We start from the raw sequence: 100662 nt of genomic DNA on the forward strand, positions 1-100662 counted from the left end.
CCTTCGATTGAAGTTCTATACGACCTCAATCTGGCACATCGATGCCGCTTCGGGGGCCGTCCACCCCATCATGCCGTTACCCCGCGGCAGTGCTCCGCTCTGACCAGAATCGAATGCTTCTTGGCACCGGCTGGGCGTCCTCTACCAACCTGTTCCGCGAAAAAGTTCGAACCACTCAGGGTTGGTCTTCTCGATCAGTTCGATCTTCCACTGGCGTGGCCAGCGCTTCAGCGACTTCTCGCGCTGGATGGCGTCGCGAATGTCGAAATGTTCCTCGTACCAGACCAGACGCTGTACGCCGTAGCGGCTGGTGAAGCGCGAGCCTTCGCCAGATTTGTGCTCCGGCATGCGGCGGCCGAGGTCGTTGGTGACACCGATGTAGATCGTGCCGCGCTTCTGGCTTGCAGTCATGTAGGCATAGCCGGTCATGGTTGAAGGGTAGCTTGCGCCGGCGCCGACGCAAGTGCCGTTCTGAACCGCTGCATTCCTCGGCTGAGGTAACGGCATGGATCCTAGGGTCTCCGCGACGTCGCTTCGCTCCTGCTCCGCCCTAGGATGACGAAGGCGTGGTGGGCCTACAGCTAATCGCAAACCCTGGAGATTGATAGCCCGATTGGCGGGGCTCCAGCCCACAGCCCTTCAGGCCGGTCAAAGGATCAAGCTACCCCCCAGTCTTCAGCACACGCGCCGCCTCGCCCGAAATCGCCGCGTCGAGCACCTGCCAGTCGCCGAGGAATTCCCGGGGGAAGCGGTAGGTGAGGCTGAGATTGTCGCCGACCAGGATGTCGCGTTCGCAGGGCGCTAGCGATTCGTCCGCGCTCGGGCCGCTCAGGCAGCGTGCAACGAACGGATCCTTGCCGGGGCGGTTTGCGACCGCCAGCACTTCGTTGAGATAGCCTGATTTTTCGCTGAAGGCGTAAAGCAGCATGCCGCCAGGGCCGGGCGTACCCGGCTTGGCGATCAGCGCGCTGTAAATCGGCGCGAAGCGGCCGCTCATATCGCGCGACATCATCTGCGGCTCGAACGACAGGAAGACGATGTCCTTGCTGGGTCCGGTGTGGTTGAAGTCGTTGCGGGCAGCCTCGCTGTAGCCGTCCATCTCGGGATAGCGCAGATAGAGGTCGAGCCGCGAGGCGATGCCGTCGCGCCGGGCCTGGGCAAAGCGGATGACATTGGCCGGCACGGCGATGATGTTGTTGCCGATGACGACCTCGTGGACCGTGGTGTCGTCGGTGTATCCGGCCATGGCGATCGAGCGGCCGAACCATTTGCCGCCGAGGCTGATCGCCACCGAAAGCAGCGCCAGCGTCGCGAACGCATAAAACACCCGCTTCATCAGCGTCGAATCGACGACGCTGAGTTGCGGGCCCTCTGTGGCGGCTGCCTGCTTCATCGTGACCCTCGTTTACCGTCCCGTCGGGTGTACCTGAGCGGCACATCTCGGCACGGCACGGCTCTTGCTTCGCAGCTTTTGCAGGCGACTGTGCGATTTCATGGTAAACGGAGGGTAAAGATGGGTCCGGTCGAACAAATCATATTCAGTTTCATGGCTGGGCTGACGGCTTGCGGCCTGGTCGGATCGGCGATGGAGCTGGTCGCCGGCCGCAAGCTTGCCTTCGTCCAGCCCTATGTGTCGTCGAAGCACATGCTGCGCTCGCTCGCCGCGACGGCTTGCGCCGGGCCGCTGATGTTCGCCAACGAGGCGCTGGACGCTTGGCGCGAGCGTCGCATCTCGGTGCTGGGGCTGATCTCCTGCGGTTGTACGGCGACCATCTGGGCGCTGGCGCTGGGCATGGTGGTGATCGCCATTGCGTCCTGGGCGGCTTCGCTTCTAGGGTCTGGCAGCTTGTCGGTGTGAGACGATCTGGAGACAGCAATGCCGATCTACGCGATTGACGGAAAAGCGCCCGCCTTCGAGGACGCCGACAGCAATTGGATCGCGCCCGACGCCACCCTGATCGGCAATATCAGGATCGGCCGCAATGCCGGCTTCTGGTTCGGCGTCGTTGTCCGCTGCGACGACGAGCCGATCGTCATCGGCGCCGACACCAACGTGCAGGAGCACACAATCATGCACACCGATGCCGGCTTTCCGCTGACCGTCGGCCAAGGCTGCACGATCGGCCACCGTGCCCTGCTGCATGGCTGCACGATCGGCGACAACAGCCTGATCGGCATGGGCGCCATCGTGCTGAACGGCGCGAAGATCGGCAACAACTCGCTGGTCGGCGCCGGTGCGCTGGTCACCGAAGGCAAGAAATTTCCCGACAATTCGCTGATCGTCGGCTCGCCCGCGCGCGTCGTCAGGATGCTCGACGAGGCCGCAATCGCCAGGCTGCGCGCCTCGGCCGCGCATTATGTGGCCAACGGCAGGCGGTTCAGGGCGGGGCTGAAGAAGGTCTAGCCGACCCAGAATGGTGGAGCCGGGCCTTAGGATACCGAAAGCATAGCTCCTTCCAAGTCAAACCGGCTGGGCGGTAGGACGGAACAAGATCTCGTTGATATCGACGTCGTCGGGCTCGTTGATCGCGAAGGCGACCGTGCGGGCAAACGTATCTGGCCCCACGGCGATCTTGCTCACGAAGTCCCTGGTGCCCTGCTGGATATCCTGCTCGCTGATATGCTCGAGCAATTCTGTGCTGACAGCGCCCGGCGAGATCACGGTGGTGCGGATATTGTAGGGTTTGACCTCTTTCCGCAGACCCTCGGACAGCGCACGCACGGCGAACTTGGTGGCGCAATAGACCGCGGCACCCGGGTCGACCACATGGCCGTATACGGACGAGACATTGATGATGTGCCCCGATCGCTGCTCCTTCATGTACGGAAGCGCGGCCGCGATGCCGTAAAGGACGCCCTTGATGTTGACGTCGATCATCCGGTCCCATTCGTCGACCTTGAGCCGTTCGAGCGGGGCCAACGGCATGAGGCCCGCATTGTTCAGCATCACGTCGATGCGGCCGAATTCCCGGGCCGCTGTGTTCACCAGGTTCTGGACCTGGCCGGCGTCGGTGACGTCCGTAGTGACGGCCTTGGCTTTGAACCCAGCGGCGGTCAGTTCCTGGACAAGCGCGTCGATGCGGTGTGACCGGCGTGCACCCAGGACCACTGAAGCGCCTCGTGCGGCAAGATGGCGTGCCGTCGCTTCACCGAGGCCACTGCTGGCACCGGTGATGACGACGACCTTGTTTTCGATTCCTTCGGACATGAGATTCTCCTAGACAAGAATTGAAAGAGTTCAGGTGCGGGGCCCGGCCGAGGCGGCGAGCAAGGCCGAGCCCGTGAGCAGGACGGCGGCGAGAAGGAAGGCGCTCCACCAGCCGGCCACGTCGAACAGCAGGCCTCCTGCGATAGCGCCGCCCGCGATCGCGAACTGGATCAGGGCGACCTGCAGTCCGCCGCCGGCCTCCAGGTCTTCGGGGATAAGGGTGGTCATCCAGGTGTTCCACGCCACCGGGATCGGGGTCGCGAACGTTCCCCAAAGAACCAGCAGGCCGGCTGTGGCGCGTGCAAACGGTCCAAAGGCAATCAGCAGTAGAGCGAAGACCGCGAGTGCACTCGGCAGCCCGATCAGCACGGCTGTGAGGTGCCGCCGGAGTATGAGGCCGATGACCGACAGTCCCGCCACGCCACCGAGGCCGACGCCCAACAGAGCCATTGAGAGGGTGTTGACCTCGAGGCCCGTCACGTTTTCCAGAAACGGCCGCAGATAGATCGAGAGCGCGTTCTGCCCGATGAAAGCGAGCCCGGTCGCGCCCATGCCGATGGCGAATCTGCGATTCCGCAGCAGGCCGAACATGCTCGACACCGAGGCGGCCTCCATCGGCGGCATCTTCGGGAGAACGGCCAACTGCCACACGAGCGCCGCAAGGCCGATGGGGACAGTGACGAAAAAGGTTGCCCGCCATCCGATCAGCGATCCGAGGAAGCTGCCGACGGGCGCGGCGATCACCAATGCGAAGGCAGTGCCGCCCTGGAGCAAGGCAATGGCCTTGGGCAGGTCGGGTCCCGCGGCCAGGCGGGCCAGAATGGCCGTCGACAGTGACCAGAAACCACCGATCGCGATGCCGACCAGCGCCCGCCCGGCCAGGAAGACCAGGAAGTTGGGAGCAAGCGCCACCGCCAGGCTCGATGCGGCCAGCACTGCCGTATAGAGCAGAACCACCGTCCGTCGATCGACGTTTCGCAACAGCGAGTTGCCGAAGAGGCTGGTAACCACGGCGAAGAATCCGGATACCGCGATTGCCTGGCCGGCCTGACCCTCGGAGGCGGCCAGATCCTGAGCGATCGGGGTGAGCAGGCTCACCGGCAGGAACTCCAGTCCGACCAAAAGGAAGGTCAGCAGCGACAGGCAGACCACCGCAGACCATGGGGTCGTCGTGCTGTCAGCAGCGGCGGCTTCGTTCAGCGCGAGTTCAATGGTCATAAGGCAGTCTCCTGTCCGTTGCCGAACTAAGTAGTCGGGTTGGCCAAATGCGACTAGCGGGTATAATTTTGATGTGGTTGTGAATGAGGCTCATCAATGCCACGCGACGAGTTCGCCGAAATGCGCGCGTTCCTGGAGATCACCCGGACGCGGAGCTTCACCCGAGCAGCCGCCAAGCTCGGCGTCACTCCTTCGGCTCTTAGCCACACCATCAAGTCGCTGGAGTCGCGGCTTGGCGTTCGTCTTCTGTCTCGCACCACGCGCGACGTCGCCCCGACGGCGGCCGGTCAACGCCTCAAGGAAGGCATCGAACCGCACTTCGAAGGCATTGCGGCTGAGGTCAGCGCTCTCGGCGTCCTTCGCGACAGGCCGTCCGGCAACATTCGCCTGGTGTGCACCGACGATTCGGTCGACATTGTCTTCCGCGCCCGGCTGCCAAAGTTCCTGAGCGACTTCCCCGATATCAATGTCGAGCTGGTGGTCGACAACGCCTTCACCAACATCGTCGAGCGCCAGTTCGACGCCGGTGTGCGGCTGGGCGAGTCCATTGCCCGGGATATGGTAGCCGTGCGCATCGGAGCCGACGTGACCTACACTGTGGTCGGCTCACCCCGTTACTTCGCCCACCGGTCACCGCCTGAGACACCGCAGGAGCTGACCGACCATAACTGCATCAACTACCGGCTGCCGACGTCAGGATCGGTCTATGCCTGGGAATTGCGGGAAGGAGCGCGCGAGTTCAGTGCTCGGGTCGAGGGGCAACTGACGCTTAACAACATGGGGCCGGCGATCCAGGCCGCGCTTGACGGTGTGGGTTTGGCCTATCTGCCGCGCGAACTCGTCCTTCCACACATTGAGAGTGGCCTTCTCCAGGAAGTCCTGACCAAATGGTGCCCGACGTTCCAGGGTTACCACCTGTACTATCCAAGCCGACGGCATCCCTCTCCGGCGTTTTCCGCCTTTGTCGACGCGTTCCGTGTCAGGGGCAAGTAACGGCGTTTCGGCGACGAACGGCAGCTCGTATCCCACAAACGATCGTGAGACAGCTTGGATGACGAGGCGCAATTGGAGACAAAGCGGAGATAACTGTACCGAGATGTGTTCCGCCGGAAATGGTGGAGCCGGCCCGGGGACGGGGCCGGCTCCTTAAACCCGGTCGTTGGGCGGGGGTGGGGGGGGGACTCGACCGGGTTTTGCGTCGCGTCCTCAGCGGACGCTGGCGACCGCGTCGGAGCGGCCGTCGTTGATGGTCACCCAGGCACCGGAATTCCGCTCGGACTGGCGCTTCAGGTAGGTGTAGCCGGTATTGGTCCAGGACAGCACCTTGGGCTGGAGATTGTCGAGGATGAACTCGCCAAGGCTGGTGCGCACGGTCAGCACCGCATGGCCGTCGCCATTGCGCTGGCGCACCACCGTCATCAGCAGATCGCCGGCCGGCACGCCGATGCTCATCAGCTCGCGGCGCTTTTCCAGCGCATAGTCCTCGCAGTCGCCGAAGCCGCTATTGGGAAAGGACCAGACTTCCTCCTTGCCCCACATTTCCATGTCGGTGCGCGGCGCGACCTTGCTGTTGACCGAATTGTTGATCCTGACGATCGTCGCCCACAGCTTGCGGGTGAGCTCGACGGGTGCCCGGCCAGGCGTCCTCTGATTGCATTCCTGCGGAAGCTGCTGGCACAATTCGTAGTGACCGACCGGCTGCGTGGTGCGGCCGCCGGTGTGCATGAAGGCCGGCTCCGCCGCGTTTACAGTCCCCCAGCCGAAAAGCTGCATCGCTATTGCCGCCAGCAACAGCTTGCCCCTCATCCTGTTCATTATTCAGTCTCCCCGTTTGAGGAGACAATGACACGGCTGGATTTATTTGACGCAAAAGCGCGAAGTAGACATTAAGTAAAACGCCCATAGAATAAACATAAAATTTGACGCAATTGAGTATAGAATTGTTTAAGGATTCTAGCCGGGTGCGTTCCCATGCTTCGTCGCGCCGTTCGAACAGCTAGGATGGTAGGACAGAGGGGGCGCGAAGGATCGCAAGCCTCTTCCCGATGGCGCTAAGGCTTCTGCGTCAGCCGCGCGGTGAGCTGAATTCGGTATCGAGCGTTTCCGGCCGCTGGATGACGGCGAACTCGATGGCGACGCCATCTTCGAAATGACGCACTATCTGGCCGCGCATGGTGCCCAGCGTCACCTGGACGCCGATGGCCGGCTTGATGTCGATCTCGATCGCCGCGCCCGACAGCGACAGGTCGATGATGCGGCACTGGTACTGGCGTCCGTCGGCAAGCTGCAGCACGCTCGTCGGGTTGCGCGGTGCGACGCGTTCATGGCGGCGGTCTTCCGGCAGGTCGAGCTCGTGCTTGTTGGCAAGCCAGGTCAGTTGCGCGGCGAGCTTGTCCCTCTTGCGGTCGGACGCGATGACGGTCATCGCAAAGCCATCCTGCAGGGTGCGGGTGATGACGCCTTCGATGCGGCCGATGTGATCGATATAGGCAATGACCTTTTCGCCAGCCAGGCCGGCGCGCTCGGTGCGCAGCGCAACGTTGCCGGGCGACATGTCGACCACCTGGCAGGGATGTTCGGTGCGGTCTTCCAGCATGAAGCGTCCGTAAATTTTCACGCGGACGCGCTGAAAGTTACGCCTTTCAGCTTGGGACGGCGCATGGTCGACCGCCGCTGACCTCATCACTGCCATACCCCATTCGGCATTCCGCGCATGGATGCGGGGAATTTCAGCGGAAAACTACAACAAAGCAGGTTAACAAAGGGGAAAGCCCGGCGCTGTTGCTTTAAGCTTTGGGCATCATTCCTCGCGTCCGCCGTCGAAGACGACCAGGTGACGGATGCGGCGGGCCTGGCCGAGCGCCGAAATCGTCTCGGGCGGGTCGAATTCCGACGGGGCGAGCGAGGGAACCTCTATCGCCGGCCGGTTCTTCAGGAACATCGGCTCCTTGTCGGGATCGACGACACGGATCGAATCGATCAACGCGTCGAGAACCGGGTCGGCACCCAGCCAGAAGGGTTTTTCGACGGCGCTTATCACGCCGAGGCAGCGCGGGCTCTCGACCCCGCCGTCGAGCGGCAGCGCGAGCAGCTCGAACCTGTTGGACCGGCCGTTGCGGCTGAAACCCTCATAGGTGATGAGCATCACCGATTTCAGGTCGAAGACGCCGTCGGTCAGCTTCGAGATCAGCCGCTGGTCCTTCTCGCGCCACAGCGAAGGGAATGAAAACCCCTTGAGTTCGCGACCATAGACCGCGCAGAGCCTGGTGCCGGCCAGCCGGAACACCGCTTCGCCGCGCGTGTCCTTTTCCAGGATGAACGTGTCGGCCAGCAGCGACTTGATATCCGCGGGTTCGACTTCCGAGCGCTTCGGGGCAGGGCGTCCGTCACGCAACCGGTTCCAATAATGGAACAGCGTGATCGATCCGGTCTGGTTCATGCTAATGCTGCTCCGCGCATTCTGTCTTCTGATGTCCCATCGGTGAACAGAAGGGCGCCCTCCGAAGACCTACATGCGTTGCGGAGCAGGATGCGTGCCAGCGTCGTTAATACTTGTTCACGGGTCGGGGCGGTTAAGGTTAACAACTGGTTTACGTTGCGCGCCTGCCAGCCCTGTGGCACACCAAAACCACTCCAGAAGCGGTCGTTTTGCGACGATCGGCAGCACTTCAGTCAAGAGTTCAGGGGGAGCAAGGGGGCTCGACCAGCCGTTCAAGGGAAACCTTGGACGGCTTCTTTTTTGATTCGGGCCTGCTGATTCGCCGTTTGTGATTCGGTTGGCCGTGATCTACATGCTCGCGAAGTCCAATCCAGCGACTGAGTGCAAGCCATATGAGCGACCCAGAAAGCCCACCGGAGATCGAGCAGGGCGAGGGCGGGCCTGTCGCCCGCGAGCCGGAGCAGCGCCGCGAGCCGGTGTTCAACCTGCCGCCCGTGGTGCTGGCGGTGATCGGCATCTGCGTCGCGGTTCATCTGATCCGGGTCTATTGGCTGACTGACGACCAGGACTTCGAACTGCTTGTCAGGGCTGCCTTTGTGCCGATCCGCTATTCCGGCCGCTTCGACCTGGATTTCTTTGCGTTTTCAAGCCCTTTCACCTACGCCTTCCTGCATGGCGGCTTTGCCCATCTTGCCATCAACATGGTGTGGCTCGCGGCCTTCGGCTCACCGCTGGCGAACCGCTTCGGCGCGCTGCGCTTCAGCCTGTTCTTCGCCGCGACCGGACTGGCGGCGGTGGCATTGTTCTGGGCCATGCATCCGCTTGGCGAGGCGCCGCTGGTCGGCGCGTCCGGCGCGATTTCCGGCATGATGGGCGCGGCGGCACGCTACGGCTTCCGCATCGATCGCTCGTCGGGCAAGGCCGCCTTCACCGGCCAGCCTTTGCCGATGGCGGCGGTGCTGCGCTCGCGCGGTGTCGTCACCTTTCTCGCCATGTGGATGGTGATCAACCTCGCGACCGGCCTCTTCGGCCTGGCGCCCGGCATTGACGGCCAGATCGCCTGGGAAGCCCATATTGGCGGCTTTCTTGCCGGCTTCTTCGGCCTGCGGTTTTTTGATCGGCGAGAGCAGGCACCCCGGCAGGTGGACGAGCCGGAGACCTGAGACCTCCGCACTTGAAAAGCAACCGATCGCGGCGCACCATGTTCATCCCAGGGAAAGCCGGCCAGGGCAGGAGCCGGCAAGGAAATGCAGAGGAGGACGCCATGACTGTTAAGGCAATTCTCGAGGCAAAAGGCCACGACGTGGTGACGCTCGGGCCGAACGAAAAGCTCAGCGAAGCCATCCGCATGCTTTCCGAACACAGGATCGGCGCGCTGGTCATCACCAACGGCGATCACAAGATCGTCGGCATTCTTTCCGAGCGCGATGTGGTGCGGGTCCTCGCCAAAGAGGGGGCCGCGGCGCTCGACCTCGCCATCCGCTCGGCGATGACGCCCAAGGTGAAGATCTGCAATGAGAGCCACACCGTCAACGAGGTCATGGAGATCATGACCAAGGGCCGCTTCCGCCATCTGCCGGTGGAAAAGAACGGGCTGCTCGACGGCATCGTGTCGATCGGCGACGTAGTCAAGCGGCGCATCGAGGATGTCGAGCGCGAGGCCGAGGAGATCAGGGCCTACATCGCCACGGCATGAGGCGACGGCGGCCGGGTTGCCGGCCATTGAATTTTTTCAAGCCGCTATAGCAGTCCATCGCGGCAGGTGCGGGCCTGTGCCGCGTCGGCGCCTGCGGCTTTGCGCTTGTCTCTTTTGGCGGTTTGCACTAGCGAAGTTGCACATCAAAATATGCGTTCTCGCATATCCGCAATTTCAATATGCAGGCCCTTATGAGCATCATCGATACCCGCACGCCCGACGCCAAGCGCCTGGTTCCCGGCGCCACCGGCGACTGGGAGATCATCATTGGCCTCGAGGTCCACGCGCAGGTGACCTCACAGGCAAAGCTGTTTTCCGGCGCCTCGACCATTTTCGGCGCCGCGCCCAATGCCAATGTCAGCCTGGTCGACGCGGCGATGCCCGGCATGCTGCCGGTCATCAACGAGGAATGTGTCAAGCAGGCGATCCGTACCGGGCTGGGCCTGAAGGCTGAGATCAACCACAAATCGGTCTTCGACAGGAAAAACTATTTCTATCCCGACCTGCCGCAGGGCTACCAGATCTCGCAGTTCAAGCAGCCGATCGTCGGCGAGGGCAAGGTGATCGTCTCGGTCGGCCCTGACCGGCAGGGCGAGTTCGAGGACATCGAGGTCGGCATCGAGCGCCTGCACCTTGAGCAGGACGCCGGCAAGTCGATGCACGACCAGCATGCGACGATGTCCTATGTCGATCTCAACCGCTCCGGCGTGGCGCTGATGGAGATCGTCTCCAAGCCGGATATGCGCTCCGCCGATGAAGCCAAGGCCTATGTCACCAAGCTGCGCACTATCGTGCGCTATCTCGGTACGTGCGACGGCAATATGGACGAAGGCTCGCTGCGCGCAGACGTCAACGTCTCGGTGCGCCGGCCCGGCGGCGAATTCGGCACGCGCTGCGAGATCAAGAACGTCAACTCGATCCGTTTCATCGGCCAGGCCATCGACTATGAGGCGCGCCGCCAGATTGCAATCCTCGAGGACGGCGGCAGGATCGAGCAGGAAACGCGGCTGTTCGACCCCAACAAGGGCGAGACGCGCTCGATGCGCTCCAAGGAAGAAGCGCACGACTATCGCTATTTCCCCGATCCCGACCTTCTGCCGCTGGAATTCGACCAGGCCTATGTCGACGCGCTGGCAAAGGACCTGCCGGAACTTCCGGACGCCAAGAAGGCGCGGCTGATCACCTCGCTCGGCCTGTCGACCTACGATGCCTCGATCCTGGTTTCTGAAAAGGCGATTGCCGATTATTTCGAGAAGGTGGCGGCCGGGCGCGACGGCAAGCTCGCCGCCAACTGGGTCATCAACGACCTCCTGGGGGCCTTGAACAAAGCCGGCAAGGATATTGAAAATGCTCCTGTTTCGCCAGACCAGCTTGGCGCGGTCATCGACCTGATCAAGGAAGGCACCATCTCCGGCAAGATCGCCAAGGATCTGTTCGAGATCGTCTGGAACGAGGGCGGCGATCCGCGCCAGCTGGTCGAAAGCCGCGGCATGAAGCAGGTCACCGATACCGGCGCCATTGAAAAGGCGGTGGACGAGGTGGTCGCGGCCAACCCGGACAAGGTCGAGCAGGCGCGCGCCAAGCCGACCATGGCCGGCTGGTTCGTCGGCCAGGTGATGAAGGCGACCGGCGGCAAGGCCAATCCGCAGGCGGTCAACGAGCTGGTCAAGGCCAGGCTCGGGATCGAGTAGGATGTTCGTCCGTACCGCCAGCGAGCGCGATCTTGCGGCGGTGCGCGCATTGCTGGTCGAGACATGGCATGCCACCTATGACGCCATCTACGGCGCGGTGCGGGTCACTGAAATCACCGATGAATGGCATTCGATCGCCGCGCTCAAAGCACGGCTGACGCGGCCGAATTCGGAGTTCCTGCTCGCCGACGACGGCAAGAGCATCGGCGGCATGGCCTTCGCCGCCGCCACCACGGATCCCGGGATCGTCATGCTGAACCAGCTTTACGTGCATCCGGCCTGGCAGAGACAAGGCATCGGCCAAGCCCTGCTGGACGAGATCGAGGCCAGCTTTCCGGAGGCCCGGACGCTGCGCGTCGAGGTCGAGGAAGCGAATGCTCCGGCCATCGCCTTTTACCGCTCGAGAGGTTTCTTGCCCGCCGGCAACACGGCCGATTGCGGCGGCGCGTCAGGATTGCCGGCGCTGGTTTTGGAGAAGGCGATCGGCTAGCTCGTTCGCCTGGCGCTCAGTTGCGTTTCACGGGCAGGTTGGAGCAGCCGGCAGCGAGAAACTCGCACGGCAGGCTGCCGCCGCCACCCGACGTGTGCGGGGGCGTGGCGGCTTCGATCTTTTCGACCTCGTAATATTTCGAGGTGACGCCCCATTTTTTGACGCCCTGGCACGTCGAGCGCACGCCAACCTCCGTCGCCTTTGCCGCCGTCTTGTAATAGGTGGTGATCCGGCAGGATTGGCTGACCGGCAGCGCGTTCGCCGGGCTCGTGACCGGCGGCAGGAAGTTCGGGAAGGCAAGCAGCGAGATTGCCGCAATGATCCGGACGGCGGGCATGGTTTGGGGAAGGTGCAGCATCGTTCGTCTCTATCGATGGCGTCGCTCGCTAGTGGCGCAGCGGCGCGTTTGTTCCCGCAAGATCAGGCCATGAAGCCGGCGCTGCCGCATCGGCCGCGCGGGGGATGGCGGCAGCGGTCTGAACCGCCGCCGTCATCCGCAAGCGGCCGCGTCAGGGCGTTTTCGGCTTGATGAGCGTCTTTATCGGAACGCCTACTTTTGGAGGCCGGACCGTGCTGGTTCCACCATCGACTGCCAGCCCACCGCTGTTGAGATAGCGTACCGTATAGTGCAGCTCATAGCCGGGAACTCGGATCCATGTAGGCTTGGGATTGAACTGGTCCGGAGGCCTCGAATACCACTTCGGGATCTGCATGATCTTGGAACCGGCACCGAATCCCGCAGTCTTGGCCGCTACTGCGAAGGCGCTGTCTCTGGGATCGTTCGGCGGCTGGTCGACATTGCCGATGACGACCAGCGAATCGTATTTTCGCGCGTCGAGCCTGAGTGCGGGAAGGTTCAGCGCAGCCATGTCGCCTTCGCGCATCGTCAGCGCCTTCTGAAGGCCGTCCTCATTGGCGTAGACGTTGAGGTTTATGGCCTCGGATTCCGCGTAGACGACATTGTTGTGGAAGTCGCGGGCTGCCAGACGTGTGAGGCTGTCGAAGGTCACTTCAACCGTCGGCTTGGCTATAGCGTCCGTCACTATCAGGTTGCGCCGCGGCACCGTCCAGAAGATGAGATCATCGCCGGTGGCCTGCGTGCCGGCATCGGAGCCGTCCATGGCCGAGCATTTCGAATTTGGAACGGGCGTCGTCACCGGCAGAGGTGCCGAAAACGAGCTGCGTACCTGGGCGTCGATGTAATTGCCGACGTTGAAAACGTCTTCGAGGATGTTGCCGCCCTCGAAGCTCGCCGGGCCGGGTTGCGAGCGGATGATGACCTGGCTGGAATCGGTCTGCCAGCCGCTGCAGAAGACGTTGACGTCTATGGGAATGCCGATGTGGCGGTCGGAGGTCACCGGGATCGAGACTTTGATGGTCAGGATGTAAGGAACCTTGACGAACCAGCTGTTCGGCTGGTTCAGCATCTGCGTCGCAAAGCGCGACGGCCGCCATTGCTTCAGCGATTCGATCGATGCGCGTGACGATCGTCCCTGGGCGGCGAGCTGTGCGTTGGTGGCGTCGACCTTGGCTTGCGCCAGGTTGCGGACGGTGTTGGTGATCAGGAACACGCCGAGTTCGGCTTTGCAGGGCCTGTTCGATTGTACGGGGTTGCATAGGGCAAGTGCCGCACTGGGAACCGGCGGCCCCGAAGGCGGCGGCTGGGCGGCCGCGGTGGCCGCCATCAGGCAGAAGAACAGCATCGTGCAGGTTTTCAACATGGTATCCTCGCTCTGTCGCTGGAAACCACCCTCCGGCTAGACAGCAGCATTTCTTCGATGGCGGTTCATCGCCCGCACGGGGGATGAACCGCGAAACATCGGGCGGGCCTAGCGCGTCAAGCCGCCGTCCTTTCCGATTGGATGGCTATTGCTTCACGACGCCTTTGGTTGTCGCCTTCGGCGCGACGACCTTGGGCTTGGGGGTTTTCGGACCGGGGTCGACTACCAATGCGGCCGTGCAGGAGCATTTGCCCGAACCGCAGTTCAGGTCGCCCTTGCACATTTTGGAATGCCGCATGTCGGTGCAGTCGGCGGTCCCTGAGCAGGAGCAACTGCCTTGCCCGATCGTTCCGGACTGACATTTGAAGCTCCATGCCGGATCGGCGGCAAGGCCGGCCACAGCGAGCGATAAGACGAAAAGCGTCGTCGAGATAAGCTTGCGCATGAATACCTCCCGGTTCTATCGAGCGATGGAACCACGAAGCAGCAACGCCTTCATCTCCCGTGCGGGGGACGAACTCGCGTACCGGTGACGATCGTCAATGCTGTCCCTTCAGCACGACGAGATAACCGCGTTCGACGCGGAGCCGGAACGCGATTTGCCCTGCAGTGCCCGGATCCTTGGAAACCTTGTCGATGACATAGCCGCTGGGATGCGAGCCAAGCCATTCTTCCGGTTTGTCGGTGGTTTCGAATGGCTTTTGCAGCCGGGCCAGGAAGCCGACTTCGCCTTGATAGTCGAAAGCCACGGCCCAGTCCGCATCCTTTCGCTCGTCGATGAAGTTAGCGAGCGGCGTCAGGTCATAGCGTTTGAACGCGGTTGCCGATGCCACCGCGTGGCCGATGCCGAAAATGACAAGCATGACAATGGCCGAGCTCTTCAGCCTGGCGAGCGGGATCTCCGCCATGAAATAGCCGAACAGGATGACCACGAACGGCAACATCGGCACGACGTAGTGGGGCTGTTTGCCGGATATCGCGCTGAACACCAGAAACACGGCAACGAACGAGAACGATAGCAGGCGCAAGGCGCGCAGGTCCGGCGACTTCGTCTCGATCAGGCTGCGTATCCGCGTGCGCAGCTTCAACCGCCAGACCTCGGGTATGAAGATCCACGGTATGAACATGACGGGCAGCAGCAGCAGATAGAAATAGAATGGCCGGCCGTGCGAATTGCGCAAATTGCCGGTGACACGCCCCGCCGACTGGTTCCAGACGAGATCATAGACGAAATTGCCTTTTGTCAGGATGGTCGCCGGCACCAGCCAGATCGCCACCGGAATCAGCGCGGCGAGCACTGCCAGGCCCACTCCAGCGAGGAAGTTCGGTGTCGTCAGTCCCGCCCGCCGGTCGCGCCAGAACGGGTAGAACAGGATGGGCGCGCCGATATGGATCAGCATCACCGGGCCTTTCGTCAGCACGCCCATGCCGATGAACAGCCCGGCCAGAACGGCCTGCCAGCGGTTGCCGCTGCGGCCAAAGGCAATCAGCGACAACAGCGCGGCGAGCACGAAGACCGTCAGCAACAAGTCGAACAGGATCAGCGTCGAATAGATGACGAACACGCTGCTTCCGGCGACCAGCCAGGGGATGCGCCGGGCGATGTCGTCGCGGCCCGGAAATAGGGTCTTTGCCAACGCCGTCGTCAGCCAGATGACGAGCGAGGAGGCGGCGAAGATGACCAGCATCGCCGCCGGCCGGCTGGCGCCGAAAACGGTCCAGACAAGGTCGATAAGCCAAAACAGCAGTGGCGGCTTTTGCAGATAGGGCGCGAAATTCATCGTCGGGACGAAGATCTGTCCGCTCAGATACATTTCCCAGGTGACGCTTAGATATCGCGTTTCGTCGACGGGCAGCAGTGGCCGGAAAGCGACCGCGATTGCGATCAGCCCAAGCAGAAAGAGGTAGGGGAGCAGCCGCTCGGTAGATGTCGGTGTCAAAGATTGAGATCCGCGCCAGAAACCATTTTCATTCCAGCCGAGCGTAGTGCCGCGTTTCTGGACCGCGAACGACCGCACCATGATTTTGGCCGAATTGCAACGATGCCGGTTTCGTTTCGCAGATTTTGCGGACGATGGTCTCAAGGGCTTGGAAAAAACTTGCCGGCCGAGTCTTTTGGACCGCTGCCGGTCCGGGAAACCCCGCGCAAAATCAACTGGAGCGCAAGGGCGGCGACAATTCGCGCATCAAAAGTTCGAGCTCGCGTTGATCGCCGGTACCTGTCTTGTCGAAGATCGTCGCCAACTGCGACTTGACGGTGCCGTCGGAGACGCCGCCGGCGGCGGCGATTTCCTTTCGCGTTAGGCCGGCGGCAACGTGACCGGCGACGCGCCTTTCTGCCGCGGTCAGTCCGAACAGCGCCGCAATGGCGTCAAGCGCCGGGATTGGTGCCGAACCGGCCGCCGCGATGAAGATCGCTGCGGCGGCGCGCTGCGCGATGCGCGCCGAGATTTCACGCCGCGCCAGCGGCATCACATGGGCCACCGCCGGAACGGCCGTCTTGGCCAGGGGAATATTGATGCCGCAAGGTCCGAGCGCGAATTCGTCGCGCGTGCCGAGCTGGACGGCGCGGCCGATCGCGGCATTGGCATTGGCGTAGGTGAAGGAAAGCTGGCCGCGCACGCAAGCGACCGAAATGTTTTCGGCGAGCAACGCTTCGGCTGACGGATTGGCGAAGATGATGGTCATGTCTTCGGCGACGATCAGCACCGGATGGTCGAGGCTTTCGATGATGGAGCGAAAGATTTCGGCCTTGCGCCGCTCGGCCTCGAACAGGTCGCCGATGGTCACCGCGCGCCGCACATGCGGGGCCAGCAGGCCGACAAGATCGAGATCCTCGCGGGAAATCTGGCGCCTGTCCTTGTCGGTGACCACCATCAACGTGCCGATCCGGGTCGGCCGCTTCATCAACGCCACCCAGAAGAAATCGTCCAGCCGGTTGGGTTGTACCCATTCGCGCACGATGCGGCTTTCGAGCCATCTCTGTCGCGTATCCGGGCCTTGCAGGGCGTAGATCGAATCGACGGTGAACGGCACGTCGATCTCCATCTTGGGAACCGCCGCATAGAACGGCACTTGCGAGCCATAGTCATGCTTCAACGGCTCAAGAACTGCGGGATCGCCGCAGGACACCGAAAACCGCGCGGAGCTGCTGATCGTGTCGATGACGGCGAGCATGGCAAGCTGGCCTTCCGCCAGGTTGCAGATGGCCTCGAGTGTCGCCTGCCAGCGGTCGACGTCGGCAATCGAATCGTAGATCGCCTCAACGACCTGCGGCAATGCGCGACCGGCCGTGCCCGCCAGCGATGACATGAGCCCCTCTCATTTGCCGTCCTTGAGGCAACGAAGCTTCAACTCTTAGAATAACGCTGCGTAAGGTTGCCAACAACCCATTTCATCTGCTTCGGGCGGACGCGAAAATCGCATGATCGTTTCGCTTTCCCGCCAGCCATTTGCTCGCCGGTTGCGGCAAGACGCTTGCCTTCGCAATGCCGTGACGCCATAAGCAGGAACAGGCGCCGCAGCCGCCGCGAGGACTTGCTTCAAGGACTTGCCACGAGGATTTGGATGAAAACTTTCCTTCTGCAGTTTTTCACCTGGTGGAACAGCCAGACATTGGGAACGCGCTTCCACACCTGGCGGCACGGCAAGAAGGTCGGGCAGGACGAGGTCGGCAACGTCTACTATGAGGGCGGCGTCGATTCGGAAGGCCGCACCCGCCGCTGGGTCATCTACCGCGACTATTCGGAAGCCTCGGCGATTCCGCCCGGCTGGCATGGCTGGATCCATCACCGTGTCGACGTTGCGCCGCCAAGCGAAGACTACAAGCCACGCGACTGGCAAAAGCCGCATGTGCCGAACCTCACCGGCAGCCCCGCGGCCTATCGGCCGAAGGGCTCGGTGCTAACCAACCAGCATCGTCCGCAGGTGACGGGCGACTACGACGCCTGGACGCCTGGTTCGTGATCGATCGCTGCGACACGCGCGGTCTCCACTGGCGCGGTCCCCACGGGGCGGTCCTTTGTCGCCACAATTGCTGTTTAGCTGTTTGCTGATCCGACAGCAGCAACTAGCCTTGGCGTTAAGAGAATCACCCGGGCGCAAACCACCGGACCTTGCATGAGCATGTTCAGCCGATTTTTGACGGGCGGATTAACCGCGGTCGTTCTCGCTTCTATGGTGGCGCTTGCTGCTGCGCAGGAGTTGGCGCCGCCTGCGCCGGACGCGTCGGTGGCGCCTGCAGCACCCGCACTATCCGAGCGCATCACCAATCCCGTCGCTGAATTCGCCGGCATCGACAAGATCACCGGCCGTATCATCACCTTCGATGTCTATATCGACGAGACGGTGCAGTTCGGCGCTTTGCAGGTGACGCCGCGCATCTGCTATTCACGGCCCGAAAACGAAGAGCCGAAGACGGATTCGTTCGTCGAGGTCGACGAGATCACGCTCGACCGGAAAATACGCCGTATCTTCACCGGCTGGATGTTTGCTGAAAGCCCCGGGATCAACGCCGTCGAGCATGCCGTCTATGATATCTGGCTGAAGGGCTGCAAGCAGAAGTCCGACGTGCCGGCACCCGCCGCCCCCAAAACCAACTAGAATCTGTCAGCGTGCGGCGGATACCGCGTCTTGCGGAACCGCCGTGTTGCCCGAGCGTTGGTGCCACTCTACGGAGGAGGTTGCCATGATGACGGCCAACAAGAACGAACTTCTCGACATCGAAAGGGGATTCTGGAGCGGCGGCGCCGACTATTTCAAGGCCAATGCCGATAGCGAATGCCTGGTGGCCTTCCCGCAGATGGCGCGGGTGATGAGCAATGCCGATCTGGCCGCAACTGCCACGGACCCGAACCGCTGGCGCGATCTCGACATCGACCTCAAGGGCATCATCGAGCCGGGCAGCGACATCGTCATGCTGACCTACGAGGCGCGTGCGACCCGGCAAGATGGCGAAGCCTATGCGGCGCTGGTCAGCACCGGCTATGTCCACCGCGTCAATGGCTGGAAGATGATGTTCCACGCACAGACGCCGCTGTGACGGCAGCAAAACGCTGACCGGCCGCTAGAGCAATTTCAGGAAAAGTGTGAACGGTTTCCGTCCGGGATTGCGTTTCTTCGAAACGATGAACCATTCCAGTTTATGGAAAAAACACGGCCTCGCCCTTCAGCGCCTCGGCCAACATCTTCTCGTACTTGCCGCGCGGCACGTCGATTGCGCCGAAGCGTTTGAGATGCTCGGTGGTGAACTGCGTATCGAGCAGTGCAAAGCCGCGCGCCTTCAGGCGGTCGACGAGGTGAACCAGGCAGGCCTTTGACGCGTCGGTCTCCCTGGCGAACATGCTCTCGCCGAAAAACACGCGGCCGAGCGATACGCCGTAGAGCCCCCCGACCAACCGGTCGTTGTGCCAGGCCTCGACCGAATGGCAATGGCCCATCCGATGCAGCTCGATATAGGCTTCGCGGATCGGCGCGTTGATCCAGGTCGACCGACGTTCCTCGCGCCTCTCGGCACAGGCCTCGATCGTCGCCTCGAAGTCGAAATCGATGCGGAACTCGAACAGGTTCTTGCGGATCGTCTTTCTCAGGCTTTTCGGTATGTGGAACCCGTCGAGCGGAATGATGCCGCGCGTCTCCGGCCGCACCCAGAACACTTCGGGGTCATTGGCGCTCTCGGCCATCGGGAAGACGCCGGAGGCATAGGCTTTGAGCAAAAGGTCCGTCGGGATGCGATAACCGGGTGCGTAGGGACGGGTCATCGCTTCGCCCCTGTATCACTCGCCTTCGGCCAGGTATTTTTCCAGCCAGTGGATATCGTAGTCGCCATTGGCGATGTCGGCGTTGCCGACGAGGTCTCGAAACAGCGGTAGCGTCGTCTTGATGCCGTCGACGACGAATTCGTCGAGCGCGCGCCGCAGCCGCATCATGCATTCGACGCGGTTGCGGCCGTGCACGATCAGCTTGCCGATCAGGCTGTCGTAGTAGGGCGGGATCTTGTAGCCCGAATAGACACCGGAATCGACACGGATGCCGAGGCCGCCCGGCGTGTGGAAGTGGGTGATGGTGCCCGGCGAGGGGGTGAAGGTGCGCGGATCCTCGGCGTTGATACGGCATTCGATGGCATGGCCATGGAAGCGGATATCTTCCTGGCGCACCGAAAGCCCGCCGCCCGAGGCGACGCGGATCTGCTCGTGCACGAGATCGATGCCGGTGATCGCCTCGGTGACCGGATGTTCGACCTGCAGGCGCGTGTTCATCTCGATGAAATAGAACTGGCCGTCCTCATAGAGGAATTCGATCGTGCCGGCGCCGGAATAGCCGAGATCGGCGATCGCCCTGGCGCAGACGCCGCCAATATGCGCGCGCTCCTCGGCATTGAGAGCCGGCGAGGGCGCTTCTTCCCAGACTTTCTGGTGGCGGCGCTGCAGCGAGCAGTCGCGCTCGCCGAAATGCACGCCGCGCCCGGCGCCGTCGCCGAACACCTGCACTTCGATATGGCGCGGCTTCTGCAGATATTTCTCGATATAGACTGCGTCGTCGCCGAAGGCCGCACCCGCCTCCGAGCGTGCCGTCTGCAGCGCCACCTCAAGGTCGGCCTCGCTACGCGCCACTTTCATGCCGCGCCCGCCGCCGCCCGCCGACGCCTTGATGATGACGGGGTAGCCGATCGCGGCGGCAATGCGCTTGGCTTCCTTGTCCTCGGTGACCGCGCCGTCGGAGCCGGGCACCACGGGAATGCCGAGGCGTTTTGCGGTACGCTTGGCCTCGATCTTGTCGCCCATGATGCGGATATGGTCGCCGGTCGGGCCGATGAAGGTGATGTTGTGCGCGGCGAGGATGTCGGCGAACTTGGCGTTCTCCGACAGAAAACCGTAGCCAGGATGCACCGCGTCGGCGCCGGTGATCTCGCAGGCGGCGACGATCTGGTGGATGTTGAGATAGCTGTCGCGCGACGGCGGCGGGCCGATGCAGACGCTCTCGTCGGCGAGACGCACATGCATGGCGTCGGCGTCGGCGGTCGAATGCACCACCACCGTCTGGATGCCAAGCTCCTTGCAGGCGCGCAGCACCCTGAGGGCGATTTCGCCGCGATTGGCGATGAGGATTTTCTGGAACATCTTTCGCCTGTTCCCGGCTCTACTCGATCACGACGAGCGGCATGCCATATTCGACCGGCTGTGCATCTTCAAACAGGATCGCCGTCACCGTGCCGGCGCGCGGCGAGGGGATCTGGTTCATCGTCTTCATTGCTTCGATGATCAGCAGCGTCTGGCCTTCCTTGACCTTCTGGCCGATTTCGATGAACGGCCTGGCGTCGGGCGACGGTGCCAGATAGGCGGTGCCGACCATTGGCGAGGCGACGGCGTTCTTCGACACGTCGGGCGTCGCCGGCGCGGTCGCTGCCGCAGGCTGCGCGGCTGCCGGCGGAGCTGCGGCGACCGCATGGACGGCCGGCGCCTGCCGCGAGACGCGCACCTTCAGATCGCCCAGCTCGACCTCGATCTCGGTCAGGTTGGTGTCGTTCAGTATGCCCGCCAGATCGCGGATCAGCTGCTGGTCAACACCGTTCTTCTTTATCGACATTTTCGAGCCTTCTGTTTGTTGGCCGGTCATAGGCGTGCAGCCAGCGCCTGCAGCGCCAGCGTGTAGCCGAGCGGCCCGAACCCGCAGATCATGCCGACGGCGACCGGCGCGACCATGGAAACGTGGCGGAATGGTTCCCGCGCGTGGATGTTGGAGAGATGCACCTCAGCGACCGGCAGCGGCGCGACAGCGCGGATGGCATCGTGAATGGCGATCGAGGTATGGCCGTAGGCGCCCGGATTGATGACGATTGCGGCGGCCTTGTCGGCGGCCTCCTGGATCCAGTCGACGAGGTCGCCCTCATGGTTCGACTGGCGGAAATCGATCTCCAGCCCCAGTGCAGCACCTGCCTGCTTGCAGTCGTCGGCGATCGCGGCAAGCGTCTTACCGCCATAGATGCCCGGCTCGCGCTTGCCGAGCGCGTTGAGATTGGGGCCGTTCAGGACGAAAACCGTTTTCAAAAAATGCCGACCTTTCCCGGCGCGGCTCAGCCGGCGCGCCGGACCCTCTATAATGGGCATAGACGCTGGCGAAAAGAGCGCAAGTGCGTTCTTTCGCCGTCCACAACAGCCGGAAAACGGCCCGTGCCGGAAACCCGCAGCCTAATCGAAACCCGAAAGCTGATCAGAGCGCCGCCTTCGCCGCCTCGATCTTTTCGGCCAGTACTTCCTGGCCAAGCGCGCCGAACACCACCTCGTTGCCGACGACATAGGACGGCGTTCCGGTGATGGCGAGCTTGGTGGCGAGGTCATAGGTCTTGGAGAAGGCCTCGGTGATGCTCGGATCCTTCATCTTTTCGCGCAGCGCCGCCTCGTCGGCGCCGAGCGACAGCGCCACCTTGATTGCCGCCGCCTCGGTGGCGCGCCCCTGGCCGCCGAGCAGCGCATTGTGGAATTCGCCGTATTTCTCCGGCTTCATCAAATGGAAAGCCATCGAGACGACGCTCGCCTTCTGCGAATCCGGGCCGAGGATCGGGAACTCCTTGAGCACGAAACGCAGGTCCGGATCGGCCTTGGTCAGCGCGCGCATGTCGTCGATGGCACGTTTGCAGTAGCCGCAATTGTAATCATAGAACTCGACAATGGTGATTTTGCCGTTCGGATTGCCGACAACACCGTCGAAGGAGGAATTGAAGATCTGGTCCTTGGCGTCTTTGATGACGCCGAGACTAGCGACGCGCTGTTCTTCCTTCTGCTTGGCCTCGAGTGCCTGCTGGGCCTCCAGAAGCACTTCCGGGTTCTTCAGGAGATAGTCGCGGACGATGCCTTCGACTTCGGTTCGGTCGAGCTTGGTTTCCGAGGATGCCATCTGGACAAGCTGCGCCGTGCCGGCCTTCGCGGTCTGCGGATTTCCGGCGACGAAGCCGAACGCCAGCATGGCGAGGGCCGCTGCCACTCCGGTAGTGCCCAGCAGAATTGCCTTGGTCATGATCCTCGATCCTCTTGCCTGTGTTCGGGTCCGCTCGGTTTGGCTGTGTCGCAGCGTGCTTCCGAAAGGTTCACTTCTTCTTACCTGATGGTGCGTAGTTTATAATGTCCTGCGCGCGAAGCCAGCCCGGCTCGCCCCGCTTCATGGTCTGCTGCGCCCGCATGGCGAAGATTTTCGCATTCTTGTAGTCGCCGGAATAGAAATGCCCTTCGGCGGTTGCAAGCTCGGCGGCCGGGATGTTGCCGAGTTCCCCGTAGGCCTGTGCCAGATAGCGGTATCCGTCGGCGTTTTCGCGATCCCGTCCGAGGCCGGTGTTGATCTGCGTCACCGCCTTCTTCAGTGAATCCTGCGTGCCGATGGCCATCAGCGCTTGGCCGTAAGAGACCGGCAGCAGCCCGGATCGCGCCGGATCGAGGCTGACCGACTTGGCATAGGCGTCAGCAGCATCCTTCGGCCTGTTCGCCTTCATCAGGATGTCGCCGCGCAATTCCTGGAAATAGGGATTTTTCGGCTGTTCCTTGATCAACGCGTTGGTTTTGGTGAGCGCCGAGGCCAGATTGCCGAAAAGATAGGTCATCTGCGCGTCGCCATAGCGCGAGGCGAGACTGCCGGGATTCTTGCGCATCAATCGCGACGCCGCGGCCTGGCCCTGCATATAGGCGGCGATCTTGATGCGCATCATATCGTGGCGCTGCTGCAGTGCCGGCGGGTCGACCTTGTCGACGTAAGGGCTCTGCTTCACCAGCACTTCGAGATTGGCGATACGCTCCTGCGGCATCGGATGGCTGATCCTGTAGGGATCGACTTGCGCGCCCGAGAGCGACAATGCGTTCTGGAAGCGGCCAAACGTCTTCAACATGCCCATGCCGGACTGGCCCGTTGCATTGAGATAGGTGATCGCCGAGCGGTCGGCAGTCATCTCCTCAGTGCGCTGATAGGCGAGGATGCTGCGTTGCGCCATCTCGCCGCCGCCGGCCACAACGCCCATGCCGGCCCCGGCGAGGCCGCGGCTGTTGCTGGTGGCGCCGGCCACCATGGCGCCGGCGCCAAGCAGCGTCGCCAGGATCGCCATCGTCTTGGCGCGCTCGAGCTGTTCGCGCAACTTTTGCTGGTGTCCGCCGGCGATATGGCCGGCCTCGTGGGCGATGACGCCGATGATCTCGTTGGGCGTTTCGGCCGTCATCAGCGCGCCGGTGTTGATGAACAGGCGACGGCCGGCAACGAAGGCGTTGAAGCTCTGGTCGTTGACCAGCACGATGTTGATGGCGTCGCCCGACAAGCCCGCCGCCTTGAAGATCGGCCGCGCGTAATCGCGTACCAGCGCCTCGATCTCGGCATCGCGCACCACCGGCACATTCTGCGCAAACGCGTTGACCGAGCCGGCCATGGCGACCACCGCGGCAAGCGAAAGCGTCGCGATGGCGCGCGCTGTCCTGGCGATCGTCGATCTGGGTCGGCTCAACATGGCAGGTCCACTGGTAGACGAGTGGGCGAAGGATGAAAAGTCGGCAGCCTAAACTTACCGAACTTGTGATCCCCACACCAATCGGGCATTTGTGCGGCGCGGCCAGCATGGCCGGCACGTGCGGACAAGTGTGGTGGATTGAAAAATGGTTGTTTCGCTTTCGCGCCGCGGCGCGGTCGAACCGTTCCACGCCATGGACATCCTGGCCGAGGCGAATCGGCTGAAAGCCAAGGGCCTGCCGGTCGTTTCCATGGCCGTCGGCCAGCCTTCCGATCCGGCGCCGGCCGGGGTTCGTGAAGCGGCGGCCAACGCCTTGAAAGCTGGCCGCATCGGCTATACCGACGCGCTGGGCCTCGCCGGTCTGCGCAAGGCGATCGCGGCGCATTATGGCGAGCATTACGGGCTTGACGTTTCGCCCGAGCGGATAGCTGTCACCACCGGATCGTCGGCTGCCTTCAACCTCGCTTTCCTGGCAATGTTCGATCCGGGCGACCGCGTCGCCATCGCTGCGCCCGGCTATCCTGCCTATCGCAACATCATGGCCGCGCTTGGCATCGACATCGCCGAGATCGAGCTCGACGGCGCTGCCTATCTCCATGCCGAGCACCTGCAAGCCGCGCATCGCGAAAAACCGTTGAAGGGCGTGCTGTTCGCCAGCCCGGCCAACCCGACCGGCGCGGTCATTCCCGCCGGCGATCTCGAGGCGCTGGTCAAGACGGCGCAAGAGCTCGGCATCGCGGTGATCTCAGACGAAATCTATCACCGGCTGGCCTATGCGGCACCCGACACGACCGCGCTTTCTTTCGGCGCGGATGTGACGGTGATCAATTCCTTCTCGAAATATTATTGCATGACCGGCTGGCGCATCGGCTGGATGGTGCTCCCGCAGGAACTGGTGCGGCCGGTCGAGCGCATCGCCCAGAGCCTCTACATCTCGCCGCCCGAGCTGTCCCAGATTGCCGCGATCGAGGCATTCAAGGCGACGCCAGAACTGGAAGCGGTGAAGGCGCGCTATGCCTGGAACCGCGAGCTCCTGATGCAGCGCCTGCCGGAGCTCGGCTTTGCTTTGGCCGCGCCCATGGACGGCGCGTTCTACGCCTTCTGCGACGTCACCAGGCACACCAATGACAGCATGGCGTTTGCGCGCCGGATGCTGGCCGAGGCGCATGTGGCGGCGACGCCGGGCCGCGATTTCGATCCGCTGCAAGGCCATCGCACGATGCGCTTTTCCTACGCCGGCAGCCACGACGACATGGTCGAGGCGATGGCGCGTATCGAACGCTGGCTGAAGTAGCGGGGGCGACGATGCCGGAGCTTGAACAGGCGCCGCAACTCGAACATGCATTGCGCGAGGTCGCTGCCGAAATGGCGGAGCGTACCGATCGCGGCGACGTCGCCAGCTATATTCCCCAGCTCGGCAAGATCGATCCGAAAAAATTCGGCATTGCCGCGGTGACCAATGACGGCCGCGTGCTGACCGCGGGCGATGCCGACGAGGCGTTTTCGATCCAGAGCATCTCAAAGGTGTTCACGCTGACGCTGGCGCTCGGCAATGTCGGCGACGCGCTGTGGCAGCGGGTCGGGCGCGAACCTTCGGGCAATCCGTTCAACTCGATCGTCCAGCTCGAGCACGAGAACGGCATTCCGCGCAATCCATTCATCAATGCCGGCGCCATCGTGGTCTCAGATATCCTGCTTGCCGGCCATCAGCCGCGCGAGGCGATCGGCGAGATCCTGCGCTTCATCCAGTTCCTGGCCGATGACGACACGATCATCATCGACCGCGAGGTCGCCGCGTCCGAACGCGCCACCGGCTTTCGCAATTTCGCGCTTGCCAATTACATGAAATCGTTCGGCAATCTCCACCATGCGCCGGAACTGGCGCTGGGCGTCTATTTCCACCATTGCGCTATCGCCATGAGCTGCCGGCAACTGGCGCTGGCCGGCCGCTTCCTCGCCAATGGCGGCAAGAACCCGGCGACCGGGCATTCCGTCGTGTCGGCCGAGCGCGCCCGCCGCATCGGTGCGATGATGCTGACCTGCGGCCACTATGACGGCTCCGGCGACTTCGCTTTCCGCGTCGGCATTCCCGGCAAGAGCGGCGTTGGCGGCGGCATATTGGGGATCGTGCCGGGTGTTGCCTCGCTTGCCGTGTGGTCGCCCGGCCTCAACGCCAACGGCAATTCCAGGCTGGGCTCGATCGCGCTGGAAAAACTGGCGAAGACGATGAACTGGTCGATCTTCGCGCCATAGCGCCTGTCGCCTGGAATTCGGACAAAAAATCCCGCGCAGCCGATCGGCAACGCGGGATTTTTTTAATCAGAAAGTCTGGCTAATGCACGGAAAGGCTTAGAAAAAGCCCTTCCGTTGCCACCAGCCGGCACGCTTTGGCTTGTCCTCGGCCTTTGCTTCCTCGGTCTTTGCCTCTTCGGGAACGATCGAGGAGACGACCGGCACGACCGGAGCATCCACCGGTGCGGGCTTGCGCCGCGACGGCCGGACCTTCGGCGTTTCCTCGGCAGCCGCCACTTCGGTCTCCTGCGGAACCGGCGCGGCGGTCTCGCCGGAAGCCACGGAGGCGGCCTCGGCAGCCGATGTCTCGGCGCCCGCAATCTCGGCAACTGCTTCCGCCGCAACCTTCTTCGGCTTGGCGGCGCGGCGCGGCTTCTTCGGCTTTGCGGCGCTCGGCATGTCGTCGTTCGCCGGAGCAAGCACCGCAAGCTCTTCGGCCGGCGGCGCACCTTCCGGGTCGCCGGTCACGGGCTCTGCTTCCGACACGGCACCTTCCGTCATGGCGGCTGGCTCGCCGGTGCTGGCTTCGACGCCGTCCTCGCCGTCCTCACGGCGATTGCGCTTGCCGCCGCGCTTGCCGCGCCGGCGCTTCTTGCCGTGACCGTCGTCCGCCGCTTCCGCCGTTTCGGCAACACCGGCCGGCGCTTCACGTTCCGCTTCGGCGGCTTGGTCGGCCGCGGCTACGAAGGCGTCGTCCGTCGGCGCCGAAACGGAGGCACCTTCAACGGCAGCGCCATGCTCGCGGTCCGCGTGTTCGCGATCGCCATGTTCGCGTTCCCCGTGTTCACGATCCTTGCCGCCGCGCCGTCTGCGGCGCTTGCGGCGCTTGCGATCGCGGCCTTCGCCGTCCTCGCCGGACCTTGGCTGCTGCGGCTGCTGGACAGGATGTGGCTGCTCGGCCTGCACCGGTGCCTCGTCTTCCTCCTCGATGACGATCTCGTCCTCGGGTTCTTCCGGCTCGACATAGGCCGGGAACGTGCGGGCCTCGACAAAGCCTTCAGGCTTTTCGGCCAGCGCACCGCGGAAGATGGCATAGTGTTGTGCACCGACCGCATCGTCGGCTTCGATGGTGATGGTCACGCCGAAGCGGTGCTCGAATTCCACCAGCGTGCCGCGCTTGTGATTGAGCACATAGAGCGCGGTCGCTGCCGGCGTCCGCACCGTAATGTGGCTGCGCGAATCCTTGAGCAGGAATTCCTCGATTGCCCGCACCACCATCAGCGCGACCGACGAATCGGAGCGCACATGGCCGGTGCCGCCGCAATGCGGGCAAGGCTTCATCGTCGATTCCAGCACGCTGGCACGGATGCGCTGGCGCGACATCTCCATCAGGCCGAAATGCGAGATGCGGCCGACCTGGATGCGGGCACGATCGTTCTTGAGGTGATCCTTCAGCCGCTTCTCGACGGAGCGGTTGTTGCGGTTCTCCTCCATGTCGATGAAGTCGATGACGATGAGGCCGGCGAGATCGCGCAGCCTCAATTGCCGGGCGACTTCCTCGGCGGCTTCCAGATTGGTGTGAAGTGCGGTGTCCTCTATCGAGTGCTCCTTGGTGGAACGGCCCGAATTGACGTCGATCGCGACCAGCGCTTCCGTCTGGTTGATGATGATGTAGCCGCCGCTCTTCAGCGTCACCTGCGGCTGCAGCATGCGGTCGAGCTGCGCTTCGATGCCGTTGCGCACAAAGATCGGCGTCGTGTCGCGGAACGGCTGAACCACCTTGGCGTGGCTCGGCATCAGCATGCGCATGAAATCCTTGGCCTCGCGGTAGCCTTCTTCGCCGGAAACCAGGATCTCGTCGATATCCTTGTTGTAAAGGTCGCGCACCGAGCGCTTGATCAGGCTGCCTTCCTCGTAAACCAGGGCAGGGGCCGTGGATTGCAGCGTCAGATTGCGGACGTTTTCCCAAAGCCGCATCAAATACTCGTAGTCGCGCTTGATCTCTGCCTTTGTGCGGCTTTCACCGGCCGTACGCAGGATGACACCCATGCCCTGCGGCACTTCGAGATCGGCGACCACTTCCTTCAGCCGCTTGCGGTCCTGCGCATTGGTGATCTTGCGCGAAATACCGCCGCCGCGCGCCGTGTTCGGCATCAGCACCGAATAGCGGCCGGCCAGCGACAGATAGGTGGTCAGCGCTGCACCCTTGTTTCCGCGCTCTTCCTTGACGACCTGCACCAGCAAGATCTGCCGGCGCTTGATCACTTCCTGGATCTTGTACTGGCGGCGCACCGGCTTGCGGCGGTTGCGCACTTCTTCAAGCGCGTCCTCGGCACCGACCGATTCGACCTCGTGATCGTCCGGATGCGAGGATTGCACCTCTTCCAGCATGCCGCGATCATTGTCTTCGGAGGTTGCTTCGCCGCTTGTCTCGGCCCCGCCTTTCTCGGGCCCGCTTAGCTCGACTTGCGGGACGGCTTCCGAGATTACGTCGGCATCGACGCTGGCAGCGATGGAACTGGAACCGCCTTCGGACGGCTCGGTCTCACCGCGATCGGCGACTTCATCGCTCTGTCCGGCAGCATCCTCGCTCTGTCCGGCAATGTCGGACATGGTGTTGTCGGCAGCGGAATCCAGGTTTTCTGCGACGGCATCTTCGCCGTTCTCGCTATTCTCACCGTCGGAGGCGCCTGCCTCGCGCCTGTGCTCGCCGCGGTCGCGGCTCTTGCCGCCGCGCCGGCGTCCGCGCTTGCCACGGTCGCGGCTCTGGCGGTCCTCGCCTTCGGCGGCTTCCTCGTCCTCTTCGTCCTGAGCTTCCTGTGCTTCCGCACGCAGCAGCGCCTGACGGTCGGCGACCGGAATCTGGTAGTAGTCGGGGTGTATTTCACTGAAGGCGAGGAAACCGTGACGGTTGCCGCCATATTCGACAAAGGCTGCCTGGAGGGAAGGTTCGACGCGCGTTACGCGGGCGAGATAGATGTTTCCTTTGAGCTGCTTCTTGTCCTGGGATTCAAAGTCGAATTCTTCAATACGGTTACCGCGAACGACGACAACGCGTGTTTCCTCCGGGTGGGAGGCGTCTATCAGCATTTTGTTGGGCATTATTTCGTTTCCTCCCGGCAGCCGTCGGCCGCAGCTTGCAGGACAATGCCCGCTGCCGTGGACCTGGAACATGGGTGCCGGACAATTGAACGTCCGCCGGCCGCTGCCTGAGCGCCATGGCGGTGCCGCCCGCAGCCGTAGTGGCGCGGTTTGTTGCGGACCTTTCCATGATTGCGCTTGAAGCCATCGTCACCAGCAGAACCTTTTGAACCAAAGCCCGGGAAAAACCGGACCAGCTTGTTTGCTCATACAGAGCCGGCACGGGACAATCCCGGCCGTTTTGCTCACGCAGGCGATTCCCCCGCCACGGGAGCACGCCTGCGAAAATCGTCGCGATCACCGATGCCTTCTTCGCCTGAAGCGAAAGGAGCCGTCTTGCGTCTGACCTGTAGCAGGAAGCTGCGGAGGAGGACGGTTCCAGGATTGCAGTGATCCACCATCGCTTTTATGATTTGGCGGGTTGGAAGGCAACCCCGATTCCCGATGCCGGCAAAAAGCCGTTCCGCAGCGGAAGCCCCGGTCCCAAGCCTTCCATGAAAAGGCTTGGTTAACCTTCTCTGGATACCAATCGTTAATCGAGTTCGCGGCCTGCCAGAACTTTGACAAGCAATAAGGCACTTCGACAAGCGATCGGGCATGACGCCAAACGGGAGCGACTGGTAGAAAGATGGGACTGGCAGGCTTCGCAGACAAGGGCCGTCATCATGGAGGCCGGTTCTTCCGCACCGCCTGCCTGCTGCCGCTGATCCTGGCTTGCCTGGTCTTTTCGCCGCTTTCGCGTGCTGCCGACGCACCGCTCGGTGCCACAAGCTACAAGATGGCCGGCGATGCCACCAAGATGCGCATCGTCATCAATTTCGACCGCGAGCCCGACATCAAATGGTTCCTGCTGCGCGGCCCCAATCGTCTGGTCATCGATCTGCCGGCCACGAGATTCGCCCTCAATGCCAAGGATGTGAAGCCGCGCGGGCTTGTCCGCGCCGTGCGTTACGGCGAACTCGGCGAGAGGAAATCGCGGCTGATTCTCACCGGCAAGGGACCGTTCGCCGTCGACAATCTCGACGTGCTCAAGAACGATGACGGCAAGGGCTACCGCATCGCCATCGACATGTCGGCGGCGTCGCAGCGGGAATTCGATGCGGCGCTCGCCAATCAGGCGCTGACCACCGGCTCGACGGTCTCCGCCGACAAGGCCGGCAGGGTCGGTACCGGGCCGGTCTCCAATCCGGGCCATCGTTTCACCGTCGTCATCGATCCCGGCCATGGCGGCATCGACGGCGGTGCCGAGGGCCTGAACGGTACGGTCGAGAAGAACGTGACGCTCGCCTTCGCCATGGAACTGCGCGACAAGCTCGCCGCCGGCGGCAAATACGACGTGTTCCTGACGCGTGAGACCGATGTGTTCCTGCGGCTCGACGACCGCGTGCGCATTGCCCGCCAGCATGAGGCCGACCTGCTCATCTCGATCCATGCCGACACGATCAGCCTCAAGGGCATCCGCGGCGCTACCGTCTACACCGTGTCCGACAAGGCTTCCGATCCCGAGGCGCAAGCGCTTGCCGACCGTGAAAATCTTTCCGACCAGTTCGCCGGCATGGAGATCAAGGACGACAGCAAGGAAGTGACCGATATCCTGATCGACCTGATCCGCCGCGAGACGCATAATTTTTCGATGAGCTTTGCCCATACTCTCGTCGGCCAGCTTTCCACCAGCGTCGGCCTGATCAACAACCCGCAGCGTTCTGCCGGCTTCAAGGTGCTGAAGGCGCCGGATGTTCCATCCGTGCTGGTCGAACTCGGCTATCTGTCAAATGCCAAGGACGAAGCACAGTTGCTCAGCGCCGATTGGCGCAACAAGGCGACCCAGAGCATAACCAACGCCGTTGCACTGTTTGCTTCGGCCAAGAGCGGAACGGGGGCCGGAGGCTGAAATGCCCGCCGGCGCCCACAACCTGAAGCAGCGTTGCACGGCGACAACACCCTGTGCTTTTATTTCCGGCATTCGAAACCGAAATTCCATGCTGCCGTATTTTGCCCACATGGTCGCGACATGGGTTTTGCGATTACGGTTTGGGATCGTCCCGAAAGCTTGCGTGAAGGGCGGCTTCGTTTAGGAAATTCCCGAACCAAGGACTGGAGCGGGTATGATTCGTCTCATTGGCTATTTCTTCGGCATCGGCACGACGCTGGCCCTTTTGGTCGCGGCGGGCGTGGCGATCTATATCGGCCATTTGTCGAAGGACCTGCCCGATTACGAGGTGCTGGCCAAATACGAGCCGCCGGTGACGACCCGCATCCACGCGTCGGATGGCGCGCTGATGGCCGAATATGCGCGTGAGCGGCGGCTTTATCTGCCGATTCAGGCGATCCCGGATCGAGTCAAGGCGGCCTTCCTGTCGGCCGAGGACAAGAACTTCTACAATCATCCCGGCATCGACGTGACCGGCCTTGGCCGCGCCATTGTCGTCAACCTGCAGAATGTTGGCTCGGGAAAGCGCCAGGTCGGCGCCTCGACGATCACCCAGCAGGTGGCGAAAAACTTCCTGTTGTCTTCAGACCAGACCTACGAGCGCAAGATCAAGGAGATGATCCTGGCCTTCCGCATCGAGCAGGCCTATTCCAAGGATCGCATTCTCGAGCTCTATCTCAACGAGATTTTCTTCGGCTTCGGCGCCTATGGCGTCGCCGGTGCTGCGCTCACCTATTTCGATAAATCGGTGAACGAGCTCACCGTGGCCGAGGCCGCCTATCTCGCCTCTCTGCCGAAGGGTCCGAACAACTATCATCCCTTCAAGCATGCCGATCGCGCCTTGGAGCGCCGCAACTGGGTCATCGACCAGATGGTCGAGAACGGCTACGTCACACATGAAGAAGGCGAGAAGGCCAAGGCCGAGCCGCTCGGCGTCACGCCGCGCCGCACCGGCAATTATCTCTTCGCCGGGGAGTATTTCACCGAGGAAGTGCGTCGCCAGATCATCGCGCGCTATGGCGAGAATGCGCTCTACGAAGGCGGCCTTTCCGTCCGCACGACGCTCGATCCGAAGATGCAGCTGATTGCCCGCAAGGCCATGCAGAACGGTCTCATGAAGTTCGACACGCTGCGCGGCTACCGCGGGCCGGTCACGAGCATCGACATTTCCGGCGACTGGGGCGTGCCGCTGGGCAACGTCAAGCGATTGGAGGACGTGCCGGAATGGTCGCTCGCCGTCGTGCTCGACAGCTCGGCCACCGGCCTGTCCATCGGCCTGCAGCCGACGCGCCAGATCTCCGGCGAAATCGTCAAGGACCGCGTCGAAGGCACTGTCAGCAAGGAAGACATGAGTTTCGCCATGCGCCACGTGGTCGACGGCAGGACAGTCAAGGCGAAGTCGCCGGCCGACGTGCTGAAGCCGGGCGACGTGATTTTCGTGCAGAAGAACGAAGGCTCGGACAACAGCTACAGCTTGCGCCAGGTTCCCGAAGTGGAGGGCGGCCTGATCGCCATGGATCCGCATACCGGACGCGTCCTGGCCATGGTCGGCGGTTTCTCCTACGCGCAATCGGAGTTCAACCGGGCGACGCAGGCCATGCGCCAGCCCGGATCGTCGTTCAAGCCGATCGTCTATTCGGCCGCCCTCGACAATGGCTATACGCCTGCCTCGGTGATCATGGACGGGCCGATCACCATCCAGAGCGGCAACACGACCTGGACGCCCAAGAATTACGACGGAACGGTGGCCGGCCCGGCGACCTTGCGCTCCGGTATCGAGAAATCGCGCAACCTGATGACGGTGCGGCTTGCCAACGACATGGGCATGAAGCTGGTCGTGGAATATGCCGAGCGTTTCGGTGTCTACGACCATCTGGCGCCGTATCTGCCGATGGCGCTGGGATCCGGCGAGACGACGGTGATGCGCATGGTGTCGGCTTATTCGATCATGGCCAATGGCGGCAAGTCGATCAAGCCGTCGCTGATCGACCGCATCCAGGACCGCTACGGCAAGACCGTCTTTAGGCAGGACGAACGCGGCTGCTCGAACTGCAACGCCGCCGAGTGGCAGAACCAGCCAGAGCCGGAGCTGGTCGACAACTCCGAGCAGGTGCTCGATCCGATGACCGCCTACCAGATCACATCGATGATGGAGGGCGTCGTGCAACGCGGTACCGGCGCCACCATCAACGAACTCGGCCGCCACATCGCCGGCAAGACCGGAACGACCAACGACGAAAAGGATGCCTGGTTCATCGGCTTTACGCCGAACCTCGTTGTCGGCCTCTACATGGGCTACGATCAGCCGAAAGGTCTTGGCAAGGGCGCGACCGGCGGCGGCCTTGCCGCGCCGATCTTCAAGGACTTCATGCGCGTGGCGCTGGACGGCACGCCCAATGTCGACTTCAAGGTTCCGGAAGGCATGAAGCTGATTGCGATCAATCGCAAGACCGGCATGCGGGCCAACGCGGGCGACGCCGGAGCCTTCATCGAAGCCTTCAAGCCGGGTACAGGTCCCGCCGACAGCTATTGGGTGATCGGCATGGGTGCGGACGGCTCCAACGCCACCGGCGGGGCGCTGTCGCCGCAGGCCAACCAGGCCATCCAGTCGGGCGGCGGCGGGCTCTACTGACAATCGCTACATCGGGTCGGGCCGGCTTGACGATCTTGGTCGAGCCGGTTCATTCCGCTTTACAGGGGCCGGTACATTACAGGGGCCGGCGCTTTACAGGAGACCGTGCCGTCCCTATGTATCGCGCCACCAAACCGCCATCCAGCAACAGGACAGAACAGCCAGCCATGCGCGCGGAAACGCAAAATATTGTCGACGAGATCAGGCAGGCGATCACCCTGCTGAGGAGGCATCTTTGACTGGGACCAAGCCATAAAGCGGCTTGAGTACTTGAACGTCCGCGCCGAGGATTCCAGCCTCTGGAACGAGCCGCTGGAAGCACAAAAGCTGATGCGCGAGCGTCAGGGCCTCGAGGAAGGCATTGCCGCGGTCAAAGGCCTCACCCAGGCCCTGGAAGACAATATCGGCCTGATCGAGCTTGGCGAGGAAGAGGGCGACGAGGGCGTCATCGCGGAGGCCGAAGCGGCGATCCGCTCGATGCGCGGCGAGGCCAAGGCGCGCCAGATCGAAACGCTGCTGTCGGGCGAGGCTGATGCCAACGATAGCTATCTGGAAGTCCATGCCGGCGCCGGCGGCACCGAAAGCCAGGACTGGGCCTCGATGCTTCTGCGCATGTATACGCGCTGGGCCGAGCGCCGCCGCTTCAAGGTCGAGGTGCTGGAAGTGCATGACGGCGAAGAAGCCGGCATCAAGTCCGCCACGCTGCTGATCAAGGGCCACAACGCCTATGGCTGGCTGAAGACGGAATCCGGCGTGCATCGTCTCGTGCGGATTTCGCCCTATGACAGCAATGCGCGCCGCCACACCTCCTTCGCCAGCGTCTGGGTCTATCCCGTCATCGACGATACGATCGACATCGACGTTTCCGAATCCGACGTCCGTATCGACACTTACCGTTCTTCGGGATCGGGCGGCCAGCACGTCAACACTACCGACTCGGCGGTGCGCATAACCCATCTCGCCACCGGCATCGCGGTCGCCTGCCAGGCGGAGCGCTCCCAGCACAAGAACAAGGCGAAGGCCTGGGAAATGCTGCGCTCGCGGCTTTACGAGGAAGAGCTGAAGAAACGCGAAGCGGTGGCGAACGCCACGGAAGCGTCGAAGAGCGATATCGGCTGGGGCCACCAGATACGTTCCTACGTGCTGCAGCCCTATCAACTGGTGAAGGATCTGCGCACCGGTGTCGAGAGCACCAGCCCGTCGAGCGTGCTCGACGGCGACCTCGACGATTTCATGGAAGCCTCACTGTCGCAGCGGATCGAGGGTGGCGCTGGTGAAACGGTGGCCGATATCGACTGAGGCTGGCGGCACCAGTCCGGCAGTACCTGGTTTCATCACGCGAGAGTTACGGCCGTCGCGCGAGAGTGACGAGCTCTCAATTTGAACTTACCTGTCGTTCTACAACTTTGTTTTTCATCGAATTTTTCAAAATCGATTTACGCTTTTGACGCGGATGCCTCGGGCCTGCCGGTGCCAAGCCTGGAACCAGCGCGAGCCGATCCCGTTATTGGCGATCCCACTGCCGGGGTTGACCAGGTTTCGTCGATCAGGACGGCAGGTTGGTTCCGGTTGCAGAGGTCGGCGTTCGGTTGCGACAGCAATTACTTGCGCCAACCAAGGAATCAGCCCAGCATTCATGCGCTGGGGAGGAAAAAAGCATTTATGGCCGGACGCGGCGTATCTGCGACCTGACGATCCGGCCACTGGGAAGACACGTTCCGGGAACGGGCAAGCGAGATGCTTGACAACCGTTGATAGGAACTGCGCTCATGCCTGCTCTCACAACCAGACCGGCCCCAGTCGCCCGCACGGCGCGCCGACTCCTGAATTCACTTGTCGCGGCAGTGGTTTTGATAGCTGCCGCCATTCCATTTGCAGCGCCTGCTCTGGCGCATGATGCCAAGCCGACCGCGGCCATGCCGCAAGGCTGGAGCTATCCGTTCTCCTGCTGCTCGGGCTATGATTGCCGCGAGGTCTCTCAGACATCGATCAGCGAACGTCCCGAGGGCTATGTCATCAAAGGGACCGGGGAAGTCGTGGCCTATAGCGACAAGCGGATCAAGAATTCGCCCGACGGCGAATATCATTGGTGCTCCGTTGCCGGTGCTAATGACGGAAAGACCATCTGCCTGTTCGTGCCCCCCTCGTCCTATTAGCGCATGGCGCCCAAAAGCTTGCCCACGGCGTGACACCGAGGGCGTGCAGCGGTTTCGTATCGATGGGCCTTCGATCGGCAACCCAGCACTTTTAACCTGTGCATCGCAGGCTCGCAGGTCGCTGACAGGCAGTTGTCAGGAGCGTTTCTTTATGCTGCCTTTGCTTACGGGCGGTGGCATTGTGAGGGACTAATCCATGACCATCAAGGCAAGCTGCCACTGCAAGGCGACGACATTCGAGGTTTCGCAAGCGCCGCAGACAGTGACGCGATGCACCTGTTCCTTCTGTTCGAAACGCGGTTCGTTGTGGGCCTATTACACCCCATCGCAATTCAGACTCACCAGCCCGCCGGAGAATGTTTCGTTCTACCAGTGGGGATCGAAAACCATAAAACACGGTTTTTGCGCCACCTGCGGCTGCGGCACCTTCACCGAGACGCCGGACTGGTCGACAGGCGAGCCGAATTTCGACAATCCGAAGATCAGCGTGAACTCGCGGCTGTTCGACGATTTCGATCTCGACAAGGTCGAAGTGGTGGTCATCGACGGCAAGAATCTCTGGTAGCAGGTTGAATTGCGGTGGTCGCGCGAGCCGCTGCAGGCGTGTGGAATTGAGCCGGGGAAAGCCGCGGCAGCGGCTTTTGCTGGTCCGCTTTTCGCCGCATTTCATGTTACAAGTCGCTGGAAGGGCTGATGCGGTGCGCCGTTGCGTGGCCGTGGAATGGAGAGGGACCACCGTATGAAAAAGATTGTGCTCGCCGTCGTGGCGACGGCTGTGCTCGTGAGCGCATGCACCACCGATCCCTACACCGGGGAGCAGAAGGTTTCCAACACCGCTGCCGGCGCCGGTCTCGGCGCTTTGGCGGGTGCCGGGCTCGGCATGCTTGCCGGCGGCAACGACCGCCGCAACGCGCTGATCGGCGCGGGCATCGGCGCGCTTGCCGGCGGTGCCATCGGTGCCACCATGGACCAGAACGAGGCCGAACTGCGCCGGCAGCTTCAGGGCACCGGCGTCAGCGTCACCCGCACCGGCGACCAGATCATCCTCAATATGCCGTCCGACATCACTTTCAACGTCGACCAGGATGCGGTGAAGGCCGGTTTCTATCCGGTGCTGAATTCAGTGGCCCTTGTGCTGAAAAAGTTCCGCCAGACCACGGTCGACGTGTTCGGCCACACCGACTCGACCGGCAGCGACGAGCACAATTTCGACCTGTCGCAGCGGCGCGCATTGGCGGTCGCCAACTATCTGTCTGGACAGGGCGTCGATTCCCGCCGCTTCGCCGTCACCGGCTTCGGCAAGACGCGTCCGATCGCCTCCAACGCGACCGCTGCCGGCCGGGCTCAGAACCGCCGCGTCGAAATCCAGCTGTCGCCGCTTACCTGAGGCAAGCGTACGAACCTGGAGCGGCCTCGCAAGGGCCGCTCCAATGGCTATGCCGGACCGCCGGCCCCCTTCGTTCGTGATGTCAGGACCGGGCCGGCTGATCGACAATCGCGGCAACGATCCGGCGCACAATTGGAAGCACAATCAGCAGACTGGGAAACGCGACAAGCCATGAAGCGCCCCATGCACAGCTCCAGGCCGCAATAAACCCGTTCGTCCAGCCTGCGCCGATTGCCGTCGAGACCGCCGAGACAATCGAGGACATCAGAATCGAAAGAACCAACGGCATCACCACCGCGCCGTAGGAGGGTGGCAGCTTTCTCAATTTGAAGGCTCGGTTCGATGATGCATGCATCGAAATCTCCCAATCAGAAATGTGCGTAAGCGTTGTGAGGACGATCAGGCGGCATATGCCGTCTGCAGCGCCAATTCCCGAATGAAGCTTCGCAGCGAACGCGGCTCGCGGCCAAGCGCGGCGCGCAACGTCAGGCTGTTCCCGCCGAGGCCGTATTTGGCGTAGTGGCTGTGTACTTTGGCCAGCATCTGCAACTGGCGGTCGGTATAGGGAAGGCGGACCTTCGCCGCCCAGTCCTGAAATGTCGGCTCGCCCGCCGAAACCGGCCGGCCAAGCGCTTGGCTCATCATGGCGACGACCTCTTCGCGGCTGTGCATACCGTCGGCGCACAGTTCGAGGGTCGCATAGGACAAACGCGCTTCGGTCAGTGCGATCGCTGCCACTTCAGCCACGTCGCGGTAGTCGACGCGGGCGAGCTTCGCCGTCTTTGGAAACGGCTCGGCGAAAACGCCGTGCTCGACGACGGACGGCCAGGCGGCCGCGATATTTTGCATGAAATTGGCCGGGTGCAGAATGGTGTATTCCATGTTCGTCGAATAGAGGGCAGCTTCGACGGGTATCTTGCTTGCATGGTTTTCCAGCCTCGTGTTGGTGGGCTGGATCACCGACGAAAAGACGAACTTCCGAACGCCCGCTCGCGCCGCCGCCTCAACCATGGCAACCCCCATGGCGGCTTCGTCGGGAGCAAAGGCCGGTCCGATGTGAAAGACACCGTCGACACCTTTCACTGCCTGATCAAGGCTCTGATGGTTGCGCAGATCTCCGATCGCGATCTCGGATGCACCGGCTTTCCGGGCTTTTTCGGCAGCCGCCGCGTCACGAACAAGCGCTCGAACCCTGGCAGTGCGGCGGACGAGTTCAGGCACAACCAAACCGGCAACGCGGCCTGCGGCGCCTACGACCAGGACAGTTGGACTGGGTGTTCGCATGACGATCTCCTTCCCTCGAGTCTGCCTTTTCGGCCTATGCAGGGAAGATAAAATCTGGCGAACTGCGTTACAATTCATCGATTTTGCGATAGTTTCTCCCGAGTTTCGGGAGAAATACGCGATGAGCCGGATAGATGATTTCGAAGCCTTCATTGCCATTGTCGAGCATGGCAGCCTGACGGCTGCCGCACGCCGGCTAAACCGATCGCTGCAGTCGGTCAGCCGGTCCCTGGCGACATTGGAGGAATCAATCGGGGTCGAGCTTCTGCACAGGACGACACGCCGCTCTATGCCGAGCGAAGCCGGAGCGGCCTTTTTCCAGCGCATCAAACCCGCCGTCGAGGAAATTAACGAAGCCAGGCTTCAAGCGGCCAATCGACGGTCGGAGCCATCGGGCATCCTGCGCGTGAGTGCGCCGGTTCTGTTCGGCCCGGACTTCCTCGTGCCGGCAATCGCCGACTATATGCGGACATATCCCCGGGTCGAGGTTGACCTCCAGCTTTCCGATGAATTTGTCGATCTCGATGCAGAGGGTCTCGATCTGGCGGTAAGGATCGGCAATTTGCCGGATTCCAACTTACGTGCGAAGCGCCTGGGGGCGCTGCGGCGCGTGGTGTTCGGCGCGCCTGCCTACTTCCAGCAACACGGCCGACCGGCCCATCCGCTCGAACTGCGCGAGCATGAATGCATCGTACGAACCGTTGACGGCCGCCGAGGCGAATGGATGTTTCAGATTGAAGGCAAGCCCCGGCCGGTGAAGGTCGCGGGCACCTTCCGGTCGAATTTGATGATATCGATCTATGCGGCCGCGGTTCACGGATTGGGTTTGGGCTACTCGCCGCTTTGGCAGGTAAAACACCTGGTGGACGATGGCCGCCTGGAACTGGTTCTGACCGAATTTGAGCCGGTGCTAGTGCCGATACACGCCGTATGGCCGGAAGGCAGATCATCCTCGGCCAAAGTCCGCGCTTTTCTGGATCTGCTGGCATCCCGCCTGGAACTCAAGAACCTTTAGGACAAAGCGATCCAAGCCCTGGAAATGTGCCACGGAAGGGTGTCATTTGGAAGGAACTGCGCGGCCATGGGACGCGCGCGAGCGCCGTATCAGACCTTGGCGACTATACGCATAAAGGCCGGCATGTCGTCGCCGAAGCCGACGGTCGCGTCGTTGTCTTCCTGGCGCTGGCGGGCAGGGCGCTCGCGCTGCGGCCTGGTGTCGCCGCGTTCCGGCGCGCGCCGTTCGTTGCGATCGGGCGAAGCTTTGCGTTCGGTGTTTTCGGAGCGGATCGCGTCCTTGCGGGTACGCCGCTCGCCGATGTCGGCGACTTCGGCCACGACCGGCTGTTCCTCGCTGACCGCTTCCGGCGCCGCTTCTTCGCTGCGCTTGGCGTGGCGTTCACGCGGCTTGCGCTCGCCCCTGTCCTTGGCGTCGTCCTTGCGGCCGGCGCGGCGTGGCGCACCTCGGCCACGGCGCGGGGCCTCATCCTCGCCGCTCTCGCTGGCGACGACCGTCGACAAATCGCCGTCATGCCACTCGATCTTGGTGCCGATCAGCCGCTCGATGGCGTCGATGTATTTGGTGTCCGACTTGGTCGCGATGGTGAAGGATTTGCCGGAGCGTCCGGCGCGGCCGGTACGGCCGATGCGGTGGACGTAATCCTCGGCGTGGATCGGCACGTCGTAATTGAAGACATGGCTGACATCGGGAATGTCGAGGCCGCGCGCCGCGACGTCCGAAGCAACGAGGTAGCGCAGCTTGCCGTCGCGGAAATTGGCCAGCATCTGCATGCGCGCGCGCTGGTCCATGTCGCCGTGCAGAGCGCCGGCGTCGAAATCATATTTCAAGAGCGAGCGGAACAGCTCCGATACTTCGATCTTGCGGTTGCAGAAGATGATGGCGTTCTTCAGCTCGGCATCCTCGGCCTTCATCAGATTGCGCAGCGTCTCGCGCTTGTCCCAGGGTTTCGGCCCGGATTTCACCAGCCGCTGGATGATGTTGGTGGCGGCCGATGCTGCCTTCGACACTTCGACGCGCACCGGCGCGTGAAGGAATTTCTCGGTGAGCTTGGTGATTTCCGGCGGCATCGTCGCCGAGAAGAACAGCGTCTGCCTGGTGAACGGGATCATCTCGCAGATACGCTCGATGTCGGGGATGAAGCCCATGTCGAGCATGCGGTCGGCCTCGTCGATGACGAGGATCTCGACGCCGTTGAGCAGGAGCTTGCCGCGCTCGCGATGGTCGAGCAGGCGGCCGGGAGTCGCGATCAGCACGTCGGCGCCGCGCTCGAGCTTCTTGTCCTGCTCGTCGAAGGACACGCCGCCGATCAGCAGCGCGATGTTGAGCTTGTGGTTCTTGCCGTATTTGACGAAGTTTTCCTCGACCTGCGCGGCGAGCTCGCGCGTCGGCTCGAGGATCAGCGTGCGCGGCATGCGGGCGCGGGCGCGGCCCTTTTCCAGCCGGGTGAGCATCGGCAGGACGAAGGACGCCGTCTTGCCGGTGCCGGTCTGGGCAATGCCCAGCACGTCCTTGCCGAGCAAGGCGTGAGGGATGGCGCCAGCCTGGATCGGCGTCGGCTCGGTGTAGCCGGCATCGGTAACTGCGGAAAGGACCTTCGGCGACAGGCCGAGGTCTGCGAAGGTCAACGCTTCTTGAGCGATCTGGGTGTCTGAGGACAAGTTTGGCTGTCTTTGGCTGGTTCGGGGGCGCAACATAAGCAGTCGCGGCAAGCGCCGCGCGCCTGCAAGATTGGTATTGCAGGTAGGCGCAAGCCCACGATTTGTCAACACAAACGGGCGGCATTGGCGCGATTGTGAAGTCGTAACCTTAATCGCGATGCTTAATTTGCGCAGTGGCTGCCGCGCCGCCTCAATACCTGAACTGTTCGGCGAGAATGCGCTCGTTCCACGAATGGTTGGGATCGAACAGCAGCGTCGCCGTTGCCGTCGGCGATTCCCTCACCGTGACCGTCGTCACCGCCTTGACTTCGGTGTGGTCGGCGGCGGCATTCACCGGCCGCTTTTCCGGCTCCAGAATGTCGAAACGCACGATCGCCTTGTTGGACAGCAGCGCGCCGCGCCAGCGCCGCGGACGAAACGGGCTGACCGGGGTCAGCGCCAGCAGCGGAGCGTCGAGCGGAAGGATCGGCCCGTGCGCCGACAGATTATACGCGGTCGAGCCGGCCGGCGTCGCAATCATCACGCCGTCGCAGTGCAATTCCTCCAGCCGCTCTTGCCCATCCACGGTGATGCGGATCTTGGCGGTCTGGTAGGACTGGCGCCAAAGCGCGACCTCGTTGATCGCCAGCGCCGAAATCGTCTCGCCCTCCGCCGTCACTGCCTGCATCTCCAGCGGACGGATGGTTTCGGCAACGGCCGCCGCAATGCGCCCGGTCAAGCCGCTGGCGCGGTATTCGTTCATCAGGAAACCGATGGTGCCACGGTTCATGCCGTAGACCTTCTTTCCCGTGCTCATCGTCTCGCGCAGCGTCTGCAGCAGAAAGCCGTCGCCGCCGAGCGCCACGACGATCCCGGCCTCTTCGACGGATGCCTGGCCGTAGCGCGCAGAAAGGCTTTCCAGCGCCGCATTGGCGTCGGCTGTACCGGATGAGACGAAGGCGAAACGGCTGGCGGTTTTGCTCATGGCTCTCAACGACAACCGATTGGCGACGACCGTCTGGCGACCGATTGGCGGCGACCGGTTGCTGGGCCGCGCCAGCGCCGGGTTAGCATGGGTGGGCATTTCTGCAAAGGGAGGGAGGTGCCTGGAGATGGCGGCCAAATAAGACGCACTCGCGCATCATGTCGCGGGACAAAATGATGTGATGGTTAAGATCCGCCTTAAACTCTCGTAAAGCCGGATCGATCATGTTAGCCGGCAGCGGACGGGCGGCGTGGGGGCTAACCAGTCGAGGCCGATCTATTGCCGCTGGCACGCTTGATTATTGTCTTCCTGATGCTGGCAAGTTTTGCCCTGGCTTTCGCGGAACTGGTGCGCCAGTCGGAGGAAAAGAGTTTTAGACCCGAGCCCACGGCCTCACGCTGCGGCGACGCGGTGGGGACACCCTGTCCGCAAAGGGCGCTTTGACGCAATAACCCTAGTCCTTATCGGGCGAGCAGATGGCAGCCGGCCTGGCGCTTTTGCGCGAGATACTCGTCGACAAGCTGGCGATAGCGGACTTTGCCGAAGCTCGGGAAATGGCCGCCATGCACGACCGAGACATCGAGGTTGCGCATGCGCAGCAGCGTTTCCACATAATCGTCGATATCGGAGTGATAGACGTCGTCGATCAGCGGGCCGTCATAGACGATGTCGCCGGAAAACAGGATGCCCGTCCTGTTTTCGTAGAGCGCAATGCCGCCGGGTGAATGACCGGGCGTGTGGATCACCTCGAAGGCACGGTCGCCGAGATCGACGATATCGCCTTGCTCGAGCAACTGGCCGGCTGGTGCGGGCAGGATCCGGTAGTGCTTCGCATCCCAGCCTTGCGGCATGCCGTCGAACATCTCGTCGGTGGCATAGCGGTCGGCAACCGTCCATTCGTTGCGCGGATCGGCGAGGATCTCGGCCTCGGCCGGGTGGACGCAGCGGTCGGGAAATTCGTGATGGCAGCCGATATGATCGAAATGCGTGTGGCTGGCCACGCAGGTGAGCTTGCGTTCCGTCACCAGCGGCACATGGCGCCGCAGGCTGAAATGGCCGAGGCCGGTGTCGAACAGAAGATCGCGGTCGCTCCCGCGCACATGCCAGATGTTGCAGCGGAAGAACGGCTTGATCCACGGCTCGTGGATCAGCGTCACGCCATCGCCCATGCGGATGGTTTCGTACCAGTGGCCGGCGTCGATGGTTGGAAGCGTGCTCATGTTCAGTCCGCAAGCAGGATGATGTCGCCAGCATCGCACGATACCGCGACCACGTCGCCCGGCTGGACGGCCGATACGGCCGAGACCTTGGCGATGAAGTGCAGCGCCGGGTCGGTCGTGGAGGTCCCCAGCACGCGCTTGAAGCTGCCCTGAAAGACGACATCGTTCACCTTGATCATGCCAAGTGCCACAGCACCGCCGGCAGCGCCGAGGACAAGATGCTCAGGCCGGATGGCCAGCGCAACGGTCGAGCCGACCGGCAATGTGCCGGCCAGCGAGAGCTGCCCAAGCTTCGTGGTGACGGTGATTTTGCCGCTCTTCGCCTCCGTCACCGTTCCCGATATCAGCGTGCTTTCGCCCATGAAAGTCGCGGAAAAGCGCGTCGCCGGCCGTGCATAGACGCGCTCGGGCGGTCCTTCGTCCTCGATGCGCCCGTCATTCATCACCACGCAATGATCGGCCAGCGCCATCGCTTCTTCCTGGTCGTGGGTGACGTGGATGAAGGCGGTGCCGACGCGTTTCTGGATCGCCTTCAGTTCGTCCTGCATCTGCCGGCGCAATTTCAGGTCGAGCGCGCCGAGCGGCTCGTCGAGCAACAGCACCGCCGGCTCGACCACCAGGGCGCGCGCCAGGGCCACGCGCTGCCGCTGACCGCCGGAAAGCTGGTGCGGCTTCTTGTCGAAGGCGGTGGCCAGCCCAACCAGCGCTAGCGCCTCGCGCGCCCTTGTTGCCCGGGTTGCGCCATCGACACCCTGCATGCGCAGGCCGAAGCCGACATTGCTGCCGACGCTCATATGCGGGAACAGCGCATAGTCCTGGAACACGGTCGTCGTCGGCCGCTTCGCCGGTGGGACGGCGGTGCAGTCCTCGCCGCGGATCAGCACCTTGCCTTCGCTCGGCGTGACGAAGCCGCCGAGGATGGACAGAAGCGTCGTCTTGCCGGAGCCGGACGGCCCGAGCAGGATCGTGTAGCTGCCCGGCTCGATCGTCAGCGAGACGTTCTTCAGCACCGTGTGCTGGCCGAAGCGATGCGAGACGGAGCTTATATCGACCAGTGGCGCACTCATGCCGGCTTCCTCCGCAACAGCATCAGCTCGAACAATACCACCAGTACGATGGAGACGGCGAAGACCAGCGAGCCGACGGCGTTGGTCTTGGGATTGAGGCCGGAGCGCAGCAGGTTCCAGATCTCGACCGGCAGCGTCGTGTCGAAGCGCGTCAACAGGAACGAGATCACGAATTCGTCCCAGGAGAAGGTCATCGACAGGAAGAAACCAGCGAAGATAGCCGGCGCCATGACAGGCACCGTGATCAAAAGCAGCACCTTCCATTCGGGCGCGCCGAGGTCGCGCGCCGCGCGCTCGATATTGATCTGGTGGTCGCCCATCTGGCTGTAGACGATGGCAAAGCAGAGCGGCAGGTTGATCACCACATGGCCGATGCCGGCGGCAGTGAGCGACTTCGGCACGCCGGCCCAGTTGAACAGCACCAGCAACCCCATGCCGATGATCAGATAGCTGACGGTCAATGGCAGCGTGATCAGCCCGCGCATCAGGCCCGAGCCCGGCAAGGCGAAGCGCGCAAAACCCCAGGCGGAGAGGAAGCCGAGCGTGACGGCGGCAGCCGAGGAGACGACCGCCACCAGCAGCGAATTGACCAGCGCCGAGGTCAGCCGCGTGTCGGCAAGCACGGCCTCGTACCAGCGCAGCGACGGCCCGGTGAAGGGCGGGATCGGAAACGACGTCGCCTGCAGCGAAAACAGCACCAGCACCACCACCGGCAGGAAGATGAAGCCATAGATGGCGAGGGCGTAAAGGCCGGAGACGAGGCGGATGAAAGCGCGCATGGTCAGGCCCGCTCGATCTTCAGCCAGCGGGCGCAGGCGAGATAGGCGATGGTGACCACCGCCATCAGGATGATCGACAGCGCCGAAGCGAGCGGAAAGTCGCCGCGCCGGCCGATCTGCATCATGACGAGTTGCGGCATCAACAGCTCGTTGTTGCCGCCGAGGATCTGCGGCGTGATGTAGTCGCCGATGCACAGCACAAAGGTGAGGAAGGCGCCGACCATGATGCCGGGCAGCGTCAGCGGCAGAACGACATGCAGGAATGTGCGCACCGGCCCGGCGCCGAGGTCGGCGGCGGCCTTGCGGTAGCTTGGGCTGAGCTGCTTCAGATTGGCGAAGATCGTCAGCGTCAGTAGCATGACGAAGAAATGCACGAAGCCGGTGACGGTCGCTAGCCGCGTATTGGCGAGCTGCAGCGGTTCGCCGAACAGGCCGGAGCCGGTCAGCACGCGGTTGACGACGCCGTTCTGCGCCAGCACCAGCAGCCACGAATAAGAGCGCACGACATAGGAGGTCCAGAACGGCAGCACCGCCAGCATCAGCGCCAGCCGCTGCCAGCGCTCCGGCACCTGCTCGGCCAGAATCCAGGCAAAGGGATAGGCAAGCAACACGGAGATCACGGTAACGATGGCGGTGACCTGCAGCGAGTTCACCATCGCCTGCCAGTAAGATGGATTGGCAAAGAACTGGCTGTAGTTGGACAGCGTGAAGCCGCCGCCTTCATGCGCCGTCAGGCTGGATACGGCCATGGCGACGAAGGGCAGCACGAAGAACAGCAACGTCCAGCCGAGCGCCGGCGTGACCAGCGCCCAGGGCAGGGCACGTTCACTCTTTGTGGCAGCGCTCACGACCGGCAGCCGGTCATTGCGCCTGTAGCATTTCGGTCCAGACGTCCTGCATCTTCTTGTCGAGATCGGCGTTCGGCGCCGGATAGGACTGGGCGCGGGCGAGGAACTCCGGCTGCTCGTCGAAGCGCAGGATCTTCTTCTGCTCGTCGCTCAACGCCGCCTTGCTGTTCGCCGGCATGCCCCAATAGCAGGACGAGGTGGCGAGCCGCGCCTGGCCTTCGGGGCTCATAATGTACTGGATGAATTTAAGCGCCAGCTCCTTGTTCTTGGAATCCTTGAACATTGCCAGCGACTGCGACCACAGCACGGCGCCTTCCTTCGGAATTGAGAAGTCCAGCGCAGGGTTTTCCTTGGCCAGCCCCGCCGTCACCCATTCGCCGCCGCCGACCAGTATGTCGACCTCGCCGGTCGCCAGCGCCGTCTGGCTGGCGGTCACTTCGCCGACCAGCTTGGCGTTGGCCTTCATTTTGAGCAGCTCTTCCTTGATGGCGGGAAGGTCGGCTTCGGTCAGTTGCGCCGTCTTCTTGCCGATCGCCAGTGCGGCCATGCCGATGACCGGCAGGTAATAATCGTAGATGGCGATCTTGCCCTTGTATTTGTCACCGGTCAGCGCGGCAAGCGACTGCATGTCGGCCGGGTCGACCTTGGTCTTGTTGTAGCCGATCGTGTTGTAGCCGAACTTTTCGGTGATGCCGTAGCGCTTGCCGTCGACGACAGTGGAGCTATCCATCTTCACCTGCGGAAACAGATCGGACAGCGGCAGCTTGTCTTCCGGCAGCGGCTCGAACAGACCCTTTTCGACGCCGCGCGGTACGTCGATGCTGTCGATCACCATCACGTCCCAGTCGCCGGGCTGCGACTGGTCGACGATGGCCAGGCCGGCGCCGGTGCCTTCGAATTCCTTGACATTGACCTTGACGCCGTTCGCCTCCTCGAACGGCTGCAACAGCGCCGGATCGGCGTGATCGCACCAGATCAGCGCGTTGAGGTCCTGCGCCTGAGCGAGGCTGCCCGCCGCCAGCAGCAGTGCTGCCGCGGCACAGGCGCCCTGGAGATGGCTCCTCAGAACGGAAAGTGGATTCCTGACGGTTGGATTGGGGGTCTTTGGATTGACGGACATCGAGTGTTCTCCCTTGCCTTTTTGGCTTGTCGCAAAAAATTGAACCAATTCTAAAATTGAGTCAATTCTGTTTTTGTGGCAAACAGCCGCTATGAGCGGATTGCGGGCAAGGCAGAAGGCGGATCGGCACCGCCGTATCATCGAGGCAGCGGCGGCGCTTTTCCGCGACGCCGGCTATGAAGGCGCCAAGATCGAGACCATCGCCGCGCAGGCCGAAGTCTCGGTCGGCACGATCTACAACTACTACCAGAACAAGGGCGACATCCTCGGCGCCATCGTTTCGATGGAGGTCAACGAGGTGCTCAATGCCGGGCGCGGCGTCGTCGCCAACCCGCCGGCCAATGTCGGCGACGCGCTAGACACGCTGCTCGGCATCTATATCGAGCACTCGCTGCATTACCTCAGCAAGGAGATGTGGCGGCAGGCGATGGCGATCTCGACGCAACTGCCGGACAGCCCGTTCGGCCAGGCCTACACCGCGCTAGACCGCGCACTGACCGAGCAGATACGTGCGCTTATCGCCCGCCTGCAGGCATTCGGCCTGGTGCGCCGCGACATCGACGGGACGGCGCTCGGCGAACTCATCTTCAACAACATGAACATGATGTTCATCGAGTTCGTGAAGCGCGAGGAAGCGAGGATTGCAGAGTTGCGCACGGCGATACGGCGGCAGAACCGGATATTGGTGGCAGCGATCGGAGTGTAAGAAGATCAAGAGCGAGTAGGGCCTGCAACACAAATCGCCCGGAGCATCGCCTAACGGTTGATCAGCCATAGAATGGCCGAGAGCACGATGCTGACAAGTATCCCCGTGGTGATGGGGACATAAAGCCTGAAGTTCTCACGCTCGATCACGATATCGCCGGGCAGCCTGCCAAGGCCGGTCCGGGCCAACCAAGGCCACAGCAGGCCTATGGCAACTATGCTGAGGCCAACGACGATCAGAGTTCGCGACATGGCAGCATCCTGCCGGAAATAGCATCGTGCCAGAAATATAGTGTTGCCGGGTCTTGCAAGCAGCGCTTCCTTTCGATGTTGCCTCTTGAGTTGAGGTTGAAATCTGATACAACCTAAAAGGGCATCAAGGGAGGGATTGGATGCAGATTTCCATCTGGCATTGGGCAATACTGCTGCTGCTGATCGGCGTGCCTGTCTTTTTTGCTGTCCGATCTGCGACAAAGCCCTCAGGGAATCCAGCAGCCCCTGTGGGAATTGGCGGCTGGCTTATGCTGCTGGCGATCCTTCAGGCTCTCTCCCCGCTACGCACGCTCGTCTCATTGGGCTCATCGAGTGAAGGCTACCGACAGCTCAGGACGCTCCCGAATGGCACTTTGGCGGTCTACGGCGAGATTGCCCTCTTGCTGGCGTTTATGGTGTTCCAGGTGGTTGTGCTCTTTGCGATGCTGCTGCGGAGTTACCGCTTCAAGCAGCTGTTCCTGTATCAGTGGTTCGCGATACCAACCGTGTTTATTCTGGACGCGGTATGGATCTCTGTGGTTATGAGCGCTCCTGTGAGCTTGGTGCTTGCAGGGGATGCACTGGTAATGCCGGCAGTTTCTTTTGTCCTGACCGGCATCTGGGTCGCCTACGTCTACAAGTCGGTCAGGGTGAGAAACACGTTCGACAGGGCCGCGATTTCCGGTCAGGTCGCGAGTGCGTCATAGAGCTTGCCGCGAGTCCTATGCATGGCTGCCGACAAAAATGCTGGGCGCCCAATTTGGACCCGGATCATCCGGCTACTAGGCCTGCTCTCGCGAGGATTTCAGGAGCCGGCGTGACATGCCCGTGCGGCTTGCAGTAGTCCGGGTCGATCGCGCGATAGCCGAGCAGATGGCCGAGTGGCGCCAGGATCGCCAGCGCCACTCGCTGAATCGCAGGTGGCGGGTGCGTGAAGACGATTACGTCGGCAAATTCCCTGGCGATGACTGCCGCCTGAAGCGGCGAAGGCCTGCCTTTTCTGTCCACCTTGCCGGCATTGGCCAAGCCGAAGAGCATGCCGATCAGCAGCTCGAAACGGTTCGGGTCGACATTGTCCGCACCTGGCGCCCGGTCGACTTCGACCAGGACATGCGCTTCTTCGGTTTTGCTGCTGTTCCACCAATCATGTGCGACGCCTGCTTCGACCGTGGCGGATTGGCCAGGCCCCAGGGACAAAGTCTTCCCGGCGATGCAAGCGTCGAGCCGGCCACGGAGGACGGTAAACCGTTCCGTCAGGTTCGGGTGGAAGTGCTCGCCCACCACGGCGGCTCCCGGCCGGGCGGTCAGATGAGCGATACCCGGTCCCTGGCCGCGGTCTTCGGTGCCACGCAGGATGACTGCATATTCGCCGGTCACCTTGTTCTCGTAGACATCTCCACAGCGTGACATAGATCAGCTCCGGGTTTCAGAGCACCAGGGCCTGGCAATTTATCGTCAAAGGGTCGGTCGTTCAACGACGCTTGAACGGGCGATTGCGGAAACACCAGCCGCCGGCTCCTCGTCAATGCGGGCGATCAGCGCTCTACCGAATATGCTTGGGCGGCCGCGCTCGTGGAAACGGCACGACCGTCAGTGGCGCCTTGCGGAATTCCGCGATGGCTATTTCTTCAATCAGCGCGTCGAGGGCCTCGTTGACGCGTCGGCTCGTTTCATCCGCGCCGCAGAGGCGGTTTTGTGTGCACTCCAAAAGCTCGCGCGCCGCGGCGAAATCACTCCGCATGACAACACCCGTTGGTTTTGGCCCGCCGCACGAACATTGTCGGCGCGCTTAATTGAGCGAGTGCTAATATACACAGGGGTAATTTAATCGAATGCTGTTAAAATGGCCCGGAACCCGGAGAGAGGCCGAAATGACGGCCCTATAAGGGCGAGACACGAATAGGTTTGGCGTCTCCTAGTATGGGACGCCAAAACGCAATCTGGCGTCAGATTAAGCCGGCAATCTCAGGCAAAGTTTGTGGCTCCCCGACGGGGACGGAACGCGCGGGCCTAGTAGGTTCTTGGGCGGCTTAGAAATTCTCGGGCGGCGGCAATCTGGCGTCGATGCTCGCGAAGGAATGCCGCGCCGAAACAAATGGCGAATGCCAGTACCGAAAGGCTTGTCGTTGCTCTTGATGCAGGATCGGGATCGGGACTTATCAGGAAACGGAAGCCGAACGCGAAGGCGAAGACGACAACGCCACCAAACATGCCGCTGACGAAGGGGGCGGTCGTGCGTCTCTGCTCCAACGAAGACTCCTATGGTTTCCCCTGGGGTTTTTCCGCTAGGGAACTATGGTTTCCGCTAGGGAATATATGCGTTGAAGCTGATGTGCCACCGATCCTGACGGCCCCGGCCTGTGGATATCGGGGATGAGCAGATATCAGGCGCCCCGGAGGTCTCAAGCAGCCCGTACTGGTGCCCCCGGACGGGATCGAACCGCCGACCTTCGGTTTACAAAACCGCTGCTCTACCAGCTGAGCTACAAGGGCACGGCGCTCCGGTTAGCATATTTGCTGCGCCAGTAAAGACAAAACTCCGTTTTTCGGTTCCCGGCGAACGCGCCGGTTCTGCCGCCGGGGCGTCCTGAAAACGGCCAATTCGCTTCCTATATTGATCGAAGGTGCAATCGCATCAGCGAGGCAGTCGCATGATCAGGTTTGTCATCATTCTCCCGCTCGTCGTCGTGGCCTGGGTTCTCCTGGTGAAACTCATCAAGGACCTGAAGCGCGCCAATATCGACTGGACCGGCGTCACCACCATCATCGGCTTTATCGCGCTCGCCTTCTGGCTTCGCCATATCACCGGCATGGGCTGAGGCCTGCCGGTTGTTCCGGTGAACTGTCGAACAGCGCGACCGTTCGTGGTCGCGTGGCTGACAGCATCGGACCGGGCGATTTCCCTTTTTCTAGAAAAAATCCAAAAAAGATCTTCGAACCTTTTTCCTTGTCGGGACGACTGATGGTCAAGAGGCGGTTGGATCGCCTCCCGCAACAAGGAGATCGTCATGTTCAAGCGCACCATCGTTTCCGGCCTCGTCGCCACCACTGTCGCCGCCGCCATGCTGGTCGGCACGGTTCAGCCTTCGGCCGCCCATCACAAGCACAAGCACCTCGGCATCGGTATTGCCGCAGGCGTCGGCGGCTTCCTGCTCGGCAGCGCGCTGGCCCAGCCGCGCACCGTCTATATCGAGGACGACGGCGGCTCCTGGCACGTCCGGCGCTGCCTCGACCGCTACCAGAGCTACGACCCGTACTCGGACACCTATGTCGGCTACGACGGCTATCGCCATCGCTGCCGGCTTTGAGAGCCCAGCTTGAGAGGAGGTGACCGTTTCAGGCAACAGGAAGAAGGGGCACCCCACTGCCCCTTTTTCTGTGTGTCTGAGTGGCAAGGCTGAGGGATTGTTCCTCCGACTTCTTAGGACCTGGGTTCCTCGCCCGCCGCGAAGCGGGGGAGAGGTGGCCGCGAAGCGGCCGGAGAGGGGGCTTCGTAGGGCGCACCCCTCTCCGTCTCGGCTTCGCCGAGCCACCTCTCCCCACTTCGTGGGGCGAGGAACCCAAGCTGGAATGAGCGGCGCTCAGCCACCCTCTGTCCTGCCGGGCATCGCCCACCTACGGAAGGTCGGATGCCATTCGCCAACACTCTTGCCGGATGTACAGGGGTTTCCCAGCAGCCTAATCTACAGGCCGAACGGCAATCTACAGCCGAGCCGAAACAGGGAGAGGGCGCTTGGGCGAGCACGATCCGAACGAAGAGCCGATCGAGACGGATTTCCGCAACGGCACAATCACCACCGTCGGCATCCTGCTGGCGTTCTCGCTGGGCTTCATCACGCATTGGGCCGCCAACCCGATACCATGGGAAATCTATCACCTGGCCGCCGTCGTGCCGACTTTGATCGGCATTGCCCTGCAGATACGAGCGCTGCGGTTGCTGCTCGACACAACGTCTCTACAACGGCGCGTTTATGAACGCGCCAATCGTATCTTCATTGCCGGCCTCATCGTCACCGCCTGCGGAGTTGGGCTGGCGATGCTGCTCGATTTCTACGACCTATCGACCAAGAGCGCGGTGCCCGGGGGCTAGCTCGGGCCATCCTGGCAGATGTCGCGCCATTCGGCGCTGGTCAGCGCCGCAATGCGTTCGGTTCGCTGCCACGGCCAGGAGGGGTCGGCAGCCCGCCGATCATCCTCGTCACCTCCGCTGCTGCATCGCGCACCAGCGGGCCGATCTCGGCCAGCCGTTCCGGCGTGACCCGCACCGTCGGCCCGGAGACCGAAACCCCGCCGATCGGCTCGCCGAATTCATTGAAGATGGCGGCGGCGACGCAGCGCATGCCCGGATGCCGCTCCTCGTCGTCGACCGACCAGCCGCGCAATTTGATCGTCACCAGGTCGCGGGCGAGAGCCGAGATATCGGACAGCGTATTTTCGGTGAAGCGCTCCAGCCCGGCCCGGCGCAGTATGGTGGCGACGCGTTCCGGCTCGAGATGCGCCAGCACCGCCTTGCCGATACCCGAGGCATGGAAGGAGCTGCGTGTGCCCGGCCGGAAGAAGGCGCGGATCGCCTGGTGCGTCTCGACCTGGCTGACGAAGACGACGCAATCGTCCTCGGCGACGCCGAGATTGGCAGTCTCGCCGGTCTTCTCCATCAATTCCTGCATGACGATACGGGCGCGGTCGACCAGCTTGCGGCGGCGCAGGAACGCCGCGCCCATGCGATAGGTCTCGACGCCGATCGACCACAGCTGGTCGGTGCCGTCGAACTCGACCATGCCATGGTTCTCCAGCGTCGTCAGCATGCGGTAGGCGGTGGATGCCGGCAGACCGGACCTGGCGGCGATCTCGCTCAGCGACAGGCCGCTGCCATCGGCGACGATTGCCAGGATGCGCAGCGCCCGGTCCAGCGACTGCACCGAAGCGGCCTCGGCCGGGCCGTTGAAAGAGCGCGGCCGGCCGCGCTGGCGTTTTTCGGTGGTTTCCATCGGGCCATTCTTCGCTCTGTTCGCCCAAACGAGCAATGAAAAAGTTTTTCATCGATTTGCGAAGCGAATTCGTGGAAAACAAAAGGGCCAATCAATTCAATTCATAAGAGCTTTTTTCTCGTAATGAAAAAATATTCTGAAAAAATCGAAAAATCGCCGTTGCGCTGGCATCATCGGCTATCAACAATTCCGTGGAGGCTGACATGGCCAGGATGCGCGCAGTCGACGCAGCGGTTCTCGTTCTTGAAAAGGAAGGCATCTCCTGTGCCTTCGGCGTGCCGGGTGCTGCGATCAACCCGCTCTATTCGGCGCTGAAGGCGAGGGGCAGTATCCGCCACATCCTTGCACGTCATGTCGAGGCGGCCTCGCATATGGCCGAAGGGTTTACGCGCGCCAGATCGGGCAATATCGGTCTGTGCATCGGCACCTCGGGTCCCGCCGGCACCGACATGATCACCGGCCTCTATTCGGCCGCTGCCGATTCTATTCCCATCCTCTGTATCACCGGGCAGGCGCCGCGCGCGCGTCTCAACAAGGAGGATTTTCAGGCCGTCGACATCGCCGCCATCGCCGCACCCGTCGCAAAATGGGCGGTCACCGTCATGGAACCCTATCTGGTGCCGATGGCGCTGCAGAAGGCGTTTCACCTGATGCGCTCGTCGCGGCCGGGGCCGGTGCTGGTCGATCTGCCGGTCGACGTGCAACTGGCCGAGATCGAGTTCGACATCGATGCCTACGAGCCGCTGGTGCCGTTCAAGCCGGCAATGTCGCGCGCCCAGGCGGAGAAGGCGCTGAAAATGCTCAATGCAGCCGACAAGCCTGTCATCGTCGCCGGCGGCGGCATCATCAATGCCGACGCGTCCGATCTGCTGATCGAGTTCGCCGAGGTCACCGGCGTGCCTGTCATTCCGACGCTGATGGGCTGGGGCGCGATCCCCGACGACCACCGCCTGATGGCCGGCATGTGCGGGCTGCAGACCTCGCATCGCTACGGCAATGCGACGATGCTTGAAGCCGATTTCGTTTTCGGCATCGGCAACCGCTGGGCCAACCGCCACACCGGTTCGGTCGACGTCTACACCAAGGGCAAGAAATTCATCCACGTCGATATCGAGCCGACGCAGATCGGCCGGATCTTCGCGCCGGACCTTGGCGTCGTCTCGGATGCCGGTGCAGCGCTTAAGATGCTGCTCGACGTCGCCACCGAGTGGAGGACGGCCGGAAAATTGCGCGACTGGTCGGGCTGGGCCGGCCAATGCCGGCAGCGCAAGAAGACGATGAAGCGCAAGACCCATTTCGACCAGGTGCCGCTGAAGCCGCAGCGCGTCTATGAGGAGATGAACAAGGCGTTCGGCCGCGACACCACCTATGTCACCACGATCGGCCTGTCGCAGATCGCCGGGGCGCAGTTCCTGCATGTCTACAAGCCGCGCAACTGGATCAACTGCGGCCAGGCCGGCCCGCTCGGCTGGACATTGCCGGCGGCCCTCGGCGTTCGCGCCGCCGATCCGGACCGTACAATTGTGGCATTGTCCGGCGACTATGATTTCCAGTTCATGATCGAGGAACTGGCGGCCGGCGCACAGCACAAATTGCCCTACATCCATGTCGTCGTGAACAACGCCTATCTCGGGCTGATCCGCCAGGCGCAGCGCGGCTTTTCGATGGATTTCGAAGTCAGCCTGGCCTTCGAGAACGTCAACCGGAAAGACGAGCCTGAGGCGGGCTACGGTGTCGACCACGTCGCCGTTGCCGAGGCGATGGGCTGCAAGGCGGTCCGGGTGCGCCGGCCGGAGGAATTCGCCGGTGCCTTCGAAGAGGCGCAGCGGCTGATGAACGAGCACCAGGTTCCGGTGGTGCTCGAATTCATCCTCGAGCGCGTCACCAATGTTTCGATGGGTACCGAAATCGACAAGATCACCGAATTCGAGGAGCTTGCCGAACATCACGAAGATGCCCCCACAGCGATCGTCATGCTCGATTAAGCCGCTTATGAGGAATTACCGCCATGCCACGGTTTTCAGCCAATCTTTCGATGCTCTTTGGCGAGCACGACTTCCTCGACCGCTTCGATGCCGCCGCCCACGCGGGCTTCAAGGGCGTCGAGTATATCGGCCCCTATGACCATGCGCCGGATGTCGTCGCGGCCAGGCTGAAGAAGAACGGGTTGACTCAGGTCCTGTTCAACCTGCCTGCCGGTGACTGGGCCAAGGGCGAGCGCGGCATCGCGATCCTGCCCGACCGCATCCCGGAGTTCCGGCAAGGCATTGCCAAGGTCGTCACCTATGCGCACGCGCTGGGCTGCGGGCAGGTCAATTGCCTCGCCGGCATCGCGCCGCAGGGCGTTGATCGCTCCGTGCTGGAAGACGTCTTCGCCGAAAATCTGGCTTTCGCGGCCGAAAAGCTGGAGCAGGCCGGCATCCGGCTGCTGATCGAGCCGATCAACACCCGCGACATTCCGGGCTTCTTCCTGAATTACTCGGATCAGGCCCTGGCGCTGATCGACCGCGTCGGCTCGAAGAACCTGTTCCTGCAATACGACATCTATCACATGCAGATCATGGAGGGGGATCTCGCCCGTACCATTGAGGCAAACCTCAACCGTATCGCGCATATCCAGCTTGCGGACAATCCCGGCCGTCATGAGCCGGGGACGGGCGAGATCAATTTTCCCTTCCTGTATAACCACATCGACCGCATCGGCTATTCCGGTTGGGTTGGGGCGGAATACAAGCCGAAGGGCGGAACGGAAGCGGGGCTCGGGTGGTTTCAGGACGCGGCCGGGCAGGGGAGTGTGGCGGCGTAGTGGCCGGGATGTAGCAACTGAGATCGCATTCCTTCGCGCCCCCCTTTGGCCTGCCGGCCATCTCCCCCACAGGTGGGGAGATCGGCAGTTCCGGCGCCGGCTTTTAACTTTCCCAGCCTCGAAAATTGGCGAAAGCGGCGGTGACATCCAATCTCCCTCCTTGTGGGGGAGATGGCCGGCAGGCCAGAGGGGGCGCGCAGGAACGCCGCCTTGACAAGAAATGGAGAACAACCATGGAAACCATCGGCTTCATCGGGCTCGGCATCATGGGCGCGCCGATGGCGGGGCATCTGCTTGATGCCGGCTATCAAGTCTTCGCCAGCGACCACCGCTCGAAACCGCCGGCCGATCTCATAGACAAGGGTCTGAAGATCGTCTCTGGCCACAGCGCCGTCGCGAAAACGGCCGACATCGTCATCACCATGGTTCCGGATACGCCGCAGGTGGCCGATGTGCTGTTCGGCGAAAATGGCGTCGCGTCCGGGCTGACAAGAGGCAAGCTGGTCATCGACATGAGCTCGATCTCGCCGATCGAGACCAAGGCCTTTGCAAAAAAGATCAACGACCTCGGCTGCGACTACCTCGACGCGCCGGTGTCGGGCGGCGAGGTCGGCGCCAAGGCGGCATCGCTGACCATCATGGTCGGCGGCGAGGAAAAAGCCTTCGAACGCGCCAGGCCTATCTTCGAGAAGTTGGGCAAGAACATCACCTTGGTCGGACCGAACGGCGTCGGCCAGACGACCAAGGTCGCCAATCAGATCGTCGTCGCGCTGACCATCGAGGCCGTCGCCGAAGCGCTTGTCTTTGCTTCAAAAGCCGGCGCCGACCCGGCCAAGGTCAGGCAGGCGCTGATGGGCGGGCTGGCCGCCTCGCGCATCCTGGAAGTGCATGGCGAGCGCATGATCAAGCGCAGCTTCGCGCCCGGCTTCCGCATCGAACTGCACCAGAAGGATCTCAATCTCGCGCTGGAAGGAGCAAAAGCGCTCGGCGTAGCACTACCCAACACCTCGACCACGCAGCAGCTATTCAACTCCTGTGCCGCCAATGGCGGCGCCAAGGAGGATCACTCGGCACTGGTGAGAGCGTTGGAGCGGATGGCGAATTTCGAAATTGGTTAGGGAACTTGCTGACCACTGGTCAATTTGAACTTGTCGATATCGGCAGCGATCCGCTTGAGGGCTAGAACAAGCATGCCGTTCTCGAAGGGTTCGTTAAGAGCTCCGTGAACCCACCGTTCACCGGCCAAGTTGCTGACGACCCGATAGTGAATTTCAGTAACATCCATGGCAGTCAAGGCTTCGGAATTGTCCGGCAGCCAAGTCTTCCGACCGGCGTTGACGTCGAGGAATTCTCGAAAGTCGGCTGGATTCTCAAGGTTGTAGACTAGCCGCATTACGCTATCTCTCGCCGCGTGGTAGCGGCCATTCGCCTCGTCGTAGAACTCCAATGGAGTGAGTGTTCTCAATGTGCCGATTGTACTCGCAAGAAGCGCGAGCCATTCACCCTCGTTTGAGAACGTTTCGAACATACCGGTCGCTCGTTCAATCCGCCGCTAGAAACTTCCGCGCCGCATAAAGGCTCACCGCCGCGGCATTCGACACGTTGAGGGAGTGGATGGCGCCGGGCATGTCGAGCCGGGCGAGCGTCGTCACCGTCTCGCGCGTTTTCTGGCGCAGGCCCTTGCCTTCGGCGCCCAGCACCAATGCGATCTTCTCTCCCGAAAAACTCGTTTCGAGTTCTGCCGGACCGTCCGAATCCAGCCCGATGGTCTGGAAGCCGGCCTCGTGCAGCTGCCCCAGCGCATCGGCGAGGTTCTTCACCTCGATCTGATCGATGTGTTCGAGCGCGCCGGAGGCCGACTTCGCCAGTACGCCGGATTCCTGCGGGCTGTGGCGCGCCGTGGTGATCAGTGCGCCGGCGCCGAAGGCCACTGCCGAGCGCAGGATCGCGCCGACATTGTGCGGATCGGTGATCTGGTCGAGCACCAGTACCAGCTTGGCGTCGCCAAGCGCATCGAGCCGCTTCGGTTTCAGCGGCTCGGCCTCGATCAGCACGCCCTGGTGCACGGCATCGGAGCCGGTGACCTTGTCGATGTCCCTGGGTTCGACCAGTTCCGCCTTGAAGGGCAAAGCGCCGAGATCGGCGATTGCCAGTCGCTCGGCAGCGTTGCGCGTCACCAGCATCTTCTTGATTTTGCGGCGCGGATTGTCGAGTGCTGCCCGCACCGTGTGCAGCCCGTAGAGCCGCACCAGGCCATCCGCCGGGTTCTCGCCGGGCGGCACCGGCTGGCGCGGCCTGAACGCCGGCGCGCCGCCGCTCTTCTCGTCGCGATGCGCCCGGCGCAGCTTGGCGTAGTGGGTATCTTTCGGGGTCTTGGATTTGTTATCGTTGCTCATGGCCGGCTTCTATAGCTGTGTCGTCCCGCCATGGATACAGCCGCATAAGCTGCTTGTCGGGCGAGGTGCGAAATTCAGCGCTTTTTGCCGGGCTGTTGCGGTTGACAGTTTTGGGCGCTGCCGCCATAAGGCGCTTCGCGGAAGGGCTGCTTTGGCAGCCGCAACGCGTCGATGCCTCGTTGCATGGCTCCGGCGGCAGACTGGAGAGGTGCCCGAGTGGTTAAAGGGGACGGACTGTAAATCCGTTGGCTATGCCTACGTTGGTTCAAATCCAACCCTCTCCACCACTGCCGGCCCGGAAGCCCTGAAACGCAGAGCGAGCGTCGGAGCGGATCCGATGCTTGACTAAAAGGCGCGGGTATAGCTCAGTGGTAGAGCAGCAGCCTTCCAAGCTGAATATGCGGGTTCGATTCCCGCTACCCGCTCCAGATTTCCCCCAGCCGCGGCGCACCTCCCGCACGATCCCGAAGCAGGCAGCGCCAAGAGAAGCGCTTTGCCGATAATTCAAGGTTGCGCGTCCAAACGGGCGCGCATCTTAATCTGTATTATCGATGTCCCGAACCACAGGCGGCGCTGGGCGACAGGCGTCAGCTCGCGAATTTGCTGAATATGGACGCGAGCTGGTTCTGCTGCGGCACTTGCCCGTTCGGCGTCAGCTGGTCGACAAGCCCGGGCAAGGCCGCGGACAATTGCTGGAGCAATTCCTGCTGGTTCAGACCCGTCCTTTGCGCGATCTCCTGGATGATCTGCGGGCCGAGGGCACTGCCCAGATCGTTGGGGTTGATCGGCTGGTTCTGACCGGTGTCGACCCACGAATTGGCGACGTTGCCGTGGCCGGCGTCCTTCAGTTTGTCGAGCAGGCCGCCCAGACCGCCGAGCAGTCCGCCGTCGGTGGATGCGGTTGTATCAGGCGGGACGGGGGCAGGGCTCTGCACCGCCTCCGGCTGGGCGGAACTTCCACCGCTCAGCATTTTTCCCACCAAAAGTGCGCCGAGCGCGATCATCAGCGGTTTGGCGACGTTGCCGCCGGGAACGGCATTGTCAAACAGTCCCATTGTGGATCTCCATGTCAAATTGCCCGTCCGTCTTCGACAATGACGCATTCATCGCGAATTTCAAGCCGGTTTGAGCTTTCCGTAATCATGATTTTCAAGTTGGCTTGAGCTTTGCTTAATAATGTGGAAGTAATCGGGTGCGGGGAACGGAGAGGAAAAATGTCAATATTAAGCTGGATTATTCTCGGCGTCATCGCCGGCTTCATTGGCAGCAAGATCGTCAATAAAAGCGGGCAAGGCCTTGTGCTCGACATCGTGCTCGGGATTGTCGGGGCTATCGTCGGCGGGCTCATCTTCAGCGCGTTTGGCGCGTCGGGCGTTACCGGGCTCAACATCTATAGCCTGATCGTAGCCGTGGTCGGTGCCGTGGTTGTCCTGTGGGCTTATCACCAGTTCAGCGGCAAGAGGGCACTCTAGAAGCCGTTCGGCAGTTGCGTCGGCATTCACCCGAATGCCGACCGCTACTCGCCGGCATCTCCGGTGACCGCGTGTTCTTCATATTGCGGCAGATCGTCGGTGATGGTGAACCACTTCGCCTTGGAGCCGACGAAGATGTGCTGTGTCGGGCGGATGGTCGGCTCGTCGATGAGGGTTCCCATGGCGACATGCACGAAGGCACCGTCGCGGACCACCGAATAAAGCAACGAGCCGCAGGTCTTGCAGTGCGCGTTATGGCCGGTTTCGTCGCCGAAGATCATGAGATTGTCCTCGCCGCTCGCCAGGCTCAAACTGTCGCGCTCGATGCCGGCGAATGGCTTGAAGGCCGAGCCGGTGGTGCGCCGGCAGTTCGAGCAGTGGCAGTTCGCGGCATAGACGAACGCGTCCGCCACCGCGTACTGAACGGCGCCGCACAGGCACTTTCCGGCGAGCGTGCGATTGCGTGAATTCTGGTTGTCATCCGGGCTTGCCACGCGCTCCTCCCATTATGCAGGCCGATTTCAGTTTCAAGCGACGACCGTCAACCGGCGCTTGCGCTCGTCGAGCGAGACGATGGTCAACCCGCTGGCCACCACCAGCAGGATGCCGCAGATGGCCAGCGCATTCGGGAGCTGCCGGAATACCACCAGGCCTGAAATCACCGCCCAGACGGTAAAGCAATAGTAGAACGGCGCCACCACGCTGGTCGGCCCGACGCGATAGGCCATGAAGATGAAGAAGTGGCCGAAGATCAGGAACAGTCCGGCGCCGCCCATCAGCAGCAGGTGACGGGTCCCAGGCACCACCCACTGCTCGGAAACCAGATGCGCAACGCCGGCGCCCGCGAGCACCACAATCACCGCGGAAATAGCCACGACCATTCCCGGCACGTCGGCGGCGACCTTGCGTCCGGCCAGATCGCGCGCCGCGGACAGAGCCGCATTGCCTAGCGCCAGCAGGGCATAGACCGAAATCCCTTGCATCGTCGGTTGTGCCACCATCACCGCGCCGACAAAGCCGAGCCCGATCAGCGCCAGGCGCACCCCGCCGATCCGTTCGCCGAACAACATCGAGGAGCCGACCAGCATCAGCAAGGGCGTGATCTGCCCGAGCGCGGTCGAATCGGCGATCTGCATGTTGGCGAGCGCCACGACGTAGCAAAGGATAGCACCCAGTTCGAGCAGGTTCCTGCGCAAAACCTTCGCGTCCAGGATCAGCGGGATCTGCTTGCCATAGCCAAGCATGAACAGCAGCGGAATGCCCCACAATGTTGCCGCAGCGCCGCGCAGGAACAGCACCTCGTAGGGCGGCAGTCCCGCGGTTGCGAGCTTCATCATCGTGTCGTTGACGATGTAGGACCCGGTCGAAACGACCATGAACAGCGGGCCTCGTATGGCAGTCGGGATGAAATGCATCGGCCCACGAAATCAGACCGGCGCCAGGGCGGCAATGGGCCAGATCCGGCCGTAAATCCGTCAAAGCCGTCAGCCGCCGCCGTAACCATTCCATTTGCCCTTGTTCGTTCCTATATCCGCGCCACATTCTCCGAAACCGGATCACGCGTTCGGGCGGGCGAGCGCGCTCGGCGACAAGGCACTTGTGTTTTTCGGCCTTAGTCGCTAATCGCCCCGCATTCGACTGAACTGAAGGTCCAGGCCGTCCCCAGGCCGTCCAAGGAAAGAGACTATGGCAAAAGGTAAATTCGAGCGCACTAAGCCTCATGTGAACATTGGCACGATTGGTCACGTCGACCATGGCAAGACGTCGCTGACGGCGGCGATCACCAAGTATTTTGGCGAATACAAGCGCTACGACCAGATCGATGCGGCGCCCGAAGAGAAGGCGCGCGGCATCACCATTTCGACGGCGCATGTCGAATACGAGACCGCCAACCGCCACTATGCCCATGTCGACTGCCCCGGCCACGCCGACTATGTGAAGAACATGATCACCGGTGCTGCGCAGATGGACGGCGCGATCCTGGTGGTGTCGGCCGCCGACGGCCCGATGCCGCAGACCCGCGAGCACATCCTGCTCGCCCGCCAGGTCGGCGTGCCCTCGATCGTGGTGTTCTTGAACAAGGTCGACCAGGTCGACGACGCCGAGCTGCTCGAGCTGGTCGAGCTCGAGGTGCGTGAGCTTTTGACCAAGAACGAGTTCCCCGGCGACGACATTCCGATCGTCAAGGGTTCGGCGCTTGCCGCGCTTGAAGATAGCGACAAGAAGATCGGCGAGGACGCCATCCGCGAACTGATGGCTGCGGTCGATGCCTACATCCCGACACCGGTTCGTCCGCTCGACAAGCCGTTCCTGATGCCGATCGAGGACGTGTTCTCGATCTCGGGCCGCGGCACGGTGGTGACCGGCCGCGTCGAGCGCGGCGTCGTCAAGGTCGGCGAGGAGCTGGAGATCGTCGGCATCCGTCCGACCACCAAGACGACCTGCACGGGCGTCGAGATGTTCCGCAAGCTGCTCGACCAGGGCCAGGCCGGCGACAACATCGGCGCGCTGCTGCGCGGTGTCGACCGTGAAGGCGTCGAGCGCGGCCAGGTCCTGGCCAAGCCCGGCACCGTCAAGCCGCACAAGAAGTTCGTTGCCGAAGCCTACATCCTGACCAAGGACGAGGGCGGCCGCCACACGCCGTTCTTCACCAACTACCGCCCGCAGTTCTATTTCCGCACGACGGACGTGACCGGCATCGTGTCGCTGCCGGAAGGCACCGAGATGGTGATGCCGGGCGACAACATCACCGTCGATGTCGAGCTGATCGTGCCGATCGCCATGGAAGAGAAGCTGCGCTTCGCCATCCGTGAAGGCGGCCGCACCGTCGGTGCCGGCATCGTCGTCACCATCAAAGAGTAATCGCCGGCGCTGCCGGTTGAGATCGGATGCAAAAGGGCGGTCTTCGGGCCGCCCTTTTGATTCTGATATTCTGGCAATGGATTAACCGCATTGCTTCAAATCCTGTTGCAAGCGCCTCTGCCATAACTAGTATAGGTTGCATCGAGGGGGCTTGCCCGAATGGTTCCATGGCGCCGTTTGCATAGTCAGGCATGGTGGTCACTAGGGCTGATCTGCCTGGTGTCATTGCTCGTCATGGGCCACGCTGCCTTCGCAGCGGATGCAAAGAAATCCACGCCGGAAAAATCCTCGCCGGATCTCGGCCCGACAATGCGGTTCGTCGTCGTCCGCAGCAGCGCGCCGGGGTGCGAGCCGACCTGTCCGGAATGGATATCGGCGGAAGGCTCGATAGAAGCCGGCACGCCGGCCCTTTTCAAACGCACGCTGAAGCAGCTTGGCGGCCGAAAGCTGCCGATCGTCGTCGATTCCCCTGGCGGCAATGTCGAAGCGGCGCTGACACTTGGCCGCCTGATCCGCAAGAACAAGCTCGATATCGCCGTCGGCAAAAGCCGCTTCGTCGGCTGTCTGCCGGATATGAAGAATTGCAAGGAAAACGACGGCAAGGGCGCCCGTTATTTCGGCGATGCGTATGCCGACGGCGCCATCTGTAATTCCGCCTGTCCGTTGATGTTTTCCGGTGGCATCCGGCGCGTGGTCGGGGAATGGGCCTTTCTCGGCGTCCATCAGATCACCACGACCTATATCCGGACTAGATTGCTGTACCGCACCACCTACCGGATGGTGAAAGGCAAGAAGAAAATACTCAGCACCAGGGTCGTCAGCCGGAAGAACGCGGGCAGCTACAAGACCTACGAAATGAACAAGCCGCTGGAGCGGAAGCTGGCGGCCTATCTGAAGGAGATGGGCGTCGGCCTGGGCGTGCTCGAGACCATGAAAAGCACGCCGGCCAGCAGCATCCAGCAACTGGCTCCCTACGACATGCTGCAAATGAATCTCGTCACCAGCCTGGATGCCGTCGACCTGCTGACCGCGCCAACCCTATGCAACTCCGATCCGTTACCGGCGAGTTGCAGGGAAGTGCCGGCGCCGGCGAATATCGCGAAGCCGGCCGGCGAAGTGGTAGCGAACGCCGAGCCTGCACCTTCAGGGCTCGAAACCCCGCCGGCGAAGGAGGTCGCTGACATGCGTTTCGTCCTGGTCCGCGGCAGCAATCCGCTATGCAATCCCAATTGCCCGGAATGGATCTCGGCGGAAGGCACGATTACCGCTGACACGGCCGAAAAACTGCGCCAACTGCTTGACAGCGTCGGCGCCCGGCGCCTGCCCATCGTAGTCAGTTCGCCGGGTGGCGACGTGCTCGGTGCTTTGGCGGCCGGAAGGCTGATCCGCGAACGTAAACTCGACGTCGCCGTGGCGCGGACCGATTTCATTGGCTGCGAGCCGCGGCAGGCCGACTGCACGGCCGAAGACGGCGTCTACAACGGACTAACGGTCGATGCCGGCGGCGAGTGCGGCTCGGCCTGCCCGATCATGCTCGCCGGCGGTGTCAAACGCCTGGTCGGCCCGCGTGCACAGTTGAGCGTGCATTCGATGGGCTTCGAGCAGCGGGTCAAGGCCTATCTCGAGGACATGACTGTTGGACCCGGCATGTTTTCGGCGATGCAATCGGCGCAATACTCGCGCTACCGGCACCTTGAACCAGAGATGATGCTGAAAGTCGGGCTGACGACCGGGCCTGGGTCCGCGGACGAATTGACCGGGCCTGGCATCTGCAGATCGGAGCCAACGCCGGAGAACTGCCGCGAGATCTCGGGCGCCAAGGCTCAGGCCACCACGCCCGTGAAATCATAGGCCGGTCAAATCGTAAGACAGGCATGATAGCCGGGCCAACTGGCCATCGAGGCAGGTTGAGTGGCGCTCGATATTTCCGCTATCGTCCAGCGAAGACCAGCATGGGAGGGATCGCGAATGAGCCAGGATGTCCCGACGTTGTTCGAATGGGCCGGCGGGTCCGAAGCGCTGAACCGTCTGACCCAGACCTTCTACGACAGCGTCTCCCGGGACCCCATCGTCGGGCCAGTGTTCAAGCATATGTCGCCGGACCATCCCGCTCACGTCGCAGCCTTCATCGGCGAAGTCTTTGGCGGACCGAAAACCTACAGCGAGAAGCATGGCGGCCATCGCGAGATGGTGATGCATCATCTCGGCAAGCATCTGACCGAGGAGCAGCGCCGGCGCTGGATCAATCTTCTCGCCGACGCCGCCGACGAGATCGGGTTGCCTGACGATCCCGAGTTCCGCTCTGCCTTCATGGCCTATGTCGAATGGGGATCGCGGCTGGCCAAGATGAACTCCAACCTTGGCGAGACCTGCGATCCCGAGACGGAACCGATGCCGGCCTGGGGCTGGGGCGTGCCGGGCGGCCCCTACAAGCCGCCTTCGGGAAACTGACCGGGCGCGAATCGGTCGAATGCCCGGCCGCTAGGACCTCATTGGCGGGAAGCGGGTGGCGGTGAATGGTTCGGTCCGCCAGGTTGGAACGGTTTGAGGCCGCCGTCGCTGGCGGGGCCGCGCTGAAAAACCGGAGGCCGCGATGGGATCGGACAGCAAAGCAAATTCTGACAGCAACCGCGGATCCCGAAATCCGTTTGGCGTCATGGACGTCCCCACTCCCGACGACGAGGAGGTGTCGGCGTTCGCCGCCGGCGTGAAACTGGAGGGCGCTGCAAGCGATGAAAACGCCGAGGCCTGGGGCACCGAAAGCGGCCGCGACCGCAATGACACCATCGAAGGCAGCTGGTCCGGCCGATGGAACGGCGGTGGCGATCCCACAATTCCGGGTGATAGCAAGGATAAATGGAAGTCTGGCCGGGGCGAGGTGAAGACAGCGGGAGAGAGAGTTTACCTGCTGTTCGATTGGCATGATGGCGTGCGCAAGGGGCTCATCGATGCGCGGCGCGAGGGTGCTAAAGGGCTGGTGGGAAAATATATCAATCTGACCGACCCAGAAATCCTGCGTCCCTGGGTCGGCTTGATCGTCAGCAATCGACGGGTCGACGGGAAATGGCCGGGAGGACGCCTGGACTTTCGAAGATGAAGGCCGGGCAGCGCACGTCGCTCTTTACAGAGCGCGCGGAAGCTTTTAGGAAGCGCCTGCTGCGCCGACATGCGCATACGGGCATAGCTCAGTTGGTAGAGCGGCGGTCTCCAAAACCGCAGGTCGTAGGTTCGAGCCCTGCTGCCCGTGCCATTCTTTGAATGGATGCCTAAAACGATTCTTTTGCAGTGCGGCCTTTGAAAATCGGCTTGTGACTTGCCATATAGCATAAGTTGCGGCATAAGGGCCGCATAGCCGGGACGGGACGACTGGATGGTTCCGAGGCGGCGTTTGGCCATAAAGCGGACACTTGCCACTTGCGTGGATCAAGAATCGGTTTTATGTAGACGAGACAGACACGCGACGCGTGGAGCTGGGAAGCCGGCTTTACGCGTCTGATTTGCATGGGCGAAATGATTGCGCTGATTCGGCGCGAACGCACGCTCAAGCGGCACGTCCCGGCCAGCGGGATCATCCAGGAGACCCGGCCAACGGGTCTTGCAGACAGAGCGGCATATGGCTTCGAAAACCACAAATCCCTTCACCTTTCTCCAGCAGGTTCGCGCGGAGACCGCCAAGGTCACTTGGCCGTCGCGGCGCGAAACGATGATCTCGACGGTGATGGTCCTTGTGTTCGCGGTCATCGCGATGATCTTTTTCTTTACCGCAGACGTGGCCATGGGCTTTGCGGTCGAAAAAATCCTCGGCCTCGGACAGTAAGTCCGGCGATTACGGAGAAGTCTTGAAATGACCGCGCGGTGGTACATCGTCCACGCCTACTCGAACTTTGAAAAGAAGGTCGCCGAGGACATCGAGAACAAGGCCAAGCAGAAGGGCCTGTCCGCCGACATCGAGCAGATCGTGGTGCCGACCGAAAAGGTCGTCGAGATCCGCCGCGGCCGCAAGGTCGATGCCGAGCGCAAGTTCTTTCCGGGCTATGTGCTGCTGAAGGCCAATCTGACCGACGCCGTGTTCTCGCTCGTCAAGAACACGCCGAAGGTCACCGGTTTCCTGGGCGACTCCAAGCCGGTGCCGATCACCGAAGCCGAGGCCCAGCGTATCCTGAACCAGGTTCAGGAGGGCGTCGAGCGGCCGAAGCCGTCGGTGACGTTCGAGATCGGCGAAGCGATCCGCGTTTCGGATGGACCATTCGCGTCCTTCAACGGTTTCGTCCAGGAAGTGGACGAGGAGCGGGCGCGGCTCAAGGTGGAAGTTTCGATCTTCGGGCGCGCTGTGCCGGTCGATCTGGAATTCGGACAGGTCGAGAAGGGCTGATCCGAAGTCCCTGCAGCGGTTTCGGCGGCAGGGAAGGCGGCGCGGAGATCGCGCGGCCAAAAACGGGTGGGAGGCGAATGCGGCTTTAGCCGGCCGCGCGGACCGCACCACCAGACTGCAACCGCCGGCAAGACCGGCATGAGAAAAGGCAGGAAGAGAGATGGCTAAGAAAATTGCAGGCCAGCTCAAGCTCCAGGTTTCCGCGGGATCGGCCACGCCGTCGCCCCCGATCGGCCCGGCGCTTGGTCAGCGTGGCATCAACATCATGGAGTTCTGCAAGGCGTTCAACGCGCAGACCCAGGAAATGGAAAAAGGCTCGCCGGTTCCGGTCGTCATCACCTACTACCAGGACAAGTCGTTCACCTTCGTCATGAAGACGCCGCCGGTGAGCTACTTCCTGAAGAAGGCCGCGAACCTGAAGTCGGGCTCGAAGGAGCCGGGCAAGGTCAAGGCCGGCACGATCGGCCGTGACAAGGTGCGCGCCATCGCCGAGCAGAAGATGAAGGATCTGAACGCAAACGACGTCGAGGCGGCCATGCGCATGGTCGAGGGCTCCGCCCGCTCGATGGGTCTGGAAGTGGTGGGCTGAGATCATGGCAAAGATTGCAAAGCGTGTATCGAAGACCCGCGAAGGCATCGATCCCAACAAGGCTTACGCTTTGGGTGAGGCGCTGAAGCTGCTCAAGGATCGCTCCTCGGTGAAATTCGACGAGACGATCGAAGTCGCGATGAACCTCGGCGTCGACCCGCGCCATGCCGACCAGATGGTCCGCGGCGTGGTCAACCTGCCGAACGGCACCGGCCGCAGCGTTCGCGTCGCCGTCTTCGCGCGTGGCGACAAGGCCGAGGAAGCCAAGGCTGCCGGCGCCGACATCGTCGGAGCCGAAGATCTGGTCGACATCGTCCAGAAGGGCACGATCGACTTCGACCGCTGCATCGCCACGCCGGACATGATGCCGCTGGTCGGCCGTCTCGGCAAGGTGCTCGGTCCGCGCGGCATGATGCCGAACCCGAAGGTCGGCACCGTAACCACCGACGTTACCGCCGCCGTCAAGGCATCGAAGGGCGGCGCCGTCGAGTTCCGCGTCGAGAAGGCCGGCATCGTTCATGCCGGTGTCGGCAAGGTCTCGTTCGACGTCAAGGCGCTGGAAGAAAACGTCCGCGCCTTCGCTGATGCGGTGACCAGGGCAAAGCCGGCTGGTGCCAAGGGCAACTACGTCAAGAAGGTGTCGGTCACCTCGACGATGGGCCCGGGCCTCAAGCTCGACGTCTCGACGCTCGCTGCGTCCTGATACGAACAATTGGATCGGCCGCTAAAACGCTGATCCGTGAAAGAATTCCGGGCCTCCGACCTGTCGGCGGCCCGGTACCGGAAGTCGAAAGGCTTCCGGACATCCTGTCCGAGATTGCAGGCGGCCCCCAAGCCTTAGGTGATGTGGGCCTTAATTCATGTGGGCCTGCATGAGACGGGTGAAGACCGGACAAAGGAGCCACAAGCTCCAATGAAAGGTTCGAACCGTGTTTGCCTTTTGTCTGCGCACCGTCCGGCTTGCCGGCAGGTGTGGCGAAAGGGGGCAGGATCCTCGAGCGTCGTTCGGGAGATCCGTTACTGGATGGCCCGGCCGGCAAAAGGCAACCCGACGCCTGTCCTTCGTAGAGGGCAGGGGTCAACTGGAGATAGGCAGTGGACAGAGCGGAAAAACGCGAACTCGTCACGGGCCTGAATGATGCGTTTTCAAGCGCGGGTTCAGTCGTCGTGGCCCACTACGCCGGTATCACCGTCGCGCAAATGAACGACCTTCGGTCGAAAATGCGCGCCGCCGGTGGCACCGTCAAAGTCGCGAAGAACCGTCTCGCCAAAATCGCTCTTCAGGGCACGGACTCCGCATCGATCATCGAGCTGTTCAAGGGACAGACGCTGATCGCCTATTCGGAGGATCCGATTGCGGCGCCGAAGGTCGCGTCCGATTTCGCCAAGGGAAATGACAAGCTCGTCATTCTCGGCGGCGCAATGGGCACTACCTCGCTCAATGCCGACGGTGTGAAGGCACTCGCCACACTTCCGTCGCTCGATGAGCTGCGCGCCAGGCTGGTTGGCATGATCGCCACGCCGGCAACCCGGATCGCCCAGATCGTCAATGCGCCTGCGGCTTCGGTCGCGCGCGTCATCGGCGCTTACGCCCGGAAGGACGAGGCGGCATGAGGCCGTTCCTCGCTATCACAAACACACGTTCGAACCTTATGAAGGAACATTGCAATGGCTGATCTGGCAAAGATCGTAGACGACCTTTCGAAGCTGACCGTCCTCGAGGCGGCCGAGCTGTCGAAGCTTCTTGAAGAAAAGTGGGGCGTTTCCGCCGCTGCTCCGGTGGCGGTTGCCGCTGCCGGCGGCGCTGCGGCCGCTGCTGCTCCGGTCGAGGAAAAGACGGAATTCGACGTCGTCCTCACCGAGGCAGGCGCTCAGAAGATCAACGTCATCAAGGAAGTTCGCGCCATCACCGGTCTTGGCCTCAAGGAAGCCAAGGACCTGGTCGAGGCGGCTCCGAAGCCGGTCAAGGAAGCCGTTTCCAAGGCCGACGCGGACAAGTTCAAGGCCCAGCTGGAAGCAGCCGGCGCCAAGGTTGAACTGAAGTAAGCGTTGAGTACCGGCGGACGGCGTCGCGCCGTCAGCCACTCCTTTCGCGTCGAAGGGAGGCTGCGTAACGCGAAGAGTGCGAAAACCTCTTTCCTGAGGGCCGCAAACCGGCCTTCAGGAAACGGGTTTTCTCCCGTTTCTGGCCCACCGCCATTTGGCGGCGGGTGAAAAGACAAGAAGCCGCCGACAGGCGGCGGGCAACAAGACAGGGCCGCCAAGGTGGCCCGAGATGCAAGGCGAGCCGCGGCGAGGCTCGTCCCGAGAATTGAGCTAAGGAGCGACGATGGCCCAGACCCAGACTTTTAATGGCCGCAGACGCGTACGCAAGTTTTTCGGAAAGATCCCGGAAGTTGCGGAGATGCCGAACCTGATCGAGGTTCAGAAGGCATCCTATGACCAGTTCCTGATGGTGGAGGAGCCCAAGGGTGGGCGTCCTGACGAGGGGCTGCAGGCAGTTTTCAAGTCGGTCTTCCCGATTTCCGATTTTTCCGGCTCCTCGATGCTGGAATTCGTGAAGTATGAGTTCGAGGGACCGAAATTCGACGTTGACGAATGCCGTCAGCGCGACCTGACCTATGCGGCGCCGCTCAAGGTGACGCTGCGCCTCATCGTGTTCGATATCGACGAGGATACCGGCGCCAAGTCGATCAAGGACATCAAGGAGCAGGACGTCTACATGGGCGACATGCCGCTCATGACCTTGAACGGCACCTTCATCGTCAACGGCACCGAGCGCGTCATCGTCTCGCAGATGCACCGTTCGCCGGGCGTTTTCTTCGACCATGACAAGGGCAAGTCGCACTCGTCCGGCAAGCTTCTGTTTGCCGCGCGTGTCATTCCCTATCGCGGCTCGTGGCTCGACATCGAGTTCGACAGCAAGGACGTCGTGCACGCCCGCATCGACCGCCGCCGCAAGATTCCGGTGACGTCGCTGCTGATGGCGCTCGGCATGGACGGCGAAGAGATCCTGTCGACCTTCTACAACAAGATCATCTATAAGCGTGCCGGCGACCATTGGCGCATCCCGTTCAACGTCGAGCGTTTCCGCGGCCTCAAGGCCGTTGGTGACCTGGTCGACGCCGACACCGGCGAAGTCGTCGTCGAGGCCGGCAAGAAGATCACTGCCCGCCAGGCCAGGGCGCTTGGCGAGAAGGGTCTCAAGGCGATCAAGGCGACCGACGAGGATCTGCTCGGCAACTATCTTGCCGAGGATATCGTCAACTACGCGACCGGCGAGATCTTCCTCGAAGCCGGCGACGAGATCGACGAAAAGACGCTGAAAGTGCTGCTCGGCACCGGCGAGGACGAGATCAAGGTCCTCGACATCGACCACGTCAATGTCGGCGCCTATATCCGCAACACGCTCAACGTCGACAAGAACGAGAGCCGCCAGGACGCGCTGTTCGACATCTACCGCGTGATGCGCCCCGGCGAGCCGCCGACGCTCGAAACCGCCGAAGCCATGTTCAACTCGCTGTTCTTCGACAGCGAGCGCTATGATCTGTCGGCCGTCGGCCGCGTCAAGATGAACATGCGCCTCGAGCTCAAGGCCGAGGATACCGTGCGCGTGCTGCGCAAGGACGACATCCTGGCCGTGGTCAAGACGCTGGTCGAACTGCGCGACGGCAAGGGCGAGATCGACGACATCGACAATCTCGGCAACCGCCGCGTGCGCTCGGTCGGCGAGCTGATGGAGAACCAGTACCGCGTCGGCCTGCTGCGCATGGAGCGCGCGATCAAGGAGCGTATGTCCTCGATCGAGATCGATACGGTGATGCCGCAGGACCTGATCAACGCCAAGCCGGCGGCTGCCGCCGTGCGCGAGTTCTTCGGTTCCTCGCAGCTGTCGCAGTTCATGGATCAGACCAACCCGCTGTCGGAGATCACCCACAAGCGCCGTCTTTCGGCGCTTGGACCGGGCGGTCTGACCCGCGAGCGTGCCGGTTTCGAAGTGCGCGACGTGCACCCGACGCATTACGGCCGCATCTGCCCGATCGAGACGCCGGAAGGCCCGAATATCGGCCTGATCAACTCGCTTGCGACCTTCGCGCGCGTCAACAAATACGGCTTCATCGAGAGCCCGTACCGCAAGATCGTCAACGGCAAGCTGACCAATGAGGTCGTTTACCTTTCGGCAATGGAAGAGGCCAAGCACCACGTCGCGCAGGCCAATGCCGAGCTCGACAAGAATGGTCATTTCGTCGACGAATTCGTCATTTGCCGCAACGCCGGCGAAGTGATGATGGCGCCGCGCGAAAACGTCGATCTGATGGACGTGTCGCCGAAGCAGATGGTTTCGGTGGCCGCGGCCCTGATCCCGTTCCTCGAGAACGACGACGCCAACCGCGCGCTGATGGGCTCGAACATGCAGCGTCAGGCCGTGCCGCTGGTGCGCGCCGAAGCGCCGTTCGTCGGCACCGGCATGGAGCCGATCGTCGCCCGTGACTCGGGCGCCGCAATCGGCGCCCGCCGCGGCGGCATCGTCGACCAGGTGGACGCGACGCGTATCGTCATCCGCGCCACGGAAGACCTCGATCCCGGCAAGTCCGGCGTCGACATCTACCGGCTGATGAAGTTCCAGCGTTCGAACCAGAACACCTGCATCAACCAGCGTCCGCTGGTGCGCATGGGCGACCGGGTCAACAAGGGCGACATCATTGCCGACGGCCCGTCGACCGAGCTCGGTGATCTGGCCCTCGGCCGCAACGTGCTGGTCGCGTTCATGCCGTGGAACGGCTACAACTACGAGGATTCCATCCTCTTGTCCGAGCGCATCGTCGCCGACGACGTCTTCACCTCGATCCACATCGAGGAGTTCGAAGTCATGGCCCGCGACACCAAGCTCGGGCCGGAGGAGATCACGCGCGACATCCCGAACGTCTCGGAAGAAGCACTGAAGAACCTCGATGAGGCCGGCATCGTCTACATCGGTGCGGAAGTGCAGCCGGGCGACATTCTGGTCGGCAAGATCACGCCGAAGGGCGAAAGCCCGATGACGCCGGAAGAAAAGCTGCTGCGCGCCATCTTCGGTGAAAAGGCCTCGGACGTGCGTGACACGTCGATGCGCATGCCTCCGGGAACCTTCGGCACCGTCGTCGAAGTGCGTGTCTTCAACCGCCACGGCGTCGAGAAGGACGAGCGCGCCATGGCGATCGAGCGCGAGGAGATCGAACGCCTCGCCAAGGACCGCGACGACGAGCAGGCGATCCTTGACCGTAACGTCTATTCGCGCCTTTCCGACGTTCTCGTCGGCAAGGAGGCGATTGCCGGGCCGAAGGGCTTCAAGAAGGGCTCGAAGCTGTCGAAGGACACGCTCGACGAGTATCCGCGTTCGCAGTGGTGGCAGTTTGCCGTGGAGAACGAAAAGCTCCAGAGCGAACTGGAAGCCCTGCGTGGCCAGTACGACGATTCCAAGAAGGCGCTCGAGCAGCGCTTCATGGACAAGGTCGAGAAGGTGCAGCGCGGCGACGAGATGCCTCCGGGCGTCATGAAGATGGTCAAGGTCTTCGTGGCCGTGAAGCGCAAGATGCAGCCCGGCGACAAGATGGCCGGCCGGCACGGCAACAAGGGTGTCGTGTCGCGGATCGTTCCGGTCGAGGACATGCCTTTCCTCGAGGACGGCACGCATGCCGATATCGTGCTCAACCCGCTGGGTGTGCCGTCGCGCATGAATGTCGGCCAGATCCTGGAGACGCATCTGGGCTGGGCCTGCGCCGGAATGGGCAGGAAGATCGGCGATCTGATCGACGCGTACAAGACGGCGGGCGACATCAAGCCGCTGCGCAAGACGCTCGAGAGCTTCATGCCGGCCAACGACCGCAACGAGCCGGTCCGCGAATATGACGACGAGAGCATCGTTCGCCTCAGCGAGCAGATGCGCCGCGGCGTCTCCATCGCGACACCGGTGTTCGACGGCGCGCACGAGGCCGACATCAACATCATGCTGGAGCAGGCGGGCCTGCATACCAGCGGTCAGTCGCAGCTCTATGACGGACGCACCGGCGAACCGTTCGATCGCAAAGTGACGATGGGCTATATATATATGCTCAAGCTTCACCACCTTGTGGACGACAAGATCCACGCGCGTTCGATCGGACCGTACTCGCTCGTTACCCAGCAGCCGCTGGGCGGCAAGGCGCAGTTCGGTGGCCAGCGCTTCGGCGAGATGGAGGTCTGGGCGCTCGAAGCGTACGGCGCCGCCTACACGCTGCAGGAGATGCTGACGGTGAAGTCGGACGACGTCGCCGGCCGCACCAAGGTCTACGAGGCGATCGTCAGAGGCGACGACACCTTCGAGGCCGGCATCCCCGAGAGCTTCAACGTTCTCGTCAAGGAAATGCGGTCTCTCGGCCTCAATGTCGAGCTGGAGAACACCAAGCTCGACGACAACCCGATCCGGCTGCCCGACGCGGCCGAATAAGCAAGACGCTCGGTCGCGGGAGAGGGCTCTCGCGACCGGGGCGCACCCAAATTCTTCGGCCGATGGCCGATCAAGTCGGCGGGCGTTTGGCCCGCGCTAGATGCAAGGGGTTTTCGAGGACCCCGAAAAGGAGAACGGCATGAACCAAGAGGTCATGAATCTCTTCAATCCCCAGGCGCCCGCGCAGGTGTTCGATTCCATCCGGATCTCGCTTGCCAGCCCTGAGAAGATTCTGTCCTGGTCGTTCGGCGAGATCAAGAAGCCGGAGACCATCAACTACCGCACCTTCAAGCCGGAGCGTGACGGCCTGTTCTGCGCGCGCATTTTTGGTCCGATCAAGGACTATGAGTGCCTGTGCGGCAAGTACAAGCGCATGAAGTACAAGGGCGTCATCTGCGAGAAGTGCGGCGTCGAAGTCACGCTGTCGCGCGTCCGCCGCGAGCGCATGGGCCATATCGAGCTGGCGGCACCGGTCGCCCACATCTGGTTCCTGAAGTCGCTGCCGTCGCGCATCGGCACGCTGCTCGACATGACGCTGAAGGACATTGAGCGCGTCCTCTACTTCGAGAACTACATCGTCACCGAACCCGGCCTCACCGCGCTGAAGGAGCACCAGCTGCTCAGCGAGGAAGAGTACATGATGGCCGTCGACGAATATGGCGAGGATTCGTTCACCGCGATGATCGGCGCCGAGGCGATCCACGACCTTCTGGCCGGCATGGACCTGGAGAAGATCGCCGGCGATTTGCGTTCGGAGCTGGCTTCGACCACCTCCGAGCTCAAGCAGAAGAAGTACCTGAAGCGGCTCAAGGTCGTCGAGAACTTCATGGAATCCGGTAACCGTCCGGAATGGATGATCATGAAGGTGGTTCCGGTGATTCCGCCGGACCTGCGTCCGCTTGTCCCGCTGGACGGCGGCCGTTTCGCCACGTCGGATCTGAACGATCTCTATCGCCGCGTCATCAACCGCAACAACCGCTTGAAGCGGCTGATCGAGCTGCGCGCGCCCGGCATCATCGTGCGTAATGAAAAGCGCATGCTGCAGGAAGCCGTCGATGCGCTGTTCGACAACGGCCGCCGCGGCCGCGTCATCACCGGCGCCAACAAGCGTCCGCTGAAGTCGCTGTCCGACATGCTGAAGGGCAAGCAGGGCCGGTTCCGCCAGAACCTGCTCGGCAAGCGCGTCGACTATTCCGGCCGCTCGGTCATCGTCACCGGTCCGGAGCTCAAGCTGCACCAGTGCGGCCTGCCGAAGAAGATGGCGCTCGAGCTGTTCAAGCCCTTCATCTACGCCCGTCTCGACGCCAAGGGTTACTCCTCGACCGTCAAGCAGGCGAAGAAGCTGGTCGAGAAGGAGCGTCCGGAGGTCTGGGATATCCTCGACGAGGTCATCCGCGAGCATCCGGTGCTTTTGAACCGCGCACCGACGCTGCACCGCCTCGGCATCCAGGCGTTCGAGCCGATCCTGATCGAAGGCAAGGCGATCCAGCTTCATCCGCTGGTCTGCACGGCCTTCAACGCCGACTTCGACGGCGACCAGATGGCGGTCCACGTGCCGCTGTCGCTGGAAGCGCAGCTCGAAGCCCGCGTGCTGATGATGTCGACCAACAACATCCTGCACCCGGCTTCCGGCGCGCCGATCATCGTGCCGTCGCAGGACATGGTTCTCGGTCTCTACTATCTCTCGATCGTCAACCAGAACGAGCCGGGGGAGGGCATGGTGTTTGCCGACATGGGCGAGCTCCAGCACGCGCTCGAGACCAAGGCGGTGACGCTGCATGCCAAGATCAAGGGGCGCTTCCGCACGGTCGACGCCGACGGCAAGGTCGTGTCGAAGATCTACGACACCACGCCTGGCCGCATGATCATCGGCGAGCTTCTGCCGAAGAACCACAACGTGCCGTACGAGACCGCCAACCAGGAGATGACCAAGAAGAACATCTCCAAGATGATCGACACCGTCTACCGCCATTGCGGTCAGAAGGAGACGGTCATTTTCTGCGATCGCATCATGGCTCTCGGCTTCAGCCACGCCTGCCGTGCCGGCATTTCGTTCGGCAAGGACGATATGTTGATTCCGGACGCCAAGATCAAGCTGGTGTCCGACACCGAGGCTTTGGCCAAGGAGTACGAGCAGCAGTACAATGACGGCCTGATCACCCAGGGCGAGAAGTACAACAAGGTCGTCGACGCCTGGGCCAAGTGCTCGGAAAAGGTCGCCGACGAAATGATGGCCCGCATCAAGGCGGTCGAGTTCGAGGACAACGGCCGTCAGAAGCCGATGAACTCGATCTACATGATGTCGCACTCCGGTGCGCGCGGCTCGCCCACCCAGATGCGCCAGCTCGCCGGCATGCGCGGCCTGATGGCCAAGCCCAGCGGTGAAATCATCGAGACGCCGATCATCTCGAACTTCAAGGAAGGCCTCACCGTGCTCGAATACTTCAACTCGACCCACGGCGCTCGCAAGGGTCTGGCCGACACCGCCTTGAAGACGGCGAACTCGGGTTACCTGACGCGTCGTCTCGTCGACGTGGCGCAGGACTGCATCGTCAACTCGCTCGACTGCGGCACCGACAAGGGCCTCACCATGCAGCCGATCGTCGATGCCGGTCAGGTCGTCGCGTCGGTTGGCCAGCGCGTTCTCGGCCGTACCTCGCTCGACGACATCACCCACCCGGTCACCGGCGAGGTTCTGGTCAAGGCCGGAACGCTGATGGACGAGCGGGACGTGGAACTGATCGAAAAGGCCGGCGTGCAGTCGGTCCGCATCCGTTCGGCGCTGACCTGCGAGGTCAGGGTCGGCGTCTGCGCGGTCTGCTACGGACGCGATCTGGCCCGCGGCACTCCCGTCAACCAGGGCGAGGCTGTCGGCGTCATCGCGGCGCAGTCGATCGGCGAGCCGGGCACCCAGCTCACCATGCGTACCTTCCACATGGGCGGCACGGCGCAGGTGGTGGATTCCTCCTTCCTTGAAGCCTCCTATGAGGGCAAGGTCGAGATCCGCAACCGCAACGTGGTGCGCAACTCCGACGGCCAGCTGATGGTCATGGGCCGCAACATGGCGGTGCTGATCCTCGACGAAGCCGGCAAGGAACGCGCCACGCACCGCGTCACCTACGGTTCGCGCATCTTCGTCGACGATGGCGACAAGGTTAAGCGCGGCCAGCGTATCGCCGAGTGGGATCCCTATACCCGCCCGGTCCTCACCGAAATCGAGGGCAGGGTGTCGTACGAGGATCTGGTCGACGGCATTTCCGTTCAGGAAACGGCCGACGAATCGACCGGCATCACCAAGCGTGAGGTCATCGACTGGCGCTCGACGCCACGCGGCAACGACCTCAAGCCGGCGATTGCCATCCAGGACGCCAAGGGCAAGGTCGGCAAGCTGTCGAAGGGCGGCGACGCCCGCTTCCTGCTCTCGGTCGAGGCCATTCTTTCGGTCGAGCCGGGCGCACAGGTTCGCCCCGGCGACGTGCTGGCGCGTATTCCGATGGAAAGCGCCAAGACCAAGGACATCACCGGTGGTCTGCCGCGTGTGGCCGAACTGTTCGAAGCACGCCGTCCGAAGGATCACGCCATCATCGCCGAGATCGATGGCACGATCCGCTTCGGCCGCGACTACAAGAACAAGCGCCGTATCATCATCGAGCCGCATGACTCGACGCTTGAGCCGGTCGAATACCTGATCCCGAAGGGCAAGCCGTTCCATCTCCAGGACGGCGACGTCATCGAGAAGGGCGACTACATCCTCGACGGCAATCCGGCGCCGCACGACATCCTGGCGATCAAGGGCGTGGAGGCGCTTGCCTCCTACCTCGTCAACGAGATCCAGGAGGTCTACCGCCTGCAGGGCGTGTCGATCAACGACAAGCACATCGAGGTGATCGTTCGCCAGATGCTGCAGAAGGTCGAGATCACCACGCAGGGCGATTCGACCTACATTCCGGGCGACCACGTCGACGTGATCGAGCTGGAAGAGGTCAACGAGCGCCTGGTCGAGGAAGGCAAGAAGCCGGCCGAAGGCCAACCGGTGCTGCTCGGCATCACCAAGGCCTCGCTGCAGACGCCGTCCTTCATCTCGGCCGCCTCCTTCCAGGAGACGACGAGGGTGCTGACCGAAGCTGCGGTTGCCGGCAAGACCGACATGCTGCAGGGGCTGAAGGAAAACGTCATCGTCGGCCGGCTGATCCCGGCCGGTACCGGTGGCACGATGAGCCAGATCCGGCGCATCGCCACCTCGCGCGACGAGCTGATCATCGACGAGCGCCGCAAGGCGTCCGGCGTCGAGGTCGCCGAGCCGATGCTGACCGACATGGCTTCCGCCGCACAGTAAGCGCGCAAGAAAGATGAAGATAGAAAAGGGGCCCAAGTGGCCCCTTTTCGCATTTTTGGTTCCCCAATCGGATCGGAGAAGAAAACGATGAGCAGGAAGATCTGGGCTTCTGTCGACGACTATATTGTCGAGGCTCTTTTCGAGGCGGATGCTGCCCTTGATGCCGTTCTGGCGGCCAACCGTGAACAGGGCCTGCCGCCGATCGACGTTTCGCCGGCACAGGGCAAGCTGCTGTCACTTCTTGCGCGAATGCTGGGAGCAAAGAAGGTACTCGAAATCGGCACGTTGGGCGGCTATTCGACAATCTGGATGGCGCGAGCATTGCCGATGGACGGCAAGGTCGTGACGCTCGAGCTTGATCCGCACCACGCCAGTGTCGCGCGGTCGAACTTTGAACGGGCAGGGGTGTCGGATAGGGTGGAACTGCGGGTCGGACCGGCGCTTCAATCGCTTGCGGCGTTAGGCGCCGAGAGTGCCGGGCCGTTCGACTTCATCTTCATCGACGCCGACAAGCCGAACAACCCGCACTATCTGTCGTGGGCCATGCGTCTTTCGAGGCCGGGGACCGTCATCGTCTGCGACAATGTCATCCGTGACGGCGCGGTGGTGAATGAAGATGGTCGCGACGCCAATGTCGAAGGGGCACGCGCGGCGTTCTCGTTCATCGGCAGCGACAAGCGTCTGCAAGGCACCGCCAACCAGACTGTTGGCGCCAAGGGCTATGACGGCTTTGCCATAGCGATCGTCGACTGAAGCTGCCACCGGCGGCTGGCTTTTGAAGGAATCGTCAATTGAACGAGGCAACCATCTGGGAATTGATCAACGCTGGCCGAGATCGCATGAGCTTTGGGCAGCGAAGACTTTGGGAGCTGATCAAGATCGAACCGGAAGAATGGCTGCATCACTCGCCTGCCGGGAGTGATCATCGCATCTGGGTCGTAGGTTTGATCGGCCGGAGCGTGATTTCCTACAATGACATTGAAGGCGGGTTCGACCGTTCAAATTTCATTCGATATGGAGAAATCACCGAGCTTGGTTGGGGGCAGGCCGATCTCGAGGTGGTGGTTCAAGATGTCATGAGCGAACTTGAACAAGGACACCGGACGGCTCCCGTTACTTCTGCGCCTCGTCCGGGAGAATTCCCGGACCGCAAGCCAAGGTGATCCGGAACATTCAAGGTCGCTCTACCGGCGTCAGTATCAATCGAAAAACGCTTCGACCACATTGCGCCTGCCGAGCATGAAGGCGTCGGCGACGTGCTGCAGGGGCTCGAGATCGACGTCGGAGGTGCCCGCGCGCACGATCTCGGCGAATCGCTTGTAGAGCATCGGGTACTCCGCTTCCGGCTCCTCGTGAACGACGCGACCATCGATGGCGAGCTTCGAGCCGCCGCCGGAAAGTACCATCGATCCGGCCTCGGTATCGGCCAGAATGTCCCAGCTTTGCGGGCCGGTCTGGCGCCAGTCGAGTTCCATCGTCACCGGCAGACCGTTCGAAGTGCGGAAGGCGATATGGGCGGCGATCGGGGCAGCGCGGTTTTCGGGGAAATCGAGCTCTGCCGAGCTGATGAACATCGGCGGCAGGATGTGGGTGGCGATCGACAGCGCGTTGATACCGGGATCGAAGACACCAAAACCGCCGGGAGCCCAGATCCACTCCTGGTTCGGATGCCAGCGGCGCACGTCCTCCTTCCAGTTGATGGCAGCCGACCTGATCGTAGTCGAGCTGAGGAATGCACGTGCAGCTTCGACAGCCGGCGCATAGCGTGAATGCCAGCTGGCGAACAGGCAAACGCCGTTCGCTGCCGCCAGCGCCTTCAGGTCTTCGACCTCGCTGACCGTGGCGCCGGGCGGCTTTTCCAAGAAGACATGCTTTTTCGCCACCAGCGCCGTGCGCGCTGAGTCATAGCGAAACTGCGGCGGCATGCACAGCGACACCGCCTCGAGCTCCGGCACCGCGTCGAGCATCGCCTCGATCGTCGGGAAATTCGGGATGTCTTCGACTTTGCCATGGCGGCTGGCTGCGGCAACCAGGCGATAATCCTGGTCCTTCGCCAGCGCAGGCAGATGCTGGTCGCGGACGATCTTTCCCACGCCGACGATGCCGAGCTTGATGGGATTAGAGGACATGGGAACTCCGCAGGTTGAGTGTGCTTGGTTTTGCCAGAGGTCGCTTCTTAGCAGAGAACTTGTGCCGGGCAAGTCGCCGGGCTTGTGTCGCCGGCCCGCGAGATCGACCGCGATTCAGATCTCTTCAAATAGGCACATCGAACGTCACGATCGATACTTCGCCTTCGAGCGCGCCCTGATAGGCGGACAGATGCGGCTCCTCGTCGGGCACGCCGTCCAGGTCGCCGATCTGATCGAGCTCGGCCTCGGCGTAACCTTCCGCGGCAAGTGATTCGAGAGCGCGGCGCACCGCCGAATCGTCGTCCGGCGCGACCAGCATCACATGCACGCCCTCCGGCTTGCCGCCTTTGCGCTTCCACACCCGGCCGGTAATAATGGTGACCGGGCGCTCCTCATTGTCATTCACGGGTTCGTACCTCCGGGCGAGGGGTTTTGGGCTGTTCATGCCGCCTTTTCGCACGAAGCACGGCCTGGAAACAGCGGCAAGCCGCTCACTTTCTGCCTTCCTCTTGAAAAACGGCGCAAGAAAATTACATGCGCTTTTCGCATGGCTGCCAAGCCTCGGGTTCAGCGCAATATTTGCCGCTCCGGGGTTGACGGACAGTGGCCATACGAGTAGAAGCCGCCCAGTCAGAACCGATGTGAGGCTCTCGCTTCCGAAGCGACACGCTTTGGAGTTTGCCTCAAACAGGGTTCGTTTTACGAGCGAAAAGACATTTCCGGCGTGCATGAAGCGGCTTCCGCTTCCTCTGCCATTTGTTCGGGCAAGACCGCGAGGCGCGGTTTGTGGCCCGAATTTGCGTATGGAAATGACGCTTTGAGCGGCCCTGACCGGGCAAGACACGGAATTGAGAGACAAGAGGGTTTAATGCCTACCGTCAACCAGCTGATCCGCAAGCCGCGCATTGCGCCGGTGAAGCGCAACAAGGTCCCGGCCATGCAGCAGAACCCGCAGAAGCGGGGCGTCTGCACGCGCGTCTACACCACGACGCCGAAGAAGCCGAACTCGGCGCTGCGCAAGGTGGCCAAGATCCGCCTGACCAATGGTTTTGAAGTGATCGGTTACATCCCCGGCGAAGGCCATAACCTTCAGGAGCACTCGGTGGTGATGATCCGCGGCGGCCGCGTCAAGGATCTTCCGGGCGTCCGTTACCACATCATCCGCGGCGTGCTCGACACGCAAGGCGTGAAGAACCGCAAGCAGCGCCGTTCGAAATACGGCGCCAAGCGTCCGAAGTGACCGAAGCGTAGCCAAGGTCGTTCCGGACGGCGTCAAGCGACGATCCGGGATCCAGGCCACCGCGTAGAATTGAGGCAGAGAAAAAATGTCCCGTCGTCACAGTGCAGAAAAGCGTGAGATCAATCCGGACCCGAAGTTCGGCGATCTGATCGTCACCAAGTTCATGAATGCCGTCATGTATGACGGCAAGAAGTCGGTTGCCGAGACCATCGTCTACGGCGCGCTCGACCAGGTCCAGTCCAAGACCAAGCAGGAGCCGGTCACCGTCTTCCATCAGGCGCTCGACAATGTCGCGCCACATGTGGAAGTGCGTTCGCGTCGCGTCGGCGGCGCTACATACCAGGTTCCGGTCGACGTGCGCCCCGAGCGCCGCCAGGCATTGGCCATCCGTTGGCTGATCGCCGCCGCCCGCAACCGCAACGAGACCACTATGGTCGACCGCCTCTCTGGCGAGCTGATGGACGCGGCCAACAACCGCGGCACCGCCGTCAAGAAGCGTGAAGACACCCACAAGATGGCAGAAGCCAACCGCGCTTTCGCGCACTACCGCTGGTAAAGCGCGAACGAGACTGAAGAGGCACCTCCCATGGCCCGCGAATATAAAATCGAAGACTACCGCAATTTCGGTATCATGGCGCACATCGACGCCGGCAAGACGACGACCACCGAGCGCGTCCTCTATTACACGGGCAAGTCGCACAAGATCGGCGAAGTCCACGACGGCGCTGCCACCATGGACTGGATGGAGCAGGAGCAGGAGCGCGGCATCACCATCACGTCGGCCGCTACCACGACCTTCTGGAAGGGTCGCGACGGCAAGATGTATCGCTTCAACATCATCGACACCCCCGGCCACGTCGACTTCACCATCGAGGTCGAGCGTTCGCTGCGCGTGCTCGACGGCGCCATCGCGCTGCTCGATGCCAATGCCGGTGTCGAGCCGCAGACGGAGACCGTCTGGCGCCAGGCTGACAAGTATCGCGTGCCGCGGATGATCTTCTGCAACAAGATGGACAAGATCGGCGCCGACTTTTACCGCTCGGTCGAGATGATCGGTTCGCGCCTCGGTGCGCATGCCGTCGTCATGCAGCTGCCGATCGGCGCCGAGACCGAGTTCAAGGGTGTCGTCGACCTCGTCGAGATGAACGCGCTGGTCTGGCGCGACGAGACGCTGGGCGCTGCCTGGGACGTCGTCGAGATCCCTGCCGACCTCAAGGCTCGTGCCGAAGAATACCGCGAGAAGATGATCGAGGCCGCCGTCGAAATGGACGAAACGGCGCTCGAGAATTACCTCGAAGGCAAGATGCCGAGCAACGACGAGATCCGTGCGCTCATCCGCAAGGGCACGATCGCGGTGAAGTTCTATCCGATGTTCTGCGGTTCGGCCTTCAAGAACAAGGGCGTGCAGCCGCTGCTCGACGCCGTCGTCGAATATCTGCCGTCGCCGGCCGATGTCCCGGCCATCAAGGGCGTCGACGCCAAGACCGACGCCGAGATCGAGCGTCATGCCGACGACAACGAGCCGCTGTCGATGCTTGCCTTCAAGATCATGAACGACCCATTCGTCGGTTCGCTCACCTTTGCCCGCATCTATTCGGGCAAGCTCACCAAGGGCATCTCGGTCGATAACACCGTGAAGGGCAAGAAAGAGCGCATCGGCCGCATGCTGCAGATGCATGCGAATTCGCGCGCCGACGTCGAAGAGGCGTTTGCAGGCGACATCGTCGCCCTCGCTGGTCTCAAGGACACCACCACCGGCGACACGCTCAGTGATCCGCTGCACCCGGTCATCCTCGAGCGCATGGAATTCCCCGATCCGGTCATCCAGATCGCCATCGAGCCGAAGACCAAGAACGACCAGGAAAAGATGGGCCTCGCCCTTCACCGCCTGGCTGCCGAGGATCCGTCCTTCCGCGTCAAGACCGACGAGGAAAGCGGCCAGACGATCATTTCCGGCATGGGCGAGCTTCACCTCGACATCATCGTCGACCGCATGCGCCGCGAGTTCAAGGTCGAGGCCAATGTCGGCGCGCCGCAGGTGGCCTATCGCGAGACGATCACCCGCAAGCACGAGCAGGACTACACGCACAAGAAGCAGACCGGCGGTACCGGCCAGTTCGCCCGCGTCAAGATCCTGTTCGAGCCGAATCCGGAAAGCAGCGAATTCGAGTTCGAAACAAAGATCGTCGGCGGCGCCGTGCCGAAGGAATACATCCCCGGTGTCGAAAAGGGCATCAACAGCGTCATGACCTCAGGCCCGTTCGCCGGCTTCCCGATGATCGGCGTCAAGGCGACGCTGATCGATGGCGCCTACCACGACGTGGATTCCTCGGTTTTGGCCTTCGAAATCGCCGGCCGTGCCTGCTTCCGTGAAGCAGCGCCCAAGCTTGGCGTGCAGTTGCTCGAGCCGATCATGAAGGTCGAAGTGGTGACGCCGGAAGATTACGTCGGCAGCGTTATCGGCGACCTGAACGGCCGTCGCGGCCAAATCCAGGGCCAGGAAGCACGTGGCGTCGCGGTGGTGATCAACGCGATGGTGCCGCTCGCCAACATGTTCAAATACGTGGACAACCTTCGCTCGATGAGCCAGGGCCGCGCGGCCTACACGATGCAGTTCGACCACTACGAGCCGGTCCCGACCGCGGTCGCGCAGGAAGTCCAGAAGAAATACGCGTAACTCGAACGAGTTGCACCAGTAACTTAATTCAAGGCCCGCACGGGCTGGCAGGAATGGAGAGATCACATGGCAAAAGGTAAATTCGAGCGCACTAAGCCTCATGTGAACATTGGCACGATTGGTCACGTCGACCATGGCAAGACGTCGCTGACGGCGGCGATCACCAAGTATTTTGGCGAATACAAGCGCTACGACCAGATCGATGCGGCGCCCGAAGAGAAGGCGCGCGGCATCACCATTTCGACGGCGCATGTCGAATACGAGACCGCCAACCGCCACTATGCCCATGTCGACTGCCCCGGCCACGCCGACTATGTGAAGAACATGATCACCGGTGCTGCGCAGATGGACGGCGCGATCCTGGTGGTGTCGGCCGCCGACGGCCCGATGCCGCAGACCCGCGAGCACATCCTGCTCGCCCGCCAGGTCGGCGTGCCCTCGATCGTGGTGTTCTTGAACAAGGTCGACCAGGTCGACGACGCCGAGCTGCTCGAGCTGGTCGAGCTCGAGGTGCGTGAGCTTTTGACCAAGAACGAGTTCCCCGGCGACGACATTCCGATCGTCAAGGGTTCGGCGCTTGCCGCGCTTGAAGATAGCGACAAGAAGATCGGCGAGGACGCCATCCGCGAACTGATGGCTGCGGTCGATGCCTACATCCCGACACCGGTTCGTCCGCTCGACAAGCCGTTCCTGATGCCGATCGAGGACGTGTTCTCGATCTCGGGCCGCGGCACGGTGGTGACCGGCCGCGTCGAGCGCGGCGTCGTCAAGGTCGGCGAGGAGCTGGAGATCGTCGGCATCCGTCCGACCACCAAGACGACCTGCACGGGCGTCGAGATGTTCCGCAAGCTGCTCGACCAGGGCCAGGCCGGCGACAACATCGGCGCGCTGCTGCGCGGTGTCGACCGTGAAGGCGTCGAGCGCGGCCAGGTCCTGGCCAAGCCCGGCACCGTCAAGCCGCACAAGAAGTTCGTTGCCGAAGCCTACATCCTGACCAAGGACGAGGGCGGCCGCCACACGCCGTTCTTCACCAACTACCGCCCGCAGTTCTATTTCCGCACGACGGACGTGACCGGCATCGTGTCGCTGCCGGAAGGCACCGAGATGGTGATGCCGGGCGACAACATCACCGTCGATGTCGAGCTGATCGTGCCGATCGCCATGGAAGAGAAGCTGCGCTTCGCCATCCGTGAAGGCGGCCGCACCGTCGGTGCCGGCATCGTCGTCACCATCAAAGAGTAATTTGGACTTAAACCGATCTGTCGCGGGCGCTGCCCGCGCCGCGCCAGAACAAGGAAGTGACGCATGAACGGACAGAATATCCGCATCCGCCTGAAGGCGTTTGATCACCGGGTGCTCGACGCCTCGACACGGGAAATCGTGTCGACCGCCAAGCGCACCGGCGCCAACGTCCGCGGCCCCATTCCGCTGCCGACGCGGATCGAAAAGTTCACGGTCAACCGGTCGCCTCACGTCGACAAGAAGAGCCGCGAGCAGTTCGAGATGCGCACGCACAAGCGTCTGCTCGACATCGTCGACCCGACCCCGCAGACGGTCGATGCTTTGATGAAGCTCGACCTAGCCGCCGGTGTCGACGTCGAGATCAAGCTCTAAGGAACCAGAGGTCAGCGGGGCGACCCGGAACTCTGAAGGAACAAGAGGCGTGGAGGGGCGACAGCCCCGACAGGGAACTCTAAAGGAATTGAACCGATGCGTTCAGGTGTGATTGCAAAGAAGGTGGGAATGACCCGCATCTACAACGATGCCGGGGAACATGTTCCCGTCACTGTTCTCCAGATGGAGAACTGCCAGGTCGTGGCGCAGCGCACGCAGGAGAAGAACGGCTATACCGCCGTCCAGCTCGGCGTTGGCCTCGCCAAGGTGAAGAACACGTCGAAGGCGATGCGCGGCCATTTCGCGACCGCTTCCGTCGAGCCGAAGGCCAAGGTTGCCGAGTTCCGCGTCTCCGCCGACAACATGATCGATGTCGGCGCCGAGATCACCGTCGAGCATTTCGTCGTCGGCCAGAAGGTCGATGTGACGGGAACCACGATCGGCAAGGGCTTTCAGGGCGTCATCAAGCGGCACCACATGGGTGGCGGCCGCGCGACGCACGGCAACTCGGTGTCGCACCGTACACACGGCTCGACCGGCCAGCGCCAGGATCCGGGCAAGGTGTTCAAGGGCAAGCATATGGCCGGCCACATGGGTGACACCCGCGTCACCACGCAGAATGTCGAGGTCGTCTCGACCGACGCCGATCGCGGCCTGATCCTGATCCGCGGTGCCGTCCCGGGTTCGAAGGGTGCATGGATCCTGGTCCGCGACGCGGCCAAGGTAGCGCTTCCGGCCAATGCGCCGAAGCCCGCCGCGATCCGCGCCGTTGCAACCGATGGTGCCGCCAAGAACGAGGCCCAGGCCACAGAGGGAGCGGAATAATGGACCTCAAGATTACAACGCTTGGCGGCAAGGACGCCGGCAAGCTGAAGCTCTCCGAAGAGATTTTCGGCCTTGATCCGCGCGAGGACATCCTGCAGCGCGTCGTGCGCTGGCAGCTTGCCAAGAAGCAGCAGGGCACACACAAGGCCAAGGGCCGCGCGGAAATCGCCCGCACCGGCGCCAAGATGTACAAGCAGAAGGGTACCGGCCGCGCCCGTCACCATTCGGCTCGCGCTCCGCAGTTCCGCGGCGGCGGTAAAGCCCACGGCCCGGTCGTGCGCAGCCACGAGCACGATCTGCCGAAGAAGGTGCGTGCGCTCGGTCTCAAGCATGCGCTTTCGGCCAAAGCCAAGAGCGCGTCGATCATCATCATCGATGAGCTGAAGCTGACCGAGGCCAAGACCAAGGCACTGATCGCGAATTTCGCGACGCTGGGCCTGAGCAACGCCCTGGTGATCGGCGGCGCCGAGCTTGACAAGAATTTCAAGCTGGCGGCGACCAACATCCCGAACATCGACGTGCTGCCCATCCAGGGCATCAACGTCTACGACATTCTGCGCCGCGGCACGCTGGTCCTTTCGAAGGCCGCCGTCGAGGCTCTCGAGGAGCGCTTCAAATGACCGACCTTCGTCATTACGACGTGATCGTCTCGCCGGCGATCACCGAAAAGTCGACCATGGCTTCCGAGCAGAACCAGGTCGTCTTCAATGTCGCCAAGAAGGCGTCGAAGCCGGAAATCAAGGCCGCCGTCGAAGCGCTGTTCGGCGTCAAGGTGATGGCCGTGAACACGCTTGTCCGCAAGGGCAAGATCAAGCGCTTCCGCGGCACGATCGGCCGCCAGAGCGACGTCAAGAAGGCGGTTGTGACGCTGGCCGACGGCCAGTCGATCGACGTCGCGACGGGTCTCTGAGCAAGGTGGCGAGGACAGAACAATGGCACTGAAAAAATTCAACCCGGTAACGCCGAGCACCCGTCAGCTGGTCATCGTCGACCGCTCGGGCCTCTACAAGGGCAAGCCCGTCAAGGGCCTGACCGAAGGCCTGACCAAGTCGGGCGGCCGCAACAATTACGGCCGCATCACGGCCCGCTTCATCGGCGGCGGTCACAAGCGCACCTACCGTATCATCGACTTCAAGCGCCGCAAGTTCGACGTCGTCGGCACGGTCGAGCGTATCGAATACGATCCGAACCGCACCGCCTTCATCGCGCTGATCAAGTATGACGATGGCGAGCTGTCCTACATCATCGCCCCGCAGCGTCTGGCTCCCGGCGACAAGATCGTGGCCGGTGAATCGGTCGACGTGAAACCCGGCAATGCGATGCCGCTGGCCTCGATGCCGGTTGGCACGATCGTCCACAATATCGAGCTGAAGCCCGGCAAGGGCGCTCAGGTCGCCCGTTCGGCCGGTGGTTATGGCCAGCTCGTCGGTCGCGACCAGGGCATGGCGATCCTGCGCCTCAACTCGGGCGAGCAGCGTGTCGTCCACGGCTCCTGCATGGCCACTGTCGGTGCCGTGTCCAATCCGGACCACGGCAACATCAATGACGGCAAGGCAGGCCGCACCGTGTGGCGCGGCAAACGTCCGCACAATCGCGGCGTGACCATGAACCCGGTCGACCATCCACATGGCGGCGGCGAAGGCCGCACCTCGGGTGGCCGCCATCCGGTTTCGCCCTGGGGCAAGCCGACCAAGGGCAAGAAGACGCGGTCCAACAAGGCGACCGACAAGTTCATCCTGCGCTCGCGCCATCAGCGCAAGAGCTAAGAAGAGGTAACGCCAAGTGACTCGTTCGATTTGGAAAGGCCCCTTCATCGACGGCTACCTTCTGAAGAAGGTGGACAAGGTTCGTGAAGGTGGTCGCAATGAGGTGATCAAGATGTGGAGCCGCCGCTCCACCATCCTGCCGCAGTTCGTCGGCTTCACCTTCGGTGTCTACAACGGCCAGAAGCACGTTCCCGTCTCGGTGAACGAGGACATGGTCGGTCACAAGTTCGGTGAATTCGCTCCGACCCGGACCTATTACGGTCACGGCGCGGATAAGAAGGCGAAGAGGAAATAATCATGGGCAAGGCCAAAGCTCCGCGCAGGCTTGCTGACAACGAAGCGCGCGCCGTGTTGCGCACGATCCGTATCAGCCCGCAGAAGCTGAACCTGGTTGCCGCGCTGATCCGCGGCAAGAAGGTCGCGACAGCGCTTTCCGACCTCGAATTCTCGGCCAAGCGGATTTCCGGCACGGTCAAGAAGACGCTGGAATCGGCGATCGCCAACGCGGAAAACAACCACGACCTCGACGTCGATGCGCTGATTGTGGCGGAAGCCTATGTCGGCAAGTCGATCGTCATGAAGCGGTTCCATGCCCGTGGCCGTGGTCGCGCCAGCCGTATCGAGAAGCCGTTCTCGCACCTCACGATCGTCGTTCGTGAAGTCGAAGAAAAAGGGGAGGCCGCATAATGGGCCAGAAAGTCAATCCGATCGGTCTGCGTCTCGGCATCAACCGCACCTGGGATTCGCGCTGGTTCGCGAACACCGGCGAGTACGGCAAGCTGCTGCACGAGGACATCAAGATCCGCAAATATCTTGAGAAGGAACTCAAGCAGGCTGCGATCTCGAAGGTCGTGATCGAGCGTCCGCACAAGAAGTGCCGCGTCACCATCCATGCGGCGCGTCCGGGCCTGATCATCGGCAAGAAGGGCGCCGACATCGAGAAGCTTCGCAAGAAGCTGATGGAGATGACCAAGTCCGAGACGCATCTGAACATCGTCGAAGTGCGCAAGCCGGAGATCGACGCGACCCTGGTCGCCCAGTCGATCGCCCAGCAGCTCGAGCGCCGCATCGCGTTCCGCCGCGCCATGAAGCGCGCCGTGCAGTCGGCGATGCGCCTCGGTGCCGAAGGCATCCGCATCAACTGCGCCGGCCGTCTCGGCGGCGCCGAGATCGCGCGCATGGAATGGTATCGTGAAGGCCGCGTGCCGCTGCATACGCTGCGTGCCGACGTCGACTACGGCACGGCCGAGGCGAATACGGCCTACGGCATCTGCGGCGTCAAAGTCTGGGTGTTCAAGGGCGAGATCCTCGAGCACGACCCGATGGCTTCGGAGCGCCGCGCCACCGAGGGCGATCATGCGCATGGCGGTGGTGGTGAGCGCGAACGCGGTCGCCGTCGCGAAAACGCGTAAGACATTTAGGAATTTGGAGTTAGAACGATGCTGCAGCCAAAGCGCACAAAGTTCCGCAAGCAGTTCAAGGGCCGCATCCATGGTACCGCCAAGGGCGGCACCAACCTGGATTTCGGTGGTTTCGGGCTGAAGGCGCTTGAGCCGAACCGCGTCACCGCGCGCGAGATCGAGGCGGCCCGCCGCGCGATCACCCGCGAGATGAAGCGTGCCGGCCGCGTGTGGATCCGTATCTTCCCGGACGTGCCGGTGACGTCGAAGCCGACCGAAGTCCGCATGGGTAAGGGCAAGGGCGCGGTCGACTACTGGGCGGCACGCGTCAAGCCGGGCCGCATCATGTTCGAGATCGACGGCGTCAACGAGGAAACCGCCCGTGAGGCGCTGCGTCTCGGCGCGGCCAAGCTCTCGGTCAGGACGCGCTTCGTACAGCGCATCGCAGAATAAGGACGGGCTGATCATGAAAGCCGAAGACATCCGGACCAAGACCCAGGACCAGCTGACCGACGACCTGGCCAGCCTGAAGAAGGAGCAGTTCAACCTGCGCTTCCAGAAGGCCACCGGCCAGCTTGAGAAGACCGCGCGCGTGAGGCAGGTCCGCAAGGACATTGCGCGTATCAAGACCATCGCTGCGGAAAAGTCCGCGGCCAAGAAGGCTTAAGGACGAAAACCATGCCAAAGCGCATTCTGCAGGGCACCGTCGTCAGCGACAAGAACGAGAAGACGGTTGTCGTCAAGGTCGAACGGCGCTTCACGCATCCCGTGATGAAGAAGACCGTGCGCATGACCAAGAAGTACAAGGCGCACGACGAGAACAACGCCCACAAGGTCGGCGATCAGGTGTTCATCCAGGAATCGAAGCCGATTTCCAAGGACAAGCGCTGGGTCGTGGTGTCTTCGGACCAGGCCTGATCAGGGTCAACGAAACGAATTTTGGACAGACCGGGGAGGGGTGAGAAACCCGTCCCGTTAGAAAAGAAGAAGGCGGCCAGTCATGATTCAGATGCAAACAAACCTCGACGTCGCGGATAATTCCGGCGCCCGTCGTGTCATGTGCATCAAGGTGCTGGGCGGCTCGAAGCGGAAATACGCTTCCGTGGGCGACATCATCGTGGTGTCGATCAAGGAAGCCATCCCGCGCGGCCGCGTCAAGAAGGGCGATGTGATGAAGGCGGTCGTGGTTCGCACGGCCAAGGACATTCGCCGCCCGGACGGCAGCGTGATCCGTTTCGACAAGAACGCAGCCGTTCTCGTCGACAACAAGAAAGAGCCGATCGGCACGCGTATCTTCGGACCGGTTCCGCGCGAACTCCGCGCCAAGAACCACATGAAGATCATCTCGCTCGCGCCTGAAGTGCTGTAAGGAGCCGGACCAATGCAAAAGATTAGAAAAGGCGACAAGGTCGTCGTGCTGGCCGGCAAGGACAAGGGCCGTTCGGGCGAAGTCCTTTCGGTGCAGCCGAAGGACGACACCGCGCTGGTGCGCGGCGTCAACCTGATCCGTCGTCACCAGAAGCAGTCCCAATCCCAAGAGGGCGGGATCATCACCAAGGAAGCGCCGATCCAGCTGTCGAACATCGCGCTGGCCGACCCCAAGGATGGCAAGCCGACCCGCGTCGGCTTTATCTTCCAGAAGGACGGCAAGAAGGTGCGCGTCGCCAAGCGCTCGGGAGAAGTCATCAATGGCTAAGGCTCAAACCAAGCAGGCAACTGCCCAGAACACGCCGCGCCTCAAGCAGGTCTACAACGAGACCATTCGCAAGGCGCTGCAGGAGCAGTTCGGCTACGAGAACGAGATGCAGGTTCCGCGCATCGACAAGATCGTGCTGAACATGGGCGTCGGCGAGGCTACCGGCGATTCGAAGAAGCCTTCGATCGCGGCGGAAGACCTTGCGATGATCGCCGGCCAGAAGGCCGTCGTCACCCGCGCCCGCAACTCGATCGCCGGCTTCAAGGTTCGCGAGAAGATGCCGATCGGCGCCAAGGTCACGCTGCGCAAGGAACGCATGTACGAGTTCCTCGACCGCCTCGTGAACATCGCACTGCCGCGCGTCCGCGACTTCCGCGGACTTAATCCGAAGAGCTTCGATGGCCGTGGCAACTATGCCATGGGCATCAAAGAACACATCGTGTTTCCGGAGATCAACTACGACAAGGTTGATCAGATCTGGGGCATGGACGTCATCGTTTGTACGACTGCGAAGACGGACGACGAAGCCAGGGCATTGCTCAAGGCCTTCAACTTCCCCTTCCGCCAGTAACGGCAGCGAGAAAAGGAAAAATCTGAAATGGCAAAGACCAGCTCAGTCGAGAAGAACAACAGGCGCCGCAAGCTTGCGGACCAGTTCGCTGCCAAGCGCAAGGTGCTCAAGGCGATCATCATGGATCAGTCCAAGCCGATGGAAGAGCGCTTCCGCGCTCAGCTGAAGCTTTCGGCGCTGCCGCGCAACTCGGCCAAGACCCGCATCCGCAACCGCTGCGAAGTCACCGGACGTCCGCGTGCCTATTATCGCAAGCTCAAAGTATCGCGTATCGCGCTTCGTGATCTCGGCAATAACGGCCAGATCCCAGGCCTGGTCAAGTCGAGCTGGTAAGGAGGACATAACATGTCATTGAGCGATCCTCTCGGCGATATGCTGACCCGCATCCGCAACGCGTATGGCCGTAAGAAGTCGAGCGTTTCGACGCCGGCCTCGCGCCTGCGTACCCGCGTCCTCGACGTGCTGAAGGCCGAAGGCTATATCCGCGACTACAGCCAGACCGACTTCGACAACGGCAAGTCCGAAATCGAGATCGAGCTGAAGTATTTCGACGGTGCGCCGGTGGTGCGCGAAATTGCCCGGGTCTCGAAGCCCGGCCGCCGCGTCTACGTTTCGGCCAAGTCGATACCGCACGTCGCCAACGGCCTCGGCATCGCCATCCTTTCGACGCCGAAGGGCGTGATGGCCGACCACGAAGCGCGTGAACAGAATGTCGGCGGGGAAATCCTCTGCCAGATCTTCTGATCTGGTATGTGACCCGGTTGGAAACAGGTTTTCGGGATCTAGTCCCGAAAGCCGAGACCTGAAACAAGAGAAGTGACGAGGACAACAAAATGTCTCGTATTGGAAAGAAACCCGTTTCGCTGCCGCAAGGCGTGACCGCGACCGTCAACGGCCAGACCGTGACGGCGAAGGGTCCGAAGGGCGAGCTGAAGTTCGTGGTGAACGACGAAGTGCTGGTCAAGATGGAAGGCAGCGAGATCGCTGTCCAGCCGCGCGACCAGACCAAGACCGCCCGCTCCAAATGGGGCATGTCGCGCACGCAGATCGTCAACATCCTGCAGGGCGTCAAGGACGGCTTCGAAAAGAAGCTCGAGATCACCGGCGTCGGCTATCGTGCCGCCATGCAGGGCAAGAACCTGCAGCTGGCGCTCGGCTTCAGCCATGACGTCGTCTACGAGACGCCGCAGGGCGTGACGATTTCGGTGCCGAAGCCGACGGAAATCACCGTGACCGGCATCGACAAGCAGCAGGTCGGCCAGGTCGCCGCCGAGATCCGCGAGTATCGCAGCCCCGAGCCCTACAAGGGCAAGGGCGTTCGCTATGCTGGCGAGAAGATCGTCCGCAAGGAAGGCAAGAAGAAGTAATCTTAACGCCGCGGGGAGCGGCCGCGGGAGGCTTGTCCTACCGCATATGGTTGCCCCCGTTTTTTGAAGGCAAGGAACTGATATCATGGGCTCGAAAGAATCCACCCAACGCCGCGCTCAGCGCGTCCGCCGCCAGATCAAGAAGGTTGCCGGCGATCGTCCGCGCTTGTCGGTCCATCGCACGTCGAAGAACATCTACGTCCAGGTGATCGACGACGCCAAGGGCCACACCATTGCCGCTGCATCGACGCTCGAGAAGGAGCTCAAGGGCTCGCTCAAGACCGGCGCCGACACCGCGGCCGCAGCTGCCATCGGCAAGCTGATCGCCGAGCGTGCCTCGAAGGCCGGCGTCAAGGAAGTCGTCTTCGACCGCGGCGCCTACATCTACCACGGCCGCGTCAAGGCGCTTGCCGAGGCTGCCCGTGAAGGTGGTCTGAGCTTCTAAAAACGAAAATTCGCCCCCGGCGACCCGCAGAGGTGCCGGATATCATCATCAACCGTGCTTCCGGAAAAAAACAAGGAACAGGATATGGCACAGGAACGTAGGGATGGCGGCCGCGGCCGTGATCGCGAAGAGCGCGACGACGGCATGGTCGACAAGCTCGTCCACATCAACCGTGTCGCCAAGGTCGTCAAGGGCGGCAGGCGCTTCGGCTTTGCAGCCCTCGTCGTCGTCGGCGACCAGAAGGGCCGCGTCGGCTTCGGCCACGGCAAGGCGCGCGAAGTGCCGGAGGCGATCCGCAAGGCGACCGAATCGGCCAAGCGCGACATGATCTTCGTGCCGCTGCGCTCGGGCCGCACGCTGCACCATGACGTCGAGGGACGCTGGGGCGCGGGACGTGTTCTGCTGCGCGCTGCCAAGCAAGGTACCGGCATCATCGCCGGCGGCCCGATGCGCGCCGTTTTCGAGACGCTCGGCATGCATGACGTGGTCGCCAAGTCGATGGGTTCTTCGAACCCCTACAACATGGTTCGCGCCACTTTCGACGCGTTGAAGAGCCAGATGCATCCAAAGGATGTGGCTGCCGCGCGCGGCATCAAGTATTCGACCCTTCAGGCCCGCCGCGGCACCGCCGTTGCGGCTGAAGAATAGTCGACGCTGACCAGGGATCTGACCATGGCCAAGAAAGCTACCAAGACCATCACCGTCGAGCAGATCGGTTCGCCGATCCGCCGGCCGAAAGAGCAGCGCGCAACGCTGGTCGGCCTCGGCCTCAACAAGATGCACAAGCAGCGCACGCTGGAGGATACGCCCTCGGTGCGCGGCATGATCGCTGCCGTCCAGCATCTCGTCCGCGTCGTGGACGAGGGCTGAGCCAGAGCGCAGGAGAACCCAGATGAAACTCAACGATCTGCGTGACAAGGACGGCGCGACGCATTCCAAGAAGCGTCTTGGCCGTGGCATCGGTTCCGGTTCGGGCAAGACCGCCGGTCGCGGCGTCAAGGGCCAGAAGGCGCGCTCCGGCGTCGCCGTCAACGGCTTCGAGGGCGGCCAGATGCCGCTCTACCGCCGTCTGCCGAAGCGCGGCTTCAACAATATCTTCGCCAAGAGCTTCACCGTCGTGTCGCTGGCCCGCATCCAGGCGGCGCTCGATGCCAAGAAGTTCGACGCTAAGACAGTTGTGACGGCCGAGGCGCTGGTTGCGGCCGGCGTCATCCGTCGCGTCAAGGACGGCGTGCGCATCCTTTCGGACGGCGACATCAAGGCCAAGCTTGCCTTCGACGTGGCCGGAGCCTCCAAGGCCGCGATCGAGAAGATCGAAAAGGCCGGCGGTTCGGTGAAGCTGCCTGAGAAGGCAGCTGCCGAGTAACGGCAATTTGAAGCACGTTCGGCAAAGGTGGAATTCGGTTTTGCCTGCGGTCGTGCTTTGATCCGACAGATGTGGCGGCCGCATCAACGCGGCCGCTTGCATGTTTGCAGTCCGGAGCTTATCTCGTGAGCTTCGGTGACACGCGCCGCCTGAGCTGCGGGCATCGAGCGTGACCAAGCGGAGAATCAGGCATGGCTTCGGCTGCTGAACAACTAGCCTCGAATCTGAATTTTTCGGCCTTCGCCAAAGCCGAGGATCTGAAGAAGCGCATCTGGTTCACCATCGGCGCGCTGCTCGTCTACCGCCTTGGCACCTATATCCCGCTGCCCGGCATCAATCCCGACGCTTTCGCCCAGGCCTTCTCGTCGCAGAGCAAGGGCGTGCTCGGTATGTTCAACATGTTCGCCGGCGGCGCCGTGCAGCGCATGGCGATCTTTGCCCTCGGCATCATGCCCTATATCTCGGCCTCCATCATAATGCAGCTGATGACCTCGGTCATTCCGTCGCTGGAAGCGCTGAAGAAGGAAGGCGAGCAGGGTCGCAAGATCATCAACCAGTACACGCGCTACGGGACCGTGCTTCTGGCGCTGGTTCAGGCCTACGGCATTTCGGTCGGGCTTGAGGGCGGCAACGGCATCGTCAACGATCCCGGCATGTTCTTCCGCATCTCTACCGTCGTCACGCTGGTCGGCGGCACCATGTTCCTGATGTGGCTTGGCGAGCAGATCACCGCTCGCGGCATCGGCAACGGCATTTCGCTGATCATCTTCTCCGGCATTGTCGCCGGCTTGCCGCGCGCCATCTCCGGCACGCTGGAGCTTGGCCGCACCGGCGCCCTGTCGACCGGCCTGATCCTGGCAATCATCGTGCTGGCCATCATCGTCATTGCGCTGATCGTCTTCTTCGAGCGCGCCCAGCGCCGCCTGCTGATCCAGTATCCCAAGCGCCAGGTCGGCAATCGCATGTTCCAGGGCGATACCTCGCATCTGCCGCTTAAGCTCAACACCTCCGGCGTCATTCCGCCGATCTTCGCCTCGTCGCTGCTGCTGCTTCCGGCAACGGTTGCCGGCTTCTCGCAGACCACCAATATGCCTGCATGGGCTAGCACCATCTTGGCGGCGCTCGGCCATGGCCAGCCGCTCTATATGGCCTTCTACGCGGCAATGATCGTGTTCTTCGCCTTCTTCTACACGGCGATCGTCTTCAATCCGAAGGACACCGCCGACCAGCTCAAGAAGCATTCGGGCTTCATCCCGGGTTATCGTCCGGGCGAGCGCACTGCGGATTATATCGACTATGTGCTCACCCGCATCACCGTCGTCGGCGCCATCTATCTGGTGCTGGTGTGTCTGCTGCCTGAGTTCCTGATTTCGGCGACTGGCGTACCGTTCTACCTTGGTGGCACTTCGCTCCTGATCGTGGTCAGTGTAACGCTCGATACGGTGGCGCAGATTCAGGGTCACCTGATCGCGCACCAGTATGAGGGCCTGATCAAGAAGTCGAAGCTGCGCGGGGGGAAAAAGGCCAGATGAGGTTGATATTGCTTGGACCGCCGGGGGCGGGCAAGGGGACACAAGCACTAAGACTGGTAGAACGGCACGGCATCCCACAGCTTTCCACGGGGGACATGCTGCGTGCTGCTGTTCAGGCCGGCACCGAAGTCGGCAGGCGCGCCAAGGCGGTGATGGACGCTGGCGAACTGGTGTCCGATGTTATCGTCAACGCCATCGTGGCTGAGCGCATCGATCAAGCTGATTGCGCAAACGGCTTCATCCTTGACGGATACCCGCGAACCCTGGTGCAGGCGGACGCCGTTGAGGAAATGCTGTCGGATCGCGGACTGGAGCTCGACGCAGTCATCGAATTTGTCGTCGACGACAAGGCGCTGGTTGGCCGAATCGTCAAGCGCGCCGAAGAAGCCAAGGCCGCAGGCCTGCCGGTGCGCAAGGACGACAGTCCAGCGGTGTTCGAAGAACGCTTGAGGGAATATTACAAGAAAACCTCGCCGCTGATCGGCTACTACTACGCCAAGGGCAAACTCAGGGGCGTCGATGGCATGGCCGACATTGATGCGGTGACGCAGCAGATCGAGGCGGTGCTCAGGGCGACGACCCAGAAAGTTGGCCAGGCGGCCGGCTAGCGAATCGAACGATTGCGCTTGACTGGAGCGGTCCGCTGGGGTATGGCGGCCCGTCTTCCTATCAGGCATGAGGCTTGCTTGTCCGCAAGGGCAAGGCAGGCCGCTTTGAACTGGAAACTCCCGCAAGGGCCGGCCTCCACCGGACGCGGGGCAACTTGAAGCGCCGGCTCGTCCGGCCTATATGGAGAAGAGAAGAACATGGCTCGTATAGCCGGCGTCAACATTCCGACCAACAAGCGCGTCGTCATTGCGCTTCAATACATTCACGGCATTGGCAAGAAGTTCGCCCAGGAGATCGTCGACAAGGTCGGCATCCCGGCCGAGCGTCGCGTCAACCAGCTGACCGACGCGGAAGTGCTGCAGATCCGCGAGACCATCGACCGCGATTACCAGGTCGAGGGCGACCTGCGCCGCGAAGTGTCGATGAACATCAAGCGGCTCATGGACCTCGGCTGCTACCGCGGCCTGCGTCACCGCCGCTCGCTGCCGGTTCGTGGTCAGCGCACACACACCAATGCGCGCACCCGCAAGGGCCCGGCCAAGTCGATTGCCGGAAAGAAGAAGTAATTTAGGGCAGTAAGGGAGTAGGGCAGTAAGGCAATAGGAACGGCAGACATACTGCCCTACTGCCATATTCCCCTACTGCCTTCTCCCTGGTGGAGCCGCTGGCATTACGGCGGTGTAGAGATCAACTGAAAGGACTATCATGGCCAAGGAAGCCGCTCGTGTTCGCCGTCGCGAACGCAAGAACATCTCGTCGGGCGTTGCCCACGTCAATTCGACCTTCAACAACACGATGATCACCATCACGGACGCGCAGGGTAACTCGATTGCCTGGTCGTCGGCCGGAGCCCAGGGCTTCAAGGGATCGCGCAAGTCGACCCCGTTCGCTGCCCAGATGGCCGCAGAAGATGTTGCCAAGAAGGCCCAGGAACACGGCATGCGCATGCTCGAGGTCGAGGTCTGTGGACCCGGCTCCGGTCGTGAATCGGCGCTGCGCGCGCTGCAGGCAGCCGGCTTCACCATCACCTCGATCCGTGATGTGACGCCGATCCCGCACAATGGCTGCCGCCCGCGCAAGAAGCGCCGCGTCTAACGAATTTACCGAACGCCGCGCGAGCGCCTCAAAGGCGCTCCTCCACGGCATTCCAGGTCGCCCGCCACGATTGGATGGTGGCGGGACAACGGAAGGAAAGCACTATGATCCAGAAAAATTGGCAAGAACTGATCAAGCCGAACAAGATCGAGTTCTCGTCGAAGAAGAAGACGCTGACCACGCTGGTCGCCGAGCCGCTCGAGCGCGGCTTCGGCCTCACCCTCGGCAACGCGCTGCGCCGCGTGCTTCTGTCTTCGCTGCGTGGCGCGGCTGTGACCGCCGTGCAGATCGATGGCGTCCTGCATGAATTCTCGTCCATCGCCGGCGTCCGCGAGGACGTGACCGACATCGTCTTGAACATCAAGGAAATCGCCATCCGTATGGAAGGCGACGGCCCCAAGCGCATGGTCGTACGCAAGCAGGGACCGGGTGCGGTTCTCGCCGGCGACATCCAGACGGTTGGCGACGTCGAGATCCTCAATCCCGACCACGTCATCTGCACGCTGGACGAAGGCGCTGAAATCCGCATGGAATTCACCGTCGACACCGGCAAGGGCTATGTGCCGGCCGACCGCAACCGCGCCGAGGACGCGCCGATCGGGCTGATCCCCGTCGATAGCCTGTATTCGCCGGTCAAGAAGGTCTCCTACAAGGTCGAGAACACCCGCGAGGGCCAGGTTCTCGACTATGACAAGCTGACCATGACCATCGAGACCGACGGTTCGATCTCGGGCGAGGACGCGGTGGCCTTCGCCGCTCGCATCCTGCAGGACCAGCTCGGCCTGTTCGTCAATTTCGACGAGCCGCAGAAGGAAGTCGCCGCCGAACAGGTCACCGAGCTTGCCTTCAACCCGGCGCTGCTCAAGAAGGTCGACGAGCTCGAGCTTTCGGTGCGTTCGGCCAACTGCCTGAAGAACGACAACATCGTCTATATCGGCGACCTGATCCAGAAGACCGAAGCCGAGATGCTGCGCACCCCGAACTTCGGCCGCAAGTCGCTGAACGAGATCAAGGAAGTCCTGGCGGCGATGGGCCTGCATCTCGGCATGGAAGTGCCGGACTGGCCGCCGGAAAACATCGAAGACCTCGCCAAGCGTTACGAAGATCAATATTGAGGCTCAGGCCTCTTGAACCCGCAATGAAGGAGAAGAGCCATGCGCCACGGATTTAAAGGCCGCCGGTTCGCCCGCAGCATCAGCCATCGCAAGTCGATGTTTGCCAACCTTGCCGTGTCGCTTATCGAGCACGAGCAGATCCTCACCACGCTGCCGAAGGCGAAGGATCTGCGTCCGATCGTCGAGAAGCTGGTGACGCTCGGCAAGCGCGGCGACCTGCATGCCCGCCGGCAGGTGATTGCCCAGATCGGCAATGAAGGCGTCGTCAAGCGTCTGTTCGATACCATCGCGCCACGTTATGCCACCCGCAACGGCGGCTATCTGCGCATCATGAAGGCCGGCTTCCGCCATGGTGACAATGCCGCAATGGCCGTCATCGAATTCGTCGACCGCGACACCTCGGCCAAAGGCGCCGGCGACCGCGCCCGCATCGAGGCCGAAGGCACCGAAGAGGAAGCCGCAGCTGCATAAGCTTCGGTTTTTCTGTGAAGTTCAAAGGGGCCTGCGGGCCCCTTTTCTGTTGTGTGCCGAGCATGATCGACAGCTTGGAGGTGCAAGTCCTCTACCCAGCCTGATGACGGCGAAGGGTTAGCGA

At 62.3% G+C, this 100662-nt stretch carries 113 protein-coding genes and 4 tRNA genes; 77 read left to right on the forward strand and 40 right to left on the reverse strand.

Annotation, left to right across the window (positions count from 1 at the left end; translation table 11 throughout):
• Positions 1-141 precede the first annotated feature (141 nt).
• Entirely contained in the window at positions 142-429 is a 288-nt protein-coding gene (locus tag AC0L2X_RS24185) for a GIY-YIG nuclease family protein (RefSeq protein WP_236376965.1), read from the reverse strand.
• 232 nt (positions 430-661) lie between these two features.
• Positions 662-1393: a hypothetical protein gene (locus AC0L2X_RS24190; RefSeq protein WP_473561202.1), complete on the reverse strand. Its 732-nt coding sequence runs from the start codon at positions 1391-1393 to the stop codon at positions 662-664.
• A gap of 120 nt (positions 1394-1513) precedes the next feature.
• On the opposite strand from AC0L2X_RS24190, the gene AC0L2X_RS24195 reads away from it, so the two are divergent.
• Positions 1514-1858 carry a DUF6949 family protein gene (locus AC0L2X_RS24195; RefSeq protein ID WP_352668269.1) on the forward strand — a complete coding sequence of 115 codons (345 nt, stop codon included), beginning with the start codon at positions 1514-1516 and terminating at the stop codon, positions 1856-1858.
• 18 nt (positions 1859-1876) lie between these two features.
• Positions 1877-2404, forward strand: coding sequence for a gamma carbonic anhydrase family protein (locus tag AC0L2X_RS24200; RefSeq protein ID WP_352492550.1), 528 nt, complete (start codon positions 1877-1879; stop codon positions 2402-2404).
• A gap of 57 nt (positions 2405-2461) precedes the next feature.
• Here the strand turns inward: AC0L2X_RS24200 and AC0L2X_RS24205 are convergent, their stop codons facing one another.
• Together AC0L2X_RS24205 and AC0L2X_RS24210 are read right to left on the reverse strand one after the other, a co-directional pair.
• Complete coding sequence (locus tag AC0L2X_RS24205) at positions 2462-3208, reverse strand: SDR family oxidoreductase (protein WP_473561201.1); 747 nt, start codon at positions 3206-3208, stop codon at positions 2462-2464.
• Positions 3209-3238: 30 nt separating this feature from the next.
• Positions 3239-4426, reverse strand: a complete 1188-nt coding sequence (locus tag AC0L2X_RS24210) for an MFS transporter (RefSeq protein WP_473561199.1) — start codon at positions 4424-4426, stop codon at positions 3239-3241.
• A gap of 96 nt (positions 4427-4522) precedes the next feature.
• On the opposite strand from AC0L2X_RS24210, the gene AC0L2X_RS24215 reads away from it, so the two are divergent.
• Positions 4523-5419: a LysR family transcriptional regulator gene (locus AC0L2X_RS24215; protein ID WP_473561198.1), complete on the forward strand. Its 897-nt coding sequence runs from the start codon at positions 4523-4525 to the stop codon at positions 5417-5419.
• A 213-nt stretch (positions 5420-5632) separates the two neighbouring features.
• Here AC0L2X_RS24215 and AC0L2X_RS24220 read toward each other — a convergent pair whose 3' ends face one another.
• The 3 genes from AC0L2X_RS24220 to AC0L2X_RS24230 form a co-directional block, all read right to left on the reverse strand.
• Complete coding sequence (locus AC0L2X_RS24220) at positions 5633-6232, reverse strand: transglutaminase-like cysteine peptidase (RefSeq protein WP_352492566.1); 600 nt, start codon at positions 6230-6232, stop codon at positions 5633-5635.
• Positions 6233-6491: 259 nt separating this feature from the next.
• A complete protein-coding gene (locus AC0L2X_RS24225; protein ID WP_473561205.1) occupies positions 6492-7109 on the reverse strand; it encodes a PilZ domain-containing protein in 618 nt (205 codons plus the stop codon).
• A 117-nt stretch (positions 7110-7226) separates the two neighbouring features.
• Entirely contained in the window at positions 7227-7865 is a 639-nt protein-coding gene (locus AC0L2X_RS24230; RefSeq protein WP_352492545.1) for a PAS domain-containing protein, read from the reverse strand.
• 392 nt (positions 7866-8257) lie between these two features.
• Between AC0L2X_RS24230 and AC0L2X_RS24235 the strand changes: the two genes are divergently transcribed.
• The 4 genes from AC0L2X_RS24235 (at position 8258) to AC0L2X_RS24250 (ending at position 11742) form a co-directional block, all read left to right on the forward strand.
• Complete coding sequence (locus AC0L2X_RS24235) at positions 8258-9028, forward strand: rhomboid family intramembrane serine protease (protein ID WP_473561197.1); 771 nt, start codon at positions 8258-8260, stop codon at positions 9026-9028.
• Between the two features lie 101 nt (positions 9029-9129).
• Positions 9130-9561 carry a CBS domain-containing protein gene (locus AC0L2X_RS24240; RefSeq protein ID WP_473561196.1) on the forward strand — a complete coding sequence of 144 codons (432 nt, stop codon included), beginning with the start codon at positions 9130-9132 and terminating at the stop codon, positions 9559-9561.
• A 191-nt stretch (positions 9562-9752) separates the two neighbouring features.
• On the forward strand, positions 9753-11252 hold the full coding sequence (gatB, locus tag AC0L2X_RS24245) for an Asp-tRNA(Asn)/Glu-tRNA(Gln) amidotransferase subunit GatB (RefSeq protein WP_473561195.1): 1500 nt from the start codon (positions 9753-9755) through the stop codon (positions 11250-11252).
• 1 nt (position 11253) lies between these two features.
• Positions 11254-11742, forward strand: a complete 489-nt coding sequence (locus AC0L2X_RS24250) for a GNAT family N-acetyltransferase (protein ID WP_473561194.1) — start codon at positions 11254-11256, stop codon at positions 11740-11742.
• A gap of 16 nt (positions 11743-11758) precedes the next feature.
• On the opposite strand, the gene AC0L2X_RS24255 is transcribed toward AC0L2X_RS24250, so the two are convergent.
• The 5 genes from AC0L2X_RS24255 to AC0L2X_RS24275 form a co-directional block, all read right to left on the reverse strand.
• Positions 11759-12100, reverse strand: a complete 342-nt coding sequence (locus AC0L2X_RS24255) for a hypothetical protein (protein ID WP_473600416.1) — start codon at positions 12098-12100, stop codon at positions 11759-11761.
• Positions 12101-12251: 151 nt separating this feature from the next.
• Positions 12252-13463: a hypothetical protein gene (locus AC0L2X_RS24260; RefSeq protein ID WP_473600417.1), complete on the reverse strand. Its 1212-nt coding sequence runs from the start codon at positions 13461-13463 to the stop codon at positions 12252-12254.
• 145 nt (positions 13464-13608) lie between these two features.
• A complete protein-coding gene (locus AC0L2X_RS24265) occupies positions 13609-13908 on the reverse strand; it encodes a hypothetical protein (protein WP_352484548.1) in 300 nt (99 codons plus the stop codon).
• A gap of 94 nt (positions 13909-14002) precedes the next feature.
• Positions 14003-15403 (reverse strand): ArnT family glycosyltransferase, encoded by a 1401-nt coding sequence (locus AC0L2X_RS24270; RefSeq protein WP_473561191.1) that lies wholly within the window; start codon positions 15401-15403, stop codon positions 14003-14005.
• Positions 15404-15614: 211 nt separating this feature from the next.
• The gene (locus AC0L2X_RS24275) at positions 15615-16775 is read right to left on the reverse strand and encodes a helix-turn-helix transcriptional regulator (protein WP_352492537.1); all 1161 of its coding nucleotides are present in this window, start codon (positions 16773-16775) and stop codon (positions 15615-15617) included.
• 255 nt (positions 16776-17030) lie between these two features.
• On the opposite strand from AC0L2X_RS24275, the gene AC0L2X_RS24280 reads away from it, so the two are divergent.
• From AC0L2X_RS24280 to AC0L2X_RS24290, 3 genes are all read left to right on the forward strand, one after another.
• On the forward strand, positions 17031-17429 hold the full coding sequence (locus AC0L2X_RS24280) for an NADH:ubiquinone oxidoreductase subunit NDUFA12 (RefSeq protein ID WP_023674818.1): 399 nt from the start codon (positions 17031-17033) through the stop codon (positions 17427-17429).
• 153 nt (positions 17430-17582) lie between these two features.
• Complete coding sequence (locus tag AC0L2X_RS24285) at positions 17583-18065, forward strand: DUF2155 domain-containing protein (RefSeq protein ID WP_473561190.1); 483 nt, start codon at positions 17583-17585, stop codon at positions 18063-18065.
• Positions 18066-18153: 88 nt separating this feature from the next.
• Positions 18154-18504: a hypothetical protein gene (locus AC0L2X_RS24290; protein WP_473561204.1), complete on the forward strand. Its 351-nt coding sequence runs from the start codon at positions 18154-18156 to the stop codon at positions 18502-18504.
• 100 nt (positions 18505-18604) lie between these two features.
• Here AC0L2X_RS24290 and aat read toward each other — a convergent pair whose 3' ends face one another.
• The 6 genes from aat to AC0L2X_RS24320 all read right to left on the reverse strand — a co-directional run bounded on the left by aat (position 18605) and on the right by AC0L2X_RS24320 (position 23940).
• Positions 18605-19222 (reverse strand): leucyl/phenylalanyl-tRNA--protein transferase, encoded by a 618-nt coding sequence (gene aat / locus AC0L2X_RS24295; RefSeq protein WP_352668240.1) that lies wholly within the window; start codon positions 19220-19222, stop codon positions 18605-18607.
• Between the two features lie 15 nt (positions 19223-19237).
• The gene (gene accC / locus AC0L2X_RS24300) at positions 19238-20581 is read right to left on the reverse strand and encodes an acetyl-CoA carboxylase biotin carboxylase subunit (RefSeq protein ID WP_352492533.1); all 1344 of its coding nucleotides are present in this window, start codon (positions 20579-20581) and stop codon (positions 19238-19240) included.
• A gap of 19 nt (positions 20582-20600) precedes the next feature.
• Positions 20601-21047: an acetyl-CoA carboxylase biotin carboxyl carrier protein gene (accB, locus tag AC0L2X_RS24305; RefSeq protein WP_473561188.1), complete on the reverse strand. Its 447-nt coding sequence runs from the start codon at positions 21045-21047 to the stop codon at positions 20601-20603.
• Between the two features lie 26 nt (positions 21048-21073).
• Positions 21074-21508, reverse strand: a complete 435-nt coding sequence (aroQ, locus tag AC0L2X_RS24310; RefSeq protein WP_031211260.1) for a type II 3-dehydroquinate dehydratase — start codon at positions 21506-21508, stop codon at positions 21074-21076.
• 163 nt (positions 21509-21671) lie between these two features.
• Positions 21672-22475, reverse strand: a complete 804-nt coding sequence (locus AC0L2X_RS24315) for a DsbA family protein (protein WP_473561187.1) — start codon at positions 22473-22475, stop codon at positions 21672-21674.
• Between the two features lie 70 nt (positions 22476-22545).
• Positions 22546-23940 (reverse strand): M48 family metalloprotease, encoded by a 1395-nt coding sequence (locus AC0L2X_RS24320; protein ID WP_473561186.1) that lies wholly within the window; start codon positions 23938-23940, stop codon positions 22546-22548.
• A 145-nt stretch (positions 23941-24085) separates the two neighbouring features.
• On the opposite strand from AC0L2X_RS24320, the gene AC0L2X_RS24325 reads away from it, so the two are divergent.
• The gene (locus AC0L2X_RS24325; RefSeq protein ID WP_352508565.1) at positions 24086-25234 is read left to right on the forward strand and encodes a pyridoxal phosphate-dependent aminotransferase; all 1149 of its coding nucleotides are present in this window, start codon (positions 24086-24088) and stop codon (positions 25232-25234) included.
• A gap of 11 nt (positions 25235-25245) precedes the next feature.
• On the forward strand, positions 25246-26193 hold the full coding sequence (locus AC0L2X_RS24330) for a glutaminase (protein ID WP_473561184.1): 948 nt from the start codon (positions 25246-25248) through the stop codon (positions 26191-26193).
• A gap of 96 nt (positions 26194-26289) precedes the next feature.
• Here the strand turns inward: AC0L2X_RS24330 and AC0L2X_RS24335 are convergent, their stop codons facing one another.
• A complete protein-coding gene (locus tag AC0L2X_RS24335; RefSeq protein ID WP_473600418.1) occupies positions 26290-29274 on the reverse strand; it encodes an Rne/Rng family ribonuclease in 2985 nt (994 codons plus the stop codon).
• A gap of 667 nt (positions 29275-29941) precedes the next feature.
• On the opposite strand from AC0L2X_RS24335, the gene AC0L2X_RS24340 reads away from it, so the two are divergent.
• From AC0L2X_RS24340 to AC0L2X_RS24370, 7 genes are all read left to right on the forward strand, one after another.
• Positions 29942-31204: an N-acetylmuramoyl-L-alanine amidase gene (locus AC0L2X_RS24340; RefSeq protein ID WP_352668225.1), complete on the forward strand. Its 1263-nt coding sequence runs from the start codon at positions 29942-29944 to the stop codon at positions 31202-31204.
• Between the two features lie 214 nt (positions 31205-31418).
• Positions 31419-33875, forward strand: coding sequence for a penicillin-binding protein 1A (locus AC0L2X_RS24345; RefSeq protein ID WP_473561181.1), 2457 nt, complete (start codon positions 31419-31421; stop codon positions 33873-33875).
• Between the two features lie 167 nt (positions 33876-34042).
• Positions 34043-35174 (forward strand): peptide chain release factor 2 gene (gene prfB, locus AC0L2X_RS24350; RefSeq protein WP_352451084.1). Its coding sequence is split into 2 segments (ribosomal slippage): positions 34043-34108 and positions 34110-35174, totalling 1131 coding nucleotides; the frame shifts between segments, so codons are not numbered across the junction.
• A gap of 81 nt (positions 35175-35255) precedes the next feature.
• A complete protein-coding gene (locus AC0L2X_RS24355; RefSeq protein WP_352492522.1) occupies positions 35256-35567 on the forward strand; it encodes a hypothetical protein in 312 nt (103 codons plus the stop codon).
• Between the two features lie 77 nt (positions 35568-35644).
• Positions 35645-36031 carry a hypothetical protein gene (locus AC0L2X_RS24360; RefSeq protein ID WP_031212810.1) on the forward strand — a complete coding sequence of 129 codons (387 nt, stop codon included), beginning with the start codon at positions 35645-35647 and terminating at the stop codon, positions 36029-36031.
• Positions 36032-36227: 196 nt separating this feature from the next.
• Positions 36228-36596: a GFA family protein gene (locus AC0L2X_RS24365; protein ID WP_023679923.1), complete on the forward strand. Its 369-nt coding sequence runs from the start codon at positions 36228-36230 to the stop codon at positions 36594-36596.
• Positions 36597-36770: 174 nt separating this feature from the next.
• Positions 36771-37418 carry a YiaD family glycine zipper/OmpA-like lipoprotein gene (locus tag AC0L2X_RS24370; RefSeq protein ID WP_254817106.1) on the forward strand — a complete coding sequence of 216 codons (648 nt, stop codon included), beginning with the start codon at positions 36771-36773 and terminating at the stop codon, positions 37416-37418.
• A gap of 82 nt (positions 37419-37500) precedes the next feature.
• Here AC0L2X_RS24370 and AC0L2X_RS24375 read toward each other — a convergent pair whose 3' ends face one another.
• Both AC0L2X_RS24375 and AC0L2X_RS24380 read right to left on the reverse strand, forming a co-directional pair.
• Positions 37501-37773 (reverse strand): DUF2798 domain-containing protein, encoded by a 273-nt coding sequence (locus AC0L2X_RS24375; protein WP_473561180.1) that lies wholly within the window; start codon positions 37771-37773, stop codon positions 37501-37503.
• 44 nt (positions 37774-37817) lie between these two features.
• Positions 37818-38702 (reverse strand): NmrA family NAD(P)-binding protein, encoded by an 885-nt coding sequence (locus AC0L2X_RS24380; RefSeq protein ID WP_473561178.1) that lies wholly within the window; start codon positions 38700-38702, stop codon positions 37818-37820.
• 121 nt (positions 38703-38823) lie between these two features.
• Between AC0L2X_RS24380 and AC0L2X_RS24385 the strand changes: the two genes are divergently transcribed.
• Complete coding sequence (locus AC0L2X_RS24385; RefSeq protein WP_473561176.1) at positions 38824-39717, forward strand: LysR family transcriptional regulator; 894 nt, start codon at positions 38824-38826, stop codon at positions 39715-39717.
• Positions 39718-39806: 89 nt separating this feature from the next.
• Here AC0L2X_RS24385 and AC0L2X_RS24390 read toward each other — a convergent pair whose 3' ends face one another.
• The 7 genes from AC0L2X_RS24390 to AC0L2X_RS24420 form a co-directional block, all read right to left on the reverse strand.
• On the reverse strand, positions 39807-41378 hold the full coding sequence (locus AC0L2X_RS24390; RefSeq protein WP_473561174.1) for a DEAD/DEAH box helicase: 1572 nt from the start codon (positions 41376-41378) through the stop codon (positions 39807-39809).
• A 190-nt stretch (positions 41379-41568) separates the two neighbouring features.
• On the reverse strand, positions 41569-42342 hold the full coding sequence (locus AC0L2X_RS24395) for an NAD kinase (RefSeq protein WP_023679915.1): 774 nt from the start codon (positions 42340-42342) through the stop codon (positions 41569-41571).
• Between the two features lie 461 nt (positions 42343-42803).
• A complete protein-coding gene (locus AC0L2X_RS24400; protein WP_473561173.1) occupies positions 42804-43562 on the reverse strand; it encodes an MBL fold metallo-hydrolase in 759 nt (252 codons plus the stop codon).
• Positions 43563-43564: 2 nt separating this feature from the next.
• Positions 43565-44629 (reverse strand): ABC transporter ATP-binding protein, encoded by a 1065-nt coding sequence (locus AC0L2X_RS24405; protein WP_473561172.1) that lies wholly within the window; start codon positions 44627-44629, stop codon positions 43565-43567.
• Complete coding sequence (locus tag AC0L2X_RS24410; RefSeq protein WP_352492513.1) at positions 44626-45408, reverse strand: ABC transporter permease; 783 nt, start codon at positions 45406-45408, stop codon at positions 44626-44628. The genes AC0L2X_RS24405 and AC0L2X_RS24410 overlap by 4 nt, the downstream gene beginning before the upstream one ends.
• Positions 45409-45410: 2 nt before the next feature.
• Positions 45411-46256 carry an ABC transporter permease gene (locus AC0L2X_RS24415; RefSeq protein WP_473561170.1) on the reverse strand — a complete coding sequence of 282 codons (846 nt, stop codon included), beginning with the start codon at positions 46254-46256 and terminating at the stop codon, positions 45411-45413.
• A 13-nt stretch (positions 46257-46269) separates the two neighbouring features.
• A complete protein-coding gene (locus AC0L2X_RS24420) occupies positions 46270-47376 on the reverse strand; it encodes a polyamine ABC transporter substrate-binding protein (protein ID WP_473561168.1) in 1107 nt (368 codons plus the stop codon).
• A gap of 91 nt (positions 47377-47467) precedes the next feature.
• Between AC0L2X_RS24420 and AC0L2X_RS24425 the strand changes: the two genes are divergently transcribed.
• On the forward strand, positions 47468-48082 hold the full coding sequence (locus AC0L2X_RS24425) for a TetR/AcrR family transcriptional regulator (protein WP_473561167.1): 615 nt from the start codon (positions 47468-47470) through the stop codon (positions 48080-48082).
• Positions 48083-48132: 50 nt separating this feature from the next.
• On the opposite strand, the gene AC0L2X_RS24430 is transcribed toward AC0L2X_RS24425, so the two are convergent.
• Positions 48133-48333 (reverse strand): DUF2905 domain-containing protein, encoded by a 201-nt coding sequence (locus AC0L2X_RS24430; protein ID WP_023679908.1) that lies wholly within the window; start codon positions 48331-48333, stop codon positions 48133-48135.
• A 140-nt stretch (positions 48334-48473) separates the two neighbouring features.
• Here AC0L2X_RS24430 and AC0L2X_RS24435 point away from each other — a divergent pair, with 140 nt between their 5' ends.
• Positions 48474-49040, forward strand: a complete 567-nt coding sequence (locus AC0L2X_RS24435) for a DUF2569 family protein (RefSeq protein ID WP_473561166.1) — start codon at positions 48474-48476, stop codon at positions 49038-49040.
• A gap of 64 nt (positions 49041-49104) precedes the next feature.
• Here the strand turns inward: AC0L2X_RS24435 and AC0L2X_RS24440 are convergent, their stop codons facing one another.
• From AC0L2X_RS24440 to AC0L2X_RS24450, 3 genes are all read right to left on the reverse strand, one after another.
• Complete coding sequence (locus AC0L2X_RS24440; protein ID WP_473561165.1) at positions 49105-49743, reverse strand: cupin domain-containing protein; 639 nt, start codon at positions 49741-49743, stop codon at positions 49105-49107.
• Positions 49744-49876: 133 nt separating this feature from the next.
• Complete coding sequence (locus tag AC0L2X_RS24445) at positions 49877-50074, reverse strand: hypothetical protein (protein WP_352492506.1); 198 nt, start codon at positions 50072-50074, stop codon at positions 49877-49879.
• A 676-nt stretch (positions 50075-50750) separates the two neighbouring features.
• Positions 50751-50826: transfer RNA gene (locus AC0L2X_RS24450), tRNA-Thr, on the reverse strand.
• Between the two features lie 158 nt (positions 50827-50984).
• Between AC0L2X_RS24450 and AC0L2X_RS24455 the strand changes: the two genes are divergently transcribed.
• From AC0L2X_RS24455 to AC0L2X_RS24465, 3 genes are all read left to right on the forward strand, one after another.
• Positions 50985-51152 carry a hypothetical protein gene (locus tag AC0L2X_RS24455; protein ID WP_352492505.1) on the forward strand — a complete coding sequence of 56 codons (168 nt, stop codon included), beginning with the start codon at positions 50985-50987 and terminating at the stop codon, positions 51150-51152.
• Positions 51153-51341: 189 nt separating this feature from the next.
• Positions 51342-51641 carry a BA14K family protein gene (locus tag AC0L2X_RS24460; protein ID WP_473561163.1) on the forward strand — a complete coding sequence of 100 codons (300 nt, stop codon included), beginning with the start codon at positions 51342-51344 and terminating at the stop codon, positions 51639-51641.
• Between the two features lie 425 nt (positions 51642-52066).
• Positions 52067-52423: a hypothetical protein gene (locus AC0L2X_RS24465; RefSeq protein WP_473561161.1), complete on the forward strand. Its 357-nt coding sequence runs from the start codon at positions 52067-52069 to the stop codon at positions 52421-52423.
• A gap of 40 nt (positions 52424-52463) precedes the next feature.
• Here AC0L2X_RS24465 and bhcR read toward each other — a convergent pair whose 3' ends face one another.
• Positions 52464-53321, reverse strand: coding sequence for an HTH-type transcriptional regulator BhcR (gene bhcR / locus AC0L2X_RS24470; RefSeq protein ID WP_473561159.1), 858 nt, complete (start codon positions 53319-53321; stop codon positions 52464-52466).
• Between the two features lie 203 nt (positions 53322-53524).
• Between bhcR and gcl the strand changes: the two genes are divergently transcribed.
• The 3 genes from gcl to AC0L2X_RS24485 all read left to right on the forward strand — a co-directional run bounded on the left by gcl (position 53525) and on the right by AC0L2X_RS24485 (position 57245).
• A complete protein-coding gene (gcl, locus tag AC0L2X_RS24475) occupies positions 53525-55306 on the forward strand; it encodes a glyoxylate carboligase (protein WP_473561158.1) in 1782 nt (593 codons plus the stop codon).
• 23 nt (positions 55307-55329) lie between these two features.
• Complete coding sequence (gene hyi / locus AC0L2X_RS24480; RefSeq protein ID WP_473561156.1) at positions 55330-56127, forward strand: hydroxypyruvate isomerase; 798 nt, start codon at positions 55330-55332, stop codon at positions 56125-56127.
• Positions 56128-56360: 233 nt separating this feature from the next.
• Positions 56361-57245 (forward strand): 2-hydroxy-3-oxopropionate reductase, encoded by an 885-nt coding sequence (locus AC0L2X_RS24485; RefSeq protein WP_473561154.1) that lies wholly within the window; start codon positions 56361-56363, stop codon positions 57243-57245.
• Here the strand turns inward: AC0L2X_RS24485 and AC0L2X_RS24490 are convergent.
• A complete protein-coding gene (locus AC0L2X_RS24490; RefSeq protein WP_473561153.1) occupies positions 57242-57655 on the reverse strand; it encodes a hypothetical protein in 414 nt (137 codons plus the stop codon). The genes AC0L2X_RS24485 and AC0L2X_RS24490 overlap by 4 nt on opposite strands.
• Positions 57656-57668: 13 nt before the next feature.
• Positions 57669-58523, reverse strand: coding sequence for a TrmH family RNA methyltransferase (locus tag AC0L2X_RS24495; protein WP_473561151.1), 855 nt, complete (start codon positions 58521-58523; stop codon positions 57669-57671).
• Between the two features lie 202 nt (positions 58524-58725).
• Here AC0L2X_RS24495 and AC0L2X_RS24500 point away from each other — a divergent pair.
• Together AC0L2X_RS24500 and AC0L2X_RS24505 are read left to right on the forward strand one after the other, a co-directional pair.
• A tRNA-Tyr gene (locus AC0L2X_RS24500) sits at positions 58726-58810 on the forward strand.
• A 67-nt stretch (positions 58811-58877) separates the two neighbouring features.
• A tRNA-Gly gene (locus AC0L2X_RS24505) sits at positions 58878-58951 on the forward strand.
• Between the two features lie 159 nt (positions 58952-59110).
• Here the strand turns inward: AC0L2X_RS24505 and AC0L2X_RS24510 are convergent.
• A complete protein-coding gene (locus AC0L2X_RS24510) occupies positions 59111-59578 on the reverse strand; it encodes a YidB family protein (RefSeq protein ID WP_473561149.1) in 468 nt (155 codons plus the stop codon).
• A 159-nt stretch (positions 59579-59737) separates the two neighbouring features.
• Between AC0L2X_RS24510 and AC0L2X_RS24515 the strand changes: the two genes are divergently transcribed.
• A complete protein-coding gene (locus AC0L2X_RS24515; RefSeq protein WP_023717513.1) occupies positions 59738-59995 on the forward strand; it encodes a GlsB/YeaQ/YmgE family stress response membrane protein in 258 nt (85 codons plus the stop codon).
• A gap of 44 nt (positions 59996-60039) precedes the next feature.
• Here the strand turns inward: AC0L2X_RS24515 and AC0L2X_RS24520 are convergent, their stop codons facing one another.
• Positions 60040-60489, reverse strand: a complete 450-nt coding sequence (locus AC0L2X_RS24520; protein ID WP_473561148.1) for a GFA family protein — start codon at positions 60487-60489, stop codon at positions 60040-60042.
• 33 nt (positions 60490-60522) lie between these two features.
• Positions 60523-61410 carry a DMT family transporter gene (locus AC0L2X_RS24525; protein ID WP_473561147.1) on the reverse strand — a complete coding sequence of 296 codons (888 nt, stop codon included), beginning with the start codon at positions 61408-61410 and terminating at the stop codon, positions 60523-60525.
• Positions 61411-61681: 271 nt separating this feature from the next.
• On the opposite strand from AC0L2X_RS24525, the gene tuf (AC0L2X_RS24530) reads away from it, so the two are divergent.
• From tuf (AC0L2X_RS24530) to AC0L2X_RS24600, 15 genes are all read left to right on the forward strand, one after another.
• Positions 61682-62857, forward strand: coding sequence for an elongation factor Tu (tuf, locus tag AC0L2X_RS24530; protein ID WP_254817137.1), 1176 nt, complete (start codon positions 61682-61684; stop codon positions 62855-62857).
• A gap of 159 nt (positions 62858-63016) precedes the next feature.
• Positions 63017-64708: a COG3904 family protein gene (locus tag AC0L2X_RS24535; RefSeq protein ID WP_473600419.1), complete on the forward strand. Its 1692-nt coding sequence runs from the start codon at positions 63017-63019 to the stop codon at positions 64706-64708.
• A 117-nt stretch (positions 64709-64825) separates the two neighbouring features.
• Entirely contained in the window at positions 64826-65308 is a 483-nt protein-coding gene (locus AC0L2X_RS24540) for a group II truncated hemoglobin (protein ID WP_473562177.1), read from the forward strand.
• Positions 65309-65450: 142 nt separating this feature from the next.
• Entirely contained in the window at positions 65451-65954 is a 504-nt protein-coding gene (locus AC0L2X_RS24545; protein WP_473562176.1) for a hypothetical protein, read from the forward strand.
• A gap of 77 nt (positions 65955-66031) precedes the next feature.
• Positions 66032-66107: transfer RNA gene (locus tag AC0L2X_RS24550), tRNA-Trp, on the forward strand.
• 363 nt (positions 66108-66470) lie between these two features.
• Positions 66471-66674: a preprotein translocase subunit SecE gene (gene secE, locus AC0L2X_RS24555; protein WP_023680439.1), complete on the forward strand. Its 204-nt coding sequence runs from the start codon at positions 66471-66473 to the stop codon at positions 66672-66674.
• 27 nt (positions 66675-66701) lie between these two features.
• Positions 66702-67229: a transcription termination/antitermination protein NusG gene (nusG, locus tag AC0L2X_RS24560; protein ID WP_006333333.1), complete on the forward strand. Its 528-nt coding sequence runs from the start codon at positions 66702-66704 to the stop codon at positions 67227-67229.
• 160 nt (positions 67230-67389) lie between these two features.
• Positions 67390-67818, forward strand: coding sequence for a 50S ribosomal protein L11 (gene rplK, locus AC0L2X_RS24565; protein ID WP_023680440.1), 429 nt, complete (start codon positions 67390-67392; stop codon positions 67816-67818).
• A gap of 4 nt (positions 67819-67822) precedes the next feature.
• Complete coding sequence (gene rplA, locus AC0L2X_RS24570) at positions 67823-68521, forward strand: 50S ribosomal protein L1 (protein ID WP_023680441.1); 699 nt, start codon at positions 67823-67825, stop codon at positions 68519-68521.
• 392 nt (positions 68522-68913) lie between these two features.
• A complete protein-coding gene (gene rplJ, locus AC0L2X_RS24575; RefSeq protein WP_008875657.1) occupies positions 68914-69432 on the forward strand; it encodes a 50S ribosomal protein L10 in 519 nt (172 codons plus the stop codon).
• Positions 69433-69486: 54 nt separating this feature from the next.
• Positions 69487-69864 (forward strand): 50S ribosomal protein L7/L12, encoded by a 378-nt coding sequence (rplL, locus tag AC0L2X_RS24580; RefSeq protein ID WP_023680442.1) that lies wholly within the window; start codon positions 69487-69489, stop codon positions 69862-69864.
• A 283-nt stretch (positions 69865-70147) separates the two neighbouring features.
• On the forward strand, positions 70148-74284 hold the full coding sequence (rpoB, locus tag AC0L2X_RS24585; protein WP_292662592.1) for a DNA-directed RNA polymerase subunit beta: 4137 nt from the start codon (positions 70148-70150) through the stop codon (positions 74282-74284).
• Between the two features lie 139 nt (positions 74285-74423).
• Entirely contained in the window at positions 74424-78620 is a 4197-nt protein-coding gene (gene rpoC, locus AC0L2X_RS24590) for a DNA-directed RNA polymerase subunit beta' (RefSeq protein WP_352951248.1), read from the forward strand.
• An 87-nt stretch (positions 78621-78707) separates the two neighbouring features.
• On the forward strand, positions 78708-79373 hold the full coding sequence (locus AC0L2X_RS24595) for an O-methyltransferase (protein ID WP_473562175.1): 666 nt from the start codon (positions 78708-78710) through the stop codon (positions 79371-79373).
• Between the two features lie 38 nt (positions 79374-79411).
• Entirely contained in the window at positions 79412-79783 is a 372-nt protein-coding gene (locus AC0L2X_RS24600) for a hypothetical protein (protein ID WP_352493442.1), read from the forward strand.
• 36 nt (positions 79784-79819) lie between these two features.
• On the opposite strand, the gene AC0L2X_RS24605 is transcribed toward AC0L2X_RS24600, so the two are convergent.
• Together AC0L2X_RS24605 and AC0L2X_RS24610 are read right to left on the reverse strand one after the other, a co-directional pair.
• Positions 79820-80749, reverse strand: a complete 930-nt coding sequence (locus tag AC0L2X_RS24605) for a Gfo/Idh/MocA family protein (protein WP_473562174.1) — start codon at positions 80747-80749, stop codon at positions 79820-79822.
• A 124-nt stretch (positions 80750-80873) separates the two neighbouring features.
• On the reverse strand, positions 80874-81155 hold the full coding sequence (locus AC0L2X_RS24610; RefSeq protein ID WP_254817147.1) for a transcriptional regulator: 282 nt from the start codon (positions 81153-81155) through the stop codon (positions 80874-80876).
• A gap of 462 nt (positions 81156-81617) precedes the next feature.
• On the opposite strand from AC0L2X_RS24610, the gene rpsL reads away from it, so the two are divergent.
• The 31 genes from rpsL to rplQ all read left to right on the forward strand — a co-directional run bounded on the left by rpsL (position 81618) and on the right by rplQ (position 100538).
• Positions 81618-81989 (forward strand): 30S ribosomal protein S12, encoded by a 372-nt coding sequence (gene rpsL / locus AC0L2X_RS24615; protein WP_006333356.1) that lies wholly within the window; start codon positions 81618-81620, stop codon positions 81987-81989.
• 85 nt (positions 81990-82074) lie between these two features.
• Positions 82075-82545: a 30S ribosomal protein S7 gene (gene rpsG / locus AC0L2X_RS24620; protein WP_008875664.1), complete on the forward strand. Its 471-nt coding sequence runs from the start codon at positions 82075-82077 to the stop codon at positions 82543-82545.
• A 30-nt stretch (positions 82546-82575) separates the two neighbouring features.
• Positions 82576-84666: an elongation factor G gene (fusA, locus tag AC0L2X_RS24625; protein ID WP_473562173.1), complete on the forward strand. Its 2091-nt coding sequence runs from the start codon at positions 82576-82578 to the stop codon at positions 84664-84666.
• Positions 84667-84732: 66 nt separating this feature from the next.
• Positions 84733-85908, forward strand: coding sequence for an elongation factor Tu (tuf, locus tag AC0L2X_RS24630; protein ID WP_254817137.1), 1176 nt, complete (start codon positions 84733-84735; stop codon positions 85906-85908).
• A 63-nt stretch (positions 85909-85971) separates the two neighbouring features.
• Positions 85972-86280, forward strand: a complete 309-nt coding sequence (gene rpsJ / locus AC0L2X_RS24635; protein WP_006205468.1) for a 30S ribosomal protein S10 — start codon at positions 85972-85974, stop codon at positions 86278-86280.
• 96 nt (positions 86281-86376) lie between these two features.
• Positions 86377-87105 (forward strand): 50S ribosomal protein L3, encoded by a 729-nt coding sequence (rplC, locus tag AC0L2X_RS24640; RefSeq protein WP_352469149.1) that lies wholly within the window; start codon positions 86377-86379, stop codon positions 87103-87105.
• Positions 87105-87725 carry a 50S ribosomal protein L4 gene (gene rplD / locus AC0L2X_RS24645; RefSeq protein WP_023675140.1) on the forward strand — a complete coding sequence of 207 codons (621 nt, stop codon included), beginning with the start codon at positions 87105-87107 and terminating at the stop codon, positions 87723-87725. Before rplC ends, rplD begins: the two co-directional genes overlap by 1 nt.
• Entirely contained in the window at positions 87722-88015 is a 294-nt protein-coding gene (locus AC0L2X_RS24650) for a 50S ribosomal protein L23 (RefSeq protein ID WP_006205465.1), read from the forward strand. The genes rplD and AC0L2X_RS24650 overlap by 4 nt, the downstream gene beginning before the upstream one ends.
• Positions 88016-88037: 22 nt before the next feature.
• Positions 88038-88871, forward strand: a complete 834-nt coding sequence (rplB, locus tag AC0L2X_RS24655; protein WP_023675138.1) for a 50S ribosomal protein L2 — start codon at positions 88038-88040, stop codon at positions 88869-88871.
• A 16-nt stretch (positions 88872-88887) separates the two neighbouring features.
• On the forward strand, positions 88888-89166 hold the full coding sequence (gene rpsS, locus AC0L2X_RS24660) for a 30S ribosomal protein S19 (RefSeq protein WP_006205463.1): 279 nt from the start codon (positions 88888-88890) through the stop codon (positions 89164-89166).
• A 2-nt stretch (positions 89167-89168) separates the two neighbouring features.
• Positions 89169-89558, forward strand: a complete 390-nt coding sequence (rplV, locus tag AC0L2X_RS24665) for a 50S ribosomal protein L22 (RefSeq protein WP_006205462.1) — start codon at positions 89169-89171, stop codon at positions 89556-89558.
• Complete coding sequence (gene rpsC / locus AC0L2X_RS24670) at positions 89558-90283, forward strand: 30S ribosomal protein S3 (protein ID WP_023675137.1); 726 nt, start codon at positions 89558-89560, stop codon at positions 90281-90283. Before rplV ends, rpsC begins: the two co-directional genes overlap by 1 nt.
• A 27-nt stretch (positions 90284-90310) precedes the next feature.
• Positions 90311-90724: a 50S ribosomal protein L16 gene (gene rplP, locus AC0L2X_RS24675; protein WP_006205460.1), complete on the forward strand. Its 414-nt coding sequence runs from the start codon at positions 90311-90313 to the stop codon at positions 90722-90724.
• A 13-nt stretch (positions 90725-90737) separates the two neighbouring features.
• Positions 90738-90938: a 50S ribosomal protein L29 gene (gene rpmC, locus AC0L2X_RS24680; protein ID WP_006205459.1), complete on the forward strand. Its 201-nt coding sequence runs from the start codon at positions 90738-90740 to the stop codon at positions 90936-90938.
• A gap of 11 nt (positions 90939-90949) precedes the next feature.
• Positions 90950-91189, forward strand: coding sequence for a 30S ribosomal protein S17 (rpsQ, locus tag AC0L2X_RS24685; protein ID WP_023675136.1), 240 nt, complete (start codon positions 90950-90952; stop codon positions 91187-91189).
• Between the two features lie 82 nt (positions 91190-91271).
• On the forward strand, positions 91272-91640 hold the full coding sequence (gene rplN / locus AC0L2X_RS24690; protein WP_006205457.1) for a 50S ribosomal protein L14: 369 nt from the start codon (positions 91272-91274) through the stop codon (positions 91638-91640).
• Positions 91641-91652: 12 nt separating this feature from the next.
• A complete protein-coding gene (gene rplX / locus AC0L2X_RS24695; RefSeq protein ID WP_254817150.1) occupies positions 91653-91967 on the forward strand; it encodes a 50S ribosomal protein L24 in 315 nt (104 codons plus the stop codon).
• Positions 91960-92538 carry a 50S ribosomal protein L5 gene (gene rplE / locus AC0L2X_RS24700; RefSeq protein ID WP_008875670.1) on the forward strand — a complete coding sequence of 193 codons (579 nt, stop codon included), beginning with the start codon at positions 91960-91962 and terminating at the stop codon, positions 92536-92538. Before rplX ends, rplE begins: the two co-directional genes overlap by 8 nt.
• Positions 92539-92565: 27 nt before the next feature.
• Positions 92566-92871 carry a 30S ribosomal protein S14 gene (rpsN, locus tag AC0L2X_RS24705; protein ID WP_023675134.1) on the forward strand — a complete coding sequence of 102 codons (306 nt, stop codon included), beginning with the start codon at positions 92566-92568 and terminating at the stop codon, positions 92869-92871.
• A 12-nt stretch (positions 92872-92883) separates the two neighbouring features.
• On the forward strand, positions 92884-93282 hold the full coding sequence (gene rpsH / locus AC0L2X_RS24710) for a 30S ribosomal protein S8 (RefSeq protein ID WP_006205453.1): 399 nt from the start codon (positions 92884-92886) through the stop codon (positions 93280-93282).
• Positions 93283-93371: 89 nt separating this feature from the next.
• Positions 93372-93905, forward strand: coding sequence for a 50S ribosomal protein L6 (gene rplF, locus AC0L2X_RS24715; RefSeq protein WP_023675133.1), 534 nt, complete (start codon positions 93372-93374; stop codon positions 93903-93905).
• A gap of 85 nt (positions 93906-93990) precedes the next feature.
• On the forward strand, positions 93991-94350 hold the full coding sequence (gene rplR, locus AC0L2X_RS24720; protein WP_023675132.1) for a 50S ribosomal protein L18: 360 nt from the start codon (positions 93991-93993) through the stop codon (positions 94348-94350).
• A gap of 84 nt (positions 94351-94434) precedes the next feature.
• Complete coding sequence (rpsE, locus tag AC0L2X_RS24725; protein ID WP_006333394.1) at positions 94435-94998, forward strand: 30S ribosomal protein S5; 564 nt, start codon at positions 94435-94437, stop codon at positions 94996-94998.
• Positions 94999-95022: 24 nt separating this feature from the next.
• Positions 95023-95220, forward strand: a complete 198-nt coding sequence (gene rpmD, locus AC0L2X_RS24730) for a 50S ribosomal protein L30 (RefSeq protein ID WP_006205449.1) — start codon at positions 95023-95025, stop codon at positions 95218-95220.
• 22 nt (positions 95221-95242) lie between these two features.
• On the forward strand, positions 95243-95716 hold the full coding sequence (rplO, locus tag AC0L2X_RS24735; protein ID WP_352491399.1) for a 50S ribosomal protein L15: 474 nt from the start codon (positions 95243-95245) through the stop codon (positions 95714-95716).
• A gap of 191 nt (positions 95717-95907) precedes the next feature.
• On the forward strand, positions 95908-97248 hold the full coding sequence (gene secY / locus AC0L2X_RS24740) for a preprotein translocase subunit SecY (RefSeq protein WP_023675130.1): 1341 nt from the start codon (positions 95908-95910) through the stop codon (positions 97246-97248).
• Positions 97245-97856, forward strand: a complete 612-nt coding sequence (locus tag AC0L2X_RS24745) for an adenylate kinase (RefSeq protein WP_473562227.1) — start codon at positions 97245-97247, stop codon at positions 97854-97856. Before secY ends, AC0L2X_RS24745 begins: the two co-directional genes overlap by 4 nt.
• Positions 97857-98054: 198 nt before the next feature.
• The gene (gene rpsM / locus AC0L2X_RS24750; protein WP_006205445.1) at positions 98055-98423 is read left to right on the forward strand and encodes a 30S ribosomal protein S13; all 369 of its coding nucleotides are present in this window, start codon (positions 98055-98057) and stop codon (positions 98421-98423) included.
• A gap of 139 nt (positions 98424-98562) precedes the next feature.
• Complete coding sequence (rpsK, locus tag AC0L2X_RS24755) at positions 98563-98952, forward strand: 30S ribosomal protein S11 (protein WP_006205444.1); 390 nt, start codon at positions 98563-98565, stop codon at positions 98950-98952.
• A gap of 104 nt (positions 98953-99056) precedes the next feature.
• The gene (locus AC0L2X_RS24760) at positions 99057-100067 is read left to right on the forward strand and encodes a DNA-directed RNA polymerase subunit alpha (RefSeq protein WP_023675128.1); all 1011 of its coding nucleotides are present in this window, start codon (positions 99057-99059) and stop codon (positions 100065-100067) included.
• Between the two features lie 39 nt (positions 100068-100106).
• Positions 100107-100538 (forward strand): 50S ribosomal protein L17, encoded by a 432-nt coding sequence (gene rplQ, locus AC0L2X_RS24765; protein WP_023675127.1) that lies wholly within the window; start codon positions 100107-100109, stop codon positions 100536-100538.
• Positions 100539-100662: the final 124 nt, after the last annotated feature.

The organism is Mesorhizobium sp. WSM4828 (genome assembly GCF_055811175.1).

Coding starts and splice junctions, on each gene's coding strand:
- AC0L2X_RS24320 (WP_473561186.1), bottom strand. CDS start 23,940: ATGTTGAGCCGACCCAGATCGACGATCGCCAGGACAGCGCGCGCCATC.
- AC0L2X_RS24400 (WP_473561173.1), bottom strand. CDS start 43,562: ATGAGCACGCTTCCAACCATCGACGCCGGCCACTGGTACGAAACCATC.
- AC0L2X_RS24210 (WP_473561199.1), bottom strand. CDS start 4,426: ATGACCATTGAACTCGCGCTGAACGAAGCCGCCGCTGCTGACAGCACG.
- AC0L2X_RS24535 (WP_473600419.1), top strand. CDS start 63,017: ATGGTTCCATGGCGCCGTTTGCATAGTCAGGCATGGTGGTCACTAGGG.
- AC0L2X_RS24395 (WP_023679915.1), bottom strand. CDS start 42,342: ATGAGCAAAACCGCCAGCCGTTTCGCCTTCGTCTCATCCGGTACAGCC.
- AC0L2X_RS24425 (WP_473561167.1), top strand. CDS start 47,468: ATGAGCGGATTGCGGGCAAGGCAGAAGGCGGATCGGCACCGCCGTATC.
- AC0L2X_RS24435 (WP_473561166.1), top strand. CDS start 48,474: ATGCAGATTTCCATCTGGCATTGGGCAATACTGCTGCTGCTGATCGGC.
- rplA (WP_023680441.1), top strand. CDS start 67,823: ATGGCAAAGATTGCAAAGCGTGTATCGAAGACCCGCGAAGGCATCGAT.
- AC0L2X_RS24190 (WP_473561202.1), bottom strand. CDS start 1,393: ATGAAGCAGGCAGCCGCCACAGAGGGCCCGCAACTCAGCGTCGTCGAT.
- AC0L2X_RS24375 (WP_473561180.1), bottom strand. CDS start 37,773: ATGCATGCATCATCGAACCGAGCCTTCAAATTGAGAAAGCTGCCACCC.
- AC0L2X_RS24235 (WP_473561197.1), top strand. CDS start 8,258: ATGAGCGACCCAGAAAGCCCACCGGAGATCGAGCAGGGCGAGGGCGGG.
- hyi (WP_473561156.1), top strand. CDS start 55,330: ATGCCACGGTTTTCAGCCAATCTTTCGATGCTCTTTGGCGAGCACGAC.
- AC0L2X_RS24195 (WP_352668269.1), top strand. CDS start 1,514: ATGGGTCCGGTCGAACAAATCATATTCAGTTTCATGGCTGGGCTGACG.
- AC0L2X_RS24370 (WP_254817106.1), top strand. CDS start 36,771: ATGAAAAAGATTGTGCTCGCCGTCGTGGCGACGGCTGTGCTCGTGAGC.
- AC0L2X_RS24205 (WP_473561201.1), bottom strand. CDS start 3,208: ATGTCCGAAGGAATCGAAAACAAGGTCGTCGTCATCACCGGTGCCAGC.
- rpsQ (WP_023675136.1), top strand. CDS start 90,950: ATGCCAAAGCGCATTCTGCAGGGCACCGTCGTCAGCGACAAGAACGAG.
- AC0L2X_RS24265 (WP_352484548.1), bottom strand. CDS start 13,908: ATGCGCAAGCTTATCTCGACGACGCTTTTCGTCTTATCGCTCGCTGTG.
- AC0L2X_RS24485 (WP_473561154.1), top strand. CDS start 56,361: ATGGAAACCATCGGCTTCATCGGGCTCGGCATCATGGGCGCGCCGATG.
- AC0L2X_RS24360 (WP_031212810.1), top strand. CDS start 35,645: ATGCCTGCTCTCACAACCAGACCGGCCCCAGTCGCCCGCACGGCGCGC.
- AC0L2X_RS24605 (WP_473562174.1), bottom strand. CDS start 80,749: ATGTCCTCTAATCCCATCAAGCTCGGCATCGTCGGCGTGGGAAAGATC.
- fusA (WP_473562173.1), top strand. CDS start 82,576: ATGGCCCGCGAATATAAAATCGAAGACTACCGCAATTTCGGTATCATG.
- AC0L2X_RS24275 (WP_352492537.1), bottom strand. CDS start 16,775: ATGTCATCGCTGGCGGGCACGGCCGGTCGCGCATTGCCGCAGGTCGTT.
- AC0L2X_RS24230 (WP_352492545.1), bottom strand. CDS start 7,865: ATGAACCAGACCGGATCGATCACGCTGTTCCATTATTGGAACCGGTTG.
- rpsN (WP_023675134.1), top strand. CDS start 92,566: ATGGCAAAGACCAGCTCAGTCGAGAAGAACAACAGGCGCCGCAAGCTT.
- rpsG (WP_008875664.1), top strand. CDS start 82,075: ATGTCCCGTCGTCACAGTGCAGAAAAGCGTGAGATCAATCCGGACCCG.
- AC0L2X_RS24515 (WP_023717513.1), top strand. CDS start 59,738: ATGTCAATATTAAGCTGGATTATTCTCGGCGTCATCGCCGGCTTCATT.
- AC0L2X_RS24405 (WP_473561172.1), bottom strand. CDS start 44,629: ATGAGTGCGCCACTGGTCGATATAAGCTCCGTCTCGCATCGCTTCGGC.
- AC0L2X_RS24325 (WP_352508565.1), top strand. CDS start 24,086: ATGGTTGTTTCGCTTTCGCGCCGCGGCGCGGTCGAACCGTTCCACGCC.
- aat (WP_352668240.1), bottom strand. CDS start 19,222: ATGACCCGTCCCTACGCACCCGGTTATCGCATCCCGACGGACCTTTTG.
- AC0L2X_RS24455 (WP_352492505.1), top strand. CDS start 50,985: ATGATCAGGTTTGTCATCATTCTCCCGCTCGTCGTCGTGGCCTGGGTT.
- nusG (WP_006333333.1), top strand. CDS start 66,702: ATGACCGCGCGGTGGTACATCGTCCACGCCTACTCGAACTTTGAAAAG.
- AC0L2X_RS24250 (WP_473561194.1), top strand. CDS start 11,254: ATGTTCGTCCGTACCGCCAGCGAGCGCGATCTTGCGGCGGTGCGCGCA.
- AC0L2X_RS24510 (WP_473561149.1), bottom strand. CDS start 59,578: ATGGGACTGTTTGACAATGCCGTTCCCGGCGGCAACGTCGCCAAACCG.
- rpsH (WP_006205453.1), top strand. CDS start 92,884: ATGTCATTGAGCGATCCTCTCGGCGATATGCTGACCCGCATCCGCAAC.
- rplQ (WP_023675127.1), top strand. CDS start 100,107: ATGCGCCACGGATTTAAAGGCCGCCGGTTCGCCCGCAGCATCAGCCAT.
- AC0L2X_RS24440 (WP_473561165.1), bottom strand. CDS start 49,743: ATGTCACGCTGTGGAGATGTCTACGAGAACAAGGTGACCGGCGAATAT.
- AC0L2X_RS24525 (WP_473561147.1), bottom strand. CDS start 61,410: ATGCATTTCATCCCGACTGCCATACGAGGCCCGCTGTTCATGGTCGTT.
- AC0L2X_RS24545 (WP_473562176.1), top strand. CDS start 65,451: ATGGGATCGGACAGCAAAGCAAATTCTGACAGCAACCGCGGATCCCGA.
- AC0L2X_RS24445 (WP_352492506.1), bottom strand. CDS start 50,074: ATGCGGAGTGATTTCGCCGCGGCGCGCGAGCTTTTGGAGTGCACACAA.
- rplF (WP_023675133.1), top strand. CDS start 93,372: ATGTCTCGTATTGGAAAGAAACCCGTTTCGCTGCCGCAAGGCGTGACC.
- rpmD (WP_006205449.1), top strand. CDS start 95,023: ATGGCCAAGAAAGCTACCAAGACCATCACCGTCGAGCAGATCGGTTCG.
- AC0L2X_RS24495 (WP_473561151.1), bottom strand. CDS start 58,523: ATGAGCAACGATAACAAATCCAAGACCCCGAAAGATACCCACTACGCC.
- tuf (WP_254817137.1), top strand. CDS start 84,733: ATGGCAAAAGGTAAATTCGAGCGCACTAAGCCTCATGTGAACATTGGC.
- AC0L2X_RS24540 (WP_473562177.1), top strand. CDS start 64,826: ATGAGCCAGGATGTCCCGACGTTGTTCGAATGGGCCGGCGGGTCCGAA.
- rplO (WP_352491399.1), top strand. CDS start 95,243: ATGAAACTCAACGATCTGCGTGACAAGGACGGCGCGACGCATTCCAAG.
- AC0L2X_RS24330 (WP_473561184.1), top strand. CDS start 25,246: ATGCCGGAGCTTGAACAGGCGCCGCAACTCGAACATGCATTGCGCGAG.
- accC (WP_352492533.1), bottom strand. CDS start 20,581: ATGTTCCAGAAAATCCTCATCGCCAATCGCGGCGAAATCGCCCTCAGG.
- gatB (WP_473561195.1), top strand. CDS start 9,753: ATGAGCATCATCGATACCCGCACGCCCGACGCCAAGCGCCTGGTTCCC.
- AC0L2X_RS24225 (WP_473561205.1), bottom strand. CDS start 7,109: ATGAGGTCAGCGGCGGTCGACCATGCGCCGTCCCAAGCTGAAAGGCGT.
- AC0L2X_RS24215 (WP_473561198.1), top strand. CDS start 4,523: ATGCCACGCGACGAGTTCGCCGAAATGCGCGCGTTCCTGGAGATCACC.
- bhcR (WP_473561159.1), bottom strand. CDS start 53,321: ATGGAAACCACCGAAAAACGCCAGCGCGGCCGGCCGCGCTCTTTCAAC.
- AC0L2X_RS24420 (WP_473561168.1), bottom strand. CDS start 47,376: ATGTCCGTCAATCCAAAGACCCCCAATCCAACCGTCAGGAATCCACTT.
- rpsL (WP_006333356.1), top strand. CDS start 81,618: ATGCCTACCGTCAACCAGCTGATCCGCAAGCCGCGCATTGCGCCGGTG.
- AC0L2X_RS24260 (WP_473600417.1), bottom strand. CDS start 13,463: ATGTTGAAAACCTGCACGATGCTGTTCTTCTGCCTGATGGCGGCCACC.
- rplP (WP_006205460.1), top strand. CDS start 90,311: ATGCTGCAGCCAAAGCGCACAAAGTTCCGCAAGCAGTTCAAGGGCCGC.
- AC0L2X_RS24240 (WP_473561196.1), top strand. CDS start 9,130: ATGACTGTTAAGGCAATTCTCGAGGCAAAAGGCCACGACGTGGTGACG.
- rpsE (WP_006333394.1), top strand. CDS start 94,435: ATGGCACAGGAACGTAGGGATGGCGGCCGCGGCCGTGATCGCGAAGAG.
- tuf (WP_254817137.1), top strand. CDS start 61,682: ATGGCAAAAGGTAAATTCGAGCGCACTAAGCCTCATGTGAACATTGGC.
- rpsK (WP_006205444.1), top strand. CDS start 98,563: ATGGCCAAGGAAGCCGCTCGTGTTCGCCGTCGCGAACGCAAGAACATC.
- gcl (WP_473561158.1), top strand. CDS start 53,525: ATGGCCAGGATGCGCGCAGTCGACGCAGCGGTTCTCGTTCTTGAAAAG.
- AC0L2X_RS24745 (WP_473562227.1), top strand. CDS start 97,245: ATGAGGTTGATATTGCTTGGACCGCCGGGGGCGGGCAAGGGGACACAA.
- AC0L2X_RS24290 (WP_473561204.1), top strand. CDS start 18,154: ATGACGGCCAACAAGAACGAACTTCTCGACATCGAAAGGGGATTCTGG.
- rpsM (WP_006205445.1), top strand. CDS start 98,055: ATGGCTCGTATAGCCGGCGTCAACATTCCGACCAACAAGCGCGTCGTC.
- accB (WP_473561188.1), bottom strand. CDS start 21,047: ATGTCGATAAAGAAGAACGGTGTTGACCAGCAGCTGATCCGCGATCTG.
- AC0L2X_RS24200 (WP_352492550.1), top strand. CDS start 1,877: ATGCCGATCTACGCGATTGACGGAAAAGCGCCCGCCTTCGAGGACGCC.
- rpoC (WP_352951248.1), top strand. CDS start 74,424: ATGAACCAAGAGGTCATGAATCTCTTCAATCCCCAGGCGCCCGCGCAG.
- AC0L2X_RS24220 (WP_352492566.1), bottom strand. CDS start 6,232: ATGAGGGGCAAGCTGTTGCTGGCGGCAATAGCGATGCAGCTTTTCGGC.
- rplV (WP_006205462.1), top strand. CDS start 89,169: ATGGGCAAGGCCAAAGCTCCGCGCAGGCTTGCTGACAACGAAGCGCGC.
- AC0L2X_RS24280 (WP_023674818.1), top strand. CDS start 17,031: ATGAAAACTTTCCTTCTGCAGTTTTTCACCTGGTGGAACAGCCAGACA.
- AC0L2X_RS24345 (WP_473561181.1), top strand. CDS start 31,419: ATGATTCGTCTCATTGGCTATTTCTTCGGCATCGGCACGACGCTGGCC.
- AC0L2X_RS24385 (WP_473561176.1), top strand. CDS start 38,824: ATGAGCCGGATAGATGATTTCGAAGCCTTCATTGCCATTGTCGAGCAT.
- rplL (WP_023680442.1), top strand. CDS start 69,487: ATGGCTGATCTGGCAAAGATCGTAGACGACCTTTCGAAGCTGACCGTC.
- secE (WP_023680439.1), top strand. CDS start 66,471: ATGGCTTCGAAAACCACAAATCCCTTCACCTTTCTCCAGCAGGTTCGC.
- rplC (WP_352469149.1), top strand. CDS start 86,377: ATGCGTTCAGGTGTGATTGCAAAGAAGGTGGGAATGACCCGCATCTAC.
- AC0L2X_RS24340 (WP_352668225.1), top strand. CDS start 29,942: ATGGGACTGGCAGGCTTCGCAGACAAGGGCCGTCATCATGGAGGCCGG.
- rplK (WP_023680440.1), top strand. CDS start 67,390: ATGGCTAAGAAAATTGCAGGCCAGCTCAAGCTCCAGGTTTCCGCGGGA.
- rpsJ (WP_006205468.1), top strand. CDS start 85,972: ATGAACGGACAGAATATCCGCATCCGCCTGAAGGCGTTTGATCACCGG.
- rpmC (WP_006205459.1), top strand. CDS start 90,738: ATGAAAGCCGAAGACATCCGGACCAAGACCCAGGACCAGCTGACCGAC.
- secY (WP_023675130.1), top strand. CDS start 95,908: ATGGCTTCGGCTGCTGAACAACTAGCCTCGAATCTGAATTTTTCGGCC.
- AC0L2X_RS24595 (WP_473562175.1), top strand. CDS start 78,708: ATGAGCAGGAAGATCTGGGCTTCTGTCGACGACTATATTGTCGAGGCT.
- rplX (WP_254817150.1), top strand. CDS start 91,653: ATGCAAAAGATTAGAAAAGGCGACAAGGTCGTCGTGCTGGCCGGCAAG.
- rplD (WP_023675140.1), top strand. CDS start 87,105: ATGGACCTCAAGATTACAACGCTTGGCGGCAAGGACGCCGGCAAGCTG.
- AC0L2X_RS24410 (WP_352492513.1), bottom strand. CDS start 45,408: ATGCGCGCTTTCATCCGCCTCGTCTCCGGCCTTTACGCCCTCGCCATC.
- AC0L2X_RS24315 (WP_473561187.1), bottom strand. CDS start 22,475: ATGACCAAGGCAATTCTGCTGGGCACTACCGGAGTGGCAGCGGCCCTC.
- AC0L2X_RS24285 (WP_473561190.1), top strand. CDS start 17,583: ATGAGCATGTTCAGCCGATTTTTGACGGGCGGATTAACCGCGGTCGTT.
- rplR (WP_023675132.1), top strand. CDS start 93,991: ATGGGCTCGAAAGAATCCACCCAACGCCGCGCTCAGCGCGTCCGCCGC.
- AC0L2X_RS24490 (WP_473561153.1), bottom strand. CDS start 57,655: ATGTTCGAAACGTTCTCAAACGAGGGTGAATGGCTCGCGCTTCTTGCG.
- rplE (WP_008875670.1), top strand. CDS start 91,960: ATGGCTAAGGCTCAAACCAAGCAGGCAACTGCCCAGAACACGCCGCGC.
- AC0L2X_RS24760 (WP_023675128.1), top strand. CDS start 99,057: ATGATCCAGAAAAATTGGCAAGAACTGATCAAGCCGAACAAGATCGAG.
- AC0L2X_RS24365 (WP_023679923.1), top strand. CDS start 36,228: ATGACCATCAAGGCAAGCTGCCACTGCAAGGCGACGACATTCGAGGTT.
- rpsC (WP_023675137.1), top strand. CDS start 89,558: ATGGGCCAGAAAGTCAATCCGATCGGTCTGCGTCTCGGCATCAACCGC.
- AC0L2X_RS24335 (WP_473600418.1), bottom strand. CDS start 29,274: ATGCCCAACAAAATGCTGATAGACGCCTCCCACCCGGAGGAAACACGC.
- AC0L2X_RS24650 (WP_006205465.1), top strand. CDS start 87,722: ATGACCGACCTTCGTCATTACGACGTGATCGTCTCGCCGGCGATCACC.
- AC0L2X_RS24255 (WP_473600416.1), bottom strand. CDS start 12,100: ATGCTGCACCTTCCCCAAACCATGCCCGCCGTCCGGATCATTGCGGCA.
- AC0L2X_RS24380 (WP_473561178.1), bottom strand. CDS start 38,702: ATGCGAACACCCAGTCCAACTGTCCTGGTCGTAGGCGCCGCAGGCCGC.
- rplN (WP_006205457.1), top strand. CDS start 91,272: ATGATTCAGATGCAAACAAACCTCGACGTCGCGGATAATTCCGGCGCC.
- rpoB (WP_292662592.1), top strand. CDS start 70,148: ATGGCCCAGACCCAGACTTTTAATGGCCGCAGACGCGTACGCAAGTTT.
- AC0L2X_RS24430 (WP_023679908.1), bottom strand. CDS start 48,333: ATGTCGCGAACTCTGATCGTCGTTGGCCTCAGCATAGTTGCCATAGGC.
- rplB (WP_023675138.1), top strand. CDS start 88,038: ATGGCACTGAAAAAATTCAACCCGGTAACGCCGAGCACCCGTCAGCTG.
- AC0L2X_RS24460 (WP_473561163.1), top strand. CDS start 51,342: ATGTTCAAGCGCACCATCGTTTCCGGCCTCGTCGCCACCACTGTCGCC.
- AC0L2X_RS24185 (WP_236376965.1), bottom strand. CDS start 429: ATGACCGGCTATGCCTACATGACTGCAAGCCAGAAGCGCGGCACGATC.